Source organism: Ensifer adhaerens, from assembly GCF_028993555.1.
GTDB lineage: Bacteria > Pseudomonadota > Alphaproteobacteria > Rhizobiales > Rhizobiaceae > Ensifer > Ensifer adhaerens_I.
The window spans coordinates 1,353,115-1,468,457 of record NZ_CP118611.1 but is presented as its reverse complement, the minus strand read 5'-3'; the positions used below and the strand labels follow the sequence as shown (position 1 = coordinate 1,468,457).

General features: G+C 61.6%; 95 protein-coding genes and 2 pseudogenes (1 of these 97 running past the window's edge). 63 read left to right on the top strand and 34 right to left on the bottom strand.

All coding sequences use genetic code 11. The annotated features are described in order from the left end of the window. Positions 1-234: 234 nt before the first annotated feature. The 3 genes from PWG15_RS26835 to PWG15_RS26825 are packed head-to-tail and all read right to left on the bottom strand — an operon-like array spanning position 235 to position 3,065. Positions 235-1,209 (bottom strand): zinc-binding dehydrogenase, encoded by a 975-nt coding sequence (locus PWG15_RS26835; RefSeq protein WP_275024558.1) that lies wholly within the window; start codon positions 1,207-1,209, stop codon positions 235-237. 12 nt (positions 1,210-1,221) lie between these two features. Beyond that, positions 1,222-1,929 (bottom strand): SDR family NAD(P)-dependent oxidoreductase, encoded by a 708-nt coding sequence (locus PWG15_RS26830; RefSeq protein ID WP_275024557.1) that lies wholly within the window; start codon positions 1,927-1,929, stop codon positions 1,222-1,224. A gap of 32 nt (positions 1,930-1,961) precedes the next feature. After that, positions 1,962-3,065, bottom strand: coding sequence for a glycerol dehydrogenase (locus tag PWG15_RS26825; RefSeq protein ID WP_275024556.1), 1,104 nt, complete (start codon positions 3,063-3,065; stop codon positions 1,962-1,964). Positions 3,066-3,149: 84 nt separating this feature from the next. Here PWG15_RS26825 and PWG15_RS26820 point away from each other — a divergent pair, with 84 nt between their 5' ends. Further along, on the top strand, positions 3,150-3,932 hold the full coding sequence (locus PWG15_RS26820) for a shikimate dehydrogenase family protein (RefSeq protein ID WP_275024555.1): 783 nt from the start codon (positions 3,150-3,152) through the stop codon (positions 3,930-3,932). A gap of 53 nt (positions 3,933-3,985) precedes the next feature. Here the strand turns inward: PWG15_RS26820 and PWG15_RS26815 are convergent, their stop codons facing one another. The 5 genes from PWG15_RS26815 to PWG15_RS26795 form a co-directional block, all read right to left on the bottom strand. After that, positions 3,986-4,984, bottom strand: a complete 999-nt coding sequence (locus tag PWG15_RS26815) for an ABC transporter permease (protein ID WP_275024554.1) — start codon at positions 4,982-4,984, stop codon at positions 3,986-3,988. Continuing rightward, positions 4,974-6,467 carry a sugar ABC transporter ATP-binding protein gene (locus tag PWG15_RS26810; protein ID WP_275024553.1) on the bottom strand — a complete coding sequence of 498 codons (1,494 nt, stop codon included), beginning with the start codon at positions 6,465-6,467 and terminating at the stop codon, positions 4,974-4,976. The genes PWG15_RS26815 and PWG15_RS26810 overlap by 11 nt, the downstream gene beginning before the upstream one ends. A 55-nt stretch (positions 6,468-6,522) precedes the next feature. Beyond that, positions 6,523-7,764 carry a sugar ABC transporter substrate-binding protein gene (locus PWG15_RS26805; protein WP_275024552.1) on the bottom strand — a complete coding sequence of 414 codons (1,242 nt, stop codon included), beginning with the start codon at positions 7,762-7,764 and terminating at the stop codon, positions 6,523-6,525. 91 nt (positions 7,765-7,855) lie between these two features. After that, positions 7,856-8,845 carry a transketolase family protein gene (locus tag PWG15_RS26800; RefSeq protein ID WP_275024551.1) on the bottom strand — a complete coding sequence of 330 codons (990 nt, stop codon included), beginning with the start codon at positions 8,843-8,845 and terminating at the stop codon, positions 7,856-7,858. Position 8,846: 1 nt separating this feature from the next. Continuing rightward, positions 8,847-9,725 carry a transketolase gene (locus tag PWG15_RS26795; RefSeq protein WP_275024550.1) on the bottom strand — a complete coding sequence of 293 codons (879 nt, stop codon included), beginning with the start codon at positions 9,723-9,725 and terminating at the stop codon, positions 8,847-8,849. Between the two features lie 80 nt (positions 9,726-9,805). On the opposite strand from PWG15_RS26795, the gene PWG15_RS26790 reads away from it, so the two are divergent. Then, positions 9,806-11,314, top strand: a complete 1,509-nt coding sequence (locus PWG15_RS26790) for an aldehyde dehydrogenase (protein ID WP_425536769.1) — start codon at positions 9,806-9,808, stop codon at positions 11,312-11,314. 3 nt (positions 11,315-11,317) lie between these two features. Here the strand turns inward: PWG15_RS26790 and PWG15_RS26785 are convergent, their stop codons facing one another. The 3 genes from PWG15_RS26785 to PWG15_RS26775 all read right to left on the bottom strand — a co-directional run bounded on the left by PWG15_RS26785 (position 11,318) and on the right by PWG15_RS26775 (position 14,403). After that, positions 11,318-12,001: a GntR family transcriptional regulator gene (locus PWG15_RS26785; RefSeq protein ID WP_275024548.1), complete on the bottom strand. Its 684-nt coding sequence runs from the start codon at positions 11,999-12,001 to the stop codon at positions 11,318-11,320. A 59-nt stretch (positions 12,002-12,060) separates the two neighbouring features. Further along, positions 12,061-13,665 carry a GMC family oxidoreductase gene (locus PWG15_RS26780; RefSeq protein ID WP_275024547.1) on the bottom strand — a complete coding sequence of 535 codons (1,605 nt, stop codon included), beginning with the start codon at positions 13,663-13,665 and terminating at the stop codon, positions 12,061-12,063. 102 nt (positions 13,666-13,767) lie between these two features. Then, positions 13,768-14,403, bottom strand: coding sequence for an HAD family hydrolase (locus PWG15_RS26775; protein WP_275024546.1), 636 nt, complete (start codon positions 14,401-14,403; stop codon positions 13,768-13,770). 193 nt (positions 14,404-14,596) lie between these two features. On the opposite strand from PWG15_RS26775, the gene PWG15_RS26770 reads away from it, so the two are divergent. The 27 genes from PWG15_RS26770 to PWG15_RS26640 all read left to right on the top strand — a co-directional run bounded on the left by PWG15_RS26770 (position 14,597) and on the right by PWG15_RS26640 (position 42,572). Then, positions 14,597-15,241: a bifunctional 4-hydroxy-2-oxoglutarate aldolase/2-dehydro-3-deoxy-phosphogluconate aldolase gene (locus PWG15_RS26770; RefSeq protein WP_275024545.1), complete on the top strand. Its 645-nt coding sequence runs from the start codon at positions 14,597-14,599 to the stop codon at positions 15,239-15,241. 57 nt (positions 15,242-15,298) lie between these two features. After that, the gene (locus PWG15_RS26765; RefSeq protein WP_275024544.1) at positions 15,299-16,132 is read left to right on the top strand and encodes an SDR family NAD(P)-dependent oxidoreductase; all 834 of its coding nucleotides are present in this window, start codon (positions 15,299-15,301) and stop codon (positions 16,130-16,132) included. 4 nt (positions 16,133-16,136) lie between these two features. After that, positions 16,137-17,195: a zinc-dependent dehydrogenase gene (locus PWG15_RS26760; RefSeq protein WP_275024543.1), complete on the top strand. Its 1,059-nt coding sequence runs from the start codon at positions 16,137-16,139 to the stop codon at positions 17,193-17,195. Beyond that, complete coding sequence (locus PWG15_RS26755) at positions 17,192-18,241, top strand: galactitol-1-phosphate 5-dehydrogenase (protein ID WP_275024542.1); 1,050 nt, start codon at positions 17,192-17,194, stop codon at positions 18,239-18,241. The genes PWG15_RS26760 and PWG15_RS26755 overlap by 4 nt, the downstream gene beginning before the upstream one ends. 23 nt (positions 18,242-18,264) lie before the next feature. Continuing rightward, the gene (gene glpK, locus PWG15_RS26750) at positions 18,265-19,764 is read left to right on the top strand and encodes a glycerol kinase GlpK (RefSeq protein WP_275024541.1); all 1,500 of its coding nucleotides are present in this window, start codon (positions 18,265-18,267) and stop codon (positions 19,762-19,764) included. A 10-nt stretch (positions 19,765-19,774) separates the two neighbouring features. Continuing rightward, positions 19,775-20,722, top strand: a complete 948-nt coding sequence (locus tag PWG15_RS26745; protein ID WP_275024540.1) for a shikimate dehydrogenase family protein — start codon at positions 19,775-19,777, stop codon at positions 20,720-20,722. Positions 20,723-20,734: 12 nt separating this feature from the next. Further along, on the top strand, positions 20,735-21,310 hold the full coding sequence (locus tag PWG15_RS26740) for a glucose-6-phosphate isomerase (protein WP_275024539.1): 576 nt from the start codon (positions 20,735-20,737) through the stop codon (positions 21,308-21,310). 12 nt (positions 21,311-21,322) lie between these two features. Continuing rightward, on the top strand, positions 21,323-22,246 hold the full coding sequence (locus PWG15_RS26735) for a phosphoglycerate dehydrogenase (protein ID WP_275024538.1): 924 nt from the start codon (positions 21,323-21,325) through the stop codon (positions 22,244-22,246). Beyond that, positions 22,243-23,541 carry an arsenate reductase/protein-tyrosine-phosphatase family protein gene (locus tag PWG15_RS26730; protein WP_275024537.1) on the top strand — a complete coding sequence of 433 codons (1,299 nt, stop codon included), beginning with the start codon at positions 22,243-22,245 and terminating at the stop codon, positions 23,539-23,541. Before PWG15_RS26735 ends, PWG15_RS26730 begins: the two co-directional genes overlap by 4 nt. A 28-nt stretch (positions 23,542-23,569) precedes the next feature. Continuing rightward, positions 23,570-24,355 carry an SDR family NAD(P)-dependent oxidoreductase gene (locus PWG15_RS26725; RefSeq protein ID WP_275024536.1) on the top strand — a complete coding sequence of 262 codons (786 nt, stop codon included), beginning with the start codon at positions 23,570-23,572 and terminating at the stop codon, positions 24,353-24,355. Between the two features lie 14 nt (positions 24,356-24,369). Then, on the top strand, positions 24,370-25,269 hold the full coding sequence (locus tag PWG15_RS26720) for a sugar phosphate isomerase/epimerase family protein (RefSeq protein ID WP_275024535.1): 900 nt from the start codon (positions 24,370-24,372) through the stop codon (positions 25,267-25,269). Positions 25,270-25,360: 91 nt separating this feature from the next. Continuing rightward, positions 25,361-26,239: a sugar phosphate isomerase/epimerase family protein gene (locus PWG15_RS26715; RefSeq protein WP_275024534.1), complete on the top strand. Its 879-nt coding sequence runs from the start codon at positions 25,361-25,363 to the stop codon at positions 26,237-26,239. A 131-nt stretch (positions 26,240-26,370) separates the two neighbouring features. Beyond that, positions 26,371-27,207, top strand: coding sequence for a MurR/RpiR family transcriptional regulator (locus PWG15_RS26710; protein ID WP_275024533.1), 837 nt, complete (start codon positions 26,371-26,373; stop codon positions 27,205-27,207). A 57-nt stretch (positions 27,208-27,264) separates the two neighbouring features. Further along, complete coding sequence (locus PWG15_RS26705) at positions 27,265-28,026, top strand: inositol monophosphatase family protein (protein ID WP_275024532.1); 762 nt, start codon at positions 27,265-27,267, stop codon at positions 28,024-28,026. 539 nt (positions 28,027-28,565) lie between these two features. After that, a complete protein-coding gene (locus tag PWG15_RS26700; protein WP_275024531.1) occupies positions 28,566-29,642 on the top strand; it encodes an ABC transporter ATP-binding protein in 1,077 nt (358 codons plus the stop codon). Between the two features lie 50 nt (positions 29,643-29,692). Continuing rightward, positions 29,693-31,117 (top strand): ABC transporter substrate-binding protein, encoded by a 1,425-nt coding sequence (locus PWG15_RS26695; RefSeq protein ID WP_275024530.1) that lies wholly within the window; start codon positions 29,693-29,695, stop codon positions 31,115-31,117. A 105-nt stretch (positions 31,118-31,222) separates the two neighbouring features. Beyond that, a complete protein-coding gene (locus PWG15_RS26690; RefSeq protein WP_275024529.1) occupies positions 31,223-32,188 on the top strand; it encodes a carbohydrate ABC transporter permease in 966 nt (321 codons plus the stop codon). A gap of 9 nt (positions 32,189-32,197) precedes the next feature. Further along, on the top strand, positions 32,198-33,055 hold the full coding sequence (locus tag PWG15_RS26685) for a carbohydrate ABC transporter permease (RefSeq protein WP_275024528.1): 858 nt from the start codon (positions 32,198-32,200) through the stop codon (positions 33,053-33,055). A 42-nt stretch (positions 33,056-33,097) separates the two neighbouring features. After that, positions 33,098-34,243 carry an ABC transporter ATP-binding protein gene (locus PWG15_RS26680; RefSeq protein WP_275024527.1) on the top strand — a complete coding sequence of 382 codons (1,146 nt, stop codon included), beginning with the start codon at positions 33,098-33,100 and terminating at the stop codon, positions 34,241-34,243. 1 nt (position 34,244) lies between these two features. Then, a complete protein-coding gene (locus PWG15_RS26675) occupies positions 34,245-34,487 on the top strand; it encodes a hypothetical protein (protein ID WP_275024526.1) in 243 nt (80 codons plus the stop codon). 14 nt (positions 34,488-34,501) lie between these two features. Beyond that, on the top strand, positions 34,502-35,479 hold the full coding sequence (locus PWG15_RS26670) for an ABC transporter ATP-binding protein (protein ID WP_275024525.1): 978 nt from the start codon (positions 34,502-34,504) through the stop codon (positions 35,477-35,479). 16 nt (positions 35,480-35,495) lie between these two features. Beyond that, positions 35,496-36,284, top strand: coding sequence for an SDR family NAD(P)-dependent oxidoreductase (locus PWG15_RS26665; protein ID WP_275024524.1), 789 nt, complete (start codon positions 35,496-35,498; stop codon positions 36,282-36,284). An 11-nt stretch (positions 36,285-36,295) separates the two neighbouring features. Then, complete coding sequence (locus tag PWG15_RS26660; protein WP_275024523.1) at positions 36,296-37,156, top strand: ABC transporter permease; 861 nt, start codon at positions 36,296-36,298, stop codon at positions 37,154-37,156. Further along, on the top strand, positions 37,153-38,430 hold the full coding sequence (locus tag PWG15_RS26655; RefSeq protein ID WP_275024522.1) for a hypothetical protein: 1,278 nt from the start codon (positions 37,153-37,155) through the stop codon (positions 38,428-38,430). Before PWG15_RS26660 ends, PWG15_RS26655 begins: the two co-directional genes overlap by 4 nt. Before the next feature lie 68 nt (positions 38,431-38,498). After that, a complete protein-coding gene (locus PWG15_RS26650; protein WP_275024521.1) occupies positions 38,499-40,085 on the top strand; it encodes a Re/Si-specific NAD(P)(+) transhydrogenase subunit alpha in 1,587 nt (528 codons plus the stop codon). 19 nt (positions 40,086-40,104) lie between these two features. Beyond that, a complete protein-coding gene (locus tag PWG15_RS26645) occupies positions 40,105-41,538 on the top strand; it encodes an NAD(P)(+) transhydrogenase (Re/Si-specific) subunit beta (RefSeq protein WP_275024520.1) in 1,434 nt (477 codons plus the stop codon). Positions 41,539-41,813: 275 nt separating this feature from the next. Beyond that, entirely contained in the window at positions 41,814-42,572 is a 759-nt protein-coding gene (locus PWG15_RS26640) for a hypothetical protein (RefSeq protein ID WP_275024519.1), read from the top strand. Between the two features lie 462 nt (positions 42,573-43,034). Here PWG15_RS26640 and PWG15_RS26635 read toward each other — a convergent pair whose 3' ends face one another. Next, entirely contained in the window at positions 43,035-43,922 is an 888-nt protein-coding gene (locus PWG15_RS26635; RefSeq protein ID WP_275024518.1) for a LysR family transcriptional regulator, read from the bottom strand. Between the two features lie 86 nt (positions 43,923-44,008). On the opposite strand from PWG15_RS26635, the gene PWG15_RS26630 reads away from it, so the two are divergent. Beyond that, positions 44,009-44,584 (top strand): NAD(P)H-dependent oxidoreductase, encoded by a 576-nt coding sequence (locus tag PWG15_RS26630; protein WP_275024517.1) that lies wholly within the window; start codon positions 44,009-44,011, stop codon positions 44,582-44,584. Positions 44,585-44,587: 3 nt separating this feature from the next. Next, a complete protein-coding gene (locus tag PWG15_RS26625) occupies positions 44,588-45,034 on the top strand; it encodes a DUF6220 domain-containing protein (protein WP_275024516.1) in 447 nt (148 codons plus the stop codon). A 235-nt stretch (positions 45,035-45,269) separates the two neighbouring features. Here PWG15_RS26625 and PWG15_RS26620 read toward each other — a convergent pair whose 3' ends face one another. The 4 genes and pseudogenes from PWG15_RS26620 to istA all read right to left on the bottom strand — a co-directional run bounded on the left by PWG15_RS26620 (position 45,270) and on the right by istA (position 48,857). Then, on the bottom strand, positions 45,270-46,220 hold the full coding sequence (locus PWG15_RS26620; RefSeq protein WP_275024515.1) for a coiled-coil domain-containing protein: 951 nt from the start codon (positions 46,218-46,220) through the stop codon (positions 45,270-45,272). A gap of 28 nt (positions 46,221-46,248) precedes the next feature. After that, positions 46,249-46,434 carry a hypothetical protein gene (locus PWG15_RS26615; protein ID WP_275024514.1) on the bottom strand — a complete coding sequence of 62 codons (186 nt, stop codon included), beginning with the start codon at positions 46,432-46,434 and terminating at the stop codon, positions 46,249-46,251. A 189-nt stretch (positions 46,435-46,623) separates the two neighbouring features. Further along, positions 46,624-47,358, bottom strand: a complete 735-nt coding sequence (gene istB / locus PWG15_RS26610; RefSeq protein WP_275024513.1) for an IS21-like element helper ATPase IstB — start codon at positions 47,356-47,358, stop codon at positions 46,624-46,626. After that, positions 47,300-48,857: pseudogene (gene istA, locus PWG15_RS26605) on the bottom strand (IS21 family transposase). The gene istB and the pseudogene istA overlap by 59 nt, the downstream one beginning before the upstream one ends. A gap of 60 nt (positions 48,858-48,917) precedes the next feature. Here istA and PWG15_RS26600 point away from each other — a divergent pair. Continuing rightward, positions 48,918-49,304 (top strand): annotated as a pseudogene (locus tag PWG15_RS26600) (aminotransferase class I/II-fold pyridoxal phosphate-dependent enzyme); the annotation flags it as partial. A gap of 129 nt (positions 49,305-49,433) precedes the next feature. Here the strand turns inward: PWG15_RS26600 and PWG15_RS26595 are convergent. Both PWG15_RS26595 and PWG15_RS26590 read right to left on the bottom strand, forming a co-directional pair. Then, the gene (locus tag PWG15_RS26595; protein ID WP_275024512.1) at positions 49,434-53,990 is read right to left on the bottom strand and encodes a hypothetical protein; all 4,557 of its coding nucleotides are present in this window, start codon (positions 53,988-53,990) and stop codon (positions 49,434-49,436) included. 57 nt (positions 53,991-54,047) lie between these two features. Then, the gene (locus PWG15_RS26590; RefSeq protein ID WP_275024511.1) at positions 54,048-54,371 is read right to left on the bottom strand and encodes a helix-turn-helix domain-containing protein; all 324 of its coding nucleotides are present in this window, start codon (positions 54,369-54,371) and stop codon (positions 54,048-54,050) included. Between the two features lie 331 nt (positions 54,372-54,702). Between PWG15_RS26590 and PWG15_RS26585 the strand changes: the two genes are divergently transcribed. The 4 genes from PWG15_RS26585 (at position 54,703) to PWG15_RS26570 (ending at position 62,803) form a co-directional block, all read left to right on the top strand. After that, positions 54,703-57,324 carry a PD-(D/E)XK nuclease family protein gene (locus PWG15_RS26585; protein WP_275024510.1) on the top strand — a complete coding sequence of 874 codons (2,622 nt, stop codon included), beginning with the start codon at positions 54,703-54,705 and terminating at the stop codon, positions 57,322-57,324. After that, positions 57,321-60,635: a UvrD-helicase domain-containing protein gene (locus PWG15_RS26580; protein ID WP_275024509.1), complete on the top strand. Its 3,315-nt coding sequence runs from the start codon at positions 57,321-57,323 to the stop codon at positions 60,633-60,635. The genes PWG15_RS26585 and PWG15_RS26580 overlap by 4 nt, the downstream gene beginning before the upstream one ends. Next, entirely contained in the window at positions 60,632-61,585 is a 954-nt protein-coding gene (locus PWG15_RS26575; RefSeq protein ID WP_275024508.1) for a 5-methylcytosine restriction system specificity protein McrC, read from the top strand. Before PWG15_RS26580 ends, PWG15_RS26575 begins: the two co-directional genes overlap by 4 nt. A 270-nt stretch (positions 61,586-61,855) precedes the next feature. Further along, positions 61,856-62,803 carry a lysozyme inhibitor LprI family protein gene (locus PWG15_RS26570; protein WP_275024507.1) on the top strand — a complete coding sequence of 316 codons (948 nt, stop codon included), beginning with the start codon at positions 61,856-61,858 and terminating at the stop codon, positions 62,801-62,803. 73 nt (positions 62,804-62,876) lie between these two features. Here PWG15_RS26570 and PWG15_RS26565 read toward each other — a convergent pair whose 3' ends face one another. After that, entirely contained in the window at positions 62,877-63,080 is a 204-nt protein-coding gene (locus PWG15_RS26565) for a hypothetical protein (RefSeq protein ID WP_275024506.1), read from the bottom strand. Positions 63,081-63,264: 184 nt separating this feature from the next. On the opposite strand from PWG15_RS26565, the gene PWG15_RS26560 reads away from it, so the two are divergent. Continuing rightward, positions 63,265-63,951, top strand: a complete 687-nt coding sequence (locus PWG15_RS26560) for a type II toxin-antitoxin system VapC family toxin (RefSeq protein ID WP_275024505.1) — start codon at positions 63,265-63,267, stop codon at positions 63,949-63,951. A 372-nt stretch (positions 63,952-64,323) separates the two neighbouring features. On the opposite strand, the gene PWG15_RS26555 is transcribed toward PWG15_RS26560, so the two are convergent. Then, a complete protein-coding gene (locus PWG15_RS26555) occupies positions 64,324-64,719 on the bottom strand; it encodes a helix-turn-helix domain-containing protein (protein WP_275024504.1) in 396 nt (131 codons plus the stop codon). Positions 64,720-66,253: 1,534 nt separating this feature from the next. Between PWG15_RS26555 and PWG15_RS26550 the strand changes: the two genes are divergently transcribed. Beyond that, positions 66,254-67,180: a LysR family transcriptional regulator gene (locus tag PWG15_RS26550; protein WP_275024503.1), complete on the top strand. Its 927-nt coding sequence runs from the start codon at positions 66,254-66,256 to the stop codon at positions 67,178-67,180. Between the two features lie 3 nt (positions 67,181-67,183). Here the strand turns inward: PWG15_RS26550 and PWG15_RS26545 are convergent, their stop codons facing one another. After that, the gene (locus tag PWG15_RS26545; protein ID WP_275024502.1) at positions 67,184-68,098 is read right to left on the bottom strand and encodes a LysR family transcriptional regulator; all 915 of its coding nucleotides are present in this window, start codon (positions 68,096-68,098) and stop codon (positions 67,184-67,186) included. 147 nt (positions 68,099-68,245) lie between these two features. Between PWG15_RS26545 and PWG15_RS26540 the strand changes: the two genes are divergently transcribed. Both PWG15_RS26540 and guaD read left to right on the top strand, forming a co-directional pair. After that, positions 68,246-69,487, top strand: coding sequence for a urate hydroxylase PuuD (locus PWG15_RS26540; RefSeq protein ID WP_275024501.1), 1,242 nt, complete (start codon positions 68,246-68,248; stop codon positions 69,485-69,487). Next, a complete protein-coding gene (guaD, locus tag PWG15_RS26535; protein ID WP_275024500.1) occupies positions 69,484-70,836 on the top strand; it encodes a guanine deaminase in 1,353 nt (450 codons plus the stop codon). The genes PWG15_RS26540 and guaD overlap by 4 nt, the downstream gene beginning before the upstream one ends. Before the next feature lie 109 nt (positions 70,837-70,945). On the opposite strand, the gene PWG15_RS26530 is transcribed toward guaD, so the two are convergent. Next, on the bottom strand, positions 70,946-71,767 hold the full coding sequence (locus tag PWG15_RS26530) for an IclR family transcriptional regulator (RefSeq protein WP_275024499.1): 822 nt from the start codon (positions 71,765-71,767) through the stop codon (positions 70,946-70,948). 171 nt (positions 71,768-71,938) lie between these two features. Here PWG15_RS26530 and gcl point away from each other — a divergent pair, with 171 nt between their 5' ends. The 4 genes from gcl to PWG15_RS26510 all read left to right on the top strand — a co-directional run bounded on the left by gcl (position 71,939) and on the right by PWG15_RS26510 (position 76,969). Continuing rightward, positions 71,939-73,723 (top strand): glyoxylate carboligase, encoded by a 1,785-nt coding sequence (gcl, locus tag PWG15_RS26525; RefSeq protein ID WP_275024498.1) that lies wholly within the window; start codon positions 71,939-71,941, stop codon positions 73,721-73,723. An 80-nt stretch (positions 73,724-73,803) separates the two neighbouring features. Further along, on the top strand, positions 73,804-74,619 hold the full coding sequence (gene hyi, locus PWG15_RS26520; protein ID WP_275024497.1) for a hydroxypyruvate isomerase: 816 nt from the start codon (positions 73,804-73,806) through the stop codon (positions 74,617-74,619). Between the two features lie 5 nt (positions 74,620-74,624). After that, positions 74,625-75,509, top strand: a complete 885-nt coding sequence (glxR, locus tag PWG15_RS26515; protein ID WP_275024496.1) for a 2-hydroxy-3-oxopropionate reductase — start codon at positions 74,625-74,627, stop codon at positions 75,507-75,509. Between the two features lie 191 nt (positions 75,510-75,700). Beyond that, entirely contained in the window at positions 75,701-76,969 is a 1,269-nt protein-coding gene (locus PWG15_RS26510; RefSeq protein ID WP_275024495.1) for a glycerate kinase type-2 family protein, read from the top strand. A 31-nt stretch (positions 76,970-77,000) separates the two neighbouring features. Here PWG15_RS26510 and hpaH read toward each other — a convergent pair whose 3' ends face one another. From hpaH to PWG15_RS26495, 3 genes are all read right to left on the bottom strand, one after another. Continuing rightward, positions 77,001-77,804 (bottom strand): 2-oxo-hept-4-ene-1,7-dioate hydratase, encoded by an 804-nt coding sequence (hpaH, locus tag PWG15_RS26505; RefSeq protein ID WP_275024494.1) that lies wholly within the window; start codon positions 77,802-77,804, stop codon positions 77,001-77,003. A 74-nt stretch (positions 77,805-77,878) separates the two neighbouring features. Beyond that, a complete protein-coding gene (locus PWG15_RS26500) occupies positions 77,879-78,493 on the bottom strand; it encodes a LysE family translocator (RefSeq protein ID WP_275024493.1) in 615 nt (204 codons plus the stop codon). A 206-nt stretch (positions 78,494-78,699) separates the two neighbouring features. Further along, the gene (locus tag PWG15_RS26495; protein ID WP_275027123.1) at positions 78,700-79,359 is read right to left on the bottom strand and encodes a response regulator; all 660 of its coding nucleotides are present in this window, start codon (positions 79,357-79,359) and stop codon (positions 78,700-78,702) included. A 68-nt stretch (positions 79,360-79,427) separates the two neighbouring features. On the opposite strand from PWG15_RS26495, the gene PWG15_RS26490 reads away from it, so the two are divergent. Continuing rightward, on the top strand, positions 79,428-81,224 hold the full coding sequence (locus PWG15_RS26490) for a hybrid sensor histidine kinase/response regulator (RefSeq protein ID WP_275027122.1): 1,797 nt from the start codon (positions 79,428-79,430) through the stop codon (positions 81,222-81,224). Here PWG15_RS26490 and pbpC read toward each other — a convergent pair. The 3 genes from pbpC to PWG15_RS26475 all read right to left on the bottom strand — a co-directional run bounded on the left by pbpC (position 81,214) and on the right by PWG15_RS26475 (position 89,637). Continuing rightward, positions 81,214-83,295, bottom strand: a complete 2,082-nt coding sequence (pbpC, locus tag PWG15_RS26485; RefSeq protein ID WP_275027121.1) for a penicillin-binding protein 1C — start codon at positions 83,293-83,295, stop codon at positions 81,214-81,216. The two genes, PWG15_RS26490 and pbpC, sit on opposite strands and share 11 nt — an antisense overlap. Positions 83,296-83,303: 8 nt before the next feature. Beyond that, positions 83,304-88,760 (bottom strand): alpha-2-macroglobulin family protein, encoded by a 5,457-nt coding sequence (locus PWG15_RS26480; protein WP_275027120.1) that lies wholly within the window; start codon positions 88,758-88,760, stop codon positions 83,304-83,306. Positions 88,761-88,971: 211 nt separating this feature from the next. Next, entirely contained in the window at positions 88,972-89,637 is a 666-nt protein-coding gene (locus PWG15_RS26475; RefSeq protein ID WP_058325998.1) for a GntR family transcriptional regulator, read from the bottom strand. Positions 89,638-89,913: 276 nt separating this feature from the next. On the opposite strand from PWG15_RS26475, the gene PWG15_RS26470 reads away from it, so the two are divergent. Next, positions 89,914-90,945 carry a trans-3-hydroxy-L-proline dehydratase gene (locus PWG15_RS26470; protein WP_275027118.1) on the top strand — a complete coding sequence of 344 codons (1,032 nt, stop codon included), beginning with the start codon at positions 89,914-89,916 and terminating at the stop codon, positions 90,943-90,945. A 54-nt stretch (positions 90,946-90,999) separates the two neighbouring features. On the opposite strand, the gene PWG15_RS26465 is transcribed toward PWG15_RS26470, so the two are convergent. Further along, positions 91,000-91,620: a helix-turn-helix domain-containing protein gene (locus PWG15_RS26465; protein WP_275027117.1), complete on the bottom strand. Its 621-nt coding sequence runs from the start codon at positions 91,618-91,620 to the stop codon at positions 91,000-91,002. 228 nt (positions 91,621-91,848) lie between these two features. Between PWG15_RS26465 and PWG15_RS26460 the strand changes: the two genes are divergently transcribed. The 15 genes from PWG15_RS26460 to PWG15_RS26390 all read left to right on the top strand — a co-directional run bounded on the left by PWG15_RS26460 (position 91,849) and on the right by PWG15_RS26390 (position 109,873). After that, the gene (locus PWG15_RS26460; RefSeq protein WP_275027115.1) at positions 91,849-93,426 is read left to right on the top strand and encodes an ABC transporter substrate-binding protein; all 1,578 of its coding nucleotides are present in this window, start codon (positions 91,849-91,851) and stop codon (positions 93,424-93,426) included. A gap of 62 nt (positions 93,427-93,488) precedes the next feature. After that, complete coding sequence (locus tag PWG15_RS26455; protein WP_275027114.1) at positions 93,489-94,430, top strand: ABC transporter permease; 942 nt, start codon at positions 93,489-93,491, stop codon at positions 94,428-94,430. Beyond that, the gene (locus PWG15_RS26450) at positions 94,427-95,296 is read left to right on the top strand and encodes an ABC transporter permease (protein WP_275027113.1); all 870 of its coding nucleotides are present in this window, start codon (positions 94,427-94,429) and stop codon (positions 95,294-95,296) included. The genes PWG15_RS26455 and PWG15_RS26450 overlap by 4 nt, the downstream gene beginning before the upstream one ends. Before the next feature lies 1 nt (position 95,297). After that, positions 95,298-96,311, top strand: a complete 1,014-nt coding sequence (locus tag PWG15_RS26445; protein WP_275027112.1) for an ABC transporter ATP-binding protein — start codon at positions 95,298-95,300, stop codon at positions 96,309-96,311. Further along, complete coding sequence (locus tag PWG15_RS26440) at positions 96,308-97,321, top strand: ABC transporter ATP-binding protein (protein WP_275027111.1); 1,014 nt, start codon at positions 96,308-96,310, stop codon at positions 97,319-97,321. Before PWG15_RS26445 ends, PWG15_RS26440 begins: the two co-directional genes overlap by 4 nt. A gap of 25 nt (positions 97,322-97,346) precedes the next feature. Continuing rightward, complete coding sequence (locus PWG15_RS26435) at positions 97,347-99,149, top strand: aminopeptidase P family protein (RefSeq protein WP_275027110.1); 1,803 nt, start codon at positions 97,347-97,349, stop codon at positions 99,147-99,149. Positions 99,150-99,367: 218 nt separating this feature from the next. Continuing rightward, entirely contained in the window at positions 99,368-100,099 is a 732-nt protein-coding gene (locus PWG15_RS26430; RefSeq protein ID WP_275027109.1) for a DeoR family transcriptional regulator, read from the top strand. Between the two features lie 178 nt (positions 100,100-100,277). Then, entirely contained in the window at positions 100,278-101,291 is a 1,014-nt protein-coding gene (gene deoC / locus PWG15_RS26425) for a deoxyribose-phosphate aldolase (protein WP_275027108.1), read from the top strand. A 5-nt stretch (positions 101,292-101,296) separates the two neighbouring features. After that, positions 101,297-103,681, top strand: coding sequence for an aldehyde dehydrogenase family protein (locus PWG15_RS26420; RefSeq protein ID WP_275027107.1), 2,385 nt, complete (start codon positions 101,297-101,299; stop codon positions 103,679-103,681). A gap of 133 nt (positions 103,682-103,814) precedes the next feature. Then, positions 103,815-104,267 carry an RbsD/FucU family protein gene (locus tag PWG15_RS26415; RefSeq protein ID WP_275027106.1) on the top strand — a complete coding sequence of 151 codons (453 nt, stop codon included), beginning with the start codon at positions 103,815-103,817 and terminating at the stop codon, positions 104,265-104,267. 104 nt (positions 104,268-104,371) lie between these two features. After that, positions 104,372-105,304, top strand: coding sequence for a ribokinase (rbsK, locus tag PWG15_RS26410; RefSeq protein WP_275027105.1), 933 nt, complete (start codon positions 104,372-104,374; stop codon positions 105,302-105,304). Next, positions 105,301-106,176, top strand: a complete 876-nt coding sequence (locus PWG15_RS26405) for a carbohydrate ABC transporter permease (protein WP_275027104.1) — start codon at positions 105,301-105,303, stop codon at positions 106,174-106,176. Before rbsK ends, PWG15_RS26405 begins: the two co-directional genes overlap by 4 nt. Continuing rightward, on the top strand, positions 106,173-107,201 hold the full coding sequence (locus PWG15_RS26400) for a carbohydrate ABC transporter permease (protein ID WP_275027103.1): 1,029 nt from the start codon (positions 106,173-106,175) through the stop codon (positions 107,199-107,201). Before PWG15_RS26405 ends, PWG15_RS26400 begins: the two co-directional genes overlap by 4 nt. Before the next feature lie 40 nt (positions 107,202-107,241). After that, a complete protein-coding gene (locus PWG15_RS26395; protein WP_275027101.1) occupies positions 107,242-108,696 on the top strand; it encodes an extracellular solute-binding protein in 1,455 nt (484 codons plus the stop codon). An 85-nt stretch (positions 108,697-108,781) separates the two neighbouring features. After that, positions 108,782-109,873 carry an ABC transporter ATP-binding protein gene (locus tag PWG15_RS26390; RefSeq protein WP_275027100.1) on the top strand — a complete coding sequence of 364 codons (1,092 nt, stop codon included), beginning with the start codon at positions 108,782-108,784 and terminating at the stop codon, positions 109,871-109,873. A gap of 45 nt (positions 109,874-109,918) precedes the next feature. Here PWG15_RS26390 and PWG15_RS26385 read toward each other — a convergent pair whose 3' ends face one another. The 5 genes from PWG15_RS26385 to PWG15_RS26365 all read right to left on the bottom strand — a co-directional run bounded on the left by PWG15_RS26385 (position 109,919) and on the right by PWG15_RS26365 (position 113,983). Continuing rightward, the gene (locus tag PWG15_RS26385) at positions 109,919-110,425 is read right to left on the bottom strand and encodes a GAF domain-containing protein (protein WP_058325017.1); all 507 of its coding nucleotides are present in this window, start codon (positions 110,423-110,425) and stop codon (positions 109,919-109,921) included. A gap of 76 nt (positions 110,426-110,501) precedes the next feature. Then, the gene (locus tag PWG15_RS26380; protein ID WP_275027099.1) at positions 110,502-111,242 is read right to left on the bottom strand and encodes an ABC transporter ATP-binding protein; all 741 of its coding nucleotides are present in this window, start codon (positions 111,240-111,242) and stop codon (positions 110,502-110,504) included. Continuing rightward, positions 111,239-112,072: an ABC transporter ATP-binding protein gene (locus PWG15_RS26375; RefSeq protein ID WP_275027098.1), complete on the bottom strand. Its 834-nt coding sequence runs from the start codon at positions 112,070-112,072 to the stop codon at positions 111,239-111,241. The genes PWG15_RS26380 and PWG15_RS26375 overlap by 4 nt, the downstream gene beginning before the upstream one ends. Next, positions 112,072-112,977 carry an ABC transporter permease gene (locus PWG15_RS26370; RefSeq protein ID WP_104665224.1) on the bottom strand — a complete coding sequence of 302 codons (906 nt, stop codon included), beginning with the start codon at positions 112,975-112,977 and terminating at the stop codon, positions 112,072-112,074. The genes PWG15_RS26375 and PWG15_RS26370 overlap by 1 nt, the downstream gene beginning before the upstream one ends. A 13-nt stretch (positions 112,978-112,990) precedes the next feature. Beyond that, on the bottom strand, positions 112,991-113,983 hold the full coding sequence (locus PWG15_RS26365; RefSeq protein ID WP_275027221.1) for an ABC transporter permease: 993 nt from the start codon (positions 113,981-113,983) through the stop codon (positions 112,991-112,993). Between the two features lie 195 nt (positions 113,984-114,178). On the opposite strand from PWG15_RS26365, the gene PWG15_RS26360 reads away from it, so the two are divergent. Together PWG15_RS26360 and PWG15_RS26355 are read left to right on the top strand one after the other, a co-directional pair. Then, a complete protein-coding gene (locus PWG15_RS26360) occupies positions 114,179-114,862 on the top strand; it encodes a helix-turn-helix domain-containing protein (protein WP_275027097.1) in 684 nt (227 codons plus the stop codon). 10 nt (positions 114,863-114,872) lie between these two features. Continuing rightward, on the top strand, positions 114,873-115,343 hold the 5' portion of the coding sequence (locus PWG15_RS26355; RefSeq protein ID WP_275027096.1) for an ABC transporter substrate-binding protein. The gene runs 1,119 nt beyond the window's last position; 471 of the gene's 1,590 nt are visible here — the first part of the coding sequence; it begins with the start codon at positions 114,873-114,875; its stop codon lies beyond the right edge, outside the window.

The following is a 115,343-nucleotide window of genomic DNA, read 5'->3' as shown; positions in this document are numbered from 1 at the left end:
AGCAGGGCCTAGGGCCATCTGCTCATCCGTGGGTTCTACAAACAGTTTGTCTCACCGTGTTGCGGCTGCACCAAGTCCGTCATCAGAATTGCAGTTCAGCAAGAGATGAGGCAACTGTCCAACGACGGTCGAATGGGCTGGGGAGGCCAGCAGTCAGCTCGCGGATACGCCAGGAGCGAAGAGGCCTCGTGCAAAAGTGCGGCAGCGAAGCGCAATTCGGTTCCTGGCGGAAGGCTAGATCGCGACCACGCGATTACCGGGGTTCGGACCGGCCTTGAGGCGATTGAGCGCGTTCGGGAGGTCGCCGAATTCAGCAATCTCAATAATCTGTGGATCGAAAACGCCCTTGGAAATACCCTGCGCGATCTCGGCGCCGGCCGCGACCAGCCGACCCCACTGACGATCACAGGCGTGCAAGTGCATGGCATTCAGACCGACTTCGTGTAGCGAGATGGTCGTGGAAAAAGCGGGAAGAGGTGCGGCCTCCTGCCTATCTTGAATGCAGACCAAATGGCCGTTTGCTGTTAATAGCGGGGCAAGGCTCGCGGCGTGAGCGCCGCTGACCATGTCAAATACGGCATGGAGCGGCTGCTGTTTGGCTCGTCGCGCCCAACCGTCCTTCCAGCCCTCCTTGCGATAGTCCGTGACCGTTGCCGCGCCAAGACTCAGGAGGCGATCGAATTGTGGAGACGAACCGACCGCGTGGACGATCCAACCTCGGACGTGAGCCAGTTGGAGCAGAGCCCCGCCGACCGCACCTGAGGCGCCGGTAACGAGTACGTGGCAGCCGGACTGGAGGTTTACCTTCTCAATTGCCTGATGCGCGGTAAGCCACGGGCAGGGGATTGCCGCCGCGGTCGCAAAAGGAAGCGCATCGGGCAACGGAATCGCCGAACGGGCAGGGATCACCGTATACTCGGCGAACGAGCCGGGCTTGAGCAGGTCGTTGTGATAGGCAACCCGTGCGCCGGCCTCGATCTGGCATACGCCTTCGCCGACCGCTTCTACCACACCGGCGCCGTCGACACCGGGAACATGCGGCCATTCCCATGCATCATGGCCCCAGAGGATGAACTTCCAATCAACCGGATTAAGACCGACAGCACGGTTGCGTATGAGCAGCTCGTTCCGCCCCGGCCTGGGGACAGGTCTATCACGAAGTTGCAATACGTCCGGATCGCCCGTCTCGTCGTGAACCCAAGCTTTCATGTCAAATCCCCTCTAGCAAACAGAGTAACCGCCATCTACGGGAATCATTGCGCCCGTCACGTAGCCAGCATCTTCTGAGAGGAGAAATCGCACGACGGAGGCGACTTCAGCTGGCTTTGCCCAGCGACCCAACGGAATGCGGGCGCCGATACGTTGCGCCCGCTCGGCGTCCGTGCGGGCCTTCTCAGAAATTCGCGTTTCCACCCAACCTGGAGCGACCGAATTGACACGCACGCCTCGCCCAGCCCAAGCAACAGCTTGAGATCGCGTCACTGCAGCGACGGCGCCTTTGCTCGCAGTGTAAGCTGGCGCGCCAGGCGAACCGAAAATTGCCCACATGGAAGCGACGTTGACGACCGAACCGCCTGCCGCTTGCAGTCGATCAAGGAGGGCGTTGGCAAAGGCGAAGCCCGCGGTTACGTTGACACGCATCACCTGTTCAAAGGCTTCGGTCTCCCACTCCTGTTGGTGACGCAACATCCCAGCGCAATTGACAAGGCCCGCTACTGGCAGGCCTTCCGGCAACGCCGCGACACTTGCTGCAGTGTCCGTGATGTCGACCTGGCGGAATGTGACCGCCTCGTTCAGGTCGGGGTCCCGATCGAGGCCAAGCGCGACAACCCTGTAACCGCTTTCGATTAGTAGTTCTGCCACGGCGCGACCGATGCCAGTGCCTCCGCCAGTAACAACCGCAAGGCGTTCTTCCATTTGATTGAGCATCTTGTCTCCTTTTGTCTTAAAAATGGTCCAGATTATGCGGGCGCCGCTTCCACGGCCACCATCGCAGCGACGAGATCGTCGATCGTGACTGGATGAGGGAAGTTCAGCATGTGCGGCACAGCGATCGAGGCTTCGGCAACCGTACTCAGGTGCTGCCGTTCAATCGGATGACCGGCAAGGGAAGCAAGGTTTCGAGGCAGACCCACGTGTCGATAGAGATCGTCAAGGGCGGGCGACATGGGCTCGACCATGAGCTGGTGATGCACTGCTAGCCCGTAGGCCACCTGAAATCCGTGGGGTCGACGCGCAACGCCTGGGATGCGCGGCAGACCCCGGGTCAGGGCATGCGGGACCGAAAGACCACCGCTTTCAAAGCCCAGTCCCGCCATCAATATCATGGCTTCAACAGCCGCCTCGAACTCCTCTGTCGGGTTTCCAGAGCCGGCCGCATCGTAGGCGGCCATGCCGTATTCGATCAGCGTGTCGTAGCAAAGGGCGGCGATCGTGCCGGCAAGTTGGGTCGGGCGTGCGCGGAACATGGTCAGGCCGCGGCCATTGGCGCACGCGGCGGCCTCCGCCTTTTTTGAGAGAGCATCACCCAGTCCGGCCGCAAACATGAATTTCGGGGCTCCGGCGAGCAACTCGGTGTCTACGACCACGAAATCTGGATTGCGCGCGAGATGCCTGACTTCGACCAGCATTTCTTGTTCGTCATACAGAACGTAATTCTTGCTAGTCGGCGCATCGTTTGAAGCGACTGTGGGAAGTGTGATCAGCCGCAGGTCGCGAATGTCGGCTAGCGCCTTTCCCGCGTCTATTGCCCGCCCACCGCCAGCAGCGATGACGATGTCTGGCGCGCCGTAGCCCAAGGCGCTCGATAGTTGCTGCCCGGTTTCAGGGGTGAGCACCCCGGAGAACGGCAGAATCTGAAGCGAGACTCCAGACGTTCGGCAAGATTTCCGCAAAACATCGCGCACTAGCGGAAGTATCTGAGCGTCCGCAACCAGTACGGCACTCTTGCCGAGCTGCGCGGCAAAAGTGCCTGTTCGGTCAAGGATCCCGCGCCCCTGGACGTAACGTGACGGGGCGCCGAAAACTTTGAGTTGGGAGTCAAAAATATTTAATGGGGAGGTCATCTTTGCCCTCGTTGATATGTCATATATGATATATAATTGTGGTCGGCGCGCAAGCGTCTAATTTGCCCGTTTGAGGAAAAACAGATGATTTCTGGAAATACGCGTTTCGTTCCCCTTCTCGCCCATCCGTGTCGCCATGTGCGCACGCCGCCCCTCTTCAATGCCGAGTGCGAAAGGCAAGGCTTGGACATGATCATGGTGCCGCTAGACGTGCGCCCCGACATGCTGCAACAGACCGTCTTTAGCTTGCGGGCCGTGGAAAACGTCGCGGGCATGGTCATCACCATCCCACACAAGGGATCGGTGTCCGCCTTGTGTGATCGTAGGGTGGGGGCCGCGGAACTGGTCGGTGCCTGCAATGTGATCCGCAGAGAGGCTGACAGCACCTTGACGGGGGGGATGTTGGATGGAGAGGGCTTCGTTGCGGGGCTTCGGCACGAAGGCCATGAGCCTGCCGGGCGGCGGACGTTGCTTGTGGGCGCGGGCGGTGCCGCGAGCGGTGTGGCTCATGCTTTGCTTCAAGCGGGTGTCGTTGACCTGACGATCGCCAACCGGTCTTCCGAGAAGGCAGAGTACCTCGCAAGACAGCTTGCCGTTTCCTTCCCGCATGCCCGGGTCGTGGTGGGCTCGGCCCACCCAGGCGGATACGATTTGATTGTAAATGGAACGGCGCTCGGTATGCATGAAGGGGACCCTTTGCCGGTGGATCCCGTTGGGCTCGATAAGGGTTCTGTCGTCGCGGAGGTGGTCATGCAGCCGGACATGACGCCCTTGCTCATCGCGGCCGAAGCGAGCGGATGCCGGGTTCACAGAGGAATCCATATGATTGAGCAACAAGTGCAACTGCTGGTCGATTTTCTCAGATAAGAGAAAAAAAGGGTCCGCATCGACTCGCGATGCGGACCAGGCGGCCGGGAGGATCAGATGCGGCGCGTCGCGTGTGCACCGAAGCCTTGCATGAGCACCGCTAGGATGATGATGACGCCCTTGATGATTTGTTGCGGGTAGGCGGGGACGCTCATGAGATTCATGATGTTGCCGATCAGCCCGAGGATTAGGACGCCAATCATCGTGTTCGTCACCGTGCCCTTGCCGCCGGAGAGCAGGGCGCCGCCGATCACGCACGCCGCGATGGCGTCCAGCTCCAGACCGACGCCCGTTACGGGTGTGCCGACCGCCGTGCGCGCAGTGACGAATACGCCCGCAAGAGCCGATAGCGCGCCGCAGAGCGTAAAGGCGAGGAACTTGTAGCGCCATACCGGCAGGCCGGCGAGGCGGACAGCATTCTCATTGCTGCCGGTTGCGACGGTGAGCCGCCCCCAGCTTGTCTGGCGGAGCAGGAACACGAAGAGCGCGATTACGAGCAATACCGACAGCACGGGCCAGGGCACGTTGACCCCAGGGACGCCTTTACTGCCGAACTCCGTAAGGATCTGTGCGGTAGCCAAGTCGCGCGGAAAGCGGACAGGCTGGCCGTTCGACAGCATGTAGGCAAGCCCGCGGGCCATCGTCATCATCGCGAGTGTGGCGACGAATGACGCCATTCCGAAACCTGCCACGAGCAGGCCGTTTATGGCTCCCAGCAAGGTCCCGAAAAGCACCGCGCCAAGGATGCATACCAGCAGTGCCGCTCCTCCTTCGAAAGGCAACATCGGCATGGCCATGGCCACGCCCATGCCGCCGATCGCGGCCGCGGAGCCCACCGAGAGATCAATCCCGCCCGTCAGGACTACCAGCAGCATGCCGATGGAAACGAGCGCCAGCGGCGCAAGCTGCCGCAGCAGATTGGAGATGTTCTGCAGGGTCAGGAAGTGCTCCGACAACATCGCGGAGACAACCAGAAGTGTCGCCAGCATGATGTAGATGTTGTAGTTTATCAACGTAGAAACGAGGCCGGTGGCCCTTCGATTATTGGACATTTTCAGGCCCCATTGCCAATTCTATGATTCCCTCTTCCGTTATGAGATCACCGCAGAGCTCGCCGGCGATGCGCCCGGAGTGCATGACGACCACTCGATCGCACATGCCGATCAGTTCGAGCATTTCGGAGGACACCATGACGATGGCGGCTCCGTTGGCCGCCAGTTCGTTGATGACGCGATAGATCTCAACCTTGGCGCCTACGTCTACTCCGCGCGTCGGCTCGTCGAGTAGAAGTACGTCGCATCCGGAAACGAGCCATTTCATCAGGACAACCTTTTGCTGGTTGCCCCCCGAAAGAGTGCCGGCATCAGCATCGATGCTCGCCGTCTTCAAGTTGAGTCCTTTCCGCAGGGACTCGGTAGCGGCTCGCTCTTTGCGATTCCGAAGCAACCCCAAAAAGCCGAGATGGGGGTTGACCGGAGTTAGCATCGCGTTCGTGAGAATCGACATGTTCAGAAGACATCCCTCGCGTTTCCGGTCCTCCGGCACCAGGCCGATTCCAGCGCGCACCGCCCCGCCCGGACGACGGACTCCCAAGGCTTGACCCCGGAGGCGAACTTCGCCCTCAGAGAGCGGATCGGCTCCGAAAATGGCACGTAGAACCTCCGTGCGGCCGGCTCCGACCAGTCCGCCTATCCCGAGGACTTCGCCGCGTCTAACGTTGAATGTGACGCCTGAGACGAGCGCGCCCGTTGCCAGGTTCTCAACCTCCATGGCGACGGGGCCGAGGGTTACCTCACGCCGCGGAAAGAAGTCCGTCAGCTCGCGACCGATCATCAGGTTGACAAGGCTCTTATGATCAAGGGCAGCCGTCTCCCAGGTCCCGACGGTCGCGCCGTCTTTCAGTACGGTCACGCGATCACAGAGGCTAAAGATCTCGTCCAGACGGTGAGAGATGTAGATGATACAGACGCCCCGGTCACGCAGTTGCCGCACGAGTTTGAAGAGCTTCTCAGTCTCGTGGTTGGTAAGTACCGCGGTCGGTTCGTCCAGTATCAGGATCGAGCATTCTCGGGAGAGAGCCTTGCAGATCTCGACGACCTGCTGGTGGGCGACCGTGAGGTTGCCGACGATTTCATCAGGATCAACGTCATCAAAGCCCATTCCGGAAAGAAGCGCAGCCGCGCGCGCCCTCATAGCCTTCCTGTCGATTACGAAGTTGTGACCCAAAGCTTCGATGAGAATGTTCTCTGCCACTGTCAGGTGCTGAGCGAGGGAGAATTCCTGGTAGATGATCGATATTCCTCGGCGCATCGCGTCGTGGGGGCTGGCAATGCTGACCGGTTCACCGTCGATGCGGATTTCGCCCCTGTCGTGCTGATAGGCGCCCGCGAGAACCTTCATGAATGTCGATTTGCCGGCGCCATTTTCGCCCATGAGGGCGTGCACTTCGCCGGACCGGGCAGAGAACTGCGCATCGTCAAGTGCGGCGATGCCGCCGAACTCCTTGGAAACCCCCCGCATTTCTAGGCGGTCCATCATAACCTCCTGTCTGATGGGGCGGGCCGAGCTGGCCCGCCGTTCTTGGCCTTGTTCAGCCGTTGAGATCGTCGATCGACTTGAACTGCGGAACTGTGTAGCGGAAGAAGGGATTCGACGTGTCCGGATCAATAAACTCGTCGACGTTCTTCTCTGTCACGATTTGCGACGGGTAGTAGGAACCCAGTGGCAGATTGCTGGCGTCAAAGCCCTTATCGAAGATCTGGTTGATCAACGTCATGACGCCTTCGCCGGTATGCGAGCCAGAGCAAAGGCCCGTCACCAGCATGTCACCTGACTTCACCAGCTCGAGGGCAGTGCGAAAACCGTCCGCCGCGCTCGCTACCGCGATCTTGCCCTTTAGCCCCTGGTTGTCGATGGCGCGCAATGCGCCCATGCCCATGAAATCGTTCTCGGCGAGAATGATGTCGAGTTTCGACGAATGGGCTGTGAGAATATCCTCGGCCGCGTCGAGGCCGCCTTCCTCCGTCCAAAGTCCGACGCCCATCGAGACCACACTCAATTTCGCCTCTGGGTAGTCGAACGAACCGCCGGTCTTCAGTTGCAGGAATTTGTTGAACCCGGCTAGCATCGCGTCTTCCTTGGAAAGACCGAGGCCAAGCTGCTGAGAGCGCTCGTAGATGATACCCGTGATCATGCCGTTGACCCGGCTCTCCGAAGTCGAGTTGCCGACGGTGCCGAGGATCGCGGCAGCGGTGATTTGCTTGTCGGCACCATAATGTTGCGCGACATACCGGCCTGCCTCGAAGCCATTGCCATACGGGTTGAAGAGAACGGTCGTGAGGATCGGGCTTTCATCCGGCACCGTTCCGAGTGCGATCACAGGAATACCGGCGTCAACGGCACGCTGCGCGTCTGCGGCTGCTGCGGCTAGGTCAGTCGGATCCATGACGATCACGTCAACCTTCTTTGCGATGAAGGCGTCGATCTGGGCGGATGTTTTTGCTGGATCTCCGTCGGCGACCTGCACATCGAGCTCGTAACCGTATTCATTGGCCTTGGCCTTGGCAGTATCGACGACGCTCACAAACCAGGGGTTTCCAAGAGTTATCTCCGTCCAGCCAATCACAAGTTTCTTGCTTTTGTCGCGCGGCCCGGCCGGCAACCCTTTGGGCATTTCCGAGCGGTCGGCCAATTTGGGTTCTATGACACCGGACAGTGCCGAATTCGGTAGAAGCTTATAGATTTCGTGCTTGTCAGCGGCCGTCGCTGTCGTCGTGGCGAAGGCCAATGCGGCCGTGCACAGCATCAGCGATGCGGATTTCAGGAACTTCATAGTTTCTCTCCCTCGGTTGAAGTTCGATGTGATGACCGATCCGCAACGCGGATCGGAAACCGCGCACCCTCCCGGTGCGCGGCGACGGTTGTCAGCGGATGATCTCGCGGACAACCGATTCGATGCCGGCCTCGTCGAGCCGGTAGTGGGCGTAGAGATGCGTCGGCGGCGCGATCAACGCGTATTCGTCGCGGATGCCGTGCCGCACGAGTTTCGCCGGGCTACCCTCCTCAGCGAGTACTTCGGCAACGGCAGCGCCGAGACCGCCGAGGATGTTGTGCTCTTCGATTGTCAGGATCACCTTCGAACGGGCGGCTGCCGCAAGAATGGCATCCCGATCGATCGGCTTGACGGTCGCCATGTCGATGACACCGACGCTGCGGCCATCGGCGTTGAGCTTTTTGGCGACTTGAACCGAGGGGTGTACCGGGAGACCGCAGGCGATGATGGTCACCTCTTCACCCTGTGCATGTTCGATTGCCTTTCCGAATGTAAACTCGGACTTGGGATCGTAGAGGTCCGGTTCGCGACCTCGGCCAGTGCGGAAGTAGATGGGACGGTCGTGGTCTGCCGAGGCACGGATCGCAGCTTCGAGTTGCGGGCCGTCGGCGGTGGAGACGACCGTGAGATCCGCAATCGAACGCATCGTGCCAATGTCTTCGGTGGCGTGATGCGACGTGCCGTAGAAGCCCATCGAGATGCCCGTGTGATGGCCGATCAGACGGACGGGGAGGGCGCAGTAGGCGACGTCCATACGGATCTGCTCGCAGGTGAGCAGACCGAGGAAGGAGGCGAAGGTCGCCACATAGGGCATCGTGCCTGTTGTCGCGATGCCTGCGGCAGCCGACACCATGTTCTGCTCGGAGATGCCGAATCCGAAATATCGGTCGGGGAAGCGGGCGGCGAAGCGGTTGAGGCCGTTGGAGTATTGAAGGTCCGCGGAGCCGGCGACGACGTCACGTCCTTCCTCGACGAGCGAGATCAGCCCGTTGGACAGGTGGTCCAGGCCGGGGTTCTTCATGTTGAGTTCGCGGTAGTGCCAGGAGTTTGGCGAATTCGGCCGGAGGTTGGCAATGCTCATGTCAGATCACCTTGGAGAGAATTTCTTGGCGGGCTGCTTCCGCGTCGGAAGGGTCGAGGTAGCCGAGATGCCAGCCGGGCTCCGTCTCCATGTAGGAGACACCCTTGCCTTTCAGGGTGCGCGCAATGATGCAGCACGGTTTCTCGCGGGTGCTGTCGGCCTTCACGCGGCGCAGCAGCGAGGTCAGCTCGGCGATGTCATGGCCATCGACGACATGCACCTCCCAGCCGAAGGCACGCCATTTCTCATCCAGCGGTTCGATCCCCATGACGTCGTCGACGGCACCGTCGAGCTGATAGCCGTTGCGGTCCACGATCGCGACGAGGCGGGACAGCTTATAGTGTGCCGCGCCGATAGCCGCTTCCCAGACTTGACCCTCCTGCATTTCACCGTCGCCGAGCATGACGAAGGTTGTGAAGGCGCGACCCTGGCGGCGGCCGTTAAGCGCCATGCCGAGACCGTTCGACAGGGCATGCCCAATGGAGCCAGAGGAAAAGTCGACGCCCGGAACCTTACGCATGTCGGGATGGTCGCCAAGCGGGTTTCCGAGCCGGGTATATCCGTTCAGAATATCGGTGGGGATGTAGCCGAGTTCCGCGAGGATCGGAAAGAGACCCACGGCAGCGTGCCCCTTGCCCATCAAAAATCGATCGCGGTCGGGCCATTTGGGATCTGCTGAAAGAGCCATCACGTCGTAATAGAGCGCGGCGAAGATCTCGGCCGCGGAAAAGACTGACGTGTAGTGTCCGACCTTCGCTATCTCGATGAGTCTGATTGTTTCAAGACGCACAAACTGCGCGCGATCTCGTAGCCGCGCTATCTCGGCTTCGGTTGGTTTGAAATCGTTTCTGATTGGCTGCGTCACACGCCTCTCCTTCATTTTCCGATCGCGAACGTCGGTAACAACTGCCTTGCGATTTCGGGATCTAACATGATATATGATATATTGTCACGAACAAAATGGAGGAGATCGTGAATCTCACACTGACGAAAACGGAAATCGCTGCGATCCGCAGCCGGATCGCAATCAAGGGCCAGGCGTTCATCGATGGGCGCTTTGTCGACGCGGCTTCCGGGCAAACGTTTGAAGACATTTCGCCACGCGATGGTCAGGTCATCGCCCGAGTCGCAGCTTGCGATGTACAAGATGTCGATCGTGCCGTAGCTGCGGCGCGCCGGGCGTTCGAGACGGGCGTGTGGCGCGACAGGACACCCAAAGAGCGTAAGAAGGTGCTTCAACGCTTCGCAGCGTTGTTCGAGAAGCACATGGACGAGCTTGCCGTCCTCGAGACGCTCGATATGGGAAAGCCTGTTTCAGAGAGCCGCAATATCGATGTGAATGTCGTGCTAGACACGCTGCAATGGTATGCGGAATGCCCGGACAAGCTTTATGACGAAATCGCGCCGACAGGCCCCAACCAGTTGGCGACGATCACCCGCGAGCCCGTCGGCGTCGTTGGCGCCGTGGTCCCTTGGAACTTCCCGATGCTGATGGCGACCTGGAAATTCGCTCCGGCACTCGCCATGGGCAACTCGGTCGTTCTGAAGCCCGCCGAGCAATCCCCACTGACAGCGATCCGGCTGGCGGAACTCGCCGCTGAAGCCGGGATACCGGACGGAGTTTTCAACGTCGTACCCGGTTTCGGTCCCACTGCCGGCAAGGCGCTCGGAATGCATATGGATGTCGACTGCCTCGCATTTACCGGCTCCGGCGAAGTCGGCAAGCTGTTCTTGCAGTATGCCGGACAATCCAACATGAAACGCGTCTATCTTGAGTGCGGCGGAAAATCGCCGAACATCATTCTCGATGACGTGCCTGAACTCCGGGCTGCTGCTGAGCGTGCCGCCACGGCAATCTGCTTCAATCAAGGGGAGGTATGCGTCGCGCCGTCGCGGTTGATTCTCTCCGAGCGAATTCAGGACCAATTTCTTGAGATCGTCGTCGACACTGTGAAGTCGATCCAGCCGGGCGATCCACTTGATCCGGCGACGAAACTCGGTGCGCTCGTCGAAAGCAGCCACCGGGATCGCGTCGAAGGATACATCGCGAAAGGCAAGGCAGAAGGCGCGCGGCTCGTATTCGGCGGAGACAGGCCAAAGAACACGCCGGACGGCTACTATGTCAATCCGACCATCTTCGCAAATGTCACCAACGACATGACCATCGCCCGTGAAGAAATCTTCGGTCCGGTCCTTTCGACAATAACCGTCGCAGATGACGAGGAGGCCGTACGCGTCGCCAACGACAGCTCATATGGCCTCGCCGCGGCCGTTTGGACACGCGATCTGTCGCGTGCTCACCGGATGGCTCGCAAGCTCCGGGCCGGCACGGTTTGGGTGAACTGCTACGATCACGGGGATGCGACAGTACCGTTTGGCGGGTTCAAGCAGTCGGGCAACGGCCGCGACAAGTCGTTGCACGCACTCGATAAATACACCGAGCTCAAGACGACTTGGATTGAACTGTGATTGTCAGGAGGCGGCTTCGGCCGCCTCCTTTGCCTCTAGCCATTCAACCATCACTGTGCCGACGCCAATATCCGCCTGAATGGCGCGTCGCGCAGCTTCGGGATCACGCGCAGCGAGGGCGCGAAGCACATCATAATGACCATGCGTCCCGCTTACGAGAACGCGGGTGGGCGTGTTGAGGTGGTAGAGATGGATAAGCGGCCCCATTTGCGCCCACATGCTTTCGATGGTCGCGTAGAGCAGCGGCATCTCAGCGGCATCCGCGAGCTTGAAATGAAACTCGCGATTGATGCGTGACGCTTCGAGCGGGTCGCTTGCTGCCGCGCTTGTGAAATCGCTCTGCAGGGCTTCCAGCCTGCTGAGATCCTTCTGAGATATTTTCAAGGCAGCCTGGGCGGCTGCCTCCCCTTCGAGAAGGCGCCGGATTACCTGTATCTCCCGCAACTCGGAGGGAGTCAGACTCCGGACTTGTATCGAGGTGGCTGCCCGCATTTCCAGCGCGCGCTCCGTCACGAGGCGAAAAATCGCCTCTCGCACGGGGGTGATGGAGACGCCGAGTTGCTCCGCCAAACTCGCGATTGTCAAACGTTCGCCGGGTTCGTAACGGCCGTCCATCAGGGATGCGCGGATGGTGCCATAAACCTGTTCTGAGAGGTTACCCTTATTGATTTTTGGCAGTTGACTCATTTGACGATCCGCGGCGTGTCCCTGATTTGACTTTCAAGCCCTAGCACAGCATTGCAGCATCACGCGTTCGATGGCGCAAGCGGTTGCAGTCCTCGTATGAGATCGGAAGCCTTTTCTCCGATCATTATCGCGGTTGCGTTCGTATTGCCCGAGATAAGTGTTGGCATGATTGAGTTGTCCACAACTCGCAGGTTCCGCAGTCCGTGAACTCGGAGCTCTGGATCGACCACCGCCATGTCGTCGTGTCCGATCCGACAAGTTCCAGCTGGGTGATAGACCGTCTTGCCCTTGGAACGCACGTAGGCTGCGAGGGCGTCGTCGTCCTCGATCGCCTTTCCGGGGTACGCCTCCGTCGTTTCGACGTACGCCGCAAACGAAGACTGAGCCAAAATCTCCCGCGCGAGCTTCAATGCCTTCACAGACAGCCTCATGTCTTCTGGTGCAGTCAAATACCTTGGGTCCACGATCGGGTGATCGGCCGGATTGGCGGAGCGGAGCCGAATCTCACCGCGGCTTTCCGGACGCAGCACGCATGGGTTTACGGTGGCGCCTGCACGTTTGACCGACTCCTGATCGCTGTCCATGAATACGATCGGCACGAAGTGCATCTGGATATTCGGCTCGGCCTCCATGTCGTCCACGTTCACGAACGCACAAGCCTCCGTCACGTTGGACATCACGGGTCCCGACTTAAAGAAGAGATACTGAAGACCGTTGCGAATTGAACGGAAGAAGGTGTCTTCGCCGTAGTAGCCGTATCGTCCGGTGCAATAGCGAATGGCCGGAAACTCGAGATGATCCTGGAGGTTCTGGCCCACTCCGTCCAATCGATGTCTAACGGCGATGCCGTGGCGCCGCAACTCGGCTTCCGGGCCAACGCCTGAGAGCATAAGGAGCTTTGGCGTTTGGACCGCTCCGGCTGACAGGATCACTTCCTTGTCTGCTCGGACCGTCTCAATCTTCCCGTTGCGGACGTATTCGACGCCGGTCGCTCGATCTCCCTCGAAGAGGATTCGGGTGACATGGCAGCTGGTACGGATCTCGAGATTGCCGGTCTTCATCGCCGGTCGCAGATAGCCGACTGCCGCGCTGCAGCGACGGCCATTGCGGGTCGTCGTCTGATTGAAGCCGACGCCGCGTTGGCGCGCGCCGTTGAAATCGGACGTGAACGGGATACCAGCTTCTTGAGCGCTTCGCACGAATGCGCGGGTAAGGTCGGTAATTTGCCTAGGATCGGAAACGCCGAGTGGTCCGTTCGTCCCGTGGTAGGCATCGGAAAACCGATCGTTATCCTCGGCTCGCCGAAAATACGGCAGGACGTCGCTGTAGCCCCAGCCATCTGCGCCGAGGCGGGCCCAATCGTCGTAGTCGCGGCGCTGGCCCCGGACGTAGATGGCCGCGTTGACCGAGCCTCCTCCGCCAAGCACTGCACCTTGCGGCATTATGGGTGAACGGCCGTTCAGTGCCGCTTGTCGCTCGGTCTGGTAATGGTAGAGGAGGTCCGTATCCAGGAGCTTCACGAAACCCGCGGGAATGTGGATAAGTGGATTGGTATCTCGTGGACCGGCCTCTATCACCAACACTTTGCCAGCATCGGCGAGCGCCAGACGGCCCGCGAGGGCGCTTCCGGCGGAACCGCCCCCAACAACTACGTAATCCACCATTGATTCCTCCCAAGTAGAACGATAATATATCATATATTCTAATGGAAGCGAGAGTGGTTCGTCAACCGCCACGAGGCGGCTGTGAGAGGCGCGCGAGTGGCGTCATGCTGGTTCGAGTACTTCCTGCTCCAATTGGCTCATCGACGAAAGGGTCCTGACGCCCGCCGGTGCCGAGCTATGGCTGTGCGGCACAAAGACCGTCTCGATGCCGGCGGAAAGGGCCGCCGCCGCGCCGCTGGCGCTGTCTTCGACAATCAAGCACTCGTGGGGCTCGACGCCTAACAAGTATGTGGCTCTCAGATATCCCTCGGGGTCAGGTTTGCCCCGCAACACGTCGTTTCGAGCGACGGTGACGAGACCCGGTCGTGCAAGGCCGGCAACTCGCAGATTCACGTCGACGATCGCGCGGTCGCTGTTTGAGACCACCGCCTGGCGAATGTTCGCGGCGTCCAGTCGGTGCCATGTTAGCACGGCATCGTCGTAGCCTCTGAGCTGGTCGGCCGCGCGGAAGTAAAAGTGGTGCTTGCGGCGCTCCCATTCCAAAGGACCGGCGCGTAGTCCGAAGTCACTGACCATGTTTCGGTAAATCTCGTCTGCAGAGCGCCCGACCACCCGTTGCATGAGGTCCGTTGGAGGCGTCAATCCAGCCTCCTCCATGGCTAAGGCAAGGGCCGAAACGGCGATGCCTTCGCTGTCAACCAATGTGCCATCCATGTCCCACAAGACTGCCTTGATCATTGTCGTTCCGCGCTGTTCGAGATTGAGGTCATTGCCTTTTTACCAGTGGCCACACGGGTTTCGCGCGCCTCTGGATGAAGTGCTTTTGAATTTCGTTCTGTACAAAAAATAAAAATCAATTTTTTTATGGTTGCGCAATAACAAATTTCATTCTATCAATCACGCACGGTAACGAATTCGATTGGAGGAAGCGATGAAGTCAACCGCCGCCGACGTCTCCGCACGCGTCGCTGCTGCCGGCATTCTGCCCGTTGTGGTGCTGGACGCCCTTGCAGATGCTATTCCGCTTGCGACAGCGCTGCTGGAAGGCGGCTTGGCTGTAGCGGAGATAACCTTCCGCACGGCGGCGGCTGCAGGCGCGATTTCTCTTATCCGCAACAGCGTCCCGGAAATGTTGATCGGGGCTGGTACGGTGCTGACGAGGGAGCATTTGGCGGCAGCCGGTAGCGCCGGCGCACAGTTCATCGTTACGCCGGGTTTCAATCCCGCAATCGTGGAAGCTTCGCTTGCTGCTGCGCTGCCGATCGTGCCGGGCGTCAACAACCCGACGGGTGTCGAACAAGCGATGAGCTTCGGGCTGGAGGCGGTGAAGTTTTTCCCGGCGGAGCCGAGTGGCGGGGTGCCATTTCTCAAGGCGCTCGCTGGACCATATCCGGGCATGCGCTTCGTTCCGACCGGCGGGATTGGTCCGGCCAACCTGGCCTCTTACCTGGCGCTTCCCACGGTTCTTGCCTGCGGTGGCTCCTGGATGGTGGACGCAAAGCTCATCCGAGAAAGAAATTTCAAGGAAATCAGTCGGTTGACTGCAGAGGCCGTCGCCCTGGCCGCTAGGGGCTGAGGCGGCTTTCACAACGTTCGAAACAGGCTCCGGAAGGGGCGAAACACGGAGGTTCAAATGGCTAGCAACACCCTATCTGAGGGGCTGTCCCTCAAGGGGAAATCCTGCATCATCACGGGTGCGGCGTCCGGCATCGGCGAGGCGGTCGCACGGATCTACGCGCAAAACGGCGCCAAGGTCGCCATGATTGACTTTGACCGCGAGCGCCTTGAGCGCGTCGCTAGCGAGATCAAAGCTGATGGTGGTACGGTTCTGCCGATCTACGCCGACGTCTGCGAGGAAGAAACCGTCCGCTCCTTCTTCAGGCAGGTCAACGAAGCCTTCGGTTCGATCGACGTGGTCGTCAATTCCGCCGGGCGCGACAGTCTTGCGCCACCGGTCACCCGCGTTACCCTCGACGAATGGAACAAGACGATCGGTCCGAACCTGACGGCGGTCTTCCTGTGCTGCCGCGAAGCTTTCCTCTACATGGAAAAGCAAGCTGAGGGCGGTCGCATCATCAATATGGGCTCGTCCTCCACCCGCGTCGCCTCCGGGCCGGGCCATAGCCCCTACCGTGCTTCGAAACATGGCATGCTGGGCTTCTCCAAGAACATTCTTCTCGAAGGCAAAGACAAGAAGATCGGGGTGACGGTGCTCAATCCGAGTCACGTCAAGACGCCGATGACCGAGATCATCGACAAGGGCCTCTACGACGGCGATCTTGAAGCCTACGTGGACGGTTGGCTCGACGAGAAGGAGATCAAGGAAGGCATCCACGCCTCCTGCATCGACGTCGACAACGTCGCTTGGCTGGCGCTCTACGTTGCCACGCGCACTCCGGACGTCACGATCCCAACCATCTCGCTCTATCCGACCCACAAGGCCCACCGCTACGGCATGGAGGTGTGACGCAATGAAGGCCGCCGTATATCAGGGCAAGGGCCGCATCGTTCTCGAGGAGAGGCCGCGCCCGCAGCCTCGGGACGACGAGGTGTTGGTCCGCGTCTTCGCCGCCTCGATCTGCGGCACGGATCTCAAGGTCCTGCGCGGCGGCCATTTTCGCGTCGGGGTCAATGACACGCGCGTGCTCGGCCACGAGCTTTCAGGTGAGATAGTTGAGGTCGGTCGCCACGTGTCGCACTGGCGGCTGGGCCAGCGGGTTTCCGTCGTGCCAAACATCGGATGCGGCCATTGCGATATGTGCCGCAAAGGCCTCAACAACATGTGCCCGGACTACAAGGCCTTCGGCATTGATATCGATGGTGGCTTTCAGCAGTACATGATCGTCACCGCTGGGGCCATCTCTGGTGGTAACCTCTTCGAGATCCCCGAGGCGATGAGCTACGAGGAGGCCTCGCTGGTCGAGCCGCTTTCCTGCTGCTTCAATGCCTGGAAGGATCTTTCGGTAGCGCCGGAAGATCGCGTGCTGATCCTCGGAACCGGGCCGATCGCGGGCATGTTCCTGCAACTTGCCCGCGCCTACGGTGCGGGGCAAGTGATCGTCGTCGGCCGTCGCGCTGAACGGCTTGAGGAGATCGCCCCGCTGGGTGCTACGCACACGGTGGATTCCAGCAAAGTCGAGGTGGTCGACGAGGTAATGCGCCTGACAGGTGGTCGTGGTGTCGATGTCGCCCTGACCTGCGCGCCTGCTCCTGAGCTTCAGGTCCAGGCCTTGTCCTGCCTAGCGCGTCTGGGCCGCATGAATTTCTTTTCCGGTCTCAACAAGGGAACGCTCGTCGAACTCGATACGAACAAGGTTCACTACTGGGGCCTGAAGCTTCTCGGCTCGACCGGCTCCAGCATCGAAGACTACGCCCGCGCGCTCCGGCTCGTCGAGACCGGCAGGATCCGTGTGACCGACGTCGTTACCCATCGCTTTGGCATTGCGGATGCGGTCACCGCGTTCGAGCATGCTTTATCCGGCAAGGGCATGAAAACGATCATCTACCCGCAGGAGGAGAAGCTGCAATGAAGGCTGCTGTGTTGCATGCGCCCGGCGATCTCAGGATCGAGGACGTACCGGTCCCTGAAATCGGACCGGACGATGTCCTGGTCGAGGTCAAGGCCGCCGGCATCTGCGGTTCGGACATCGGCCGCGTCATGGTGACAGGTACCTACCACTTCCCCACCATTCCGGGACATGAATTCGCCGGACGTGTGGAGAGGGTGGGCGCTTCCGTCAGCCATCTGAATGTTGGCGATCGGGTGGCAGTTGCACCGCTGATGCCCTGCCGCAAGTGCCAGTGGTGCGAAGCCGGCAAGTTTCACCTGTGCGACGATTATGACTTCATGGGCTCGCGCAGCGACGGGGCGTTCGCGCAGTACCTCTGTGCGCCCGCCGCAAACGTGTTGAAGGTGCCGGACAACGTGCCCTACGAGGTAGCGGCGACCATCGAGCCTGCGGCGATCATTCTGCACGGCATCCACAAACTGGATATCAAGCTCGGCGATGCGATCGCCGTGGTTGGCTGCGGCGCGCTCGGCTATTTCGCGCTACAATTCGCTAAGCTCTCCGGCGCGCGGCCGCTGATAGCTATCGACGTCGATGACGACAAGCTGGCGCTTGCACGCGAGGTCGGCGCGGACCTCTGCCTGAACCCGGTAAGGGACGATGTGGTCGCCCGTGTGCGGGAGGCGACTGGCGGCCGCGGCGTTGCGGTTGCGCTGGAATGCGCCGGCTCCGAGCCGGGCCGCAACATGTCCATCTTGGTAACTGCCAAGCAGGGCACTGTCATGCTCTACGGCACGGCGTATGGAGACGTTTCCTTCGCGGAGAAGGCATTCGCACGCATCGTCCGCGAAGAGCTTCAGGTCGTCGGGTCCTGGAACTCCTATTCGCTGCCGTTCCCCGGAAAGGAATGGTTCGACATCATCGGTTTGCTCGCAGACGGCCGGCTGACGGTCGAGCCGCTGATCACGCACCGGGCGACGCTCGAGGAGGCGCCGTCCATTTTCAAGGCACTGAAAGAGCGAAGCTTCGGCAGGTATCACAAGATCCTGTTCAAGCCGAACGACTGACGCATGTATGGGAGGAGATTACCATGGTGGAGCGCTACGTCATGGCGCTGGACGAGGGAACGTCCAGCGCAAGAGCGATCCTGTTCGACAGGGCGGGCAATATCGTCTCGCTCGCGCAAAGGGAGTTCCGGCAGATCTACCCGCGGCCCGGCTGGGTCGAGCATGACGCCAACGAAATCTGGTCGACGCAGCTCTCGGTCGCGCGCGAAGTTATGCACAATGCAGGCATCGATGCCCAGCAGGTCGTGGCCATTGGTATCACTAATCAGCGCGAAACCTGCCTGATCTGGGATCGCAAGACGGGAGTTCCCCTGCACAATGCCCTCGTCTGGCAGGATCGGCGAACGGCCGGCGTCTGCGACCAGCTGAAGGCGAGGGGGCTCGAGCGCTATGTCAAAGACACAACCGGTCTGGTCATCGACGCTTACTTCTCAGGGACCAAGCTGGCCTGGATTCTCGAAAACACGCCGGGAGCGCTCGAACGGGCCAGGCGCGGAGAACTTGCGGCCGGCACGATCGACACTTGGTTGATTTGGAACCTCACGGGCGGTCGTGCCCATGTCACGGACGCCTCAAACGCCTCGCGTACGCTGCTCTTCAACATCCAGACCGGGGATTGGGACGAGCGCCTGCTGGCAGAACTCAACGTGCCGCGCTCCATCCTGCCGGAGGTGCGCGACAGTTCCGAGGTCTACGGCTTGACCGATCGCGATCTTTTCGGTGCCGAGATTCCGGTCGCCTCCTCGATCGGCGACCAGCAGGGCGCGCTCTTCGGTCAATCCTGTTTTGCCGAGGGCATGGTCAAGGCCACCTACGGCACCGGCGGCACGTTGCTGATGAACACGGGCTCGCAGATGCGGGCCTCGGACAATGGCCTGCTCACCACGGTCGCTTGGCGCCTTGGAGGAAAGCTGGAATATGCGCTGGAAGGCACGCTTTTCTCAGTCGGCTCCGTGGTGCAGTGGCTGCGCGACGAACTGAAGATCATTCACAGCGCCTCGGAGACGGAAGCGGCGGCGCTCGAAGTGCCGGACACCAACGGCGTCTACATCGTTCCCGCCTTCAATGGCCTGTCGGCGCCCTTCTGGGACCAGTACGCGCGCGGCACGATCGTCGGAATCACCCGCGGCGCGAACCGCAATCACTTGATCCGCGCCTCGCTGGAATCCATGGCCTACCAGATCCGCGACGTGATCGATCGCATGGAAGCCGACTCGGGTATCGCCCTGGCCGAACTCAAGGTCGACGGCGGTGCAGCGATGAACAATTTCGTCCTGCAGTTCCAGGCCGATCAGCTCGGCGTGCGGGTATTGCGCCCGAAGGTCATCGACACGACCGCGCGGGGCGCCGCGTTCCTGGCCGGCCTCGCCGTCGGCTACTGGAAGGACATGGCGGACTTGCACACCGCCTTCGCGCTCGACCGGGAATTCCTACCCTCGACGGACAGAGCGTCCGCCGATCACCTTTACCACGGCTGGTGCCGCACCATCGATAGGTCGCGGGATTGGGCCGAGCACGAATGAGGACGTCTTGATGGCATATGTTCCAGCTTCCCGGCGCACGATGTATTTTATCGGGGTTACGACCGGAAGATCTTCGATCATGAAGGTCTTTCCGGCGTGGTCGGCGCACCTCGGCCTTGATGCCGAGATGAAGGGCATCGATTTTGCTCCGAATTCCGATCCGGCCGACTATCGCCGCGCAGTCGAATTCATCAAAGCCGATCCACTGTCACTGGGGGCGCTCGTAACAACCCACAAGGTCAACTTGCTGAAGGCCTCGCGCGAGATTTTCGACGACCTTGACCCCTACGCGCGCACCCTGCACGAGATCAGTTCGATCTCAAAGCGAAACGGTCGCCTCGCCGGCCATGCGAAGGATCCGATCACCGCAGGCGCTAGCTTCGAGGCGATCGTTCCCGAAGGCTACTGGGCGCGTACCGGCGCAACGCTTTGCGTACTGGGTTCCGGCGGCTCGTCGTTGGCGCTTTCCCTCTACCTGCACAACAAGAAGCAAGCTGGCGGTGACGTGCCGGCGCGCCTCATCGTGACGGCCCGGCGCGAAGCCTCGCTTGCCGAGATGCGCCACGTGCACGGTGAGATCGGCTTCTCGATCCCTGTCGAGTATCGCCTCGCACCGACGCCTGAAGAGGCGGACCGGGTGGTGGGGGACCTGCCCGCCGGCTCCATGGTCGTCAACGCCACGGGCCTCGGCAAGGACGGGCCGGGGTCACCGGTCACAGATGCGGTGCGGTTTCCGGAAAACGGCCTCGTCTGGGAATTCAACTATCGTGGCGACCTCGTCTTTCTCGACCAGGCTCACGCTTCGGCAGGCGTGCGAAACCTCACGGTCCATGATGGATGGGTCTACTTCATCCACGGCTGGACGCGCGTGATCGCCGAAGTTTTCGACATCGACATCCCCATGTCCGGGCCAGCCTTCGAGGCCTTGAGCCGTATCGCCCGCGACGCAACCGCCTGAAAGGACGACGCAATGACCGACATGCTCCCGAGCCTCCATGAATTCAACCTGAACAACGGCCTCAGCTCGACACGCGAGCCCATCCGCCGCACGCTCTCGAAAATGAAAGGCATGTTCCATGACCATACGGCGTACGAGGCGCAGCTGGCGAAGGGCGACACGCTTCTCTACGAATTCTACGACATGGGCGTGCCGGACAGCGAGAAGGATGTCGCCTATGGCACGTCGATCACCTATCCCGGCAAGGTCGGCGACGAATATCACATGACCAAGGGCCATTTTCACACAGTCATCGATACAGCCGAGGTCTACTACTGCCTGCGCGGCCACGGCTACATGATGATGGAGACGCCCGAGGGGAAGACGGAGTGGCTCGAGTTCCTGCCCGGCAAGGCGGTCTATGTGCCCGGCCGCTGGGCGCACCGCTCGATCAACGTGCACCCGACGGAGCCGCTCGTCACCTTCTTCGCGTTCCCAGGCAACGCAGGACATGACTATGGCACCATCGAAAGCAAGGGGTTCCGCAAGCTGATGGTCGAGCGCGACGGTAAGCCGACCGTCATCGACAATCCCCGCTGGAACGGTTGAGCGAGTAGAACAATGCCCGGTAGGATCGCTATCACGCCCCGTTCACTCTCCGGTTCGGGCCATCCAATCCTCTCGCGCCTGATGGACGAGGGTTTCGAAATCGTCTTTCCTGCACCGGGCAAAACGCCTTCGGAGGAAGACCTTTTGCGGGCGATCCCAGGCTGCGTCGGCTGGCTGGCCGGCGTAGAACCGATCAGCGTTCGGGTGCTCGACGCTGCCAAGGACTTGCGCGTCATCAGCCGCAACGGCACGGGGGTCGACAACATCGACCTTCGTGAAGCCGAGGCTCGCGGCATAACGGTGGAGCGTGCCATGGGGGCAAATGCCCGTGGCGTTGCAGAGCTCGCGGTCGGGCTTCTGCTCTCGTCCTACCGGCATATCCCCTGGTCGCATCAGCAACTCGCCAAGGGAGAATGGCGCAGGCGGATAGGGCAGGAGGTGAAAGGACGAACACTTGCCGTCATCGGTTGCGGTGCGATCGGCCGCGAGGTTGTGGGCATGGCTCTTGGGTTGGGAATGGAGGTGATCGGTTATGATCCCTATCCGAACGACCGCTTCGCGCCCCCCGGATTTCGCTTCGCGGAACTGGAAGACGCGCTCGTTTCGGCGGACGCGGTCTCCTTCCATTGCCCGCCGGGGGAAAAGCCCATTCTCGACGGCACCATGATCTCGCGCATGAAGAAGGGCGTGATCATCGTCAACACGGCACGGGCCGAGCTGATCGATGACGCCGCGATGTTGGCGGCGCTTGATAGCGGACAGGTCTCGACGCTGGCGACCGACGTATTCCATAGTGAGCCGCCGGAAAGCTCCTCTTTGCTCAGCCACGAGCGTGTGATCCTGACCCCGCATGCCGGCGGTTTTACGGAGGAAAGCGTCGACCGGGCGACGAGTGTCGCTGTGGACAACCTCTTGAAAAACCTGGTGCGGACATGAGTGTCATAGAGGCTTATCCTCTTGCTACGGTGGACGCGCTTGATGCGGTGGTGGGCGCCAGCCTGGCCTGGCTCGGCCAGGCGGGTTTCCTAATCCGACAGGCGGGGCTCACCATCGTCATCGATGCCTACCTCTCCGATTCTCTTGCGGAAAAGTACCTGGGAACCCGGTTTCCGCATCAGCGGATGACGCCAACACCAGTCGAGCCGGGAGGCCTGCGCGGCGTCGACTGGCTGCTCTGTACCCATGGGCATACCGATCACATGGATCCGGGCACGATCCCCGCGCTTCTCGCAGCCAATCCGCAGGCGAAGGTGCTCGCGCCCCGCGCCGAAAAGGCGCGGGTGATCGAACGGGGCGCGCCGGAAGAGCGCCTGGTGCTGATCGACGCCGGGGAAAGCGTGGACCTCGGCGGCGTCATCGTCACCGCGACGGCCGCGGCGCACGAGGATCTGAAGCGCACAGCGGACGGTTATCTCTTCCTCGGTTATGTCCTTTCCGGCGGCGGCGTAACGCTCTGGCATTCCGGCGACACCATTCCTTTCCCCGGTCTTGCGGAATGGCTTATGCCATTCCGGGTCGACTTGGCACTTCTGCCGGTGAACGGCCGGGACGCACTGCGCGCCGCCAACGGCGTGCCTGGCAACCTGACGCTCGAAGAGGCTGTCGCGCTCGTCGATGAGATCGGCGCACGGGCCATGATCGGTCATCACTTCGGACTTTTCGACTTCAACACGCTTGATCCCGAGGACGGCGCGCGGCGGTTAGCCGCTCTGACACCTCGGGCCGAAGTGCGGCTGGCGGAGATATCTACCGCCTATCAAATCCGCCCTGTCGAACAGTCTGCGCTTTCAATCCTCATCGTCTGCCGCGGGAACATCTGCCGCTCACCGACTGCCGACGGCATTCTGCGCGCCGCTCTGCCGCATCATCGGATCGACAGCGCCGCGATCATGGACTGGAACGTCGGCAAGCCGCCGCACGCCGAAACAACAGCCGTGGCAGCGGCCCGAGGCGTCGCGCTGGACAGACTGGTTGCACGGCAGATCCGGAAGACCGATTTCGAGGAGTTCGACTTGATCCTTGGCATGGACGACGAAAACATGGAGGCCATCCGGACGCTCCGTCCGGAGGGCTCTCACGCGCGCATCGGTCGCCTCGGCGCGTATGGGGTTCCAGGCGAGGAATCCACAATCATCGACCCGTGGGGACAATCGCGGGCAGCCTTCGAGGCCGTCTTCGACCAGATCAACGCGGCCTGCGAGCGGCTGTCGCAATTCGCGCGGACCGCTTAACCGAACAAAAGACAAGGGAGTGAGGACCATGGATTTCGGACTCAAGGACAAGATCGTCGTCGTGACTGGCGGCGCGACGGGCATCGGCCACGCGATTGCGCGTACCTTCCATGAAGAGGGCGCGGTCGTCATCATCAACGGCCGCGACCAGGCCAAACTCGACAAGGCTGCAGCGTCGATCGGCCCGCAGGCCCACGGCGTGGTCGCCGATCTTCTGACAAAGGAGGGAGCTCAGACTTTGGCAGACTATGCCGCCCGTCTCGGTCCCGTATCGTTCCTCGTCAACAATATCGGAGTATTTGACGTCAATGACTTCTTCGAAGTCAGCGATGAGCGCTGGATGGAGTACTTCCAGCACAATCTCATGACGGCGATCCGCATTACCCGCTTGGTGATGAAGGACATGCTGGCGCGGAACGATGGCAGCATCGTCTTTATCTCCTCGGAAGCCGCGATCCGCTCCATTGGCAACATGACGCCGTACTCCACCACCAAGACCGCGATGCTTGGCCTCAGTCGCTCGCTGGCGGAACTGACGCGCGGCACGAATGTGCGCGTAAACAGCTACATGCCGGGCTCGACTGCCACCGAATCGGTGGAAACCTACTTCGCCGACCTCGCCGCGCAGCAGGGCAAGACCGTCGAGCAGACGCTGGCGGACTTCTACCGTGACGTCCAGCCCTCCAACCTTACGCAGAAGCTGATCGATCCAGCACTGCACGGGCGTGGCGTCGTTCAGCTGATGACAAACGCGGCCATGAACGGCGTCTGCCATCGCGCCGATGGCGGCACAATCCGCTCCATCTTCGGCTGAGGAGGGATCGGCGGATGCAGCTTGGTGTTCACGCACTCGTCTGGGTCACCGACTGGACCGAGGAGTCAATACGTTATGCCGTCGGTAATACGGCAGAGACTGGATACGACCTGATAGAGGCGGTGATCTTCGAGCCCAAAGATGCACGTCCTGACGTCACAGCAAAGGCGCTTGCCGCGGCTGGCATCGGCGCCGTCACCGGCATGGCGCTCAACCCAGCCGCCGATATCTCCAGCGCAGATCCGGCAGTGGCAAGGGCCGGCGAGCAGTTCATCTCGGACGCGATCCTGGCGACGCGAGACATGGGCTCGACGCTTCTCGGCGGCGTCACACACTCGGCGATGCACCGCTACGGGCAAGCGGCGGCGGCTGGTACGATCGACCGCGTCACCGAAACTTATGCTCGTCTCGCTGCGCGGGCCAACGCCGCCGGCGTCCGGCTCGGTATCGAGGCGGTCAACCGCTATGAGAGCAACGTGGTCAACACGGTGGATGACGCCGCGCGGATCGTTCGGACGGTGGGGTCGCCGGCACTATTCGCCCATATCGACAGCTACCACATGAACATCGAGGAGCACGACTTCGCCGACACCATCGCGCGCAACGTCGATGCCATCGGCCATGTCCACGTCGGCGAGAGCAATCGCGGCTATCTCGGCTCTGGATCGGTTGACTTCCACGAGTATTTCCGGGCTTTGGTCCGCACCTCCTATGATGGGCCAGTGGTGTTCGAGGCGTTCTCGCCGGCCGTCCTCAAGGGAGGCGTGGCCGATGTCCTGGCTGCGTGGACCACTCATTGGACCGATAGCTTGGATCTTGCGACCAAGGGGCTGCGCTTCATGCGTGGTCACATCGATGCTGCGGTCGCGAGCATGAACGCGCGGCAGCCCTTGCCCCGCCGGGAAGTCGCTTGAAAGGCATCCGGGCTACTGACCCCGTCGTTAGAAGAAAATCCGGCCTGGCGCGGCAAGTCCCGGCCCGGATGGAAATGGAGGAGTACAATTCATGTCAGGCAAGATCGGCGTCCACTCCCTCGTATTTTCGGACCAATGGGACGCGTCCAACGCGAGCGCGGCATGTCGCGCGGCATCCGAAATCGGTTACGACCTGATAGAGGTGCTGATGTTCGATCCCTCGGCGCTCGATATCCCACTTACCCGGCGGGTGACGCGCGAGACCGGCCTGGGGCTTCGCCTCGGTATGGCGCTCGGGCCCGACGCGGACATTTCTTCGGCAGACGGGATGCTCGCCCGGCGTGGCGAAGAGACGGTCGCCCGCGCTCTGGAAATCGCCTCGGAACTCGAGGCACCCGCGGTGTCAGGCATTACCTATGCCGCCTTTTCCAACTATGGCGCGCCGGCGACCAAGGATGCGCGGGCGCGAGTCGCCGAAAGCCTATCCCGACTCGACCGCCGCGCGGGCGAACTGGGCGTCCGCCTGGGGCTGGAGCCGGTCAATCGCTATGAAAGCTATCTTGCGAACACGCTCGACGAGGCGGCTTCCCTCATCCGTGCTTCGGGCGGGTCCAACCTCTTCATCCACATGGACACATTCCACATGAACATCGAAGAGGGGGACATCGCCGCAGCCATCCACCGCAACGCGTCCCTGCTCGGATACGCCCATGTCGCTGACAGCAATCGCGGAGTGCTGGGTGGTGGTCATTTCGACCTCTCGGCCTACTTTAGGACGTTGGAAAGCGCTGGCTACACAGGGGACTTCACGGTCGAGGCCTTTTCCTCCCGCGTGCTGAGCGATGCGCTCGTCGGTGGCGTGCGTCTATGGCGCGAGGCTTGGGAAGATTCGCTGGTGGCTGCGCGTTCGGCATACGACGTTCTCTGCGTGATGCGGAAAAATGCCAAAGCCGGATGCAAGGTCTGGTGAAAAAGAAATTTCATTCTTGTGAGTTTGACGGTTATAGAATTGCGAGGCAACAGTCGGAGTCGTGATCGATGGACAATGCAGCGGACAACAGGCAATCCATTTTGATGCGGATACGCTGGAAGGCCGGGTACATGAATCCAGCCTTGCGGCGTATCGCCGACCGGGTCCTCAAGGCGCCGGAGGAAATCAAGTCTATCTCGATTAAGGATCTCGCTGTCCAGTGCGAGGTATCGGAATCCACGGTGACACGCTTCGTTCGCGAGATCGATGTCCAGAGTTTCCAGCAGTTTAAGATCCTTATCGCGGAGGAACTGTCCCAAGGTGCGTCGACCGCCGAAACGCTGTCCGACCGCCACGTCTATGAAGACATCACCGATCAGGACAATACGTCATCGGTGCTCTCGAAGGTGGCCGCCCGGTATGCGATGACCGTCTCCGATACGCGGGCCGGGCTTGCGGAAAAGGAATTGGAGCGCGCCGTGGGGGCGATCGAAGAGGCTGACGTGCTCGGTTTCTTCGCCATGGGAGCCTCGCTGATATGTGTGGAAAATGCGCTGCTGCGTTTCATGCGGGTCGGCAAACGCTGCCTGTTTTTCCGTGACCTTGGTATCCGGCAGATCTCGACCTCGACGCTTGGGCCGAAATCGCTGGCGATCGGCGTCTCGAATTCCGGCCGCACGATTTCGACCGTCGACAGCCTGCAACAAGCGAAACTCCAAGGCGCGACGACATTGGCGATCACTTCCTTCCCGGATTCACCGATCGTGCGGCACGCGGATATCTGCCTTTTTACGCCCACCATTACCGGTGTTGTCGGGCCAGGCGAATACCACGAATCCATGGTTTCGAAGATCGCGCAGCTGCAGGTCATCGACGTGCTCTATTCGCTGTACGCAGTTCGCAACTTCGGGCGGGCAATCGAAGGGCTCGAGCGCACGTCTGATGTGACTGCGTTGACACGCTACTGAGGATTGAGGTTGGCCCATAAATTCGCCTCCTCCCAACGGCTGGAATCCCGATTGGCAATGGCCGAGCAGGCCGCCCGCAAGGCCGGGCGCTTGCTGCTCGACCACTATGGTCGCCGCGCCGGACTCGTCATCGAACAGAAGGGTCTGAACGACTTCGTATCCATCGCCGATCGTGAGGCGGAGGAGGCGATCGCATCCATTCTCCGGCCGGCCTTTCCTGAAGATGGTTTTCTCGGCGAGGAAACCGGCATCTCCGGGGCGGAAGCGGCGGAATGCACCTGGTGCGTCGATCCACTCGACGGCACAACGAATTATCTAAAGGGCGCGCCCAACTGGTGCGTTTCGATCGGCCTCTGGTCGAAGGGCGAGCCTGTACTCGGCGTGGTTTACGATCCCATACGCGACGAGCTTTTCGCCGGCGCTGATGAAATCACCCCAGTTCTCAATGGAATGCCGATTTCGACGAGCGCTACCGCCAGCATCGATCGTACAGCCCTTGGCCTGGGGCACAATCATCGCATCCCGCCGGCGGCATTTGCAGCCGACGCGGAACGTCTGTTCTCCGCCGGAGGCAGTTTTCGTCAGGTAGGCGCTGGTGCCCTGATGTTGGCCTATGTGGCGGCGGGCCGAGTGGACGGCTATTTCGAGCGCCATATGTGGCCCTGGGATGCCGTGGCAGGGCTCGCGCTCATCAAAGCGGCCGGCGGTCGTTTCTCGACCTATCCGCAGGCGCCTGGATCACTGGGAAACGGCGGACTAGTTCTGGCTAGTGGTTCGGGGCTCTATTGCGGCCTGACGGACCTCTTTCAGGTGCCGTGACCGCGACGGCCACTCGGGGCCTCTTGCCTAACCATTCTTTGACTAGTGCGACGAATGCGGTCTTCGCGTTCGGCGAACAATTGCCGTTTGCTCTCCAGGGTGGGCGACGCCGTAGGGCTGAATAGTCCGCCAGTCGCTGGATCACGCCGGGACCGGTGTTTTTAACCGTAGCGATGAAAGCGAATGTCGCAGATTTTCGATCGCATCAAATTTTTTTTCTTGCAAATGTTATCGAAAAAATTTAATTCTACATACCGCAGATGACGGGTATCGCACGAGGCCAAGGGGAATGGCGCGATCATCTGCTGGAAGGCTGCGCCTGCAGTGGAGTGCAGGAAAGGGAGGATCGAACAGTGCCTAAGGTTCTATGGAGCGCGTACGCGCAGGTTTTCGGTTGTCTTGGTGCGGGCCGCCCGCGCCACGCAGTCTGTGCCTTTCTCTGACTTCGAGGCGAGAAGAAAATGGCTGATCTTCAGATCGAAAATCTTGCAAAGGCCTTCAAGGGTGGCTTTTCAGCGCTGAATGGCGTTTCGCTCGACGTGGCCGACCGTGAGGCGGTTTTTCTGCTTGGTCCGTCAGGCGCAGGTAAGACCACGACATTGCGTCTCGTCGCAGGCTTGGAAGAGGCGAGTTCGGGTCGCATAATGATCGGCGGCCGCGACGTGACCCGCTGGACTCCGCGCGAGCGTAACCTCGCGATGGTCTATGACAAACACTCGCTGTTTCCGCACCTAACGGTCTTTGAGAATCTCGCGTACCCGCTGCGCATCCGGAAAATGCCGGACGCCGATATCCGTCGTCACATTGCCGGAGTGGCCGAGACCCTGCAGATCGAAAAGCTGCTGGAGCGTCGCCCAAGCCAACTCTCTGGCGGCCAGCAGCAGCGTGTGGCGATCGGTCGGGCGCTGGTGCGCGACGCCGACGTCTTCCTGCTGGATGAGCCGATTTCTCATCTCGACGCTCAGCTACGGGCGCGCATGCGCGTCGAATTCAAACGTTTGCAGCGCGATTTCCGAGCGACAATGCTCTATGTCTCCCACGATCAGCTGGAAGCCATGACCATGGCGGACCGGATCGTGTTGATCAACAAGGGGCGGATCGAGCAGATCGCCGCGCCGCAGGAACTCTTCGACCGGCCGGCAACACTTTTCGCAGCGACCTTTATCGGCGAGCCGCCGATGAACGTTATGCAGGCGGCTATTTCGCAATCGAACGGGCGCCACTTCCTGCGTATCGGCACGTCCGATATCGAGGTGGATCCGGATTGGATGCAGGAGGGGGAGCCGCTGAAGACCGGGGAGAAGTATCTCCTGGGCCTCCGTCCGCAGCACATTTCCCTGTGCCCGATCGATAGCGTGCATGCCTGCCGGGTCAACGGCACGGTGTTTGCTGTTGAAACGCTAGGCTCGCGTGTTGTCTTCGATATCGAGGTCAATGGCACGGTGATCCGCGCGATGTCTTCGATCGACGCCGCGCTCAAGTATCCCCGGACCATAGGCGCGCCGATCTCGTTCCGTATCGATCCGGACTTTGCGTATCTGTTTGATGCGGGCGCCGGCCGCACCGTGCGCCAGGCGCGCTTCACGACAAAGGGGAAAACAAGAATCCACGCCTGACTGGGCTTGGTGGTGGGTACGCATGCACTGACAAACCTGAGGAGGAGAAAATGAACATCATGAAAACTACGGGCGCTCTCGCGGCCGGTCTTTCGCTTTGGACGCTGGCGTTGCCCGTGCACGCTCAGACCGAGGCGCAAAAATCGCTGGCCGGCACCACCATCCATTTCCTTGCGCCATCCATGCCGCAGTTCGCCGCGCTCTCGAAGTTCTTTCCCGAATTTGAGAAGAAATACGGTATCAAGATCGTCGTCGACGAGGTGCCGTTCGAAAACTACCGGCAGAAGTCACTGGTCGAGATGCAGCAGGGCACCGGCACGTATGATTTCTTCGCCGTGGACGTGATGTGGCTCGCCGAATATGCGGCCGCAGGTTTCCTCGAACCGCTGATGCCCTACGTCAAGAATGCGGACCTGACCGACGCCGACTACGACATCGACGATTTCCTGCCGCGGGTCATCAGCGGCACGGGCGTCTTCAACGATACGCTCTTTACTATGCCGATCGGGGCGGGTCCTGTAGGCACCACCTTCCGCACGGACATTGCGGAAAAGGCCGGCTTCAAGCTGCCCGAACGCTTCTCGCCGGAGTTCACCACGCAGTACATGTTCGACGCTGCCAAGAAAGTGAACAACCCCGAAAGCAACATGATCGGCTTCGCGAACATCCCGGGCCGCTGGTTCTGGGGCGTCACTTATCTGCCCTATCTCTATGCCTTCCAGACGCCCGAGACCAAGGGTGATGAATACGTCGACAAGGACTGGAAGATTTCGATCAACAACGAGCGTACGATCGCATCAATCGACTACTTCACGGGCTTCAAGCAGTTCATGCCGGCCGATAGCGCCAATTGGGGCATCGGCGAAGCAACCGCAGTCTATCAGACCGGCAACGCTTTCGGGACCTGGAACTACCAGGACTTCGTCAAGGGGTTCTTCGAAGACCCCGATAGCCAGGCGAAGGTCGCCGGCAAGAACGTCCATCTTCACACGCCAGTCGGCCCGAACGGCGTGATCGACCCCTGGTTCGGTGCCTGGTCGCTCGGCCTTTCCAAGGATTCCAAAAATAAGGAAGCCACCTGGACCTTTATTCAATGGCTGACGTCGAAGGACATCCAGACGCGAGCCACCCAGTATGGCGCGGGTCCTTCGCGGCACTCCACCTACAAGAGCGAGACGCTCGCCAAGTATCAACCCTGGTGGCCGGTGGTCTATGACTTCATGCTGAAGGAAACCAATCCGGACGAGCGTATCCGGGTGCCGGAATGGGCGGAAATCTCCGACATCATGGGTGAGGAGGGCAACCGGGTCTGGATCGGCGAGATCGATAGCAAGACGGCCGCCGCCAACATGGAAAAGCGCATGACCGATGCGATGCGCAAGGGCGGCTATTACATTCCAGGCCGCAACGATCTGCCCAAACAGCTTTGGCGCGACCTGAGCTACTACGATCGCCTGCCGTCGAAGTGGAACTGAGCTCTAGGTCTATCCCGGGTGCGATCGGCACCCGGGCCGGCCGGCGCGCCTTTCCTCCAGAAGCGCGCGCCCCTTTTCTCAATCGTAATGCAAGGGGACTGAGACATGTCGATCTCGGAACATACCACTGCAACCCCGACGCTGGCCTTCGGGCAACGGGGTTTCCTGTCCCGTTTCGGTCCCTCGAACCGGACCATTTTTCCCTGGGTGCTGATGGCGCCGACGCTGATCATTCTGTTCGCGCTTGGCATCTATCCGTTCCTATACTCGCTCTACATCGCGAGCCACAACGTCATCCTGTCCAAGCCCTATATTCCGCAATTCTTCGTCGGACTGTACCAATATCAGGCCGTCGTGCAGGACCCGGAATTCTGGCACGCCATGCGCAAGACGTTGTTCTTCACGGTGCAGGCGGTTTTTATCGAGTTCTGGCTGGGGCTCGGGCTTGCGCTACTGTTCCAGCGACAGTTGCGCGGCATCGCCTACATGCGCATTTTCATCCTCATTCCAATGATTCTGCCGCCACTCGTCGCTGCGCTCATCTGGCGCTACATGTTCTATCCGGGCGCCGGTCTCATGACCTATTATGTCGGCGGCATCACGCGGGCGCTCGGACTTGGTGAAATCCCGTTCCTGTCCGATCCGAACATCGCTTTCCAGACCCTTGTCTTCGTCGATGTTTGGGAATGGACACCGTTCATGTTCCTGATGCTTTCGGCTGGACTTGCCTCTATTCCGCGACAACCTTACGAGGCGGCGGAAATCGACGGGGCCGGATCCTGGCGTGTTTTCTGGACGATCACCATGCCGCTGCTGCGGCCCGCGATCCTCATTGCAGTGATCATCCGCACCATGGACGCCTTCCGCACTTATGAACTCATCGTCATCATGACGCGCGGCGGCCCGGGCAACGCCACCACCACCCTCAATGTCTATCTCACGAAGACCGGTCTCGAGTTCTTCGACGCGTCCAAGGCCGCAGCGCTCTCGCTGATCATGATGATGATCATCATCGTCATGAGCTTCGTGTTCATTCGCGTCTTCCGCTCGAAAACCGAACTGGCCGAATAGGAGGTTTCCATGAAAAAGCTCAGCTACACGATGGAATCGCCCAATGCGCCGCCGGTGCAGCGCAACTGGTGGGTCTATGTCGTCATCGTCCTCGTCTGCGTCGTCAACTTCCTGCCTTATCTCTGGGTGGTGATGACAGGCTTCATGGACGGCGCAACGTCGGCATCCGCAACACCGACCTGGTTCTTCACGCCCTCCCTCGAAGCGTTCAACTACCTCATTTCCGAGAAGGGCATCCTCAAGAACTTCTTCAACAGCGTGGTCGTTTCGCTCGCCTCCACGTTCTTCTCGGTGACGATCGGAATGTTCTGCGCCTATGCGCTCGCGCGCTACGATTTTCCCGGTCGGGACGACGTGTCCTTCTGGGTGCTCACTAACCGCATGATGCCGCCGGTAGCGGTCTTGATCCCGATCTTCGTCACGTTCCAGACCGCAGGTCTGCTAGATACGCTGCTTGGGCTCATCATCCTCTACACCGCCATGCAGTTACCCTTCGTTGTCTGGATGCTGACCGGCTATTTCCGTGACATCCCGCGCCGATACGAAGAATCAGCGATGGTTGACGGCGACACTTGGTTCGCCGCCTTCCGCAAGGTGACGCTGCCGGTCATGGCGCCTTCGATCACAGCGACCGCTATCTTCGTTATGATCCTCTCCTGGAACGAATTCGCCTTTGCCACCTTCCTCACCAGCAATCAGGCGAAGACCATGCCGCCGGCCATCATGGCCTATTCGATCGGAGCGGACATTCGCTGGAACGTGCTAGGCGCCGCGGTCGTCCTTATCACAGCGCCTCTGATCCTTTTCGTGCTGCTGCTGCAGCGCCAGTTCATCAGCGGTCTCTCACAGGGGGTGGTACGCAAATGATCCCCTTCCGCAACAGCGCAAGCAAAACATTGGAGCACCGCCATGGCTGAAATCGAGATCAATGGTTTGGTGAAGCAGTTCGGCGCGTTCCAGGCCGTGCATGGCGTGAACATCACGGTCAACGACGGCGAGTTCGTCTTCCTTCTTGGCCCCTCGGGGTGCGGCAAGACGACGACGCTGCGCATGATCGCCGGCCTTGAAATGCCAAGCGACGGACGCATCGCCATCGGCGGCCGGAACGTCACCTACCTGCGTCCGCGTCATCGCAATGTGGGAATGGTGTTCCAGGACTATGGCCTCTACCGTCACCTGACGGTCTTCGGCAACATTGCCTATCCGCTGGAAGTGCGGCGGCTTCCGCGTGCCGAGATCGCTCGCAAGGTTGAAGCGGTCGCCCGCACCATGCAGATCACCGAAGTGCTGCAGCGCAAACCCGATCAACTCTCGGCGGGCCAGCTGCAGCGCGTAGCGATTGCCCGCATGCTGGTGCGCGACGCTGACGTCTTTCTCATGGACGAGCCGATGTCCCATCTCGACGCGCAATTGCGGGGCCAGATGCGCGCCGAGTTGCGCCACATCCAGAAGACCGTCGGCGTCACCACGATCTTCGTGACGCACGATCAGCTCGAAGCCATGACTATGGCGGACCGCATCATCGTTATGAAGGATGGCGAGATGTTGCAATTCGCCAACCCGCGCGAAATTTTCGAGCGTCCCGCGACGGAGTTTGTCGCCAGTTTCGTGGGCGAACCGCAGATGAACGTGTTCGATGTGCGCATAGCCCGCATCGACGGTCGGATCGTCGCCTTGACGGAGAATTTCGAAATCCCGCTCGCTGAGGGCTGGGTCCGGGACAATGGCGTCGAGAGGCTTGTTGGAGAAAGCGTGAGGCTTGGAATCCGGCCGGAGCACATTTCCATCAGCGACACCGCCGATAGCGCCCATGCTGTCGCCGTCGAACTCTATTCCTTCGAGCCCACTGGCGCCGAGAACCTCTATGTCCTGAAGTGCGGCCCCGTGACCGTCACCACGCGCAGTTCCACAACTGAAACCGCTCATCTGGCTAAGGAGGAGGGTAGCCGCCTCTACGCCGGTTTCGACCCGAACTGGATATATCTATTTGAGCGCGGTTCGGGCCGCACGATCGCGCAAGCGGCTGCGAGCCGGTCAGAAAACGAGGAGAACTGAGATGCAGGGAAAATTCGTGCTTTGCCTCATTCTGGCGCTGCTTCTCGGTTCCTGCACCGTCATGACCGGCAACGTGTCGCACTGGCCGGCTTCACTGACCGCCGTCGTAGTGATCGTGGCGTTGAAGGTCTGGAACGACCGGGTGAAGCTGCTCGCTTGGCCGATGGAGTTCCTGCTCGCAGCCGGCGTCACGATGATCGTGATCAACCTCTCGCGGCTCTACATGATGCCGGCGATTTACTGAGAAGGCTGACGTTAATGGCGACGCATGCTCTTGTCGTTGACGGTCTCACCAAGGCCTTCGGAGCGAAGCTGGCGGTCCGGCAGGCGAGCTTCTCCGTGGCCAGCGGCGAGGTCACCGGATTCCTCGGACCGAATGGCGCTGGAAAGACCACCGTCATGGGCATGATCATGGGGTTGGTGGAACCGGATGCCGGCGAGATCGAGTTTTTTGGTATCCGAGACCGTCGCAGACTTGCCGGCATGCGGACGCGCATCGGCTACCTGCAGGAGAGGCCGCGCATCTATCCGGACATGACGGCGAAGGCCTATCTTCGCTTCTTTGCCGATCTCTATGGCGTGCCCGAAGCCGCGGCGCGCGTCCGCGAAACACTCGACCGCGTCGGGCTAAGGCAGGCGGCCGAACGGCGGCTCGGCGCATTTTCCCGTGGGATGCAGCAACGGGCGTGCCTCGCGCGCGTCATGCTGCACAGGCCGGAGTTTCTGATGCTAGACGAGCCGACCCTTGGCCTCGATCCCAACGGAGTGGCCGACATGCGCGCCGTCTTTCGTGAGATGAAGGCCGACGGAGTCACGCTGCTGTTTTCATCCCACCAGCTGGCTGAGATGGAGCGGGTCTGCGATAGCGTCGTCTTTATGCGCGAAGGTGCGGTGATCGCCGACGGTCGGCCTTGCGACATCGCCGCCGCCGGGTGGGGGCAGGGCGGCCTGCAAGTCGAACTCTTCGAGCCCGCGGTTGAGGCGCTCCGAGTGATTGCATCCGTCAACGACATTGAAGGAGCCCGGCAGGTCGGTCCGCAGCACGTACGCATTGTCCTGAAGACTCCGCCAGACGACGTGCGGGCTGCCCGTGCTCGCGTGGCAGCCCTGTTGTCGGCGGCGGGTCTCACCGTCCTCTCCGTCGACGCGGATACGCCCACGCTGGAGGACGTATTCCTCGGTCTGACACGGCCGGAACCTTCGGCGGTTTACCGTCCAGACGACACTTTGAACTAAGAAAGGATATTGACCGATGGACTTGGGATACAAAAACCGACGCTGCCTGATTACCGCCTCGACCGGCGGCCTGGGCTTCGCCATCGCGCGTGCGATGGCCCGCGAAGGCGCGACGGTCGTACTCAACGGCCGTAGCGCCGATACGATCGATCGAGCCGCGGCGCGTCTTCGCGACGAGCTTCCCGAGGCGAAGCTGGAGACGGCCGTCGGCAATTCCGGCACGCGGGAAGGCTGCGAGGAACTGATCGCGAACTGCCCCGACGTAGATGTGCTGATCGTCAATCTCGGCATCTACGAGGCCGTCGATGTCTACAAAGCCGGCGATGACCGCTGGTACGAACTCATCGAAGTCAATGTTATGAGCGGCGTTCGGCTCGCCCGGCACTACCTGCCGAAGATGCTGGCACGCGACGCTGGCCGCGTCATCTTCATGGCAAGTGAATCGGGCATCAATCCGGCCCCGGAGATGCCGGCCTACAGCGCGACCAAGACCATGCAGCTCTCGCTTGCGCGCAACCTCGCCGAGACGACAAAGGGCACGAACGTTACGGTGAATTCCGTCCTTCCTGGTCCGTGCAGCACCGAAGGCGTAGCCGCCCTCATAGCAGGCCTTTATCCAGGCGTGCCGAAACCGGATGCAGAGCGCCGCTTCGTCGCCGAAAACCGGCCGACATCACTGATCCAGCGCCTCTCTAAGCCGGAGGAAGTGGCGGATTTCGTCACCTTCCTCGGATCCTCCCGCACCGGCATTGTCAACGGCGCGGCATTGCGGATCGACGGCGGTCTTATCCGCACCGTCATGTAGGAAAGCCAGTCATGGAACACGTTCGCCCCGTCTTCGTCGGATTGAAACTCAGCCCGCCCGGTCTCGTACGGCAGGTCACGCTTTTGGTGTTGCGGGAGACGGCGGCGAAGTTCCATGCGATCTGGTTCTGGCTGGTGGCCACGACGATCTCGCTGATGGCCTATCTCTACGGGGCGGGCTTTCAGAATACGTTCGAGACGGAAACCGTCGTCGTGGCCGCCGATCCCCTCGCGGGTTTGAATGCCGCAGTGATCACTTTCCTCGGCCTTGTCCTTGGCCTGCGCCTTGCCGCGGGGCTGAGTTGGGAGAGAGAGCACGGTACGCTGGAGGTGCTTCTGGTAGGGCCGGTCTCATGGACGGCGATAATCGTGTCAAAATATCTTGTCGAACTGGTCGCGTTCGTTGGGCTGATGGGGCTCTATTGCCTTTACCTTCTCCTTGCTCAGCCGCTCGGCGGCGGCGTCATCAGTCCTGGTGAGCTTCTCTCGTTTGCGGGATCCATCAGTCTTGTTTTGCCCATCATGGGCTTGGGATTGCTGGTCTCTGCTTCGGCCGGTTCCGTCCGTAGCGCGGTCGTAGTCTATCTGTCAGTGGTCTCGCTGCTGGCGGTGTATGAAGCTCTGCTCGGCCTGCTGCGCACCATGGGTTCCGACGAAATGAGCCTCTTCGCGCTCTATTTACGCGCTGCGCTTGAAGGCGTCGCACCAGTCATCCATGCTCTCTCTCCCGTCGCAGGCGTCGGGCTGCTCATCCAAGGTGTCTTCACGCAGGTCGCGCCGGGTTCGGTACACATGCTCGCCTCAGCGATACTGGCGGTGGCCCTGCTCGCAGCTGCACGCTTGATGGTCCGCATGAAAGGAGCCAGCGCATGAGACGCATCCTCCTCGCCCTTGTCTTTGTTTCCCTTGTGACTGGTTCTGCAACCGCAGTCGAGCCCGAGCGTCGAGACGCCATCGTGGTGACAGGTCGCGTCTGGGACGGCTTTTCTTTCCGGGAGATGTTCCTGCCGTCGCAATCTCCAGCCCTGCACCTGATATCGGGTGAGGACAGCGCGCTCTCCTTCGTCGGCACGGAGGAATATTATTGGCCGCTCTCGCGCCAAGTGTATGTGGATCTCGAGAAGAAGCGAGAGGACGTCGTCGGCTTCCTGAAGATCACGAAAGACGGCCAGGAAGTCGCCGCCGTACGCCCATCCTCCTATGTCGTCCTTTATCCGCGCGGAGCCGTGAATGGTGACGGACGTTTGCTTTGGGGCGACGCCGCGACCGCCGAGTACGAAACCTACTGGAACGAGGAAAGGTCATTCAACCGACGTTACGCTGAGGCTTTGGCGCGTCAAACGGCCTATGAAAAAAAGCTCGTTGAAGCCGGCGCCGCTCGCGCCAAGGGGGGCGGCGTCGAGATCATTCCGCCGCCCGCCGCCCTGCCTGAGCCGAGCCTCAAGCTCGTGACGAAGCCATCGCAGGCCTATCGCCTTGCTCTCGCCGCCGGCCGGTATGAGATGGCGTTATATGTGAATGATGTGGTTGTTGCAGGAACAGCTCGAGATCTGGACGTGGTCGAGGCCGCCGGCCGAGGCGTTCTCGTCGGCGACGTTGTGCCCGAGGAGCGCTGGACGCGCCCGATCCCGAGCAACCACGAGGACGCGCGGATCTTCGTGCGCCCTGGTTCGACATTTTATTTGACGCTTTCTGCCGCCGACCGTTTCCAGGAGGCAGAGTATCTGCCAGTCGTGTCGCCGCAAGTCGAGGTCGTGGCCGGACGGGACATCTGGGTGCGACGCAAACCCGCTGCCATCGAAAACGCCGATATCCGGTTCGGCGAGGTGAAGCAGGGGGCTTCGCTGGCGCGACTGAAGGTCGAGCAGGTAGCTGGGTCCGGCTTTGGCTACCGCGTCCGTCCCGCTAAGGAAGGTGAAAAGGAGGATTTGACTGCCTTCGCGATCACCGCACCATCATCCGGTGCAGCCGTTTCGGGAGAGGTTTCGGCGAAAGCAGACGTCGGTGTCGGCTTCACGCGCGACATCGTGATCGTGCGGCCTCGAAGTGGCGGCCTCGCGCTCGGGCTCGCCTTTCTGCCCCTGGTCGGCTGGTTCGGTCTTAGGCTCCGCATGCTTGGTGCCTCGAAGAACGGACTGCCCGACTGACCTAGACGATTCATACCCATTCGACAAAGAAATGACCCGGTGAAGCGCCGGTGAGAGAGAGGTTTAACATGAAGATCGGAGCGCCAAGGGAGCGTGCGGCGAACGAGCTGCGCGTGGCGATGACGCCGGATTCTGCCGTTCAGTTGCGCAAGCTCGGACATGATTGCTTTGTTCAGACGGGCGCCGGACTTGGGGCTGGCATATCCGACGATGCCTACCGCGCCGCAGGGGTGACGGTGGTTGACGATGCAGGCGCGCTCTTTTCGCTTGTAGACGTCGTCCTCAAGGTGCGACCGCCTGAGCCGAGCGAGGTCGCGCTTCTGTCTGCGGACAAGACGCTGATCTCGTTCTTCTATCCCGGCCAGAACGGTGAGTTGCTGGAGCTTGCGCGCTCGAAGGACGCCAACGTCATCGCCATGGACATGGTGCCGCGCATCTCGCGCGCCCAGAAGATGGACGCGCTGTCGTCGATGGCCAACATCGCCGGCTACCGCGCGGTGATCGAGGCCGGCAACAATTTCGGCCGTTTCTTCACCGGCCAGGTCACAGCCGCCGGCAAGGTGCCGCCAGCCAAGGTGCTGGTAATCGGCGCCGGCGTCGCCGGTCTTGCTGCGATCGGCGTTGCCACCTCGCTCGGCGCCCAGACCTATGCCTTCGACGTTCGCCCTGAGGTCGCCGAGCAGATCGAAAGCATGGGGGCCGAGTTCGTCTATCTCGATTTTGCCGATGGCGAGGGGGGCGCTCAGCAGGACGGTGCGGCAACCGGTGGCTATGCGGCCCCGTCCTCGCCAGAGTTCCGCGAGAAGCAGCTTGCCAAGTTCCGGGAGCTCGCACCTCAGATCGACATCGTTATCACCACGGCGCTGATCCCCGGCCGCGATGCGCCGAAACTTTGGCTTGCCGACATGGTGGCTGCGATGAAGCCGGGATCGGTGGTGGTCGACCTTGCCGCCGAACGCGGCGGCAACTGCGATCTCACCGTCGCCGATCAGCGCATCGTCTCCGACAATGGCGTGATCGTCATCGGTTACACGGACTTCCCGAGCCGCATGGCTGCGCAGGCCTCCACGCTCTATGCCACCAATATCCGGCATATGCTGACCGACCTGACGCCCGGAAAGGACGGCAAGCTCGTCCACAACATGGAGGACGACGTCATCCGTGGAGCGACCGTCACCTTCGACGGGGCGATCACCTATCCGCCGCCGCCGCCGAAGATCGCCGCGATCGCGGCGCAGAAACCAAAGGAGAAGGTGAAGGAGCCGACACCGGAGGAAAAGCGCGCTTCAGAGGCCGCAGCCTTCAAGGCCCAGACGAAGAACCAGCTTGCACTGCTTGCCGTCGGTACGGCGCTGCTGCTCATCGTCGGCGCCTTTGCGCCACCAGCCTTCATGGGCCACTTCGTCGTCTTCGTGCTCGCCTGCTTCGTCGGCTTCCAGGTCATCTGGAACGTCTCGCATTCGCTGCACACGCCGCTGATGGCCGTCACCAATGCGGTCTCCGGCATCGTCATTCTCGGCGCGCTGCTGCAGATCGGGTCAGCCAACTGGCTGGTGGTGCTGCTTGCGGCACTCTCGGTGCTGATCGCCACGGTCAACATCGTCGGCGGCTTCCTCGTCACACGGCGCATGCTCGCCATGTTCCAGAAATCCTGATCGGGCAGGGGTAAACATCATGATGATCGGTATCGTATCGGCCGCCTATATCGCGGCAGCCGTTCTCTTCATCCTCTCGCTCGGCGGGCTCTCGGGCCAGGAAAGCGCCAAGCGCGCCGTTTGGTACGGCATTGTCGGCATGGCGCTCGCCATCATCGCCACGGTCTTTGGACCAGAGGTCGGCAACTGGCTCGTCATCGTCCTGATGATTGCGGGTGGCGCCGTGCTCGGTCATTTCGTCGCCTCCCGCGTCCAGATGACCGAGATGCCGCAGTTGGTTGCGGCACTCCATTCCTTCGTCGGTCTTGCCGCCGTGTTCATCGGCTTCAACGCCCACATCGAAGCGGCTGACGTTGCCGGACTCGACGCGGCGGCCCGCTCCGCACTGACCGGCTTTGCCGCGATCCTTGCGCACAAGGAACCGGTCGAACTGTCGATCATGAAGGTCGAGGTGTTCCTCGGCGTCTTCATCGGCGCCGTCACCTTCACCGGCTCCGTCATCGCCTTCGGCAAGCTTGCCGGCAAGGTCGACGGCAAGGCGAAGAAGCTGCCGGGCGGTCATCTGCTCAACGCTGCTGCAGCACTGCTCTCGCTCGTGCTCCTGGTGCTCTACGTCAATGGTGCCGGCACCTGGACACTGCTCGTCATGACGCTCGCCGCCTTCTTCATCGGCTATCACCTGATCATGGGCATCGGCGGCGCCGACATGCCGGTGGTCGTGTCGATGCTGAACTCCTATTCCGGCTGGGCGGCTGCCGCCATCGGCTTCACGCTCGGCAACGACCTGTTGATCGTCACCGGCGCGCTCGTCGGCTCCTCGGGCGCGATCCTCTCCTATATCATGTGCAAGGCGATGAATCGCTCCTTCATCTCGGTCATCCTCGGCGGCTTTGGCGCGACGAGTGGGCCGCAGATGGAAATCACCGGCGAGCAGATCGCCATTGATGCCGATGGCGTGGCCGCAGCCCTCAATGACGCGGACTCGGTGATCATCGTGCCGGGCTACGGCATGGCGGTGGCGCAGGCGCAGCAGTCGGTCTCCGAACTCACCCGCAAACTGCGGGCGGCCGGCAAGAACGTGCGCTTCGCCATTCATCCGGTCGCCGGGCGTCTGCCGGGCCACATGAACGTGCTTCTGGCCGAGGCGAAGGTTCCCTACGACATCGTGCTCGAGATGGACGAGATCAACGAGGACTTCCACGAAACCGATGTCGTCATCGTCATCGGCTCCAACGACATCGTCAATCCGGCCGCCCAGGAAGACCCGAACTCGCCGATATCAGGCATGCCGGTGCTCGAAGTCTGGAAGGCCAAGCAGGTGTTCGTCTCCAAGCGCGGCCAGGGCACCGGGTACTCCGGCATTGAGAACCCGCTGTTCTACAAGGACAACACCCGCATGTTCTACGGTGACGCCAAGAAGAGCATCGACCAGTTGCTGCCGGCGTTGGCGTGACCTTACCCTGGAAGGAGAACTCACCGCTCAGCATATAGGGGCGGTGAGTTCAATTCCGTTCAAGAGCTTCAACACGGCCGTCAGGAGGAAAACGCTGTGGCTTACGCCCGCTCCTGAGGTGACGGCGGCGTTGATGAGCTGCGCTGATGCCAGTGGTCTTGGAGGTTAAGCCTCCGCATATTTCTTGCTTGATTGTCACCTCTATCAACGCTTAGTTGAGACAGGTCGCGGGGGGGGCGATTCGATACGAAGTCGAAGAAGGTGGGGACTGTCCTTTGTCAAAGAGTGAAAACTTTCCTAGCTTGGCAGTGCTGGAGGCACTCAACTCTATAACCCAGCAAATCGAACTGTCCGGTGATGCACTGACCGCCACAAAGCTCAAGCGGACTCTCGACCTCAATGAGGCAATCTTCGACGAGGCGGCCGATTATGGATGCACAAAGAAACATCTGAAATGGAACAGCCACAACAGGTATACGCTTCTAAAGCCCTTTGTAGTGCCCGAGGAAGCATATTATCCTGTCATCCTCGAAAGCCTGGTATCCCTGTGGGTTGAGGATGGCTACGACAAATCGAATTTCTACATAGAAAACACGTCTCGTCGCGACACGAAGATTGAGGGTCCGTGGACTCGGCCGGACCTTACGCTGGTTTCTCATAAGAAGTTCCCTTGGACGATCGGCTCGGAGTTCGATGTCGTTACTTTTGAAATAAAGCGACCGGACAGCGCGAACGTGCTGGCGGTATTTGAAGCTCTTTCACATGTTTCCGCAGCTACTCGTGGATATGTGGTCTTTCCTGTCGATCCGGACACTTGGCGTTCGTCTAATCCTGCCCAAGAAAGACGCGTAAAGGATGAATGTGTGCGCCACGGAGTGGGTCTGATCTTGGTGCAGGTCGGCGGCGCGGTTCCAGCGGCTCATCATGTACTGAAGGCGTCGAGGCGAGAGATTGATCATGAGAAGTGCAACGACTTCCTTGATGCCGTGTTGTCCCCGAGTGGCAAGAGGCGAATTTCCGAATGGAAGTCTTGACTGAGGCGGGCCGACTCTCGACGCGGACGCGTACCAACTAATCGTGGCGTCCTTGCCAAGGTACCCATGAATTCCTATGCTGCGCTGACGATCTCGATGATCGGTGAAAACACCTGCGACAAAGTCAGGATTGTCCCGGCGCCCGCGGTCTGCCGACGCACCGTCCTGAGTGCGGTGCCGCGCCTAGAGTGTTGTCGAGGTTCCGGTTCCGGCCCGGATGATCGAGAGGTGGGCCGAGGTGACCCTCGATCAGATGATCGTCTCCAAGTTGCCGATCACGTATAAGCGCGAGTTTGCAAATGGTTTCGGTCGTTCGACACCTATCTTCGGGGCGAACTCTCCCTCATCTGAGCGATGTCCTTTGTCGATCCGCTAGGTCGCCTTTGGTCTCGCAGGAGAGCGACTTCGCTTCGACCGCCGGAGTATGGTCGCGGGCAAATTTCGCTGGGTCCGGCCTCCTACTCAACGCAGCAATTCGCCGAGGATGGCCGCGACGTGCCGAAGTGCGGTGTCCTTGGCGCGCCGACGGTGCCAGGCGAGGTGTAAGGGAAAGCCACGTATGGGGAGGGGCGGCAGGAACGCGACGCACCCCGTAAATTCGGCAAGGACGCGTGAAGGCAAAAGCGCGATCATGTCCGAACCAATGAGCAGCTCGGGCACCATTTGGAAATTTGGCACCACCAGGCCGATGCGCCGAGAAAGGCCCTGACGCGCTAGTTCGTCGTCAGTCGGCGTCCGTGTGTCGCCACGGCCGGACACGAGGATGTGCGGATAAGAAAGCCAGGAATCCAAACTGAAGGTTTTTGCCGCCGGATGTCCGGCGCGCATGGCGACAAGATAGTGCTCGAAGAAGAGTTCCTCACGGTGCAGGTCGTCCTCGGCGGATGGCAGTACGGAGATTGCGATGTCCGTACTGCCATCGATCAGCGCAAGACGCGCCATCTCGGCGCCATGCCAAGGCTGGATGACCAGGTCGATCCCCGGCGCGGAGCGCTGCAATTCCTGCTGTAGTGGGCGCAGCATGAACAGGGCCGGATAGTCGGCGGTGGTGATGCGCAGCAGTTGACGAATCTCCGCCAGCGGCACCTCAGGTGGAGCAATCAGATCGGTCACGCCGGCCAGTAGCGACTTCAGCGGAGCGCGCAGGGCCGCGGCCTTCGCCGTCAGGCGCATGGTGCCCCGGCCGCGCTCGAGAAGGTCGTCGCGGAACAGGCTGCGGCAGCGTTGTAGGGCCGCCGAGGCGGCGGGCTGCGAGAGGCCCAGCCGGTCTGCCGCCCGGCTGACATGGGCCTCGTCTAGAAGGGCGTCAAGGATGACGAGCAAATTGAGATCTAGCGAGCGTAAATTCATGAAACAGATAATAGACTAAATAAATTATCGATTGGAGGTATTTTTAATGCGGCCGCATGATTGCCCTATTGAAACAGGAGTCAGTCGTGACCAAGACCCTCATCCTTCTCTTCCACCGCGATCTGTCGGCTTCAAAGGCCAACGTCGCGCTCGCAACAGCAGCCGCCGAATTGCCGGATGTCGAAGTCGTCGACATGCAGGCACTCTATCCGGACGGCGTGAATATGCTCCGGGATGGCGAACGCGAGGCCGCCCGGCTACTGTCCGCCAACCGCATCGTGTTCCAGTTTCCCATCCAGTGGTATTCCACCCCAGCGCTGATGAAAGGCTGGCAGGACGCGGTGCTGACTCGCATGTTCTACATCGCTTATGAGCAGGAAGGCCGCGCGCTCGAAGGCAAGCCGTTGATGATCGCGGCCACTGCCGGCAACGTGTCGGATGCCTATCGTACCGACGGGCGCAATATGTTTTCGATAATTGACCTGCTGGCGCCGCTGCGGGCCACCGCGCATCGCTGTGGTCTTGCCTGGACCAATCCGTTCGTCGTCTATGAGGCGGACAAACTCGCCCCGGGAGTACTCGAAGCCGCAGCCGCTGACTATGCCAATACCCTCAAACGCTGGATCGTGGAAACGACTGCGGCTTGCCAAGTGACGGCCTGAGCCATGGACAAGATCCACGACACATTGGCCGATCTCAGCGGTGGCACGCCTGTATGGTTCACAGTGGCGGCGTGCATTCTCCCGGTCGGAATCCTCGGACAATTCCTGAGCGCCGGCCTGGCGCTCTTCAGCGACAGTGGTCATTGGGGGCTGCACGCGTTCTTGGGCGGCGCCCTGTTCATTCCGGTGACCTCCCTTCTCACAGGTTCGTTAATCGTTGCACGACTGCGCGGTTTCGGATGGTGGGCGGGTTTGACGTTCGGTCTCTATGTGGGGCAGGTGATATTGGCGGCCGGCTCGACGCCACCTTTGCTCTGGCTTCATCCCTTCAATGGGACGCTCCTCTTTGGCGCAGCTTCGATCGTGCTGTTCAAGGTTGAACGCCGTGTTGCGGCTGGAAAGACCGCCCGAATCCACCAGGGAGTGGAACGTCCAATAGCCGATAGATAAATGCCAACTAGGGCAGGAAAGGGTCGCAAGTGCTTTGCGAAGTGTGCACTCTCTGCCATAGGCCTTAGATATGCGGAATTAGCCTTAGCCTAGCCGTCTGGGATCCAGAAAAGCAGGGAGCATTGCTGTCGTTCTAACACTGTCGTGAAGCAGGTCCACATACACATCTGCTTCACGAGGCGTTCGTCATCCGAGACGGGTGGGTTTGAAGGGGCGGTTGTCCGCCCCTTCAACTTCAGAAAAGAGCTTCGACCGGTTCGTCGCCAAGCAGGGCGTCAAACTTGATGAGTGCAGCCTTGAGCGAGATAAGTTCTGAACCGGAAGCATCAATGTCGACAATACGCGGCTGACTATCGTTTAGTTCCTCCACCACATCAGCAACTGAAGCGATATTGGTGCCAATACCGTCGCAGACAGCCTGCAGCTTCCCGTAAAAGAGGGAGATATCGGTAAAAAACGCGAGCTTGCGGCGCGCGGCCTTCTCGTTCTGGTGAAGCGTGTCTTCCGTTGCTTCCAGCTGTTTGATGGTCCGGGTGTACTCGTCGCGCTGGCTCTGCAGACTCGAGAGCAGATCGCGGGTCGCGCTAAGCCGTCCCTCGTCCCGCTCACGCTCTTGACGGTATCTTTCTCGCTCGTCCGTGAGCGACCGGATCTTGGCCTCGTCCTGGTCGACAAGGGTGATAATTCCCATGATCGCCCGATCGAGGCCAAGGCAGAAGATTGATCGGACGATGCTAGCGGCCGACTTGTCGTTGAGTTCGTCCAGCTTTCGGCGATGATGGGCAAGCTCGTTCTCAGCCGCCCTCATCTGATTGATGAGCTGCCCAATCCGTTGGTTGAGAAGCTCGACATCTTGCTCATCCTTGTGAATTTCGATGCTGACGGAAGCGATTTCCTGCTGGATCCCCGTAATCTTCTGGTTGAGCAGGCCTAGGTCGGCGATGATCGACTTGACGAGTTCTGAGGTAACCTGTTGCTCCTTGGCATACATGCGTTCGCCAAGTTTTGCTTGGGAGAAGAGGTAGTCCACGGCATCCGACATGGCGGAGATCGATGCTTGGGCCTCTTCATGTCTTTGCTCTTTCAAAAGCTCGGTGGCCTCGGTCAATCGTTCAAGAATTGTCTTGAACTCTATGACTTGCGTGCCGGCGGATTGATGACTGTCTGCGACCGCGACGTTGTTCATCGTAAAAATCTCCTTTGGGGCGAGAGGATCAGGCGGCGCGAACCTGCTCGATCAAGGCGCGTTGCTGTTCGAGTTCGATGGTGGCTTGGCGCGATTCAGACAGATCGTGTTCAACGATGACGCTGAGCTTCTTTGCGAGCTCCGGTGCCCGGCGGATCGCTTCTTCGATGGTCGGAGAATCCCGAAGGTACTCGACCGCCTTGGCCTGGGCCACGTTGGCAGACCGCAGATAATCGCCGGAAAGACCATTGAGAGCGACCCATTTGTCAATCAGCGTCCAAAATTCACCCCTTATCGGCATCCAATTTTGACCCCCTGGTGGTGTAGATCAGCGCTTGGCCTGCCCGGCGCTGGCCGGGGATGCAGAGGGTAGGCCAAGTGCGGGTGACGGGCATCTTCGGCTTTAGCTTTGAGAGCGGTTCTTGAAGCGCCAGGACTCGTTCCCGGTTTCGACGATCTCGCAGTGGTGGGTCAGGCGGTCGAGGAGCGCCGTAGTCATTTTGGCATCGCCGAACACGGTCGGCCATTCTCCAAAGGCCAGGTTCGTGGTGACGATGATCGAGGTGCGCTCGTAGAGCCTACTGATCAGATGGAACAGCAGTTGGCCACCGGCCTGAGCAAATGGCAGATAGCCGAGTTCATCGAGGATGATGAAGTCGAGACGGTTGAGATAGTCGGCCGTCCGCCCCTGCTTGCCGCTGCGCGTTTCCGTTTCCAGCCGATTGACCAGGTCGACGACATTGAAGAAGCGCCCGCGTGTTCCGTTGCGGATCAGTGCACGGGCAATTGCAATGGCGAGGTGGCTCTTTCCGGTTCCCGTGCCGCCGACGAGGACGACGTTGCGCTGATCAGCGACGAAGGTGCCGGTCGACAGCTCCCGCACCAGGGATTCATTGACCGGCGTATTGGTGAAGTCGAAGTCGTCGATGTCCTTGGCGAGCGGCAGCTTGGCGATGCTGAGCTGGTAGCGAATGGAGCGAGCCTGCTTCTCGGCGATCTCCGACTGCAGGAGATCGCCGACGATGCGGGGTGGTTCGTGCTGCCGCTTGATGCCGTTGCCCATGACCTCGTCGTAAGCGCTACGCATTCCAAAGAGCTTCAGCGTACTCATCAGTTCGAGAACCTGTGTGCGTTCCATCAGCTTGCCCTCCTGAGGCTGTCATAGCGGGCGCAGTCGGCGACCGGCTCATGGGTCAACCGCAGCGCATCCGGGGTTTGCAGGGTTGCGGTCGGAGCCGGATCACGGCTCCGGGCCAAAATGTTGAGGATCACCGGGGCCGAGCAGACGCCGTGCTCCAAAGCCTCCTGGCAGGCAGCATCGACGGCCGCCAGACCGTCGGTGGGAACGCAGCCGAGGATGGTGACCATTTGCCGATCACCGTCATGGACGCTCTTCAGCCGCCGGCGCACTTTCTCCATCGCTGCGGGCAAGACCCATTCCCGGAACGGCGCTCCGTTGCGCAAAGCTCCGGGTTTGCGAGCCAGAACAGGGACATAATGCCAGGGATCGTAGACCGTCTCGCCACGGCCAAAGCAACGAGGATGTTCACCGACGTTCACGCCATCCTGCCGGATCACAATCTTCTCGGCGTAGGCATGAATCTCGACAGGGCGGCCGACCGCCGTCGAGAGGACGGAGTATTTGTTGTTGTCGAAGCGGACGGTGCAGGTCTTCGACACCGAGGCCGGAACGCAGTGGAAACCGTCGAACGGCCCGACATAGTGCACCAGGCTGGCGCGCTCCGCCTCGAACATCTGCCAGATCATCCGCTCGGTCTGCTCGGGATGGCGGTGAGCCTTGGCGTAGGCGATGCACTTATCGAGCAGCCAGACGTTCAGCTCTTCCAGGCTTTTGACCCGCAGTCGCGGGGTGAAGAAGCGTTCACGCACGAGACCAACCTGGTTCTCGACCTGTCCCTTCTCCCACCCAGATGCGGGCGTGCAGGCGACCGGGTGAACCAGATAATGGCTGCACATCTGCAGAAAACGGCGATTGTATTGTCGTTCCTTTCCAACGAACACGGCTTCGACTGCCGTCTTCATGTTGTCGTAGATGCCGCGCGTGCAGGTGCCATGGAAGAAGGCGAATGCCTTGTCGTGCGCGTCGAACACCATCTCCTGGCTCTCGCGCATGTAGGCCCGGACGAACATCATCCGGCTGTGGCAGAGCCGGACATGCGCCACCTTCACGGTCGTCGTCACGCCGTTGATCAGAATGATCTCGTGGCTCCAGTCGAACTGGTAAGCCTCACCTGGCGCGTAGTAGAGCGGTACATAGGCTTCCGCCGTCACGGCTCCGCGGTTCTTCGCCCAGGTCTTGGCATATCGCCGGATCGCGTCATAACTGCCATCGTAGCCGAGTGCCCGAACCTCCTCGTAAATCCGGATCAGCGTCAGCCGTTCACGCGACGGCTTGCCCTCATTGGCTGTCAGAAACCGCTCGATCTCAGCCTTCCAGGCTCCGATCCGCGGTAACGGTTGCCGTTCTCGTGCATAGGTAAAATCGGTCTCATCGGAACGCAGTATCTTGCGTACCGTGTTGCGCGACACGTGGAGTTCCCGGACGATCTTCTTCATCGACCAGCCCTGCACATGGAAGGCCCGTCGAACACGCGCAATCGTATCCACTCGCTTCAACTCCCGCTCCATCCGCCGCAAAAAGCCGGATGGTCAGATGAAATCTGAGGGGGGTCAAAATTGGACGCCGATTACCCCGCCAAGGGGGTCAAATTTGCACGCCGGAACACACGTAAGGGCCGCTTGCGTCGGCTTGAGGCGCGGACGGGTATCGATTTTACTTCGAACGACTACCTCGGACTTGCAGCCTCGGAGCGGCTCAAGGATGCAATACAGAACGCCCTTGCAAATGATGTTCCGGTCGGCGCAGGTGGTTCCCGGTTGTTTCGGGGCAATCACTCCGAACATGAAGAACTGGAGGCTGAAGCGGCAAGGTTTTTCGGCGCGGAGAAGATGCTGTTCTTCGGTACCGGATATGCAGCCAATGTAGCGCTCTTTTCAACGCTTCCTCAGCGGGAAGACCTCATCGTTTACGACGCGCTGATCCATGCCAGCGCCCACGAGGGGAAGCGTGGCTGTGCGAACCGCGCAGAGCTTGCGGTGAGCGTAACTGCCAACTGGCAGGTTTAGCCAGGATGATCATCCGCTTAGAGAGCTACGATGACCGTCTGCGTCGCTCGCGCCGTGGAGTACAAGTCAATCCAGAGAACGCACGAATATGGGTGCTGGGGCCTTCCTTCCGAAGAGGTTTCGCTCTCGCTCGTTGCTGAGTTTTTCATATCTCCGTGGAAGGACATCCCTTAGGTTGCCGCCGAAGGCTGCAAATGGCCTGCCGACGAGCGAGTAGTCATTGCGCCAGGTCTGAAACCGTGCGTCGACGCATTGCTCAAAAAGAACCGCCGCCTGCCAGAACGACTCGGGGTCCTCCGTTTCGCACATCGCCTTGAACCAGTGACGAGCCCAGATGTTGCGCCGATACGCGGCTGTCGCTTCCGTCCATGCCCAGCCTGGCAGCCCGTCGGTTGCTTCGTATCTCTTAAGAAGTTGGTCATGGCGTTCGCTCTGGTCCGAAAGGCCGACCACCATTAGACCACGTGCGATTTCGGCGGGCTCGGATCGGGAGAGCTTTTCATCGACATACGCCTCGAGGAAGCTTTGGTGACCGTTCTGAAGCGCTGAAAGAACTTCGGTTGCCAATGCTTGATCGGTCTCGGCGTAGTCGAGCCGCTTTCTGCGCATCTCGTCGAAGGCGGATGTGCGCGGCCCTCGCCATGCGCTCAGCGATCCAAAGTCTACGCCGGTCTTTCCGAAGTTGAAGCGCACCAGCGGCCTGATGTGTGCGGATCGGTGGAAAAGCGCCAGGCTCTTGTCAGGGTCGATGTCGGAGAGAGCACTTGCCAGAAGCAGGACGAGATTGTGAACGGCGGGCAGTTTGGAGTCGTTCATATCCATGAAGAGATCGTACCATTGTTCCGCGACTGGCGGATTGGCAGCGACAATTGCGGCGAACTCTTCGTGTGTGAGATGATCGAGAATGATATTCGCGCTGGCCGCCGTGAGTCGGTCCCGGAATGTCAGAAAGGCTTCATAGCCGTTGTCCCCTCCGCGTGATCCGCCCTCGCTTTCCGAGAGCTTGCGAATAAAATCACTTGGCCCTCGGGTGGGACGGGCTGTTACATAAAAACACGGCGGCTCGTCGAGATCGGCGCCTTCGACTTCCATTTCTATTGCGGGCGCCACCAGCTCGTCCGGCAGAGCGATGACACGGCGTATCGAGGCATCAACTCGGCGGGCGATCTCTTGTGTCGCAGGGCCTTTCAGCATCAAGGCCGCCCGTCCGTAAAGGCGCGGTGAAATCCGATCGAGGACCGCGCCCCCGTCGATCAGGCCAATCTCCGCGCCTTTCAGCAAGGCGTACGAACCATACCAACTGTTGGAATCATCGCCATTATCAACGGGACTGGCTTCCCAGTCGCTTTCCACGACCGCCTTTAGCAGGTCTGGATGACCTGAACGGGCAGCGAGCCGCTGCGCGCTGCTGCGGAGCCGTTCCCGTGGCGAGGACATCAGTGTGCAAAAATAGGCGCGCGCATGACTTGATAGTTCGGCCCCGGCCGCAGCCGCGATCTCGAGCAGGACGCGCTGCCTGTGTTCCACGCCAGTGGAGCGCGCGTCGTCGAGGAACCGGTCGAAGGTTGCTGCATCTGGCGCCTTCGTTCCATCGACAAGGTCAAGCAGGAGAGGCTCGTTTTCGGTGGTCGCGAGGAGAATGTCGATCTGCTCGATGGGTTCTAGGAACGGAAAGGCGATGACCAGCCCGTCCTGCAGTACCAGTCGGTCGTCTTCGGGCAGCGTTCTAAAATCGTCTCTCGCCCGCGCTTGCGTCCAAATATCGACGAGTGCAAGCGCTTGTTCCCTCGAGATCAAAGCGGCGTGTTTCCGCAGTTCCAGCAGTCCCTGGCGAAGCGGCGTGCCGGCGCGGTTCGCAACATCGGTCGCAAGTTCCCGATGCTTGGCGACAGCCACATCCAGCGCGAAGCGGGCTGCAGCCGGTCTATCGCCGACGAAGACGTGGTCCGGAAACACACGGTCGATACCTTGCCGCAGGGTCGTCACATCAAGTTTTTCGTATTTCTGGAGATTCGACGTCAGGCCGAATGGTCGGGTTGCCGCCGGATCGCAGGGATCGGCTTTCGCGTCGAAGGTGCGCGGGCCACGCATCGGCGGCCGGTCGTCGTTCAGCTCAGCGCGAAGGACGCGCGCTTCCCAGTCATCCTCCGGCGCGCCCGTCGCGGACAGTACGTTGGATAGAACCCGCTTGCCCGTATTCGACACCGCGCCAGTGCAAAAGTCCCGGCATTGTTGGAGCAGCGCGTCGCGTGTTTCGGACCAATCCCGCCGGTTGAGGGAGATGAGGGCGTTGAAGTCCCTCATAGGCACGTGGGAGGTGCCGTTGAGCGTGTTGGCGAAACTCCAATCCACGAGGGCTTCTGCAAGTGGCGCCAGTTTCTTGCCCGCCAAAAGGCGCAGCGCTAGATGCGACAGCACATCCCTTTCGCCTTCGGTTTGGACAAGGCGCGCGTGACGACCCTTCTCCGCGGGAGATAGATCCTGAATCCGCTCGTTGATTTCCGCCTGTAGCCGGGTCATTTGCTGAACAATCGTTTCGGGAGTACCGACACGGACGATACCCATCCGGAGTTCCGGTGACGGAGAGTAGGCGCGGAGCCATCGCCGCACCTCCGGGGCAAGGACGGTCCAAACAGCGTCGGATTGCGCGACCTCGTTGAGCGCCGCCCGTATCCAGCGGTGGTTGGGTTGGGTTCTTCCCTCCAGACAAAGGTCCCTCGCCGTTTCGGCGAAAGCCATCGGCCGCGCCCTTGCGAAGCTGACCAAGGCGGCGAGGGACAGCGCAGGCGGATTTTGAAGCTCGGAGAATCCCTTGATAAGAGCGCGGGCGACTGCCGGGGAATACTCGTTGTCGTCGGCGGCCGTCACGGTTATGGCCGCCAGGACCGCCTCGGCAGTCCTGTCCAAGGCCTCGATCGGTTCAAGTATCTCTTTTAGGCCGTCGTCGAGGTTGCGATGGTTCCGCTCCGCTGAACGCAAATTCTCGATGATCGACAGGCCGAGCGCGAGCGAGAGACCGTCGTCGCGAAGTTGGTATTTTCTAGGCTCTCCCTCCACGGGATGAAAAAAGCGGCCGTCGGCGACAGCCGGCACACTGGATTCGAATATGTGCAAGTCGTCCTTGTTTTGAGCGGTCGCGCGGTTCAGCAACTCCCTTGCGTGGCTCCGCAGGTGCGCGACGAATTCGACGGGATCGTTGCCGTAGTCGTGCCTCACACCCGCCATGATGTGTTCGAACAAAAGACGATCGACGCTGAGCTCCTCGAAGGCCGCAATTTCGTGACCGAACACCTCGAGTGCGATTGACAGAATTCGCGGATTGCGAAGGAACGCCGCGACCGCGGGTTTTAGCGAATTCACCGGAATTTTTCGGTGCTTGAGGATCCGGTCTCGTTCAGATGCGCTCCATCGCGGAACCTCGACCTCCTTCGGAGATTGAAGCAGGGCCCTTTTGACGCGCGTGCTGAAGTAATGCGTGCGCGCGGTGAAGACGACGCGCCCCCCGCGCCGGCCGACATAGGTTTCGACGCTGCTGATGATTTTTCCCCAGGACTGGTGCGGACGCTGGTTGATGCCGTCGACCACGACAACCAGCCGCGGCCGACAGGGCCGTTCCGCGGCTTTCCACGCGAAAAGTCGTCTCCGCCATCGAATCGTGCTCGCTTCGCTTCGTGTGTCGCCGGTCTGCGCAACAAGCTTCGCGATCAAAAGGTCCTCGATGTCGGCCTGCGTCGCCTCTTGCGAGAAATAGTCCGGCGTCGCAAACACCAGAAGCGGCTTGTCGGGTTGCTCGAGCCAAGTCTGCAGGACGATCCACGACTTGCCACAACCTTCTTCACCATGAACGCAAACCACCCCATCGCCTGCGCCATCCGTGAAATAGGGGCCTAAGGTGTCGATCAGTTGATCGCGTTTCAGAATCGTGAGGGCCGGATCCGCCAGCGCTAGCGGTTGACCGAGTTCGGCGCGTGCGCCGGCCCTGTCGGAAACGGTCTCCGCGAACCAGTCTGCGTTGGCTCTCTCCGCCATGGCCGTGGCCATTCCAGGCGCATCGAGACATTTGCGAACGGCGGCGGCATGCCGGGCAAACTGATCGTCGCCACGAATGGCAGCCAAGGCTGCGATCGCGTCGTCGCGAGCCGCATCTGACGTTAGATGGGTCCTTAGGAAGTCCTCCACCTTGTTTGCGCCCATTGCGAGCATCACGCCCAAACGCGGAAAATCGGACGGAACCCAGTCGAGGACGAGTACGCTGACCCCATGCTTGACGCCATCGGCCCGCAGGTCGTCGGCAAGCTGGCTCGGCACCATGGAGGTCGCGCCGAGAACCCAGAGAAGGTCGGCATGCTGATTGTGACGGACGAGGTCGGGAATTTTTGAGAGAACGTCCTTTCGCGGCAGGGCGCCAGTGTAAAGTTTCCCTTCGAAAGCTACCGCGCCTTCGAAGGCAGACTTGCCATCGAGACCTCGCTGATAGGCGCTGTTTGCGAGACGGAATGGTATGCCAGTGAGCTCGCTTAGCGCCTCGCCTAACAGGCCTTCGAAGCCACTCTCGCCCGTCGCATTCAGCTCCTGGAGGGATTTGTTCAGCCTATCGAGATGGGTTCGCAGCGAAACGGTCATTTTTATACCGGCAATTGTTTTGGTCTTTCGGATATAGAGTTTAACCTCGGGTGCTTGCTAGAGCGGTCGCGAAGATTCGCGCGGCGCTGGCGCAACATCGGTCGATGGCGGTGCTGCACCGCGGCGGGACGGCCCACTTCCATCCACCTGGCGTCTCCGTCGTTCCCTACGTCGTTGGGCGCTCCGCAGCGTCCGCCTCCGCGCGATGCGCCGCATTTCTTGCGGCGTGTGGCCGAAGGTCCGCACGAAACTCTGGGCCATGCGATCCGGATCGTTAAAGCCGACGAGGCGGCCGATCTCGTCGAAGGACAGTAGCCCCGCCTCGATCAGCGGCCGCGCGGCCTCGACGCGGAGCCGCTCGACCGCCTTCGCAGGTGTCATGCCTGTCGAAATCCTGCCCGACGTCGAGACCGACCTGAGGCCAGTGTCCGTCATGTACCCGGCCCGCCAGCATTGGCTCCTCAGGTTCGCGCGTTCATCGAATGGGCAAGGGCGATCTTCGCCTCGTCCGACCCACGATGGACGAAGGCGTCCTGACCTTGCGGGCGGGAGCCAGAAACTGTTGACGAAAGAGGCAAATCACCCGACGGTTGCAACCCGGGCGGCGACGGATTCTGTAGGATTGGTGTGGCCCGGCTGACTTAAGCGCCGATCGACGTTTCGTTGTTGGGAGGTCACGCTGCAGCGCCAGACCGTGGTTGTCGAGGGACCCTTGTCGTTTCGTATGAGGCGCGTTGATGCGGCGCTGCGAGGAGAGGCGGGCGTTCAGATTCTCACCGCGCCGTTGTTGGCGGCGCGCCTTTCCGGTGGGTTCGTTCGCCCGGCCGGGCCTCGGGATCTTTATCCCGCGATCCGCGACGCACTGGACGAGGGGGGATTCGCCGAACTCGAAGGCGTACGCCAGCTTCCGGGGACGCCTCGGGCGGTGGCGCGGACACTCGCGAAGGCGTGGGAAAGCGATCTTTCGCTCTCTGTCATCGCCGAAAGTAACGAACGTGTTGCAGACTTGGCGGAGATCGAACGAAGGGTACGTCTCGCACTCCCCGCCGGCGTGATGACGCCGCGAGACCTTCGCGACGCCGCGCTGAAACGGGTCGCGCATGCCCGGGTGGTCTTGGGGCCGATCGAACTTCATCGCGCATTCTGGGTCGCTCCGGTGTGGCGGCCGCTGCTCGTGAACCTTTCAGAAGAGGTTCCGATCTCGTGGTTCGAACCCGGCATGCAAGACACCGGCTGGTTCCCAGGACGGATCGCTCCCTGGGAGCCCGGACGGGTCCCCGATATGTCGGTCGTTTCCTGCGCCAATCCACGGAGCGAAGCGATCGAGGCACTGCGGTGGATGCGCGAACTCATCTCGTCGGGCCAGGCAAGACCGGAACAGATCGCAATCTGCGCCACCGACACGCAGGCCTGGGACGAGCACTTTGTCGCGCTTTCGCAAAACGCGGATCTACCTCTGCATTTCACCCGCGGCATTCCCGCACTCGCTTCGCGGGACGGACAGGCGTGCGCCGCCTTGGCGGACGTCCTCCTCCACGGTTTAAGTCAGGACCGGATCCGCAGACTGTTTGCATATTCCGTCGGTAGAAGTCGCGCACTGGGCGATGTCCCGGCGAACTGGTCCGCCGGTCTTCAGCAGAGCGCAACACTTTTCGAGCTCGAGCATTGGCGCAGGGCACTCGAACTGGCGGCTAACCGGAGGACGGACGGCTTCGATCCGGGACCGGCCGTGCTACCCGCGCTGCGACTTCTGTCAAACGGAATAGAGACGGCCGAACAGGTCGGCGCGATGCTCCTGCCTCCCGTGGCTCTGGCGCTTTGGACCGAGGCACTCCGGCGCGCCCCTGCGAGAGCGCTTGAATATTCTCTTCAGGAGTTGCGCGTGCCCGATCGGCGCGATCCGAGCGCATCGGCGGTGTGGTGTCCCGCTAGCCACCTCGCGACGGGTCCGCGACCATGGGTCCGTCTCCTCGGCATGACGTCCAGGTCCTGGCCGCGGCGAGAGGAATCGGATCCGATAGTGCCGGATCACGTCATGCCCCGGCGCAACCTTGATCCGTATCCCATTCCCGAACGGGACCGGCACGCGTTCATCAAGATCGCCGCCCACGCCCAGGGCGGTTGTGTCTTGTCACGAAGCAGGCGCAACGCTCAGGGCGCGCTCCTATCAGCAAGTCCATTGATACCAAGGGGCGTTCAAACGGCGGATCTGAAGCGAGAGCGTCTCCCGCAGCATGCGTTCAATGAGGCCGACCGGCTTTTCAGTCGCCCGTACGAGGCGTCTACGTCGCCATTGATCGTCGCCGCGAAGCGATGCTGGCAAGATTGGAGCAGCCCGCAGGTCAACGCCCATGACGGGATCGTGCGGACAGATCATCCAGTCATCGTCCGGGCGATCGGCCAGGTTCAATCGGCCTCCTCGCTGAAGCTTATGCTTCGCAACCCCCTGGCATACGTATGGCGTTACGCGCTGGGCTGGCACGGGGCTCAAGCCGAAGAGCAGCCACTGGCCCTCGATGCGCGCGGATATGGGGAGCTCGTTCATGATCTGCTGAAGCGGACGGTCGACAGCCTCGAGCCAACCCCCGGTTTCACGCGGGCCTCCCGCCATCAGGTCGAAGCTGCGATCGCGGCTTCCGTGTCGGCCGTCCGCTCATCTTGGCCGATCGAACGGTCGGTGCCGCCAGCGCTGCTGTGGCAGCACACCCTTGACGACGCAGCACGCCAGGCTCTGAAAGCGCTGACTTTTGAAACATTCCAGGAGCCTGACACGCGCAGTTGGACCGAGGTCGCGTTCGGCTATTCCGACGCCAACATTGCGAAGGTGGACGAACCTTGGTGCTCAAGCTCGGCAATCGATATTCCCGGGACTGATCTGCGTATCAGGGGCAGGATAGACCGGCTCGATCTGAGGGCTGACGGACGTGCGGTTCGCGTTTCCGATTACAAGACCGGAACCGCGCCGCGACGGGCGCAGGAGTTGATGCTCAGCGGTGGCGCGGAAATTCAACGGGTCGTCTATGCGCTAGCCGCGCAGCGTCTGCTTCCAGACATTCCCCGGGTGGTGGCACGGCTAGTGTTCTTGGGCGATCAGGAAGTGCAGGCGTACGGCCTTCCTGACGTCGATCAAGCGATTGCAGAGCTGGGGACACACCTCACCGCGGCGGTGGGGGTGCTCCGAAGCGGAGTGGTTCTGCCGGGGCCGGATGCGCGGGAGGAACAGAACGACTTCCGTCTTGCAATGCCTGCGTCGCCCAGCGCCTACTTCCGGATCAAGAATTCCAGCATAAGCAGAGCGTTCGGTGACTTTGGGCGGGTATGGAGCAGCCGATGAAGAAAGTCGCCGATAGCGCCGCGCGGTTTCGCGTGCTTACGGACCTTGGGGCCACCCTCCTGGTCGAGGCCGCGGCTGGGACCGGCAAGACTGCATTGATGGCAGGACGGCTGACGATGCTGCTCGCCCGGGGGGTCGAGCCCCGAACGGTGGCCGCCATCACCTTCACCGAACTCGCGGCGAGTTCACTCGCCGCGCGCGTCCGCGGCTACATCGACGAGCTATTGACGGGCGGCGTGCCTGCTCCGCTGCGCTTGGCCCTGCCAAACGGGTTGGAACAGAGCCAGCGCGCCGTCCTGTCTTCGGCCGTGCAAAACCTCGACGGCCTTACCGTCGCCACCATCCATTCCTTCTGTCAGTCAATCATCTCGAGCTACGCCGTCGAAGCCTGCGTCGATCCCGGAGTGCGAATCCTCGATGCGACGCAGGCGGCCACCGCATTCGATTCCGTATTCGAGCAATGGTTGACGCGGCGCCTTGGTGTCGTCGGGCGTTCTTCCGATCCTGTCGCTGTGATAAGTCGCGACGATCCTCGCCGCGTGGTGGGCACCCTGCAGGATCTCGCGCGCTTCCGGCTGAAGTACCGGGGCGCGCGCACGATTGCGGCCGACCTGGGAGGTCGACCCGACATCGAACTGCTGAATGCCGTAGAGGACTTCGGCCGCTGGCTTTCCGCCCACCCAGGCGAACCGAAGACTGCCGCCCTGGTCGCAGAGCTCGAGACGTTGGCGAATTTCTACCGCGGCGGCTTCGAGGAGCCGCCCGATTTCGAGCGATGTTGGAACTTGGCTCATCCGCCGCGCCTCACCTGCATGCGAAACCGAAGTTTCGACCTGCTAAAGCCGAGGCTGAAGACGGCTTGGCAGCGAATTGCCGGAAGAGATGATGGCGAGCGCCTCAACGACGAAGCGAGCGACTGCTTCGACCACGTCAACAGGTGCTATCGAACGTTGCTCGGGCGAATTTCGACCGCGCTTGTCGCCAGTCTATCGGCCGAACTCGACGAAGTGCTCCAGGAGTATGACGCATTCAAGCGGTCTGCCGCGGTCGTTGATTTTGATGATTTGGTCGAGAAGGCGCGTGATCTTGTTGCGAGCCATGAGGGCGTGCGGCGTGAACTTGGGCGGTGCTATCAACATCTCCTCGTCGACGAATTTCAAGATACAGATCCCATTCAAACGGAGGTTCTGTTCCGGATCGGCGCCAGCGAAGCCGCTGAATGCTGGCAAGACTGCTCTCTGCGCGCCGGCTCGTTGTTCATGGTCGGAGATCCGAAGCAGGCGATTTACAGGTTCAGAGGCGCCGACATTGGCACTTATTCCGAGGCCCGAAACGCGGTCGAGCGGCAATGGCCCGACAACATAGTGCAGGTCACGGCGAACTTCCGATCTCGCCCAGGGATCATCAAGCATGTGAACAGGGTGTTCGCCGGTCCGCTCGGGCGCGCGGGACAGCCCGGCTACGTGGCCTTTACCGAGACTATGGGCGAAGCGCCACACCGCCTGCCTTGCGTTGCGCGGGTGACCATCGATCTGCCTCGCGACCCACGATCGGATGAAGTCCGCGAAGCAGAGGCCGAGGTGGTGGCGGAGATCTGTAGTCGGCTTGTCGGCAATCTCCAGATTAGCGACGAAGAGGGATTCACGGTTCCGCTGGGCCCAGGCGGAATCGCCCTGCTTGCGCCGACGGGTACGGAGCTCTGGCGGTACGAGCGCGCTCTGGTGCAGCGCGGGCTGCCAATCGCCTCTCAGGCCGGCAAGAGTTTCCTGCGGCGGCAGGAGGTGCAGGATATGCTGGCGTTGGCGGGAGCTCTCGCCGATGCACGAGACACGCTGGCCTTCGGAGCGCTTATGCGGGGGCCTTTGGTGGGCCTGACCGAGGAGGAGCTTCTTGATATCACCGGCGCGCTGCCGGCCGCGCCCGAACACCCGGACGGATTTCCGCGGTTTTCGATGTTGACCGCCTGCGAGCACGTCGAGCACCCCATAGCATCCCGAACGCTGTCGATCCTGCAGGAGCTCAGGCGGCGCGCGCGGACGACCACGCCGGCGCTGCTTCTGACGGAGGCGGTGGAGCGTCTGGCAGTTCGCCCCGTCTTGGCCGCTCGGGAGGGCGACCGGGGCGCTCGCGCGATAGCCAACGTCGAAGCCTTCATTGAGCGCGCGCGATCGTACGGGATGAGGGGCCTGAAGCGGTTCATTCGCGATATCGCCAGCGAGTGGCAGGAAGGCAAACCACAGAGCGAGGGGCGACTGGACTCCGAGGGCGCCGCCATCGACATAATCACCATTCACAGCGCAAAAGGACTTGAATGGCCCGTCGTGATACCGATCAACACGGCCACGCAGCTCCGCTCGCGCGAGCCCTTCGTCTACAGAGCCAGCGACGACACCCTCCACTGGGTGATCGGCGACGTCGTGCCACCAGAGTTGCTTCGGGCTCTTGAAGCAGAGGACGCAAGCAGGACGCACGAGTACGAGCGGCTCTGGTACGTCGCCTGCACGCGGGCCCGTGAACTTTTGGTTCTCCCCGATCTACCCCAGGCGCAACAAAAGTCTTGGGCGCGCGTGGTCGACGTGGCGCCACCGGGGCTGCCGGAGCTGGACTTGGCGGGAATGGCTCCGTTGCGACGGGAGGCGGAACCGGCCCTTTCAAATCTCCAGACAGCCGAGATGTTCGCGATGGAGCAAGACGCGATCGACGCCGTTTCCGTGCCGCTCCAATGGCTGAGGCCCAGCAACGACGACTCCGATCGCGCGCCGAGCGTCGAGGCGGTCGCGGTCGAGGATGACACCTTACCGGAAGCCGAAGTTCCCGTGGGTGCGGGACGGATCCGAGGCCTCGTGCTTCACAAACTGATGGAGGAGGTGCTGACCGGAGAGATCGGGGACGACGTCCCTGCGCTCGTTTCCAGGGCGCTGACGCTGCTTGACGAGATCGGCGTAGAGATCGGTGACGATCGTGCTTTGCCGGATGCCGACGAGATCGCAAGGACCGCGTCGCGCACCCTGCATTTGCCGGACATAGTCGCGCTTCGGGCCACGCTGGTGCCCGAGTGGCCGATCTATCAGATGATCGCCGACGACCCGCAACCCGTGGCGCTGGCCGGCCGCATCGACGCCATTGCAGTTGAACAGGGTGTCCCTTCGGTTCTCCTGGATTGGAAAAGCGACGTCGCTCCGACGGAACAGGATTTTCGCGATCATGCGCGCCAGATCGGCGACTACCTTGAAGCGACCGGCGTGGAGCGTGGCGCCGTGGTCTACATGACGTCGGGCAGCATCCGCTGGATATCGCGGCCGACGGCATGAAAAGAGCCTCGCTCGCTGGCTGCGCCCGACAGGACTTGGCGGCGAGAGCCACTGTCGCAAGCAGCTGCTCGCAGGCTGCAGCGGCTCGGGCCTTCTCGAACAAAATCAGCCCAGGCGGCTACATATCGGCGATCCTTCTCAGCCGGGGAAAGGTGGCATGCCGATTCGAGGAGCTGACGCACGATACGCCACGCAACAGGCTGATTTTAGCAGCTCTTGTCAAAGCTAGGGCCAATGTGAACGACCGCGATCTTGCTTACAGGTGCGGAACCCTTATGGGGACGCTTGTCGATGCCGGCGTCTCCCCCGTTCGGCCTTCCCGCGCTGAAATTTCACGCGATAGGATTGCCCGAAACGAATCGGACGACGAACTTGTTGTGCGTGTCGCAGAGCTCGTTCTCGATCTAAAACTGCCGTCGGAGCGAGGGGGCGATGTCAAGGCGACGAGGCTCGATCACGATGAGATCCTTCTTCGGCAGATCTTTGAAAAAGTAATCGCTGGGTTCTTTCGCCATGAACTGGATGGCCGCGAAGGGTGGATAGTTAGCAGCCAGACCCAATTCGGGTGGGACGCTAGCGATGCGACGGAGGGCCTTCATTCCATCTTGCCCAAGATGCACGCGGACGTCGTTTTGGAGCGGGGCTCAACCAGACGCATCGTCTTAGACACAAAGTTTACCGGAATCCTGACACGACGAGCACATGGTTCGGAGGGCCTCAAGAGCGCCCATCTCTACCAGATGTATTCCTACATCCGCTCCCAGGCCGGGCGGGGAAACGCTGCTGCCGATCGTGCGGAATGGATTCTGCTGCATCCGTCGTTGGAAACTCAGGTGGACGAAGCTGTCACGATACAGGGACATCGCCTTCGGTTCGTCACTATCGATTTCGCCTGCGATCCCGAAAGCTTCAGGCACGATCTTATGGAGATCGTCAAAGCTCCAAGGTAAGGCCCGTTCAGCAGTTTCGTGCCCGCGGGGTCGCCCAATGGGACACAGGCGATTTTCCAGGCTTCAGGCTAGACTATGCGCCGCTGACAAAGTCGATGGTTAGGCAATGGCAGAGGGAAGCGGAGATGACTAATCGCGACCATGGCGCATCACTCGATGATCTGCACGAACTTTCCGGCTCCACCAACTCCCGACTATGGCTGCGGAAAGAAGCATGTCCTACCGCGAATGGTGGATTGCCCGGCCCGACAGATTTGCTACTTATTCGCGATGAAGTACCTTGACCCGCAACAAATCATCGAGTGGAAAGAGCGTCACGGCAAGCCGCGTCGCGGACCCGATCTTGTCGTCCAGGTCGCCGAATTGGCAAAAACTTGGGAGGCCAGGTCAAAGAACCAGCCCTTCATAGGCGACCACGTGGTCGTCAGGCTTGCGACGATCCTTGAGGTCTTCGTAAGATCCATGGTCAGGGAGATGGTCGACTCCAGCGAGGAGGTCTTCGCGGAGAGGGCGCGGTTCTTGGTCAAGGATCTTAAGCTTGACTTCATATTCGCCGACGGTGTGGAAAAGCAAAAGTTTAGTCCTGGCGATATCGTCGCGCACGCGATCAGCCTAAGCAGCGTCGACGCGATCATGAAGGCTCTGACGACGTTGCTCCCCGAGGCGAGGGAGGAACTCCGAACAGCCCATCGACGGTGGACGGAGGATCAGGCCAATTTTCCGTTAGAACCAATCATCAAGGACATCGACACGACGATGCGCCTGCTAAGCAGGATCTTCGCCGCGCGGCATATTCTGGTGCATGAGTTGTCCAGCCACAGTCCCTACAGTGAGGACGAGGTCGGTGAATTTTGCGGGGCAGCCGCGGCATTCATCGAGGCTTGCGACTGGATCACTGTCAAGCATATCGAGGGCACGCTCCCCTTCACGCAGGCGCAGATGACGATCGACGCCGTCGAGAATCTTCAAGCCGCGGAGCAGGAGGTCGCAGACCTGCTAGCCACTATCCGGCAAATCCCAGACGTCGACCTTCGATTGTTGGAAGAAAGCCAGGCCGCTTGGGAAGAGTTCTGCAAGCGAGATTCGTTGTTCTGTTCGTCATTCGCCGAGGGTGGAAGCCTTCATCCCATGCTGATGGCGGAGTGGCGGCAGGCGCTAGCGGAACAGAGGGCGGAGAACCTTGGTGATTTCATTGAAAGTCGCGTCGGTCTTTGCTGAACGCCGTCGATGTGCGAATCTCGACTATGCTGTTGTTTCGCCGCGGCCCACGCTGTGTCGCGGTTGGCGATTCTCACCTGTCGTCCAGCTCCCCGTCTTCAAGCGGGCCGTCTTGAAGCAGAAGTTGGCTGAGCTTTTTCGTTCGCGCGCGAACAAACGTGAGCTCGAAGGTGCCTCCGACCTCGGAAATGCGCTGCGGCCCACGGGTCTTTGCGGCATTGAACACTTCCGAGATCCGCGCTTCTGCTTCGGCCCGAGTCCACTGGTCAGCAGCCATTTTCGTTCCTTCGGCTGGGTTCGCGCTAAACTTCAGAGTTAGGGTTTCGTTAGTCAATATAAACAAGACTTCTGAGTCGGTGCATCGAATCTTTATGAAAGATTAATCGGTGATTTCATTGCCGTTGATGTTGGATACAAATGTCCTTTGTGAGACGCAGCGCAGGAATGGGGCGGATCCGAAGGTGCGTGCCATTAAGGATTGGATAACGAAGTTGGGAGAGGCCAATTTCGTGATACCTTTCGCGGTGGTGGTCGAAATCAGTCGCGGAATTGAACTGCAGGCAGCGGTGAATCCAAAGCGCGCGGCAGAGATCGGCAAATGGTTCGAGCTCATCCTCGACGCCTCGTATCAATTTCAAGAAATGACTCGGGAGGTCGCCCAAATCTATGGTGCGATGACCGCGCGCGCCGCACTGCTTCCCCTGATGCTGCCGGATTTGCGTTCAAAGCGTAAGCGCCTTGGACACGATCTTCTCATCGCGGCTGCATCAATCGCGCACCAGACTCCGATCATCACTTTAAACAAAAGCGACTTTCTGTTGATCAACGAGCACTTCTCACTGCCTGGCTGCTACGATCCCGTGGATGACCTTTGGTTCGTGCCGCCAAAACAGAGAATCGAATTTCCTCGGTGTATTTGCAGCAAGGGCCAGCCCAGCGATCTTTACGATACCACCACCGGAACTGCGGTGTCGCTGGTCAAAAAGACGAAGCGAAGACGGGAGAGGGGCCGAAGCCGATCGTCGCCGTCCGTAGCTGAACAGAGCCATCTCGCCCGGAAGCAGGTGCTCAGGGCGTTGAAGCTGCTGCCTCCTTATCTGCAATGGCTTCGCGGCTTTGGGGAAAATGCATGCAACGCAAATGCTTGAAGGCGCGCCGCATGAGAAACGGCCGATTCTAGACATCCTATCGTCGCTCGGCAGCGAGGACACACGGTGTCCGTTCTTAGCGTCGACCGTCCTCACATAGCGTCAATTAGATGGAGCGCGACGCAAGCTAGGCCCCGGCGTTAGTTGCTGATGAGCGCCTCAGCCCGAGGACCCTGACTGGGGCCTGAACTCTCTCCAGGCTACTGTAGCGCCCAACTTGCGAGAAGTGTCGAGGAACCGCAACCGGTCCTTCATTGCGAAACGCAACTCGGTGTCGATCGATCTGGTCGCGAATTTTCAATTGCGGTCCCCCATTTCAGATAGACGCCCATATTATTGTCGCAGTGCGCTTCGTCGATAACGAAGACGCTGTCATTCCTCAGCGAGTGCCGGGCGCGTTGTGTCGTGATGTGCCAACGACTGAATCAGCTTTGCGACGGCAGTGCGTTGAACATCAGACGCGATCTTGTCGAACTCGCCGGCCAACTTTAGAGCGGCGACGCTGAAGTTCGGAACGGGTACGGTGTTAGTACTCGCCTCAACGTCGGCGAAGAGCTGAGCGATACTGCAGTCGAGCGCCTGGGACATGGCAACTAACTTGCTAGCCGAGATTCGGTTGGTGCCCTTCTCATACTTCTGAACCTGCTGGAACGTCAGCCCAAGTTTAGCGGCTAGCGCCTCTTGAGATATACCGATCATATTTCTAATGCGTCTGACATTGCGGCCGACTGTTACGTCGATTTCGTTCGGGGACTTAGGATTGGGCATGATGGTCTCCTCGGAGGTTGAGTCACGATCGATGGTGGACGTTGATGCTAGCGGAGCCCGGTGTCTACTCCGAGAAGTGCTGAATCAGCGGTTCGGGTAATGTCAGGACACAGTTTTCGTCAGGGTCGTCAGCTCTTTAAGTCTCGGGTTCTGAAGGTGTGCGCGCAGCACAAATGATGAGGTGCTCGTCGCCTCGCGTCATTCCCTTGGCCACATACAACAAGTGTAAAGCGCTGCGTCGAAAGCCGCGATTGTAGGATTCACCAGGCTAGACTTCGGGGCCGGGTACGCATCGCGTCACGAAAGAAGACCTCGACCCGCGTAAGGGGTGGGATGCAGCTCTACCGATGGTCTTCAGGTCGGGGTCTCCGACGGGCACGGCTACTCCATTCCGTGTCCCCGGATCGAGGAATTCGATGATGAAAAGAGCCGCCGCACGAGGACGGTGTGACATCTTATTGTTAGCGTCGGGGTTTTGCTCGGGGGGTTCTCCAGCACTGGAGAAGGAGGTCATTGATCTCCTTTTCCGTGCTGGTTTTCGTACTCCAGTTTTCGGGGACCAGACCGCTCACCAGTATTTCGTGGCTGCGTCCGTTGTACGCGGTATTACGTGCAGCGAGGTACGCCCAATGCGCAGTATCTGGGATATGCAAGAGGGTAGCGTTGTCGTCCTCTGGCGTTCTCTCGGGCTCGCTCAGGGGCTCGATTCGATAGTTCGGCGAATGGCCAGTTCCGGATACCCCGATACGAAGGCAATATGGTCCACGGTCCTTTGGCAGGTTCCGAAGATTTTTGCCGACCGCCGATATCCAGTCGAACGGTTTATAAAGGAGGCCGTTGTTGACGATGTATTGAAGGGTCGCGTCAGTTGGTAGTTTGCCCACGAATCTCTCCCCGCGTCGGATGAATGACTCTAGCAAAGTTGCCAGCCGAAGCGAGACGGACCATTCCGTCTTTAGCCCAGGGTGGCCACTTTAGGACGACGCTCTGAGGAGTTGGTACGCGTCTTATATCTAGGGTAACTCCGGGCTGCCGACCATTTCGGGCCTTGACGTTGACTGCGGTGGCCGGCAGCCCTGTCCTGATCTCGCCCGACGACCATCGTACCGCTTGCGTTATCCCGCTTTACGTTTGGTCGAAATAATGTCTGGTCCGCCGCCAACCTTGGCTGAGGTAATGGGAGAAGGTCTACCTAAGCGAGCTTAGCGTCTCTAACTAAGAATACCCTCGGAGTGACTAGGTAATGCGGCTTTGACTTTTGCACGCGCCTCGCGACTGCAACTAGCCGGGCAGGAAAGCAAAAACGATGGTTTCTTCTTCTGCACGGCCGTAAAGCCTTAGACTCCTGTTGAATTCAGATCTGGGCCATTTTTGACTTCATTCAACGGCCAATTTCGCTGCCGTTGGCCAAACATCGTTGCTTCGAACAGAACTTTCATGATCGGTGTTCCCTGGTGTCATCAACTGAGACTCTAGGTAGACGGCCGCAATCCTATGCGGTAGTTATCCTGAATGAATAGGATTGTGCCGAAAAATGGATAAATTGGATGTCACGTTGGAACGCATGCGTACTTTCGTGCGCGTCGCCGAGCGCGGCAGTCTTTCGGCCGTCGCTCGCGAACTCGGCATCGGTCAATCAACTGTTACGCGTCAGTTGCGGGAGCTTGAGGACGCGGTCGGCGTGCCGCTGCTGAGCCGCACCACCCGACGCGTCACACTGACCGACGAAGGCAGCCGGTATTATGCCGATAGCATCCAGATTCTGCGTTTGGTGGAGCAGGCCGGCGACGAGGCCCGCGGCACACGAAATGCGGCGGCTGGCACGATCCGCGTGTCCTGTACCGCGGCCTTTGGGGTCTTGCACATGAGCCGGCTGATCTTCGCCTTCCAGGACAAATATCCGGAGATCGGTGTCGATCTCAGCCTGACCGACGAGCGCATCGATCTGGTACGGGAAGGCGTCGATATTGCTCTGCGCCTCGGGCCGCTCAGCGACAGCTCGATGAAGCTGCGCCCCCTTGGCGAAAGCCGACGCCTGCTCGTTGCTGCGCCCGCCTATCTGGCAGCACGTGGTATCCCCGCTTTGGTGCGAGACCTTTCCTCTCATGAGGGGATCCGCATGTCGAATGTCGCCGGCAGCGATACGCTCACCTTCGAGGGGCCGGACGGCCGCAGCCATTCGGTGCCCTTTTCCGGGAGCTTTCGTATCGATCACGGACTTGGTGCGCGCGAGGCGCTCGCCGCTGGCCGTGGCATCGCGCCCGCACATCGTTGGCTTGTGGACGATCTGTTGGCGAACGGCCAGCTCGTGCAGTTGCTGCCGGATTACAGATTGCCGTCAGTGCCGCTCAGCCTGTTGATCGTGCCGGAGCGCGCGGGCATCGCCCGCGTGCGGTTGCTGGTTGATTTTCTCGCCGAGCAGGTTGGCGGGATTCCTGGCATCGAGCGGGCAAGGAGCTAGAGATTACTCCAGCGCCTTGCCGATCAAGCGCTGACAGCGCTCGGCCATGTAGTCGATCATCAGGCGGACCTTCGGGTCCTGAAACCGCTTGTGCGGGTAGATCGCTGCCAGTTGCACGCTGAGCGGAGGCGTATCGACCAGAATCGGCACCAGCGCGCCGGAATTGATATGGCTTTTCACCTCGAACAGAGGCTTGTTGATGATGCCGCGGCCGTCGAGCGCCCATTGGGTGAGCACGTCTCCATCGTCGGAATCATAGGGGCCGGTCACCTCCAGCTTGCGCACGCCCTCCATGGTCTGGAGCGTCCAGAAATATTCCTTCGATCCCGGATAGCGCAGCAGCAGACAGTCGTGCTTGTCGGCGATCAGCGCATCGGGCGTTTGGGGGATGCCCCGCTTCTCGAAATAGACGGGTGCCCCGCAGATCACGCGCTCGCAATTCATGATGCCACGCATGCGCAGGTTCGAATCTTCGAGGATGCCGAGCTTGAAGGCGACGTCGACGCCTTCCGAGAGAATGTCGACATTATGGTCCGACAGGCGAAGGCGCACTTCGATGTCGGGATACTTGTCGTGAAACTCCGGAATGCCCGACGCGATCAGCCGTCGACCTATCCCCAATGGAGCGGTAATCTTCAGTGCACCCTTGGGATTTCGCGAGAGATCGGCGATCGCATTTTCGGCTTCGTTGACCGCTTCGAGGATCTTCACGGCGCCATCGTAAAAGACGCGACCGTGCTCCGTCGGGGTCAGCTTTCGCGTCGTCCGATTGAACAGGCGAACGCCCATATGGCGTTCCAACTCTTTGATTCTATTGCTTGCAACCGCCGGCGTCACGCGCTGGTCGCGACCCGCTGCCGACAGGGTTCCAAGCTCTACGACGCGTACGAAGACGCGCACATTGTCCAGATATGACATGCCTCCGTCCCACTCCTTCAGGCTCTCTCTAGCCTATCCATTGCGTCGCTATTTTATAGATTTTTTTGAAAGTGTTGGTGAAGCAGCGACGTTCCCGCGACCTCCAGCAATGACACATAATGGCCAGAGGAGAAACGGGAGAATTTCATGTACGACTATGCCATCGCCTGGGATTGGCTGACCTTTGCCGTGAGATGGCTGCACGTCATCACCGCCATTGCATGGATCGGTTCGTCCTTTTACTTCGTCGCCCTTGACCTCGGTCTGAAGAAACATCCCGGCCTGCCCGTCGGCGCCTATGGCGAGGAATGGCAGGTGCATGGTGGTGGCTTCTACCACATCCAGAAGTACCTGGTTGCGCCAGCCAACATGCCGGAACACCTGGTCTGGTTCAAATGGGAGTCCTACGTCACCTGGCTCTCCGGCTTCGGCATGCTCTGCCTGGTCTACTATGCCGGTGCCGACCTCTATCTGATCGATCCGAACGTGCTCGACGTCTCCAAGCCGGTGGCGATCGCCATCTCGCTCGGCTCGATTGCCTTCGGCTGGCTCGCCTATGACACGATCTGCAAGTCGCCGTTCGGCCGCGACAACACCCGGCTGATGGTGCTTCTGTACTTCATCCTGGTCGGCATGGCCTGGGGCTACACGCAGCTCTTCACCGGCCGCGCCGCCTTTCTGCATCTCGGCGCCTTCACCGCGACGATCATGTCGGCCAACGTGTTCTTCATCATCATTCCGAACCAGAAGGTGGTTGTCGGCGACCTGATCGCCGGCCGCACACCGGACGCCAAGTATGGCGTGATCGCCAAGCAGCGCTCGACCCACAACAACTATCTGACGCTGCCGGTTCTGTTCCTGATGCTGTCGAACCACTATCCGCTGGCCTTCGGCACCCAGTACAACTGGATCATCGCCTCACTGGTTTTCCTGATGGGCGTCACCATCCGCCACTATTTCAACACCCGCCACGCCAACAAGGGCAATCCTACCTGGACCTGGCTCGTCACCGCGCTGCTTTTCGTTGCGATCATGTGGCTCTCCACAGTGCCGAAAATTTTGGCCGGCGGTAACGCTGAAGAAAAGATCTCCGCAGCGCAGCAGCCTTTCGTGTCAGCTGAAGCCTTTCCGAAGGTACGCGACACGGTGCTCGGCCGCTGTTCCATGTGCCATGCCAAGGAGCCGGGCTGGGAGGGCATGATCGTTCCGCCGAAGGGCGTGACGCTCGAGACCGATGCCGAGATCGCCAACCACGCGCGTGAAATCTACCTGCAGGCCGGCCGCACCCATGCGATGCCGCCGGCAAACGTGACCGCTGTGTCGGATGAAGAGCGGCAGTTGCTCGTCGCCTGGTACGAATCCGTCGTCAATGGAGGAAAGACCCAATGACCGATCTGCTGATCCGCGGCCGTGTGCTGACCTTCGTCGAGGAACCCAAGGGCATCGACGACACTGCATCCTATCGCTACTTCGAGGATGGCGCCGTTCTGGTGCGGAACGGTAAGGTCGCCGATATCGGCGAGCATGCCGATGTCGCCCGCCGCGCCGGACCGGGCGTGAAGGTTGCCGACCATCGCCCCAACCTGGTGCTACCGGGCCTGATCGATACGCATCTGCATTTCCCCCAGACGCAGGCGATCGCCTCCTATGGCGCACAGCTGCTCGAATGGCTGAACACCTACATCTTCGTCGAGGAGCAGAAGTTCCGGAAGCCCGAGCATGCCGACTACATTGCCGGCCGCTTCATGGACGAACTGCTGTCCAACGGCACGACGACGGCCGTCGCCTATTGCTCGGTGCATCCCGAAAGCGTCGATGCCTATTTCGGCGCGGCGGAAGCGCGCGGCATGCTGATGATCGGCGGCAAGGTGATGATGGACCGCAACGCGCCCGACGCACTGCGCGACACGCCGCAGCTGGGTTATGACGAGACGAAAGCGCTGATATCAAAGTGGCACGGCCGCGGCCGGGCGCACTATGCCATCAGCCCGCGCTTTGCCATCACCTCGACGCCGGAGCAGATGGAGGCGAGCCGCGTGCTCGTCGCTGAACATCCGGAATGCTACGTGCAGACGCATCTCTCGGAAAACAAGGACGAGATCGCCTTTGCGACCTCGCTCTATCCGGAGGCAAAGGATTACACCGACATTTACGCGCGCTACGATCTGCTGACGCGCAAGACGCTGCTTGGGCACTGCATTTACCTGAGCGACCGTGAAATCTCGGTTCTTGCCGAAACGGGCGCCGTCGGCACCTTCTGCCCGACTTCGAATCTCTTCCTCGGCTCCGGTCTCTTCGATTGCGACCGTTTCGACAAGTTCGGCGCCCGCTGGTCGGTGGCGACCGATGTTGGCGCCGGAACCAGCTTCTCGATGCTCGAGACGATGGACGAGGCCTACAAGGTGCTGCACCTGCAAGGCCAGCGGCTGACGCCGTTCAACTCCTTCTACCGCATGACGCTCGGCAATGCCCGGGCGCTTGATCTGGATGATCGTATCGGCTCGCTGCATGTGGGTGCCGATGCCGACATCGTCGTGCTTGACAGCCGCGCCAAGCCGTCGATGGAACTGCGTATGCGGGTCGCCGGTTCCCTGGCGGAAGAGCTGTTCATCCTGCAGACGATGGGCGACGACCGGTCGGTCGCCGAAACCTACGTCGCCGGCAAGCCGATGAAGCACGCTGCGAATGGCCGGAAGGATGGAGCGACCGCGGCGGCCCGAAGCCTCGAAACGGTCTGACCGACGGAAAGGCCGCTCACCCAGGCTCGCAGGAACGGAAACGGGATGCGAGCCCAAATCTCAAGACGCCGCGTGTCCCTCCGACGCGCGGCGTTTGCTTTCGGTCGGGCTAGAGTTCTTCCGGCCGCTTGCCACCCATCGCCTTGGTGAGCGCGTCGGCACGCTCGCGCACGATCGGGCCGAAGGTCGACAGCTTCGCGTCATTGACGCGGACCGACGGACCGGAGATCGAGATGCCGGCGATCGTTTCGCCATACTCATTGAAGATCGGAGCGGCGACGCAGCGCATGCCGAGCGTGTGTTCTTCGTCGTCGACCGACCAGCCGCGGTGGCGGATTTCCTGGATGTCCTTCAGAAGCGCAGGCAGCGTGTCGCGGGTCTTGTCGGTGAAATGGGCAAGCTCGCGCCCGCCGAGAAGCTGGGCGATCTCCTTGTCGGACCAGGTCGACAGGATCGCCTTGCCGATGCCGGAGGCGTGCACCGGACCGCGGCGGCCGGGGCGGAAGAAGGCGCGCATCGGCGCGTGGCTTTCGACCTGCGAGATGAAGACGACGTCGCCACCCTCCTCGATGCCGATGTTCGCCGTCTCGCCGCTTTCCTCCATCAGGCTCTTGAGGAAGGGGCGGCTGATCGTTCCAAGCTTGCGGAAGCGCAGATAGGCGTTGCCGATTTCGAACGCCTTCAAGCCCACCGTCCAGGCGCCGGTATCGGGATCGTTCATCACCATGCCGTGGCCGGCGAGCGTCGTCAGCAGCCGGTGTACGGTCGATGGCGCCATGCCTGTTTCGTCGGCGAGCTGGGTCAAGGTCGAACCGTCGCCCTCAGCAACGACCGTCAGCAGGGCAAGGCTGCGATCAAGCACCTGCACGGAAGAAGGGGCGGCGTTCTCGCCCGCCTTGCGTCCACGTTTTCCCCTGCCGTTGCCGTCCATAGAACCCTCGCTGCAAATCACGCCTCTCGCCCATCATCCTCTATCAGGCCACGCAGCGATTTTCTCCAAATTGTTGAAGATCTTTATTTCCACATCATGGAAATGAATTCCATTTTGATGTTGCGTATCGACGCCAATGGATTATGGTTTCAGGAAATTGGAGGAGTTCTCATGGCTAAGATGCGTGCCGTTGACGCGGCTGTTTATGTTCTGGAGAAGGAAGGCATCGACTGCGCCTTCGGCGTACCGGGTGCTGCCATCAACCCGTTCTATTCGGCGCTGAAGGCCCGCGGCTCCGTCCGCCACATTCTCGCCCGTCACGTCGAGGGCGCCTCGCACATGGCGGAAGGCTATACCCGCGCCAAGCATGGCAATATCGGCGTTTGCATCGGCACGTCCGGCCCGGCCGGCACCGACATGATCACCGGCCTCTATTCGGCCTCGGCGGACTCGATCCCGATTCTCTGCATCACCGGCCAGGCGCCGCGCGCCCGGCTCGACAAGGAAGACTTCCAGGCGGTCGACATCGCCAAGATCGCTGCACCGGTCACCAAGTGGGCGGTTACCGTCATGGAGCCGGCGCTGGTCCCCTTCGTCTTCCAGAAGGCGTTCCACATCATGCGCTCCGGTCGTCCCGGCCCGGTGCTGATCGACCTGCCGGTCGACGTCCAGCTGGCAGAGATCGAGTTCGATCCGGACACCTACCAGCCGCTTGAAGCCTACAAGCCGAAGGCGACGCGCGCCCAGGCCGAAAAGGCGATCGCGATGCTGAACGAAGCCGAGCGTCCACTGATCGTCGCCGGCGGCGGCATCATCAACGCCGACGCGTCGGATCTTCTGACCGAATTTGCCGAGATTACCGGCATCCCGGTTATCCCGACGCTGATGGGCTGGGGCACGATCCCGGACGATCATCCGTTGATGGCCGGCATGTGTGGCCTGCAGACCTCGCACCGCTACGGCAATGCCAACATGCTCGCTTCCGATTTCGTTCTCGGTGTCGGCAACCGCTGGGCCAACCGCCACACCGGCAACGTCCCGACCTATACGGAAGGCCGCAAGTTCGTTCACGTCGACATCGAGCCGACCCAGATCGGTCGCGTCTTTGCGCCTGACTTCGGTATCGTGTCGGATGCCGGCGCCGCGCTGAAGTTGTTCCTCGACGTTGCGACCGAGTGGAAGACGGCCGGCAAGCTGCGCGACTGGTCTGCCTGGGCCGAAGAGTGCCGCGAGCGCAAGCGCACCATGTTGCGCAAGACGCACTTCGACCAGACGCCGCTCAAGCCCCAGCGCGTCTACGAAGAGATGAACAAGGCCTTCGGCCGCGACACCTGCTACGTCTCGACAATCGGGCTTAGCCAGATCGCCGGCGCTCAGTTCCTGCACGTCTACAAGCCGCGCAACTGGATCAACTGCGGCCAGGCCGGCCCGCTCGGCTGGACCTTGCCTGCTGCTCTCGGTGTTCGCGCCGCCGATCCGGACCGGACGATCGTGGCACTCTCGGGCGACTACGACTTCCAGTTCCTGATCGAGGAACTGGCGGTTGGCGCCCAGCACAAGCTGCCTTACCTGCATGTGGTCGTGAACAATTCCTATCTCGGCCTCATCCGCCAGGCGCAGCGCGGCCTCAACATGGACTTCGAGGTCAGTCTCGCCTTCGACAACATCAATGCGTCCGGCGATGCGGAAAAGGGCTACGGCGTCGACCACGTCGCGGTCGCCGAAGGTCTCGGCTGCAAGGCGATACGGGTGCGCAGCCCGAACGAGTTCCAGGAAGCCTTCGACCGGGCGCGTGCCCTGATGGCCGAGCACCAGGTTCCCGTCGTCATCGAGTTTATCCTCGAGCGCGTCACCAATATCTCCATGGGTGCCGACATCAATGCCGTCGTCGAGTTCGAGGAACTGGCGCTGCGCGGCGAAGATGTGCCCACCGCGATCACGGCCCTGCTCGACTGAGTCCGCAGGACTGAAGGAAAGTGCGGGCGGCCCGCCGCCCGCATCTCGCTCCAAACAAAAATACACGGAGGAAACATCGCATGGCGAAGTTCGCTGCGAACCTGACAATGCTGTTCAACGAGGTGCCGTTCCTCGACCGTTTCGCCCTTGCCGCCAAGGCCGGCTTCGAAGGCGTGGAATACCTGTTTCCCTACGAGTTCGAGAAGGTGAGCCTGCGCGCCGAGCTTCAGCGCCATGGCCTGACCCAGGTTCTGCACAATCTGCCGGCCGGCAACTGGGCCAGCGGCGAGCGCGGCATCGCCATCCTGCCGGATCGCGTCGACGAGTTCCGCAAGGGTGTTGCAAGCGCCATCGACTACGCGACGGCTCTCGACTGCAAACAGGTGAACTGCCTCGTCGGCATCGCGCCAACAGGTGTTTCGGAGCAGGTGCTGCGCAACACGCTGATCGACAACCTTAAACTGGCTGCGAGCGAGTTGGGCAAGCAGGGCATTCGTCTGCTGATCGAGCCGATCAACGACTTCGATATTCCCGGTTTCTATCTCAACACGGTGGAGCAGGCGGCTTCGATCATCGAGGAAGTCGGCAGCGACAACCTCTTCATTCAGTACGATCTCTATCACCAGCAGCGCACCCAGGGTGAGCTGATCGGCACCTACAAGCGTTTTGCCGATCGCATCGTTCACGTTCAGCTCGCCGACAATCCGGGCCGTAATGAGCCGGGCACCGGCGAGATCAACTATCCCTTCGTATTCGACGCGCTGGAAGCGGCCGGCTACGACGGCTGGATCGGCTGCGAGTACAAGCCGCGCACCACGACGGCCGATGGTCTCGGCTGGCTCGGGGCCGAGCGCCAGCGCACCCAATCCGCAGACATCATCAAGATCAGGAGCTAAGCACCATGGCAACAATCGGTTTCATTGGACTGGGTATCATGGGCACGCCGATGGCGCGCCACCTGCAGGACGCCGGCCACACCATCGTCACCTCGAAGTTCGTCATCCCGCCGCGCCAGGAACTGCTCGAAAACGGGCTGAAGTTCGTCGATACGCCGAAGGCGCTCGCCGAGACCGTCGACACCATCATCCTGATGCTTCCGGACACCCCTGAGGTCAAGGACGTCCTCTTCGGCGAAAACGGCGTTGCCTACGGTCTTTCCAAGGGCAAGCTCGTTATCGACATGAGCTCGATCTCGCCGATCGAGACGAAGGAGTTCGCCAAGAAGGTCCGCGAGACCGGCGCTGAATACATCGACGCCCCGGTCTCCGGCGGCGAAGTCGGCGCCAAGAACGCCTCGCTGTCGATCATGGCGGGTGGCAGCCAGGAAAGCTTCGACCGCGCCCTGCCGCTTCTGAAGCTGATGGGCAAGAACATCACGCTCGTCGGCGATTGCGGTGACGGCCAGGTTACGAAGGTCGCCAACCAGATCATCGTTGCGCTGACGATCGAGGCAGTTTCGGAAGCCCTCGTCTTCGCGTCCAAGGCCGGCGCCGATCCGGCACGCGTCCGCGAAGCGCTGATGGGCGGCTTTGCCTCCTCGCGTATTCTCGAGGTCCACGGCGAGCGCATGATCAAGCGCACCTTCGATCCGGGCTTCCGCATCTCGCTGCACCAGAAAGACCTGAACCTGGCGCTGCAGGGTGCAAAGTCGCTCGGCATCTCGCTGCCGAACACGGCAGCGACGCAGGAACTCTTCAACAATTGCGCTGCCAACGGCGACAGCGGTCTCGATCATTCCGGTCTCGTCCGGGCACTGGAGCGTATGGCGAACCACCAGGTAGCCTGAGGCTTCGGCCCGACTTGAAATGCGTATGACTCGTCCGGCGTCCCATTGTGCCGGACCGGTCATGCGTCCGGGCGGCGGTTGGAGGAACCGCCGCCCGAGACTTTCATGCAGTTCCATCCGCGTATTTGCGTTGGGATGACATACATGGGCGGAGCATCGCGGGCGATGTGCCGTGCCCCGGGGGGAGACCAATGCCAGCCATCACCGATCCACGCCGTTTCCTCGAAGCGCTGTTTTCGTCTGCCGTCGCGGCGGCCGACCCTGAAAAGGTGATTGCTGCCAACCTGCCGGAGCGGCCGAAGGGGCGCACGGTGGTCGTTGGCGCGGGCAAGGGTGCCGCGCAGATGGCGGCCGCCTTCGAGCGTCATTGGGACGGTCCGCTTTCTGGTGTGGTCGTCACGCGCTACGGCTACGCTGCCCCTTGTCAGAAAATCGAAGTTCTGGAGGCGTCACATCCGCTGCCGGATGAAAACGGCTTGAAGGCCTCGAAGCGGTTGCTCGACGAGGTCAGCGGCCTGACGGAGGACGATCTTGTCGTCGCGCTCGTCTGCGGCGGTGGCTCGGCGCTTCTGCCCGCACCTCCAGCTGGGCTGACGCTTGAAGACGAAATTGCCGTCAATCGCGCACTCCTGGCATCAGGCGCGCCAATCAGCGCCATGAACGCCGTGCGCAAGCACGTATCGATGATCAAGGGCGGCAGGTTGGCCGCCGCTGCCTACCCGGCAAAGGTCGTCTCGCTGATTGTCTCCGACATTCCGGGCGATGATCCCGCCTTGGTTGCCTCTGGCCCAACGCTTGCCGACGCGAGCACGCGCGAAGATGCGTTGACGCTCATCGAGCGCTACAGCCTCGACTTGCCTGCAAGTGTCATGGCCTGGATCAAAAGCCCAGACAGTGCCGCACCGTCGCCAGACGACCAGCGGTTTTCTCGAAACGAAGTCCGGCTCATCGCGTCCGCTTCCGTGTCGCTTGAAGCTGCGGCGGCGCAAGCGCGCTCAGCCGGAATCGAGGCGATCATCCTCTCGGATGCGATCGAAGGCGAGGCACGTGACGTCGGCGGTGTTCATGCAGCGATCGCGCGCGAAGTCGCCGGCCGGGGCCGACCCTTCAGCAAGCCGGTCGTCGTGCTCTCGGGCGGCGAGACGACGGTCACGATCCGCGGCAAGGGCAAGGGTGGCCGCAACAGCGAATTCCTCTTGGCCCTGGCGCTTGGCATCGATGGCACCAGGGGCGTGTCGGCGCTGGCTGCCGATACGGACGGCATAGATGGCTCGGAAGACAATGCCGGCGCCTTTGCCGACGACACCACGATTGCGCGGCTTGCCGCACAGCGGCTGGATGCCGCGGGGTTGCTGCAGAAGAACGACAGCTGGACGGCGTTCGACGCGCTCGGCGATCTGTTCAAACCTGGTCCGACTGGCACCAACGTCAACGATTTTCGCGCCATCCTGGTGCAGTGAACGAGCGGCGAGCCGCGCGTCACTTCCGCCTTCACGCGAAATGGCAGCTGACCGAGCCATAGGCGCCGAAGTCAGCGACGATCGTGTCGCCGCTCCTGGCCTCGATGGTGCGGATGAACGAGCCTGACAGAACAATCTGACCGGGTTCGATCGCGTCGCCGCATTGCGCAAGCCGGTTGGCAAGCCAGGCGATGCCGCGGGCCGGATGGTTGAGCACCCCGGCTGCAAGTCCCGTTTCCTCGATTACAGCGTTGCGCGAGACGATCGCGCCCATCCAGCGCATGTCGACGGTATCGGGACGCACGGCGCGGCCGCCGAGGATGAGGCCGCCATTGGCGGCATTGTCCGAAATCGCATCGACGATGGTGCGTGATTTCTTGGTTTTCGGATCGGTTCGCAGAATTCGGGTGTCGAGGATTTCCAATGCCGGCATGACGTAGTCGGTGGCGTTCAGCACCTGAACGAGGCTGACGCGCGGCCCCTTGAGCCCTGCCTTCATGATGAAGGCGATTTCCGCCTCTACCCGTGGCTGGATGAAACGGTTGGCAGGGACCGTAGCGCCGTCGTCAAACAGCATATCGTCGAAAAGCACGCCGGAATCGGGCGTATCGATACCGAGCGCCTGCTGCATGGCATTGGAGGTCAGGCCGATTTTCCAGCCGATGATCCGATGGCCTTCGTCACGCTTGCGCCTGATCCAGGCGGCCTGCACGGCATAGGCGTCATCGACCGTCATGTCAGGATGCTTGAGCGAAAGTAGCCCGATCTGTTTGCGCTCACGCTCCGCCTGATGCAGGCTTTCGGCGGCTTTGGTGATCTCAGATGCATTGAGCATGTCCGGCCCCTCCACTCCAGCGTGTCTTACGATACACCAAGGCAGCCGCGCGAGCACCGGCCGTCTTCTCAAGTTCAGATCGGCTGGCTTGCCAGCATCAGGCCAAGGCCGATGAGGATCGAACCGCAGGCGCGTGCCACCAGAGTGCCCCCACCACCGGTGAAGCGTCCGAGTGTGAACGAGGCGAGAAATACCGCCGCAACATCCGCGAAAGACAAAGCGAGGTTCACCAACAAGCCGAACATCAGGAATTGCGATGATAGCGCCATCGATGCCGACGGATCGACGAATTGCGGCAGGAAGGTCACGAAGAACAAGGCGGTCTTCGGGTTGAGGACCTCGACGACGATGCTGTCGCGCAGCACGCCGGGTTTGACCGCCCCCGCATGAACGGCGTGTTTTCCGACGCCGAGCACCATCGTCGCGCCGAGCCAGACGAGATAGATGGCGCCGGCAAGCTTGATCGACGTGTAAAGGACTGGCGCGTGATGAAGCAGTGCGGCGAGACCCAGGGTTGCCGCGGCGATATGAACATAGCAACCGATATGGATGCCGAGCGCCGCCAGCAGGCCAGCTTTGCGGCCGTGGGCCAGTGTCTGCGCCGTCATGTAGAGAATGGCCGGCCCAGGCATGAAGGCGAAGATCGCTGTCGCGAACGCAAACGAAATCCAATGCTCCGGTGAGGGCATGGCGGTTCCTCCTGTTGCCGGCCCTCCTCGGGCCGGTGTCAATCTTCGCGCTGCGAGATTTACGGCGCGATTGGGCGGAAGAACTACGCCTGGTTGTGTCCGGGCAATATACGGCAGCTGCCGTATTTCGGCGCCACGTCCGGGTCGCCTATGCTGCGGTGGTTAAGGGAACGTGATCGTAAACAACAGAAGCGGAAATGGAGCCGTCAGCTGATCGGCAAGCCGATCCGCACCGCATAGGCCGCGATCTCGGCTGCATTGTGGAGGCTGAGCTTGCGCATCAGGTTTTCGCGGTGCTTGCGCGCCGTCAGCGGGCTGATGCCAAGGCGATCGGCAGTTTCACGTGCCGTCAGCCCTTGGGCGGCGAGAGACAGGATCTGCATTTCGCGTCGGGTGAGGGGAATAGGCGAGAGTGCCACGTCGGTCATCGGCGGAGGTTGGTGGCTGCGCGGGTCGTCGACGGCAAAGCGAAGCGACTGGCTGAGATAGATTTCGTTGCGCAACATGGCATCAAGCGCAGCAGTCAATTCCGCCGGATCCCCGCTCTTTGTGAGGTAGCCGCTGGCGCCGGCTGCGATCATGGCACGCACGGTTCGCGGCTCGACGTTGGCGGTCAGCACCAGGATTTTCATGCGCGGCGCGATGTTGCGGATTTCGCTGATGAACTGTACGCCCGAGACACCCGGCATGCCGAGATCAAGGATCACGAGGTCAGCGCTACCGGAGCGGACGATGCTTGCCAACGTCTCGCCGTCGGCAGCTTCCGCAACCACCGATACATGGTCCATGGTGGAGAGCAGCAGCTTCAGGCCTTCGCGCACGATCGCGTGATCGTCGGCCACCACGACCGTCAGCAGTTTGCGCATGTAAGCAATCCTTCATCGAATTCGGCAATTCTCCGCGAATATCGCGCAAGATTGAGAGAGGGGCGGCAATGGAGACTCGCGAACATCTGCAACCTCTCCTGATAGACTTATTATTTCGTCAATCTTACGCGGTGCTTTTTGCCAATTTCGCAATTCCACTGCCGGTTGCCTATGTGCTGCGCGATCTGATGCCCGGGCATCTGCTGCTTTCCTGGGTTGCCGCGCTTTATCTGTTGACCTTCGCGCGCATACTTCTCGACTGGCGATACCGGCGGCAGAAGCCTGAGGCACGGAGCGGTGACTGGCGCCGATGGGCCTGGCGTTTCACGCTGCTCTCCTGGGTATCGAGCGGTCTGTGGGGCGCGCTGGGCTGGTTTGCGTTCCTGCCGGATGAACCGCAGACGCTGGCCTTCGTCTGCATCGTGATAACAGGCATAGCCAGCGGAGCGGTGCCATCACTCTCGGCCTTTCCTCTCGCCTATGCCGGCTCGCTGCTCGCCATCCTGCTGCCGTTTGCGATCCGATGTTTCATGGGGGACGGGTCGATCTACGACACCTATTTGGTCTTCACCCTCTGCCTCTTCGGCGTCGACCTCTATTACAGTCGCGTGACCCACCGCACGCTTGCAGAAACGGTTCGGTTGCGGTTCGAAAACCTGTCGCTGATCGGCAGCCTGCAGACGCAGCGCGACAGGGCGCAGAGCGCCGACCGCGCCAAGTCCCGCTTTCTCGCAGCAGCCAGCCACGACCTGCGCCAACCGATCCATGCGCTCGGTCTCTTCATCTCCACGCTTGGCGTGCTTGGGCGCAACGGCGACGTGCCGGCGAAAAGCGCACGCGATCTCGCCGACCGGGCGCGTTCGGTCATCGGCAACCTCAGCGGTCTGCTGGATGCGCTGCTCGATATCTCCAAGCTCGATGCCGGTGTCGTTACGGTGGCGCGCGAACCGGTCGCGTTGCGCCGCCTGTTTTCCGATCTCAAGGCGGAATACGCAGGCATTGCCGGCGAGAGGGGGCTCACCTGGCGTGTGGCAATGACGGATGCCTGGGTGGATACCGATCCGATGATGCTGAAGCGGATTCTCGACAATCTGATTTCCAATGCGTTTCGTTATACCCAAACCGGCACGGTGCTGATCGGCTGTCGACGCCGCAGCCTTGCGGTGGAAGTGCAGGTCTGGGACACGGGCGTCGGTATTCCCACGGCGGAGCAGGAAGCAATCTTTGAGGAGTTCGTTCAGCTCAAGAACCCGGCGCGCGACCGGACGCAGGGACTGGGGCTCGGCCTTGCTATAGTCCAGCGTACGGCCGCTCTACTTGGGCATCCGATCAAGATGCTCTCAACGGAGGGGCGCGGTTCGATGTTTTCGATAACCCTGCCTGCGGCCGCGCCGGCGCCGGCATCGCAGACGGGGCAAACGCATCCGGCCGCATCCACGCAACAGGGCGGCATCATCGTCATCGATGACGAGCGCGACGCGCTGGATGGGACGGCTTTGCTCCTCAAGACACTCGGCTATCGGGTCTATGCCGGTCGCTCGGCCGCAGCCGCTTGCGACGTGCACAGGAAGGCCAAAAGCCAGGGGGGCGCACTGGTCGACCTCGTCCTCACGGACTATCGTCTCGAAGACGGGCGGACTGGAATCGACGCGGTTCGTGACGTCAGCCATTATCTCGGGCGGAATGTGCCGGCCCTGATCCTTTCCGGCGATACCTCTCCGGCACGGCTGAGGGAGGTGAATGCAAGCGGCTACCGCCTCTTGCACAAGCCGCTCGATGCGGCGCGATTGGAAGACGAAATCGAGGCGGTTCTGGTCGGTACGCCCGAAGAAGCCGCGCGCGCCGCAGGCATCGCTACTCGATGAAGACCCGCACGCTTGCGGCGCGGCCGACAGAATCGATAACGGTCAGCGTCGAATAGCCGACCCCGTCGGGCTGCCATTGTGTCACCCGTCGGCGGGTCAGTTCCGGCAAGGGTCGGCCGTTAGCAAGCCAGCGAAATGGCGCCCTTCCGCCTTGCAGCTTGAGCGTCAACGGCGAGATCGCCTCGTGGCCCATCCCGAGTTCGACGCGCGCACCCTCCGGCGGAAAGACGATCTGCGGCGCCGGCTCACGGGCCGAAGCATTGACGAGGCCGCTTGCAGTCAGAGAGAAACGACGCTGGCTGATCGGCAGGTCGGCTTGCGAAATGCGGATCGCGCCGGCCGGCGCATCCGGCAGCGGCGTGATGCCAAAGCCGGATTTGGCAAAGCCTTCGAAGAGAATGGGCGCGGCGCTGCCATAGCCGGTGAGGCCTGGCACGGCGCCATTGTCGGGACGGCCGACCCAGACGCCGAGCACGTGGCGCCCGTCGTAACCGACCGACCAGGCATCGCGATAGCCGTAACTGGTGCCGGTCTTGTAGGCGATGCCGCGCTGGCGGCTGCCCGCTGGCGGCAGCACGCCTGAAAGCGCATCGGAAACATTCCAGACGGCGACCGGTGAGAGCAGCGGTTCCGCCTCGATCAAGCCGGCCTTGCCATCGATGCCGTCGCCGAGCCGGATGGGAAAACCGCGATTGGCAAGTGCCGCATAGAGTTGCACCAGATTACGCAGAGAGAGCCCGACGCCGCCAAGACCGATGGCAAGGCCCGGTGCTTCACCGGGCGGAAGCGCCGGCTTCACCTCACCGCGGCGAAAGCGCATCATCAGCTCGGCCGGACCGACCGCGTCGAGAAGTCGGATCGCTGGCACATTCAGCGACAACTGGAGTGCCTCGCGCACGCTGACATCGCCCTGATAGCTCATGTCGAAGTTGCGCGGGCGATAGCCGAAGAAATCCGCCGGACGGTCCTCGATGATCGTCTCCTGGCTGACGAGCCCTTCTTCGAAGGCGAGGCCGTAGATGAAGGGCTTGAGCGTGGAGCCGGGCGAACGCGTGATGCGCGTCATGTCGATCCAGCCGGAGCGGCTCGCATCGAAATAGTCGGCCGACCCCACCGAGGCGACGATCTTGCCGGTTTTGGCATCGGCCATCACCATGGCGACCGAAACCTTCGGTCCCAGCTTGGCAGCACCTTCTCGCGCCACAGCTTCGAGGTTGCGCTGCACGGCCAGGCGCAGGGTCGTCGGGTGACGCACTGCCTGCGGGTCCTTGCGCAGCGCCCGCTCGGCGAGGTGGGCGGCATAGGAGGGGAGTTGTTGCCGGCGCGAGGGGACGGATGTCGCCACCGCGCGCTCGGCTTCGCCGTCTCCGATGACGTCAGCGACGGCTAGACGCGTCAGCACGCGTTCGCGGGCAGCGACAGCCGCGGCATGGTTGCGATCCGGCCGGCGCTTTTCCGGCAATTGCGGCAGCGCGACGAGCAGCGCTGCTTCGCCGGCCGTCAGCCGCTTCGGCTCCTTGCCGAGCCAGGCGAGGCTTGCGGCACGCACACCCTCGATATTGCCGCCATAGGGCGCGTGGGTGAGATAGAGGTTGAGGATCTGATCCTTTGACAGGCGTCTTTCGATCTGGATGGCGCGGGCGATCTGCAGCAGCTTGGCGGTAACCGACCGTTGTTGCCGGGGTTCGATCAGGCGGGCGACCTGCATGGAAAGCGTCGAGGCCCCTGAGACGATTCGGCCGTTGCTGACGAATTGTAGCGCGGCGCGGCCGAGCGCCAGGAAGTCGACGCCCGAGTGCTCCTCGAAGCGCTGGTCTTCATAGGCGATCAGCATCTTGAGGAACTGCGGATCGACATCGTCGACCGTCGTCTTCAGCCGCCAGAGACCGCTTGGCGTCGCGAAGGCGCGCAACAAATGCCCGTCGGCATCATCCACCTCGCGGGAGACAATGCCGGCCTCTTCGAGCGGCGGCGGAAAGGCTTCGTCGGCCGTCTCGATCGCAAAGCCCGTCAGCCCCGTCAGCAGCAGGCAGACGGGCAAGGCGATCAGCAGTTTGCGCCCTAACGACATGGTCGTGCCTATTGTGCCGCCAGAACCTCCATGCGCCCGGTGGCAGTGCGGGCCGAAAGCTGCGGCCGGTACATGTCCTCGACCGTGGCGGCCGGATGGTCGTAGACGCCCGGGGTCACGGCACGCACCACATAGGCGAGCGTGACTTCGCGTCCGGCACCGGTGCTGCGGTCCAGCGCCGCAACGAAGCGGTCGTTGCGGAACTCCGTATGCGTCGCGGTGATTTCGCCGAGCCACTCGAAGTTGCTGAGCTGGGCGCTGTCGACGAGGCTCGGATTGTCGATCTGGAAGCCGGCCGGCAAGAGGTCGGTGACCAGCACGCGCGACGGCCAGTCGTTGGCTTCCGTCACCTTCAGCACGACGACATAGCGCTCGTTCTGTCGCGCTTCCATGACGTTCGCCTCGGCGCCGTCGAGTGTGTAGTAGGTGCGCTCAATGGTGAAACCGTCGCCGCCGGCCGAAAGCGGCTGGGCGGGTGCCGCGACCGTGGTGACGACGGCCGAGACCGGATCGGCGCCCTGGTTGCGGATCACGACCGGATGGGTCATGAGCGCGTCGCCGGTCATCTGGGCGGCGTAGCTGCCAGTCTTCGATGCGCCATTGACCTCGAGAGCCATGTCTTCGTCGCCGTTCTGGATGGCGCGGGCGGCCAGCAGCATCCAGGCCTGTTCCTGGGTGCTGGTGTAGGTCTTCTGCTCCCATTCGCGCGCGACGATCTTTGACAGCTCCGGAACGATCGGCGGGACCGGACGGCTTTCGGCCGCGAGCGCCAGCACCGCCGCGTTGTCGCGCAGCGACGAGCCGTAGTCAGAGCGTGACAGGCTGACATTGACGAGGCCGGTCGACATGTTCGCCGCCTTGGCAAAGGTGTCCTGTGACCCTTGCGCGTCGCCATAGAGTGCCAGCGCTGCGGCGATGTGCGCCTTGGCGAGCGGCGTCGGGAAGTCGTCGATGACGGTGTTTGCGTAGTAGCGCAAATCGTTGATCGCGGCCTTGCGGTTGCGGGCAAGCACGTAAAGCCCGTAGGCGATCTCGTTGCCGCGATCCTTCACGTTGGTATCGTAGCCGACGCCATTTTGCAGGTTTTCGAGTGCCTGGACCATCGCGGCCTCCGGCACGTCGTACTTCTGTTCGCGGGCGCGGGTCAGGAAGTCGGTGACATAGGCATCAAGCCAGAGGTCGCCATAACCCGGCCCCCAGAGGCCGAAGCTGCCGGATGACGACTGGTAGGAGAGTACGCGATAGATCGCCTCCTGCACACGTGCCTTCACGCCCTCGTCGTCTGCAAGGCCCGACTGTTTGGCAAGTTCGCTCAGGTAGAGCAGCGGCATCGCCCGACTCGTCGTTTGTTCGGCGCAGCCATAGGGATAACGATCGAGCGTCATCAGCAGCGCCGGCATATCGAAGGCGGCCGAGCGGGTGACGCTGAGGTTGAGCGATGCGCCCTGCAGGATGCTGTCGGCGAGCAATTGTCCGTCGACCGTGAGGCTGCTTCCCGGCGCGATCGAGACCACCTGCCGCTGCGTCACCGGCAGGGTTGACGGACGCACGAGCATGTCGAGCGATTGTTCCAGCGAGAGGCCGTTGGCGCCGGTGAGCGCCACCGTGACGGTGCCGTTGCCGGGATACTGCCCGACCACCGGCAAGGTGATGGAGGAGCGGCCGCCTTGTTCCAGCGTTATCGTATTGCCTGTGCCCGGCTGTTCGACGGTTGCCGGTCCGCTGGTCGACACATGTATCTGGTAGTCGCCGGCTGGCGCGTCGGTATTGGCGATGTCGAGCCTCAATTCCGACCGGTCTCCGGGCGCCAGGAACCGAGGCAGGCTGGCGGTGACGACAACCGGATCACGGATCACCACGTCGCGGGTCGCATGGCCGACGCCGGATTTCGTCCAGGCAACAGCCATCAGCCGCGCCGTTCCGTTGAATTGAGGGATATCGAAGCTGACGGCAGCCTTGCCGTCACCGTCAAGCTGCACCGGTCCTTCAAAGAAGGCGACCAGCTTTTCCGTGGGAGGGCTACCCTGCAGCGCCACCTGTCCGCCGTCGCCACCGGTGCGCAAGCGACCGGTCGCGCCCAGCGAACCATCGATCAGGCGACCATAGAGGTCCCGGATCTCAAGGCCGAGCTGCCTTTGACCGAAATACCAGGCTTCCGGATCCGGCGCCTCGTAGCGGGTGAGATTGAGAATGCCGACGTCGACGGCAGCAAGCGTCACATAGGCTTCCTCGTTGGCGCCGGCACCGGCGACCTGAAGGCTGATATCGAGCGGTCGGCGTGGCTCCATTTTTTCCGGTGCGTCGAGCGTGACGGCAAGCTTGCGCTCGGCCGGGTCGACGGAGAGCCACTTGATGCCGATCGAGCGCATTGGCATGCGGCTTTCCTGGGCATCGCCCGGTCGGTACAGCGTCGCGGTGACATAGGCGCCGGCACCCCAGGCTTCGGTGACCGGAAGTTCGACTTCGCCGCCCTCCGCGGCAATCGATGCCGTCTGCGTCGCGATCAGGTTCTCGGTGCCAACGGTGACCAGCAGTTCGCCGGCAAAGCGCGGCGAGACCTTGAGCTTGGCCGTGTCGCCGACCGCGTATTTCTCCTTGTCGAGCGCGATCTCCAGGCCATCGGGCGTTTCGGTGGAGGTCGCAGCGACATACCAGCCGGCGTCGAATTCTACGCTGGAGGTCGGACCGTCGATCGAGGCGGTCTCGACCTCCAGGCGATAGCGCCCCCAACCAACGGGCACGGAGATCTCGCCGCCGTCTTCCGTCAGGTCGACGCTGCCATTGGCCACCTGCTTGGTGGTAACGACAGGTTCGTACTTCCAGGCGCTGCCGTCACGGTACCAGTGATAGTTCCGCTCGACGCTGATGAGTTTCCACAATGCCCCGGGCATCGCGATCTTCGCACCGGCCGGATCGACGGCGATGACGCGGAACTTGCCGACGGAATTTTCTGCGAGTTCACCTTCGAATTCCGGCTTGATGCCGAGCATCGGGCCCTCGGCGCGCACCGGCAGTTTCAGCGAGCGCTCGACGGCGCGACCGCCGGCCTCCCGCATGCGGACGGTGACCGTGGCGTCGAGCAACTGCGTGGTCGAGGGGACTTCATCGAGCAGGACGTCGAAGCTGGATTTGCCCTCCTCGTCGAGCGGGGAAAGTTCCTCGAGCGGCAGGCGGGTGTCTTCGCTGGTCTCCTCATCGGCAAGGCCGAAGGAGTAGCCCTTGAAGGCCGCGCTTTCGCGCGTCGGCTTGATCGTCACTTCGCCTTCGAGCTCGAGGCCGGCAGCCGGTGCGCCATAGAGATAGCGCCCGTCGACCGCCACGCTCGCCGTCTCGCCGACGGCGATTTCCTTGGCGTCGCTGGTCAGGTCGAACTCGGTGCGATCAGGCACGAAGTCATCGACGAGGAACTGCTTCTCGCCGATCGCCGGGGATTTCGGATCGGTGAAGATCTGCATCGTCCAGGTGCCGCGCATGGCGTTCGCCTGAACGTCGAGGTCCAGCGTATGGCCGCCAAGCTTGCCGCCGGCGCTGGTCATGCGGCGGTACTCGACACCATCGGGGCGCAGGAAGACGAAAGTCAGCGGCAGGTTCTCGATCGCCATGCCGTCGACGTCGCGGGCAAGGGCTGCGGCATGCACCGTTTCGCCGGCACGGTAGATGCCGCGCTCGGTCCAGGCGAGCACATCGATGGCGCCGGGGGCCGCGCGGCCGGTAACGCCACGGTCTGAAAGGTCGAAGCCGGCACGGCTCATGTCGAGGAAGACGTAGTCGTCGTCGCCTTTCTTCGCGGTGATGACCGCGGGCGTAAGTCCCGCCGTGCCGCGGATAAGACCCGCCGTGAAAGTGATGCGGCCATCGCCGTCGCTGGTCGCCGTGCCGAGGATCTCGTTGTTCTTGGCGACGAGTTGCAGTTCGACACCTTCGATCGGCTCAGCGGAGGCGAGCGAGCGTACGAAGACGTTCAGCCCGTCGGTGCCGGCATAGGTCGAAATGCCGATATCGGAGACGACGAACCATTGCGTCGCGCGGGCGTCCCACTCCTGGCTGATGCCGGTGGTCGGAGCGGCAGTCAGCACATAGACGCCGGGCTTGCGCTGCGGCAGCGCCTCGTCAACCGGGAAGCTGGTGACGACCTCCTTGTTGACGTCACGCTCGATGTCGATCGTGCCCTGCCAGACGAGTTCGCCGCTCTCGTCCTCGATGCGCTGGGCGCTGTAGCCGTCGAGCTGTGTCAGGAACTGCGAGCTCTGCAGTACCTGGGCGATGCTGCGGTCGCCGACGCGGTAGAGTTTGAGCTTGGCGCTGTCGATGTTGACCGACACGATCGGGATGCCGCGGCGCGCGGTCGAGGGCAGCACAAAGCTGTCGCCGGTGAAGCGCACCATCTGGGCGCGGTCCGCGACATAGATGTCGAGCGTAACGGGCGCTTCGAGCACTTCGTCGACGGTGGAGGGCAGGCCGGTGCGAAGCGTCAGCTTGTAACGCTCGCCATGCGAAAGACCCTCAACGCAGATCTGGTCGCCCTTGGCTTCGAGCGCCTTGGGCGCGGCGCCATTGACGGTGACGAAGGAGGCGTAATCGGCGCCGCTCTTCAAAAGCTGTTCGGAGAACTGCACGCAGGCGCGCGGCGTCGCGGCGTCGGAATCGATCGTATGTTCGACGACGCGGAAGCCCTTCCGCTGCTTGAGATCGAGATAGGCGGCCTCGACCGATTTCGCCTTCACCAGTTCCAGGCTCGCCTTGTAGGCGTCCAGCGCGGCGCGGTAGTTTTCAGCGCCTTCAAGCGATTTTGCCATGACGGCAAGCGCATGGGCGCGGCTCTCGGTCGTGCGGGTCAGCTCGTAGCCATTGATCGCGGCGATCGCGGCTTGCATCGACACGGCCGAATTGTTGGTGATGCGGTTTGCCGTGCGGGCCGCTTCGAGCCAAAGCTCGGCGTCGTCGGGCGTGATCGCCAGGGCGCCCTGGAAGGCCTTCAGCGCATTTTCGATATTGCCCATACCGGCCTGGCCGCGCGCCATGTCGAGGAGCGTATTGATGCCCATTCCCTGCTGGTCGTCGGCAAGGGCGAGATTGGCCTTGGTGTTGCGGGCGTCCTGCAGGATCTGGTCCGACAGGAATCTCAGGCGCGGCGGCGCGCCGATGTCGGCTTCGGCGGCCTGCGGCTGCACGATCTTGCCGGCGATCGCGCCGGGGAAGGAATTCAGCTGGTTATAGTCGGACTTGAGGAAGCACCACTTCACCTTGGGATTGTAGGTGAAGGCGCGGCAGGACTGGTCCGCGATACAGGTCTGCTGGCATTCGTCGAGCGAGACGTTCTGCTCGGTCCGGAGATCGAAACCGAAATAGTCGCCATCCTTCGTAATCTCGACCTGCCGGCCGCTTTCCTGCGCAACGGCGGGACTTCCGGCGGTCAAAAGAGACAAAAGAACGGTGAAAAGGCCGAAAAACGCGCGCACAGACATCAAGTCCTCCCAACGCTGCCGGTCTCGATAGGGGCTTCACTTTTCAGGCTTCCAAGTCGCTTGTCAACCGAGGAGAGGTCAACGTGTGGCGCAATTTCAGCGGGAGTCCTGATGCAAAGAGTGAAACAACGATCCGGAATGAAACAAGATAAAACGATATGTAAATCAAACTATTGTGACGGTTGATCAAAGCGAGGGGAAAGCCGCGCCGCTAGCCTCTTTGTTCTCTGAGGAAGATGGTCAAGGAGCGACCAGCATCAAGGATGTGGTCGCGCGTCAATGCACAGGCCCGTTCGGCGTCGCGTGCCATACAGGCATCCAGGATAGCCTTGTGCTCGCGACGCGCCCGGGCAACGCCTGACGTGAGCGTCAACTGCGCCCGAAGGTAGCGATCGATACGGTCGAGCGAGGCGCGGACGATCTGAAGATAATAGGGACGCCGCGCGGCTTCGTAGAGGCTGTAGTGGAAGTTGCGGTTGATCTCGCCCCAGCGATCCGCATTCTCCTCGCGCTCGAACTCCTCGCAATGCTGGCGTGCAAGCTCGAGCGTGCGACGGTCGAGATTGGGCACGGCGAGGCGAATGACTTCCGCCTCGATGAGCGCGCGGAACTCGAAAATCTCCTCGATTTCCTCGATCGAAAGTCCGGCGACGACCGCGCCCTTGTAGCGCTCGGTGGTGATCAGGCCGTGTTGCTCCAGTCGCGAAAGCGCCTCGCGCACCGGAATGCGGCTGGTATTGAACATCTGGGCGATATGGTCCTGCCGTAGGTTCTCGCCCTCGGCGAGATCACCTTCGATGATCGCCTTGCGCAGGGCTTCATAGACGATATCGGCGGCTGAGGCCGCTTGCCTGACATCGACGGCATCGAGTTTCATCGTGTTCAATCCTGCTGGCCAAACGGGCGCCCTCGGCGATTCCGAGTGTGCTGGCGCTGTTGATCAACGGTCATAGGTGCAATCCGGATGCCGGGCAACAAGATCCCCCATTTGTCTCGGTTGGGATTTTGAATATTTCAGATTGTATATTGGATCCAATTTTTCTATGAGTCCTTTCCAACAGCCGCAGGCGTGTTCACACTCTTGCTGCCGGAAGATCGGAATGCATGACAGGAACGCGGCTGGCATTGTCCGCCGCCCGGAAGGAGAAGAGGCATGCGCAGCAGCAAGATCGTCCACATCGTTTCGTGCCACGCGGAGGGTGAAGTCGGCGACGTCATCGTCGGCGGCGTCGCGCCGCCGCCGGGCAATACGCTCTGGGAGCAGCGTCGCTTCATCGCCGAAGACCAGACGCTGCGCAATTTCGTGCTCAACGAGCCGCGCGGTGGCGTCTTCCGCCACATCAACCTGCTGGTGCCGCCGAAGGATCCACGCGCGACCATGGGCTTCATCATCATGGAGCCCGAGGATACGCCGCCGATGTCCGGGTCCAACTCGATCTGCGTTTCGACCGTGCTGCTCGACAGCGGCATCGTGCCGATGCAGGAGCCGGAAACGCGCATGGTGCTGGAAGCGCCGGGCGGGCTGGTGAACGTCGTCGCTCAGTGCCGCAACGGCAAGGCCGAGCGCATTGCCGTTACCAACGTTCCGTCCTTCGCCGACAAGCTGGACGCCAAACTCGAAGTTGAAGGCCTCGGCACGCTGACCGTGGACACTGCCTATGGCGGCGACAGCTTCGTCATCACCGATGCGCGTGCACTCGGCTTTTCCGTGACGCCGGACGAAGCGCGAGAACTGGCCGAAACCGGCATCAAGATCACCCGTGCGGCGAATGAACAGCTTGGTTTCACCCATCCGGAAAACCCGGAATGGAACCACATCTCCTTCTGCCAGCTCACACTGCCGGTTGAGGAGAAGGACGGCGTCCTGCATGGCCGCAACACTGTCGTCATCCAGCCTGCCAAGCTCGATCGGTCGCCGACCGGCACCGGTTGCTCGGCGCGTATGGCTGTGCTGCATGCGCGCGGCGTGATGAAGGTCGGGCAACGCTTCAGCGGCCATTCCATCATCGATTCGACGTTTGATTGCCGCATCGTCGCCGAAGCGACGGTTGGTGGCCGCCCGGCGATCGTTCCCGAGATTTCGGGCCGCGCCTGGATCACCGGAACCCATCAAGTGATGCTCGATCCGGCGGATCCATGGCCGGCCGGCTACCGTCTTGCCGATACCTGGCCGCGCAAGCAGTAAGGCAAAACGAAGCGGGCTGCCTCTTGCAGCCCGCCTTTCGGCCACTCTGACCGGTCAGTCTTCTTTTATGATCCTGGTCGTGCCGACCCAGAGCTCGCGGGCCGGCCCCGCGCCGACATTGCGGGCGCGGTGGGGCAATGACGCTGGAAAGTGCAGCGTGTCGCCGGCCTTCAAGAGATATTCCTTGCCGTCGATCTCGTAGAGCATCTCGCCTTCTATCAGGTAGAGGAAATCCTCGCCTTCGTGACTGGTGAGCTCAGACGCATAGCCCTGCGGCATATGCGTGATGCAGCCGTTGAGGGCAGCGCCCGGAAAGCCGCGCTCGATCAGTTCGTAGACGCGTTCCTTGGTCTCGACATTGTAGCCGGGCCGTTCGCCGGCATGCGACACCATGGAATGGCCGTGCTGCGGCGGCTGCGACAGGAAGGTGTCGACGCTGGTGCCGAGCGCATTGGCCACATTGTAAAGCGAGATCAGCGACGGAGTGGAGATGCCGCGCTCGATCTGGCTGATGAAGCCCTCCGTAAGGCCGGCTTCGCGTGCCACGTCCTTCATGGTCTTGCCGATTTCCTTGCGGCGCGCCCTGAGCATCTGCCCAAGCGAGGCGGGCGTCGAGGCTTCGGGGAGGGTGGCGCTGCCGGCTGCTTCTGGCGCCTCTTCGATCTTCAGGGGCATGATTTTCTTTCCGCTTGACTCACGTCTATCGATGTACTTTAGTCCAGCTAAAGTTGGTTGGGCAAGCGATCAGATCGGATGCCGGCCTTCTTGAAAAGGGGAACTACAAGAACGTCTTCGCGGCAATCCGTCGGCGTCCAAAAACACTAAGAAAAATTGGATCCAATATCCAAACTGACGTGTTGAGCGCGCGATCGATGCTGGCTTCGGTCAAAAAGGAGGAGTGAGATGAAACGTATATTGCCAATTATGCTCGGAGCGACGCTCGGGTTGCTTGCAGCCACCTCGGCATTTGCGATCGAGCGCGGCGGCGCAATGACATTTGCGCGTTATGACGACTCGACCGTCATCGACCCCGTCTATGCCGACCGCAATCCGGACCTCTGGATGGTGAATGGCCTCTACGAAACGCTGCTGCGAAACGGGCCTGACGGCTCGATCGTACCGGGTCTTGCCGAAGCCCATGAGGTCTCCGCAGACGGCAAGACCATCACCCTGACGCTCAGAAGCGGCCTGAAGTTCTCCGACGGCTCGGATCTGACCGGCGCTGACGTCGTCTTCTCGCTCGATCGCGCCCGCGACGCCAATCTCGGCCCCTGGGCCGGCTTGCTCGGCGCGGTCGACAAGGTGACCGCCGACGGCAACAAGATCACCGTGTCGCTCAAGAATCCCGACCCGACGATCATCTCGATCCTTGCGACCTTCAACACCGGCATCATGCCGAAGGCGGCTTTTGAAAAGGCGGCCGGTGCGACGGACCAGGAGAAGGCGCGCGCCTTCTTCGCCGCCGGTCCGGTGACATCAGGTCCTTTTGTCATGAAGAGCCACGTTCAGGGTTCGAGCATGAGCTTCGAGCGCAACCCGAACTATTGGCGCCAGGGCGCGGACGGCAAAGCGTTGCCCTATCTCGACCGGGTAGAGTTCCTCGTCATTCCCGATGACGCCACTCGTATCCTCAAGCTTCAGGCGGGCGAGGTCGACGCGGCCGAGTTCATTCCCTTTGCGCGCGTCGGCGAACTCGGCGCTGACCCGAATCTGAAGATGGAGCTCTTCCCGTCGACCCGCATCGTCTACGCGCCGATCAACACCCGCGAGGCGAAGAAGGACGGTTCGAAGAACCCGCTCGCCGACGTCAGGGTACGCCAGGCGCTGAACTATGCGACCGACAAGACCGTGCTGATCAAGCTCGTCACCTTCGACACCGGCAAGCCGATGACCTCGCTGATGTCGGCAGCGACGCAGCTTCATTACGGCCCGGAGCCGCTTTACCCCTATGATCCGGAAAAGGCGAAGCAACTGCTTGCCGATGCCGGTCTCAGTGGCGGCTTCGAGGTGAAACTCACGACGCTTGCCGGCAGCGCCGACGACGCGACGCTGTTCACGGCACTTCAGCAGATGTGGGCGCCGCTCGGTGTCAACCTGAAGGTCGAACAGGTCGATAACCCGACCCGCGGCGAGAAGAACCGCTCCGGCGACTTCGACATCCACACCTACGGCTGGGCAAACGACGTCAACGACCCGGCGCAGGTAACCGGTTGGCTCGGCTACTACAAGCAGCGCCAGGCCGTCGGCACCGGCTGGAACAATCAGGAGTTCAACACGCTGTTCGAAGCTTCGAACATCGAAACCGATCCGGCCAAGCGCAAGGGCGAATACAAGCGGATGCAGGAGATCTACGCGACGGAAGCACCGTTGCTCTTCCTGTTCGAGACGCCGTTCGCCGTCGCCGTCTCGAAGTCGATCGAAGGCTATGTGCAGACGCCGCTCGGTGCCAACGACTTCTCTGAAGCCTGGCGCGCCGACTGATAACGCAACGCTCCCGGATGCTCCGCGGTTCGCCGCGCGTCATCCGGCTGAAGGTTGGATCCATGCCCTCACTTTCCTATCTCGTGGCACGGCTGCTGCAGATCATCCCGACGTTTCTGTTGGTGATGATCTTCATCTTTCTGCTCGTACGCCTTTTGCCGGGCGATCCGGCTATCGCCATGGCCGAGGCCAAGGCGACCGATGCCCAGCTTGAGCAGATCCGGCACAATCTCGGTCTGGATCAGCCCCTGCCGGTGCAGTTCCTCGTCTTCGTCAAGAACACGCTGACGGGTGATCTCGGCCGATCGATCATGCTGAAGGCGCCGGTGACGGAGATTATCCTTAGTCGCCTGCCGACAACGATTTACCTCGCGCTCTACTCGGTGGTGCTCGCCATTCTTCTCGCCGGACCGCTTGCGTTCGTTGCGGCGTCGCGAGTCAACAGCCCCGTCGATGTCGCCATCCGCAGCATCTTCCAGGTCGGACTTTCGATGCCGGTCTTCTACATCGGGCTCCTGCTCTTGACGGTGCTTGCGGCGCAGCTGCGCTGGTTCCCGGTCGGCGGTTACGGCAAGACCTTTCTTGCCAATCTCTACCACCTGATCCTGCCGGCACTGAGCGTCGCGCTCTACACGTCGGCGATCATCCTGCGCAATCTGCGCGCCTCGCTGATCGAGGTGCTCGACGCCGACTATGTGCAATTCGCGCGGGCCAAAGGCCTTTCGCCACGCATCATCATGACCCGCCACGTGCTGCGCAACGCGCTCGTCTCTACGGTGACGCTGCTGGGGCTTTCGATCGGCAACCTGATGAGCGGCACGCTGGTGACCGAGACTGTCTTTGCCATTCCAGGCGTCGGCCGGTTGATGCTCGAGGCGATTTTTGCCCGTGACTATCCGCTGATCCAGGGGCTGACGCTCACCTTCGCCGTGCTCGTCTCCGTCGTCTTCCTGTTGACGGATGTCGTGCAGTCCTGGCTCGATCCGAGGCTTCGCCAATCATGAGCGCCATCACGCAATCCCATTCAAGGACGCGGGGACGGGCCGCCGCCTTTCTGGCGCGTGCCTTTGCCCGCCCATCCTTCGTCGTCGGCATCGCCATCCTTGGGCTGTCTCTGGCACTCGCACTGTTTCCTGAGGTCTTCGCCCCCTATGACCCGCTCGCCTTCGACCTGCAGGCGATGCAGCAGGGGCCGAGCCTCGCCCATCCGTTCGGCACCGACAATTTCGGTCGCGATGTGCTTTCTCGGGTAATCTGGGCCTATCGTGTCGACATGCAGATGGCCTTCTTCGCGACGATTTTCGCGCTTTTGATCGGCCTCACCGTCGGCGCCTTTGTCGGCTATTACGGCGGCATCGCCGACGTGATCTTCGGCCGCTGCGTCGATGCCATCATCACCTTTCCCTTCCTGGTGCTGGTGATCGCCATCGTGGCGGTGCTCGGGCCTGGCCTCGTCAACATGTATGTGGCGATCACCGCAGTGAACTGGGTCTACTACGCCCGGCTGACCCGTGCCGAAATCATGGCGCAGAGGGCCAATGATTACGCCGCCGCCGGCCGGGTGCTCGGTTATTCCGATCGCCGCATCATCTTCCGCCATCTGCTTCCGAACGCGATCTCGCCGATCATCGTCTACTGGATGACCGACATGGCGCTCGCCATCCTGCTCGGCTCGTCGCTCGGCTATCTCGGCCTCGGCGCCCAGCCGCCGGCAGCCGAATGGGGCGTGCTGATCGCCGAGGGCCGCAATTTCCTGATGACGGCCTGGTGGATGAGCCTGATGCCGGGCATCGCCATCGTCCTGACCGGGCTCGGTTTCAGCCTCGTCGGCGATGCCCTTGCCGATCTGCTGCGGCCGAAGGGACGCTGATATGGCAACACAGACAAAATCCGTCGTACTCGACGTTAGGCATCTGCGCACCGAGTTCGGCTCGCGCGAGCGGCCGCTCGTTGCAGTCGACGACGTTTCGTTCCAGGTGGGACAAGGCGAGATTCTCGGCCTCGTTGGCGAGTCCGGCTCCGGCAAGAGCATCACGCTGCGCTCGATCCTTGGCATAGTCAGGCCGCGCGGACGCGTCGCAGGTGAAATCCTCTGGAATGGCCAGGACCTCGTCGCGCTCTCCGAGGCGCAGCTCCGGCGGATTCGCGGCCGGGAAATTGCGATGATCTTCCAGGAGCCGATGTCGTCGCTCAATCCACTGCTGACGGTCGGCCTGCAGATCTCCGAGAACCTGGTCGCGCACACGGACCTCGACGCCAAGCAGAGGAAGGCGCGGGCGATCGAGCTTCTTGAACTGGTTGGCATTCCTGCGGCCCGCAATCGTCTCGACAATTTCCCGCACGAGTTCTCCGGCGGCATGCGGCAGCGGGTAATGATTGCAATTGCGCTTGCTTCCAATCCGAAACTGCTTTTGGCCGACGAGCCGACCACGGCGCTCGACGTCACCATCCAGGACCAGATCCTGCGGCTGATCCAGCAGCTCAGCCGCGATCTCGGCATGGCCATGATCCTCGTCACCCACGACATGGGTGTGGTGGCTGAAACCTGTGACCGCGTCGCCGTCATGTATGGCGGACGGCTCTGCGAAATCGGGCAGACGGCCGATGTGATCGCCGATGCGCGCCATCCCTATTCGCTGGGGTTGCTGCGCTCGATCCCTCGTGACGTTGCGCCGAGAACGCCGCTCTATTCGATCCCCGGCGCACCGCCGGCCCTGAATGCGCTTCCGCCCGGCTGCGCCTTCAGTGCGCGCTGTCCCGTGGCTGGAAGCGAATGTCCTGATGTTCGGCCAGGGCTTCAGAGCGTCGGCGCGCTGCGACAGGTCGCCTGTCACCATCTACGGGATGCCCAAGTGCATTTCGGCCCGCGGGAGGCGGCGCAATGACTATGCTCACGCAAGCAGACCCCACGCCGTTGCTCTCGCTTCGCGCGCTTTCCATGCGCTTCGAAAAGCGGCGCTCGCTCTCAGATACGCTGGCCCGACGTCCGCATCAGATCGTTTCCGCGGTCAATGACGTCGACCTCGATGTGATGCCGAGCGAGACGCTGGGCATCGTCGGCGAATCCGGCTGCGGCAAGTCCACGCTGGCGCGACTGATCGCCGGGCTGCACCGGCCGACCGCAGGCGACATCCTGTTCGAAGGCGAAAGTGTCGTCGGCCTTAAGGGCGCGCGGCGGCGCGCCTACAATCGCCGCGTCCAGATGATGTTCCAGGACCCCTATACCTCCCTCAATCCGCGCATGACCGTGCGCGACACGCTGCGCGAGGCGATATCGGTGCATCGCATGCGCGAGGGAGCCGCGATCGACCGGCGTGTCGACGAGTTGCTCGATCTCGTCAGGCTTCCCGAGGGGGCGGCCGACAAGTATCCGCACGAGTTCTCAGGCGGGCAGCGCCAACGGATCGGCATCGCTCGGGCGCTGTCGCTGGAGCCGACCTGCCTCGTCGCCGACGAACTGGTCTCGGCGCTGGATGTGTCGGTCCAGGCGCAGGTCGTCAATCTGCTGATCGAGCTTCAGGACGAGCTGGGGCTGACGGTGCTGTTCGTCGCCCATGACCTGCGCCTCGTGCGCCACGTCTCGCACCGCGTCGCCGTCATATATCTCGGCGCGATCGTCGAGATCGGTCCGTCGGAGGCGCTTTTTTCGAAACCGATGCATCCCTATTCCAAGGGTTTGCTGGCGGCTGCACCGTCGCTCGATCCGGGTGCACGAAACCGCGCTCCGGCACTTTCCGGCGAATTGCCGAGCCCGCTCGCCATTCCGCCCGGCTGTCCGTTCCACGTGCGTTGCCCACACGCAAGCGAACTTTGCCGCCGCGAAAAGCCCGTGCTCCGTCCAGTCGGTGCCGGCATGACTGCCTGCCATTTCGCCGAGACCATCGCCAGCGACTGATCATTCTCAAAACAGGAAAGATGTTATGACACAGACAGCGAAGCCGGATATCTCCGGCCGGATCGGCGCCTTGCGCCGCAAGCTCGCCGAGACCGGCCTCGATGGCTACGTGGTGCCGCGGTTTGACGAGCATCAGGGCGAGTACTGCGCCCCGCACGACAATCGGCTGGCCTTCGTCACTGGCTTCACCGGCTCGGCCGGGGTCGCAATCGTCATGCGCGACCGTGCCGCGATTTTCGTCGATGGCCGCTACCAGGTGCAGGTGCGAGACGAGGTGGCTCTGGAGACCTTCACGATCGAGCACTTTTATGATGCGCCGCTGAAAGAGTGGCTGCGCAACAATCTGCGCAAGGGCGAGCGCATCGGCTTCAACGCCATGCTTTTGCCCTCCACCTGGGACGCGGACTGCGGCCAGTCGGTCGAGGCTGCGGGCGGCGTCTGGACGCCTGTTGACGAAGACTTTGTCGATGCGATCTGGACGGACCAGCCGGAAAAACCGCTTGGCAAGATCATGCCCTTTCCCGTCGCCTATTCCGGCGAAAGCGTCGCCGACAAGAAGCGCCGGATCGCAGCCATGCTGGCGGAGCAGGGGGCCGACGTGCTCGTCGAAGCGCAGCCTGATAACATCGCCTGGTTCCTCAATGTTCGCGGTCGCGACGTTGCCTTCAATCCGATGCCGCAATCCTTCCTGATCTTCGACCGCAACGGCCAGACCGAATGGCTGGTGGATCATCGCAAGCTGCCGAACGACCTGTCGGAGTTCGAACTCGACGATGTCGCGATCGCCGAACCCGGCCAGCTGCTCTCCCGCGTCAAGGCAATGACGGCGGGGCGCACGGCACTGATCGATCCGGGCTTCGCTCCTTCTGCCACCGCCCATGCGACACGGGCCTCAGGAGGGACCGTGCAGCTGGCGCGCAGCCCCATCACGCTTGCCAAGATGCACAAGAACGCCACCGAGCTCACCGGCTTCCGTGATTGCCACCGTCTCGACGGTGCCGCCTGGATTCGTTTTTTCGCCTGGCTTGAACAGAATGCCGCCGAACGGGATGCGGGCGGCTGGCCGGTGAGCGAACTGGAGGCAGAAGAGCGTATTCTTGGCTATCGGCAGATGGACGAGAGTTTTGTCGAGCCGAGCTTCCGGTCGATCTCGGCTGCCGACGGTCACGCGGCGATGTGCCATTACGCGGCGACCGAGAAGAGCAATGGCCTGATCCGCAAGGGTGGCGTCTATCTGCTCGACAGTGGTGGACAATATCTGACCGGCACCACCGATGCGACCCGCACGACGGCGATCGGTCCGATCAGCGATGAGATCAGGCGGGCCTATACGGCGGTGCTGAAGGGGCTGATCTCGATGGTGACGCTGAAGTTCCCTAAGGGAAGCTACGGCCACCAGCTCGACGCTTTCGCTCGCCGCCCGCTCTGGGATCTCGGGCTCGACTATGATCACGGCACCGGTCACGGCGTCGGCCATTTCCTCTCTGTCCATGAACAGCCACAGCGCTTTGATCGCCGTGTCAACGAGATCGAGCTGAAGCCGGGCATGGTGACGACGATTGAGCCCGGCTACTACAAGGCCGGGGCCTATGGCATCCGCATCGAGAACCAGGTGGAGGTGGTGGACGACGGCGACGGCTTCTTGAGTTTCCGCAGCCTGACGCTGGTTCCGATCGACATGCGGCTGGCCGAGGTCGGTCTGCTGACGCAAGCCGAGCGGCAGTGGATCGACGACTATCACCGGCGTGTTGTGCGGGAGGTAGACGATCTGCTCGACAGCGAAACCCTGGCCTGGCTGGCGGAGCGAACCGCGCCAATTGCCGGTTGATACGTGTCGCTTTCCGGCCGCGGAGCGGTCAGTGCAATTGTTTTCGACGGCGGGCCACGAGCCCGCCGTCTTGCTTCGTGGCAATGGCTTCTCTCCCATTCAGTCATTTCTCAGCCGATGTGAGCCCCCTTGCTCGCCGGCGCATTTTTGTGATAAATTTCACAAAAGCTGTTCGGGGTTGCAAGGACAGCGAAACCGATCCGGACACGGAAAAAACCATGGTCAGTCGCAAAACCGCCCGTATCATTCAGCTCGCAGACGCACTTTCCGGGCGCAGGGTGCTGCATCTGCGCGACGCCGCAGCCCTGCTTGGCGTCTCGGAAATGACGGTCCGCCGTGACGTTGCGGACAATCCGGGCCAGTTTGCCTTTCTTGGAGGGCACATCGTACCGGCAGGCGAAATTGAATCCGATGCACCCTATGAGCTCGCGCGCGAAGCCGACAGCCATGCAGCCGCCAAGCGCGAGGCTTGTATCCACGCCGCCCGCCACATTCGTCCGGATGAGACAATCTTCATTGATTGCGGTACCACGCTCGAATACCTCGTCGACCTTATTCCGGAAAATTATTCAATCACGGCAGTGTGTTATTCGCTCAATGTAGCGGAGAAGCTGACGCACAAGCCCAATGTCCGGATCGTCATGCTCGGTGGCGTCTATCACCCCTCGTCAGCATCCTTTTCCGGCAATTCCGGGCTGGAGACGCTCGATTCGCTCGGCATCAACGTTGCGTTCCTTTCGGCAGCCGGTGTCGATCCGGGCCGTGGAGCCACCTGCGTGCATTTCCATGAGGTGTCGGTGAAGCAGAAGGTGATCTCGCTGGCGCGTGAGAGCCATCTTGTCATTGACCTGAGCAAGATCGGCAAGCTGAAACCGGCCTTTTTCGCGCCTCTTCATGTCTTTCGCTCTGTCATTACCGAAGAAGGCGAAACCCTGGTGCCGGCGCAGTAATCGCGGGCCGATCAAAAATATTACGAATTCGTCAAAATCCGCACGCTTCGCTTGACACCCTCAATATTTGATGGAATAGTCACAAAAAATCGGTAGAAAAATAACAAAATTGACGATCTCCACGGCTGCGCCCTGGGTGTAGAGTTGTGCCGTGACAGGGAGTTCAAGGAGCCATCGCTTGGAAGACCTAGCTGTGAAAACTGGCGCGACGAAAGCCGCGCATTCGCCGGCGGCAGGCCACAACTGGCCACGCAACAACGGCATCGATCTCGACCTCGGCTGGGTGCTGGACCAGCGCGTGAACCTGTCGGCTGCCGAGCGTCGCGTGGCGACGCTTCCCGGTCGCCGGACGGTGAAGAAGGATGCGCAGGCGGCCTGGCTGCTGAAAGCCGTAACCTGCATCGATCTGACGACGCTCAACGGCGACGATACGACCGAGCGCGTCAAGCGCCTCTGCGCCAAGGCGCGCCAGCCCGTGCGCCAGGATATTCTCGATGCGCTCGGCATGGGCGCCCGCGGCATCACGACGGGTGCCATCTGCGTCTATCACCGTTTCGTTTCGACCGCTGTCGAGGCGCTTGACGGCTCCGGCATTCCGGTTGCCGCCGTCTCCACGGGATTTCCGGCCGGCCTCATCCCGCATGACGTGAAATTGCGCGAGATCGAAGCCTCGGTCGCCGATGGCGCCAAGGAAATCGATATCGTCATCACCCGCGAGCATGTGCTCACCGGCAACTGGCAGGCGCTTTACGACGAGATGCGCGATTTCCGCGCCGCCTGCGGCGATGCCCATGTGAAGGCGATCCTTGCCACCGGCGACCTGAAGACGCTGCGCAATGTCGCGCGCGCGTCGCTCGTCTGCATGATGGCCGGTGCCGATTTCATCAAGACGTCGACCGGCAAGGAAGGCGTCAATGCCACGCTTCTGGTGACGCTCGTCATGCTGCGCATGATCCGCGCCTATCAGGAGCAGACTGGCCTCAAGGTCGGCTACAAGCCTGCCGGTGGCATTTCGGCCGCCAAGGACATCCTGAACTACCAGTTCCTGATGAAGGACGAACTCGGCCGCGAATGGCTCGAGCCTGATCTCTTCCGCATCGGCGCATCGAGCCTGCTCGCCGATATCGAGCGCCAGCTAGAGCATCACGTGACCGGCGCCTACTCGGCCCTCAACCGACACCCGATTGGATGATCCCGATGACCGTCGCAAGGTATTTTGACGAAATGTCCTATGGTCCAGCACCGGAAGCCGACACGGAAGCCCGCCAGTGGCTGGCGCGTCACAAGGGTGAATTCGGCCACTTCATCAACGGCGCCTTCGTGGCGTCCGCGTCGGGCAAAACCTTCGAGACGAACGAACCGGCAACCGGCAAGCTGCTGGCAAAGATCGCGCTTGGCGGCGCCAAGGATGTCGACGATGCCGTCGCTGCGGCTCGCAAGGCGCAAGCGTCCTGGGCGAAGCTGCCCGGACATGCCCGCGCTCGTCACCTTTATGCGCTCGCCCGCATGATCCAGCGCCATGCGCGCCTGATTGCTGTCGTCGAGGCGCTCGACAACGGCAAGCCGATCCGCGAGACGCGCGACATCGACGTGCCGCTTGCTGCCCGCCACTTCTATCATCATGCCGGCTGGGCGCAGTTGCAGGAAACCGAGTTTGCCGATCAGGTGCCGGTCGGTGTCGTCGGCCAGGTCATCCCGTGGAACTTCCCGTTCCTGATGCTCGCCTGGAAGGTAGCTCCGGCTCTGGCGCTCGGCAACACCGTCATCCTGAAGCCGGCCGAATTCACGCCGCTGACAGCTCTGCTTTTCGCTGAACTTGCGTCCGCTGCCGGTCTGCCGGCCGGTGTTCTCAATGTCGTGACCGGCGAGGGCGAAACTGGCGCGTTGATCGTTGAGCATTCCGACATCGACAAGATCGCCTTTACCGGTTCGACCGAGGTTGGCCGCATCATCCGCGAGCGCACGGCCGGTACCGGCAAGTCGCTGACGCTGGAACTTGGCGGCAAGTCGCCCTTCATCGTCTTTGACGACGCCGATATCGATGGCGCCGTCGAAGGGGTCGTCGATGCGATCTGGTTCAACCAGGGCCAGGTCTGCTGCGCCGGGTCGCGCATCCTCGTTCAGGAAGGTGCAGCACCTCTGTTTTACGAGCGCCTGAAGCGCCGCATGCAGACGCTACGCGTCGGCCATCCGCTCGACAAGGCGATCGACATGGCGGCAATCGTCGCGCCGGTGCAGTTGCAGCGGATCGAGAGCCTGGTCGCCAAGGGCGTTGCCGAAGGTGCGGCCCTGCATCAGCCGAAGATCGAACTGCCGAAGGGCGGCAGCTTCTATCCGCCGACGCTTCTGACCGGCGTACAGCCGACGTCGATTGTCGCGACCGAAGAAATCTTCGGACCGGTCGCAGTCTCCATGACTTTCCGCACGCCGGAAGAGGCGATCCAGCTTGCTAACCACACCCGCTACGGCCTTGCCGCCAGCGTCTGGAGCGAAACGATCGGTCTGGCGCTGCATGTCGCGGCCAAGCTTGCCGCCGGCGTCGTATGGGTCAACGCCACCAATCTCTTCGACGCGTCGGCCGGTTTTGGCGGCAAGCGCGAGTCCGGCTTCGGCCGTGAGGGCGGTCGCGAGGGCTGCTACGAATATCTGAAGCCGAAGGCTTGGCTCGGCCGCAAGCCGCGCGCTGCTATAGCCGAACCGGTGCTGAAGCCAATCTCGGGCGACTTCGCCATGCCGGCTGTCGACCGTACCGCCAAGCTCTTCATCGGCGGCAAGCAGGCGCGGCCGGACGGCAACTATAACCGCAATGTGCTCTCGCCCAAGGGCAAGGTGCTCGGCGAAGTCGGCGAAGGCAACCGCAAGGACATCCGCAATGCGGTGGTCGCGGCGCAGGCCGCCTCGGGCTGGTCATCGGCAACGACCCACAACCGCGCGCAGATTCTCTACTACATCGCCGAGAACCTGAGCGGCCGCGCCGATGAGTTTGCCGATCGCATCGCGGCGATGACTGGCGCGAGCGCTGCGAACGCCAAGGTCGAGGTCGAAGCCTCGATCGCGCGCCTCTTCACCTATGGCGCCTGGGCGGACAAGCACGAAGGTGCGGTGCACCAGCCACCGCTTCGCGGTGTCGCGATCGCCATGCCCGAGGCCATCGGCGTCGTCGGCGTGATCTGCCCGCCGGAAGCACCGCTTCTCGGCATGATCAGCCTCGTCGCGCCGCTGATTGCCACCGGCAACCGCGTCGTCGTCGTCCCAAGCGAGCCGCATCCGCTGGCAGCAACCGATTTCTACACGGTGCTGGAAACGTCTGACGTTCCGGCCGGCGTCGTCAACATCGTCACCGGTTCGGCGATCGAACTGGCAAAGACGCTTGCAAGCCACAACGATGTGGACGCTGTCTGGGCTTTCGGCACGCCGGAACTCTCGACGCTGGTCGAGAAGCTTTCGTCCGGCAACCTGAAGCGCACCTTCGTCGACTACGGCAAGGCGACGAACTGGCTCGATCGCGATGCGGCGGAAGGCCCGGCCTATCTGCGTCGCGCGACCGACGTCAAGAACATCTGGATCCCCTACGGCGAGTAGGGGACCCGCCATGCGCGGGGCGGGGGGAGCCGGCTCGCGCGATGGAAATGTGAACAGTTGGGGAGACGCGTTTCCTGAGAGGGGAAACGCAAATGGCGCGGCCACGACGGCATGGCGCCTGGAGGAGGACTGTATGCTGAAGAATATCGACCCGGCCCTGAATGCCGATGTGCTGCATGCACTCAGATCCATGGGGCATGGTGACACGCTGGTCATTTCCGATACCAATTTTCCGTCCGATGCCATCGCCCGCAAGACGACGCTCGGCACGCTGCTGCGCATCGACAATGTTTCGGCCGCGCGCGCCGTTGAAGCGGTGCTTTCCGTGCTGCCGCTCGATACGCCCCTGCAGCCCTCCGCCGGGCGCATGGAGGTGATGGGCGCTCCCGATGAAGTCCTGCCGGTGCAGCAGGAGGTCCAAGCGGTGATCGACCGCGCCGAAGGCAAGTCGGAGCCGATGTACGGCATCGAACGCTTCAAGTTCTACGAGGAAGCCAAGAAGGCCTATTGCGTCATCACCACCGGGGAGACGCGGTTCTACGGCTGCTTCCTGTTCACCAAGGGCGTCATCCCGCCCAAAACCTGAGCGGCACGCCTGCGCGGCGCCGCGCAGCGCCAGACCACACATGAAATCGCGAGAGATTGCCTGGGCACGCCGTTCCTGCGGTGCAGTCACAGGGGGAGGCTTGAATGAAGACTGGTGTTTCCATCCTTGGCATTTTCGTCGCCGACACTGCCTATCTGGCGCGGCGCATGCCGATTGTCGGTGAAACGATTACCGGCAGCGGATTCTCCGTCGGCCCCGGCGGCAAGGGCTCAAACCAGGCGGTGGCTGCGGCACGCGCAGGCAGCCCTGTTTCCTTCATCTCAAAGCTCGGCCGTGACACATTTGGCGAGATGGCGCTGCGCACCTACGCGGAAGCCGGCGTGACGCCGAAGATCGTTGAGATGGATGACCTGCCGACGGGCGCTGCCTTCATCTATGTCAACGATCAGAACGGCGAAAACGCGATCATCGTCTATCCGGGCGCCGCCGGTTCGATCGGCGTCGATGATGTCGAGGCCGCCCGCGAGACGATCGAAGCTTCGCGCATCTTCGTCACCCAGCTGGAGCAGCCAGTAGCCGCGGCCCAACGGGCTCTGGAGATCGCGCATGCGGCCGGCGTCGTGACCGTCTTCAATCCGGCTCCGGCTGAAGTCTTCCCGGACACGATCTATCCGCTTTGCGATTACCTCGTGCCGAACGAGACGGAGGCTGCGGCGATCGTCGGCTTTGCGCTTTCGACAGAGGAAGATATCCGGCGTGCCGGTGACGTCATCCTAAAGAAGGGAGCCAAGACGGCACTGATCACGCTCGGCGAACGCGGCGTGCTTTACCACAACCACGAGCAGTCGGTGCTGGTGCCGGCAATCGCCAGCGGTCCGGTGATCGATACGACCGGGGCAGGGGACGCCTTCGTGGGCGGCTTCTCCGCAGCACTGGCGCGGGATCTTTCGCCGGTCGATGCGGTGCGCTTTGGTTGCGCCGCCGCCGGTATCGCTGTCACCCGCCGCGGCACGGCTCCCGCAATGCCCACGCTTGGCGAGATCGAGGCGCTCTTGGCACGAGGTTCGGCGGCATGACGCGCAACGATCCGATCAAGCACTTCTTCATCTGGCCGGCCCTTCTCATCGTCCTTTTGATCTCGATATTCCCGCTCGTCTATTCGCTGACGACCAGCTTCATGAGCATGCGGCTCGTGCCGCCGACGCCGGCGCGCTTTGTCGGGTTCGGCAACTACATAGACCTCTTGCAGAACCCGCGTTTCTGGCATGTGGCAGGCACGACGACGCTGATCGCCTTCATCTCCGTCGGGCTGCAATATGTGATCGGTCTTTCGGTGGCGCTGGCGCTGAATTCTAAGGTGCCGGGCGAGGGCATCTTCCGCGTGAGCTTCCTGTTGCCGATGCTGGTCGCGCCGGTCGCCGTCGCGCTGATCGCCCGCCAGGTGCTCAATCCGACGATGGGGCCGCTCAATGAGCTGATGTCCGCGCTCGGATTTCCCAATCTGCCGTTCCTCACCCAGACAAGCTGGGCGCTCGGCTCCATCATTGCCGTCGAAGTCTGGCAGTGGACACCCTTTGTCATCCTGATGCTGCTTGCCGGCCTGCAGACCCTGCCTGACGATGTCTATGAGGCCGCGGCACTCGAAAACGCCACGCCCTGGCAGCAATTCCGCGACATCACCTTTCCGATGCTTCTGCCGATCTCGGTCGCCGTCGTCTTCATCCGGCTGATCGAGAGCTACAAGATCATCGACACCGTCTTCGTCATGACCGGCGGCGGGCCGGGGATATCGACCGAGACACTGACGCTGTTTGCCTATCAGGAAGGCTTCAAGAAGTTCAATCTCGGCTACACCTCGGCGCTCTCCTTCCTGTTCCTGATCGTCATCACCGTCATCGGCCTCGTCTATCTCGCGGTCCTCAAGCCCTATCTGGAGAAGCACAAATGAGCGTGCGCACTCTCAAGGGAAAACGGCGCTGGCTGGCGCTCGGCGGTTGCCTCATCTGGCTCGCCATCACCTTCTTTCCGCTCTACTGGGTGCTGATCACCTCGTTCAAGACGCCGATCGCCGTCGTCGGCGGGCCGACCTACCTGCCGTTCGTGGATTTCGAGCCGAGCCTGACGGCCTGGAGCGAGCTTCTGTCCGGCCAGCGTGGCCAGTTCTTCAACACATTCTGGGCATCGACGATCATCGGCCTTTCGGCATCGGTCGCGGCGACCTTCATCGGCGCGATGGCGGCCTATGCGCTGGTGCGCTTCACCTTCCGCTTCCGGCTACTGTCCGCGCTGATCTTCGTGGTCATCGCCTTTGGCGGCTTTCTGTTAGGCCGTCATGTGCTTGGCTACGGCCAGGGCATATCGCTGATCTATTCTTTCGTCGCAGCACTTGCACTTGCGGTCATTTCCAGCCGTTTCCGTCTGCCCGGACCGGAACTCGGCAACAACGACATCGTCTTCTGGTTCGTCAGCCAGCGCATGTTCCCGCCGATCGTCGCCGCCTTCGCGCTCTACCTGATGTACACGGAGATGGGCAAACTCGGTTTCAAGTTGGTCGACAGCTACATCGGCCTCACCTTCGCCTACATCGCCTTTTCGCTGCCGATCGTCATCTGGCTGATGCGCGACTTCTTCGAGGCATTGCCGGTCGAGGTCGAGGAGGCGGCGATGGTCGACAATGTGCCGTCCTGGCGGATCTTCTTCGGCATCGTACTGCCAATGTCGAAGCCGGGGCTGATCGCCACCTTCATGATCACGCTGGCCTTCGTCTGGAACGAGTTCCTGTTCGCGTTGTTCCTGACCAATTCCAAATGGCAGACGCTGCCGATCCTCGTCGCCGGCCAGAACAGCCAGCGCGGCGATGAATGGTGGGCGATTTCCGCTGCCGCCCTCGTTGCCATCATTCCGATGATGGTCATGGCCGGACTTCTAAGTCGGCTCATGCGCTCTGGCCTGCTTCTCGGGGCGATCAAGTAACCAACCGCATTGGCATGTATTCATTCAAGAGGAGGATAGAATGAGGAAATTGCTACTGGCATCTGCATCGCTTGCCGCACTCGCGTCGGGGAGTGCTGGAACGGCGCTCGCCTGCGATCCGGATTACACCGGCGTCGAACTGACGGCGACGACACAGACCGGCCCCTACATCGCCTCGGCGCTGCAGCTGGCGGCCAAGGGCTGGGAGGAAAAGACCTGCGGCAAGGTCAAGGTCGTCGAGTTCCCGTGGTCGGAACTTTACCCCAAGATCGTAACGTCGCTGACCTCGGGCGAAGACGCGTTCGACGTCATTGCCTTTGCTCCTGCCTGGGCACCGGACTTTACCGACTTCCTGTCGGAAATGCCGGCCGCCATGCAGAAGGGCGCCGACTGGGACGACATCGCGCCGGTCTATCGCGAACAGCTGATGGTCTGGAATGGCAAGGTCCTGTCGCAGACGATGGACGGCGACGCCCATACCTACAGCTACCGCATGGATCTCTTCGAGAACGCCGACAACCAGAAGGCCTTCAAGGCGAAATACGGCTACGATCTGGCACCGCCGAAGACCTGGAAACAGTATCTCGACATCGCCGAATACTTCAACCAGCCGACCAACAACCTCTGGGGTACGGCGGAAGCCTTCCGTCGCGGCGGTCAGCAGTTCTGGTTCCTGTTCAGCCATGTAGCCGGTTACACCAGCCATCCGGACAATCCCGGCGCGATGTTCTTCAATCCCGAGACGATGGACGCCCAGGTCAACAATCCCGGCTGGGTCCGTGGCCTCGAGGAATATATCCGCGCGTCGAAACTCGCGCCGCCGAACGCGCTGAACTTCTCCTTCGGTGAAGTGAACGCAGCCTTCGCCGGTGGCCAGGTGGCGGAATCGATCGGCTGGGGTGATACCGGCGTCATCGGCGCCGATCCGAAGCAGTCGAAGGTGGCGGGCAATGTCGGCTCGGCGCCGCTGCCGGGATCGGACGAGATCTGGAACTACAAGACCAAGAAGTGGGACAAGTTCGACCATGTCGTACCGACCTCCTTCATGGCCTTCGGCGGCTGGCAGGCGGCGGTTCCCGCCACGTCGACCAAGCAAGAGGCGGCCTGGAACTACATCCAATACCTGACGAGCCCGGCCGTCTCCGGCCAGGCGGCCATCACGGGTGGCACGGGGGTCAATCCCTATCGCATCTCGCACACGACGAACCTCGATCTCTGGTCGAAGATCTTCTCCGAGCGTGAAGCGAAGGAATATCTCGGTGCGCAGAAGGACGCTGTGACGGCCAAGAACATCGCGCTCGACATGCGCCTTCCCGGTTACTTCTCCTACACGGAAGTGCTGGAGATCGAGCTTTCCAAGGCGCTTGCCGGCGAAGTGACGCCGCAACAGGCGCTCGATAGCGTCGCCGAACAGTGGAACAAGCTGACTGACGAGTTCGGTCGCGACAAACAGCTTGCCGCCTACCGCGCTTCGATGGGCCTGCCGCAGCAATAACGAGACCACGCCCGCCCCGAGACGATCGGGGCGGGCGCCACCGTCCCCGGCGAGACCGGGCACAGACAGCAGCAAGGGTTTTCGCATGTCACAGGTCCGACTGGAGCAGATCACCAAATCCTTCGGGAACGTCACGGTCATTCCGCCGCTCGATCTTCATATCGCCGATCGCGAATTCGTCGTGCTCGTCGGGCCGTCCGGCTGCGGCAAGACGACGACGCTTCGGATGATCGCGGGTCTCGAGACCGCGACCTCGGGCTCGATCAGGATCGGCGATCGCGATGTCACGGATCTCAGGCCGGGTCTGCGAAATTGCTCAATGGTGTTTCAGAACTATGCGCTCTATCCGCATATGACGGTCGCCGAAAACATTGGCTACGGCATGAAGGTGCGCGGCACGCCGAAGGCGGAGATTGACAAGGCCGTGGCGGACGCCGCCCGCATCCTCAACCTCGGCGCCTATCTCAGCCGCAAGCCGAGCGCGCTTTCCGGCGGCCAGCGCCAGCGCGTGGCAATCGGCCGGGCGATCGTGCGCCAGCCGGATGTCTTCCTGTTCGACGAGCCGCTGTCGAACCTGGATGCCAAGCTGCGCATCGAAATGCGCACGGAAATCAAACTCTTGCACCGCCGTCTTCAGACGACGGCCGTGTACGTCACGCACGACCAGGTGGAAGCCATGACCATGGCTGACCGTGTCGTTGTCATGAACCAGGGCCGCATCGAACAGGCGGCCGATCCGATCACGCTCTATGAAGCGCCGGCCAATCTCTTCGTCGCCGCCTTCATCGGCGCGCCCAGTATGAATTTCATTGAGGGCCGGCTCGAGCGTGGCGACGGCTGGTTGACGTTCAGGGCGGAGGGCGATGTGGCAATTGCGGTTCCGCAGAGCCGCGCGGAACAGCTCGGCACGTTTGCCGGCAAGGACGTCGTGCTCGGTATTCGTCCGGAGCATACGATGGCGACGGACGCTGGAGCGCCGACCGTGAAGCTCACCGTTCGCGACGTCGAGCCGCTTGGTCCGCACACGCTGGCGCTCGGCAGGGTGGGACAAGGCGCCTTCACCGCACAGGTTCACGCTGCGTCACGCATCGGCCCTGACGATCAGATCGAGGTGCCGATCGAGGCGGAAAAGATGCATTTCTTCCTGAAGGAAACCGGCATGGCGATCGGCCGTTGACCGGAAGGAGTGAGCCGAAGGCGGTGACCCCTTCGGCTCGGACCATTACTTCTGTTCGGCGCGCGCGGCGGCGAGGAAGGCAAGCTTCGCCGGCATTTCCAGGTGCTTGGAAAGCGCCACGCGTTCCGGTGTGTAGTGATGCTCGACGTCGAGGCAGTTGACCGTGCCGAGCAGTTCGCCACCGACGACAACAGGAATGTTGGCGACCGAGCCGCAGCCGAGCGACCAGATGGTTTCGTGGTCGCCGAAGACCTTCGAGATATCGACGATGGTGTTGGCGACGAAGGTCTGGTGCGCCTTGTGCACGATGTCGAACCAGCTGTCGTAGCGGATCGGCTTGGTGCCGGAGGTCGGGTATTCCTCGGGATGCGAGGTGTAGGCGCGGCGGGCGACTTCATTGACCATGTCGACCGTCATGATGGTGAAGAGCTTGGCGCCGATCACCTGGCGGCAAAGGGTCTGCAGCGCGGTCCATACCGCGTCGGCATCGGTGGTCTTGGCAATGGCCGCGTCGAATTCCGCCAGCGCGGCAGCGATCTGTTCACTGTTCATGCTATGTCCTTGGATTTACTCGATATTGTAGAGCGGGACGCGAGCGGAGAACCGCCCGCGCTTTGCTTGTCCCGCTCTAGTTGGCATGCGCGGCACTGATCTGCATCAGCTCGCGCGAATAGGCATCCTTGAGGTCGCCGCGCTTGAGATCGGCGACATCGGCCACTTCGACGATGCGGCCCTGACGCATGACGGCGAGGCGATCGCAGAGGAAGGAAACGACCGCCAGATTGTGCGTGACCATCAGGAAGGTGAGGTTCTGTTCCCGCCGGAGGCGCTTCAACAGGTTGAGGATTTCAGCTTGCACCGACACGTCGAGCGCCGAGGTCGGCTCGTCGAGCAAAAGCACCTTCGGCTTGAGCATCAGCGCGCGAGCGATCGCCACGCGCTGGCGCTGGCCGCCCGACAGCTGGTGCGGAAAGCGGAAGCGGAACTTGCGGTCGAGCCCGACGGAGGTCATGACCTCCTCGATCCGCGCATTGCGGTCGCCGATGCCATGGATCGTCAGTGCTTCGCCGAGTGTGGCGTCGACGGTCTTGCGCGGGTGCAGCGAACCGTAGGGATCTTGGAACACCATCTGGCACTGGCGAGAAAAGGCGCGGTCAATCCCGTGGCCGCGAGGTGACCCAAGCACGGTGATCTCGCCGGTCCATTCCGGCGCGAGGCCGGCGATCGCCTTCAGGACGGTCGATTTTCCCGAGCCGCTTTCACCGACAAGCGCGAAGCTCTCGCCGTCGGCGATGTCGAGATTGACGTCGTGAGTGATCTGTACGTCGCCGTAGGAGATGTCGAGATTCTTCAGTGAAAGCGCGGTCATGCCTTGGCCCATGCGCTGCGGTCGAGCACTGGCAGCTCGTCCCGTGTTTCATCGAGGCGCGGAATGGAGGCGATGAGCCCGCGCGTATAGGGGTGCTTGGCCGCCATCAGTTCGCCCGCCTTGCACTCCTCGACCACCTCGCCGGTGTTCATCACGAGGATACGGTCGCAATAGCTGGAGACGAGGTTCAGGTCGTGGCTGATGAAGATCAGCCCCATGCCCTTGCGCTTCACCAACTCGTCAATGATGTCGAGCACCTGCGCCTGGACGGAGACGTCGAGCGCCGAGGTCGGCTCGTCGGCGATCAGGAGGTCCGGCTCCGGGATCAGCATCATCGCGATCATCACGCGCTGGCCCATGCCGCCGGAAACTTCATGCGGATAGAGCTTGGCGACGCGCTCCGGATCGGCGATGCGCACCGATTCCAGCATGGCGAGCACTCTGGCGTTGACCTCGCGGCGTGGCAGTTTCTGGTGTGTCAGCAGTGCTTCGGCGATCTGCTCGCCGATGGTCATGACCGGGTTCAGCGAGAACTTCGGATCCTGCATCACCATGGAGATGCGGGCGCCGCGAATGGCGCGCATCTGCTTTTCCGACTGCTTTAGGAGGTCAACGCCATCGAAGACGAGTTTGTCGGCAGTGACGCGACCTGGCGCCCGGATGAGCTGCAGGATCGAGCGACCGGTCATCGACTTGCCAGAGCCGCTTTCGCCGACGATGCCGAGGCGCTCGCGGCCGAGCGTGAAGGAGATGCCGCGCACGACCTCGAGATCGCCACGGGGTGTCGGGAAGGTGACGCGCAGGTTTTCGACTTCGAGAAGGTTTGTCATCAGCGCTGCTCCCCGCTCTTCGGATCGAGCACGTCACGCAGACCGTCACCCAGGAAGCAGAAGCCGAGGCTGACGAGGATGATGGCAAAGCCCGGCATGGTCGCAACCCACCACTGGTCGAGAATGAACGAGCGGCCGCGTGAGATCATCGCGCCCCATTCGGGTAGCGGCGGCTGGGCGCCAAGGCCGATGAAGCCGAGACCGGCGGCCGTCAGGATGATGCCGGCCATGTCGAGCGTGACGCGGACGATCATCGACGAGGTGCAGAGCGGCAGCACGTGGCCGAGATTGACGCGCAGGCTGGAAGCACCCAGCAGGCGCACGGCCGAGATGAACTCGGAATTCTTGAACGTGAGTGTTTCCGCACGTGCGACACGGGCGTAGCCTGGCCAGGAGGTGATGGCGATCGCGATGATTGCGTTCTCGATGCCCGGGCCAAGAGCGGCGACGAAGGCGAGCGCCAGGATCAGCTTCGGCAGCGACAGGAAGATGTCGGTGATGCCCATGAGGATGCGGTCGACCCAGCCGCCGAAATAACCGGCGGCGACGCCGATCACGAGGCCCGCAGGTGCGGCGAGCACGGCGACCAGCGTGACGATCGCCAGCGTGATGCGTGAACCGTAGACGACGCGGGACCAGATGTCGCGGCCGAGTTCATCGGTTCCCATCCAGTGGGCTGCACTCGGCGGCAACAGCCGTTCGCTCAATGACTGGCGCAGCGGGTCATGGGTGGCGAGCCAGGGCGCGAAGAGGGCGGTCAGCACGAGAACGAGGATGATGACGGCGCCGACGACGGCCAGCGGATTGCGCATCAGTGCGCCGAAGATGCGGTAGAAGCGCCCGAGGCGCGCCTGCATCGGCGAGGCGGGGCTGTCGTCGATCAGCCAGTCGCGAAATGTGGTCATGTGCGCCTCCTCCTTAGCGTGCACGCGGATCGAGCACGCGATAGAGCACGTCCGAAATCTTGTTGATGCCGATGAAGACCGCGCCGATGACGAGGGTCGAGCCGAGCACGGCCGCCATGTCGGCGTTGAGCAGGGCAACGGTCAGGTAGTTGCCGATGCCGGGCCAGGAAAAGATCGTCTCGATCATGACTGAGCCTTCGAGCAGGCCGGCATAGGAGAGGCCGATGACGGTGATCAGCGGTACCCGGATCGGCCGGAAGGCGTGGCGCCAGATGACGAGGCGCTCCGGCACGCCCTTGACCCGCGCGGTGGTGACATATTCCTGGCTCAGCTGGTCGAGCATGAAGGACCGCGTCATGCGGGCGATGTAGGCGAGCGAGAAGAAGCCCAAGCAGGACGCGGGCAGGATCAGGTGCCACACGGCGTTGCGGAAGATCTCCCATTCGCCGGCAATGATGCTGTCGACGAGGATCAGCCCGGTGACCGGCGAGACCATGCCGTCATAGAAGATATCGACGCGTCCGGGGCCGCCAACCCATTTCAGCCGCGCGTAGAAGACGGCGAGACCGACGAGGCCGAGCCAGAAGGCTGGCACCGAATAGCCGAGGAGGCCGATCACGCGGATGCCCTGATCGAGCCACGAGCCGCGGCGGGCGGCGGCAAAAACCCCGAGCGGCACCCCGATCAACACGCCGAGGATGATGCCAAGCGTCGCCATTTCGAGCGTCGCCGGGAAGACGCGGGCGAGGTCCTCGATGACAGGCTTGCCGGTCGAAACCGAGGTGCCGAAATTGCCGGTGACGACGTCGCCGACGTAGCTGACGAACTGGGTGATCAGCGGTTGGTCGAGGCCCATTTCCTGGCGGACGCGTTCATAGACGGCAACGGGCGCGCGGTCACCGACGACAGCCAGAACCGGATCGATCGGCACGATGCGGCCGATGAAGAAGGTGATGGCGAGCAGGCCGAGGAAGGTCACCGCAAGCGTTACCAGGAAGCCTGCCAATGAGGTGAGGCGCTGCCGGCTCCGGCTGGGCCTGGCGGCGCGGCGGGCCGGCGCTGTTGCTGTCGTGCTGTCGTTTGCCACGTGGCGATTCCATCCCTTCTCGCTTGCGGTCTGAATTGTCGATACCGCAAAAATTCGCTTGGAGTATATAAATAAGTTTGCTTAAATCAAAAAAATTTTACTGGGGAGGAAATGGTGAGCGACTCGTCGGAGGATGCGGGCTCAGCGCCAGGCAAAGCCATAGGAGCAGGGCAGCCGAAGGTAGGTGCGCTGGTGCGCGCGCGGCGGCGGCAGATGCATATGACGCTGCAGGCGCTCAGCGATGCGGCGGGCGTTTCGGTAGGCTATCTCAGCCAGATCGAACGCGATCTCGCCATGCCTTCGCTAGGCACGCTGGCGCAGATCGCCCAAGGGCTGGGCGCAGAACTCAACCATTTCATCCTCGCGCCGGCGATCGATACCGGGCTTTCACGCGCCGAAGGGCGCATGGTGTTCTCCGTCGGCGGCTCGCCGGTTTCCTATGAGCGGATCGGCGCGGATTTCGCCGGTAACCAGCTCTCGAGCTTCGTCATCACCATTCCGCCCGGACATCGTTCCGAAGTCTTCAGCCACGAGGGCGAAGAGCTCGTCTACATGCTCGAGGGAGAAATCCTGTTCGGGCTCGACGGTGACGACACCATGCTTTCCCCAGGCGACGGCCTGCACTTTCGCGGCATCCAGCCACACTACTGGTGGAACAAGACCGACAAGCCCGTGCGGCTGATCTGGACCGGCACCTTGCCGCTCTTCCGGTCGCGTGCATCCCAATCCAACGAGACCGGCACGCCGCAATCGGCGCTGAAGCCGGCACCGACAAAAACCAAGCCTCATCGAAAATAGGAGAATGATGATGAGAATGTTCAAGGCCGCGGTCTTCGCGGCGTCCCTTATGCTGAGCGTGGCGCCGGCGGCTTTGGCGGAGACCCCGGCCGAAGTGCTGGTCGTTGCCCAGAACATCGACGACATCGTCAGCATCGATCCGGCGGAAGCCTACGAGTTCTCTTCCGGTGAATACGTCACCCAGACCTATGACCGCCTGGTGCAGTACGATGCGCCCGACGTGAAGAAGCTGGCGCCGGGCCTCGCCTCCGAATGGACGGTAGACGATGCCGCCAAGACGATCACCTTCACGCTGCGTGACGGCGTCACCTTCACGTCAGGCAACCCGCTGCGCGGCGAAGACGTCGTCTACTCCTTCAAGCGCGTCGTCGTTCTCAACAAGGCGCCTGCCTTCATCCTGACGCAGCTCGGCTGGACGCCTGAAAACATCGACAAGATGGTGACCGCCGACGGCAACAAGGTCACGATCAAGTATGAAGGT

Coding starts and splice junctions, on each gene's coding strand:
- PWG15_RS26775 (WP_275024546.1), bottom strand. CDS start 14,403: ATGATCAAGGCAGTCTTGTGGGACATGGATGGCACATTGGTTGACAGC.
- PWG15_RS26705 (WP_275024532.1), top strand. CDS start 27,265: ATGGCCGAGCAGGCCGCCCGCAAGGCCGGGCGCTTGCTGCTCGACCAC.
- hyi (WP_275024497.1), top strand. CDS start 73,804: ATGGCGAAGTTCGCTGCGAACCTGACAATGCTGTTCAACGAGGTGCCG.
- PWG15_RS26835 (WP_275024558.1), bottom strand. CDS start 1,209: ATGAAAGCTTGGGTTCACGACGAGACGGGCGATCCGGACGTATTGCAA.
- PWG15_RS26440 (WP_275027111.1), top strand. CDS start 96,308: ATGACTATGCTCACGCAAGCAGACCCCACGCCGTTGCTCTCGCTTCGC.
- PWG15_RS26420 (WP_275027107.1), top strand. CDS start 101,297: ATGACCGTCGCAAGGTATTTTGACGAAATGTCCTATGGTCCAGCACCG.
- glpK (WP_275024541.1), top strand. CDS start 18,265: ATGGTGGAGCGCTACGTCATGGCGCTGGACGAGGGAACGTCCAGCGCA.
- PWG15_RS26590 (WP_275024511.1), bottom strand. CDS start 54,371: ATGACACCTGCGAAGGCGGTCGAGCGGCTCCGCGTCGAGGCCGCGCGG.
- PWG15_RS26730 (WP_275024537.1), top strand. CDS start 22,243: ATGAGTGTCATAGAGGCTTATCCTCTTGCTACGGTGGACGCGCTTGAT.
- PWG15_RS26530 (WP_275024499.1), bottom strand. CDS start 71,767: ATGGACGGCAACGGCAGGGGAAAACGTGGACGCAAGGCGGGCGAGAAC.
- PWG15_RS26745 (WP_275024540.1), top strand. CDS start 19,775: ATGGCATATGTTCCAGCTTCCCGGCGCACGATGTATTTTATCGGGGTT.
- PWG15_RS26385 (WP_058325017.1), bottom strand. CDS start 110,425: ATGAACAGTGAACAGATCGCTGCCGCGCTGGCGGAATTCGACGCGGCC.
- PWG15_RS26670 (WP_275024525.1), top strand. CDS start 34,502: ATGGCGACGCATGCTCTTGTCGTTGACGGTCTCACCAAGGCCTTCGGA.
- PWG15_RS26465 (WP_275027117.1), bottom strand. CDS start 91,620: ATGCCCCTGAAGATCGAAGAGGCGCCAGAAGCAGCCGGCAGCGCCACC.
- PWG15_RS26555 (WP_275024504.1), bottom strand. CDS start 64,719: ATGCCCAATCCTAAGTCCCCGAACGAAATCGACGTAACAGTCGGCCGC.
- PWG15_RS26375 (WP_275027098.1), bottom strand. CDS start 112,072: ATGACAAACCTTCTCGAAGTCGAAAACCTGCGCGTCACCTTCCCGACA.
- PWG15_RS26435 (WP_275027110.1), top strand. CDS start 97,347: ATGACACAGACAGCGAAGCCGGATATCTCCGGCCGGATCGGCGCCTTG.
- PWG15_RS26495 (WP_275027123.1), bottom strand. CDS start 79,359: ATGCGCAAACTGCTGACGGTCGTGGTGGCCGACGATCACGCGATCGTG.
- PWG15_RS26460 (WP_275027115.1), top strand. CDS start 91,849: ATGAAACGTATATTGCCAATTATGCTCGGAGCGACGCTCGGGTTGCTT.
- PWG15_RS26740 (WP_275024539.1), top strand. CDS start 20,735: ATGACCGACATGCTCCCGAGCCTCCATGAATTCAACCTGAACAACGGC.
- PWG15_RS26685 (WP_275024528.1), top strand. CDS start 32,198: ATGAAAAAGCTCAGCTACACGATGGAATCGCCCAATGCGCCGCCGGTG.
- PWG15_RS26625 (WP_275024516.1), top strand. CDS start 44,588: ATGGACAAGATCCACGACACATTGGCCGATCTCAGCGGTGGCACGCCT.
- PWG15_RS26445 (WP_275027112.1), top strand. CDS start 95,298: ATGGCAACACAGACAAAATCCGTCGTACTCGACGTTAGGCATCTGCGC.
- PWG15_RS26780 (WP_275024547.1), bottom strand. CDS start 13,665: ATGGTGGATTACGTAGTTGTTGGGGGCGGTTCCGCCGGAAGCGCCCTC.
- PWG15_RS26620 (WP_275024515.1), bottom strand. CDS start 46,220: ATGAACAACGTCGCGGTCGCAGACAGTCATCAATCCGCCGGCACGCAA.
- PWG15_RS26805 (WP_275024552.1), bottom strand. CDS start 7,764: ATGAAGTTCCTGAAATCCGCATCGCTGATGCTGTGCACGGCCGCATTG.
- rbsK (WP_275027105.1), top strand. CDS start 104,372: ATGAAGACTGGTGTTTCCATCCTTGGCATTTTCGTCGCCGACACTGCC.
- PWG15_RS26680 (WP_275024527.1), top strand. CDS start 33,098: ATGGCTGAAATCGAGATCAATGGTTTGGTGAAGCAGTTCGGCGCGTTC.
- PWG15_RS26825 (WP_275024556.1), bottom strand. CDS start 3,065: ATGACCTCCCCATTAAATATTTTTGACTCCCAACTCAAAGTTTTCGGC.
- PWG15_RS26635 (WP_275024518.1), bottom strand. CDS start 43,922: ATGAATTTACGCTCGCTAGATCTCAATTTGCTCGTCATCCTTGACGCC.
- pbpC (WP_275027121.1), bottom strand. CDS start 83,295: ATGTCGTTAGGGCGCAAACTGCTGATCGCCTTGCCCGTCTGCCTGCTG.
- PWG15_RS26430 (WP_275027109.1), top strand. CDS start 99,368: ATGGTCAGTCGCAAAACCGCCCGTATCATTCAGCTCGCAGACGCACTT.
- PWG15_RS26650 (WP_275024521.1), top strand. CDS start 38,499: ATGAAGATCGGAGCGCCAAGGGAGCGTGCGGCGAACGAGCTGCGCGTG.
- PWG15_RS26695 (WP_275024530.1), top strand. CDS start 29,693: ATGAACATCATGAAAACTACGGGCGCTCTCGCGGCCGGTCTTTCGCTT.
- PWG15_RS26475 (WP_058325998.1), bottom strand. CDS start 89,637: ATGAAACTCGATGCCGTCGATGTCAGGCAAGCGGCCTCAGCCGCCGAT.
- hpaH (WP_275024494.1), bottom strand. CDS start 77,804: ATGCTCAATGCATCTGAGATCACCAAAGCCGCCGAAAGCCTGCATCAG.
- PWG15_RS26815 (WP_275024554.1), bottom strand. CDS start 4,984: ATGTCCAATAATCGAAGGGCCACCGGCCTCGTTTCTACGTTGATAAAC.
- PWG15_RS26580 (WP_275024509.1), top strand. CDS start 57,321: ATGAAGAAAGTCGCCGATAGCGCCGCGCGGTTTCGCGTGCTTACGGAC.
- PWG15_RS26455 (WP_275027114.1), top strand. CDS start 93,489: ATGCCCTCACTTTCCTATCTCGTGGCACGGCTGCTGCAGATCATCCCG.
- istB (WP_275024513.1), bottom strand. CDS start 47,358: ATGGAACGCACACAGGTTCTCGAACTGATGAGTACGCTGAAGCTCTTT.
- guaD (WP_275024500.1), top strand. CDS start 69,484: ATGACCGATCTGCTGATCCGCGGCCGTGTGCTGACCTTCGTCGAGGAA.
- PWG15_RS26710 (WP_275024533.1), top strand. CDS start 26,371: ATGAATCCAGCCTTGCGGCGTATCGCCGACCGGGTCCTCAAGGCGCCG.
- PWG15_RS26660 (WP_275024523.1), top strand. CDS start 36,296: ATGGAACACGTTCGCCCCGTCTTCGTCGGATTGAAACTCAGCCCGCCC.
- glxR (WP_275024496.1), top strand. CDS start 74,625: ATGGCAACAATCGGTTTCATTGGACTGGGTATCATGGGCACGCCGATG.
- PWG15_RS26770 (WP_275024545.1), top strand. CDS start 14,597: ATGAAGTCAACCGCCGCCGACGTCTCCGCACGCGTCGCTGCTGCCGGC.
- PWG15_RS26545 (WP_275024502.1), bottom strand. CDS start 68,098: ATGTCATATCTGGACAATGTGCGCGTCTTCGTACGCGTCGTAGAGCTT.
- PWG15_RS26390 (WP_275027100.1), top strand. CDS start 108,782: ATGTCACAGGTCCGACTGGAGCAGATCACCAAATCCTTCGGGAACGTC.
- PWG15_RS26380 (WP_275027099.1), bottom strand. CDS start 111,242: ATGACCGCGCTTTCACTGAAGAATCTCGACATCTCCTACGGCGACGTA.
- PWG15_RS26785 (WP_275024548.1), bottom strand. CDS start 12,001: ATGAGTCAACTGCCAAAAATCAATAAGGGTAACCTCTCAGAACAGGTT.
- PWG15_RS26830 (WP_275024557.1), bottom strand. CDS start 1,929: ATGCTCAATCAAATGGAAGAACGCCTTGCGGTTGTTACTGGCGGAGGC.
- PWG15_RS26760 (WP_275024543.1), top strand. CDS start 16,137: ATGAAGGCCGCCGTATATCAGGGCAAGGGCCGCATCGTTCTCGAGGAG.
- PWG15_RS26735 (WP_275024538.1), top strand. CDS start 21,323: ATGCCCGGTAGGATCGCTATCACGCCCCGTTCACTCTCCGGTTCGGGC.
- PWG15_RS26415 (WP_275027106.1), top strand. CDS start 103,815: ATGCTGAAGAATATCGACCCGGCCCTGAATGCCGATGTGCTGCATGCA.
- gcl (WP_275024498.1), top strand. CDS start 71,939: ATGGCTAAGATGCGTGCCGTTGACGCGGCTGTTTATGTTCTGGAGAAG.
- PWG15_RS26575 (WP_275024508.1), top strand. CDS start 60,632: ATGAAAAGAGCCTCGCTCGCTGGCTGCGCCCGACAGGACTTGGCGGCG.
- PWG15_RS26570 (WP_275024507.1), top strand. CDS start 61,856: ATGAAGTACCTTGACCCGCAACAAATCATCGAGTGGAAAGAGCGTCAC.
- PWG15_RS26400 (WP_275027103.1), top strand. CDS start 106,173: ATGAGCGTGCGCACTCTCAAGGGAAAACGGCGCTGGCTGGCGCTCGGC.
- PWG15_RS26370 (WP_104665224.1), bottom strand. CDS start 112,977: ATGACCACATTTCGCGACTGGCTGATCGACGACAGCCCCGCCTCGCCG.
- PWG15_RS26765 (WP_275024544.1), top strand. CDS start 15,299: ATGGCTAGCAACACCCTATCTGAGGGGCTGTCCCTCAAGGGGAAATCC.
- PWG15_RS26470 (WP_275027118.1), top strand. CDS start 89,914: ATGCGCAGCAGCAAGATCGTCCACATCGTTTCGTGCCACGCGGAGGGT.
- PWG15_RS26665 (WP_275024524.1), top strand. CDS start 35,496: ATGGACTTGGGATACAAAAACCGACGCTGCCTGATTACCGCCTCGACC.
- PWG15_RS26540 (WP_275024501.1), top strand. CDS start 68,246: ATGTACGACTATGCCATCGCCTGGGATTGGCTGACCTTTGCCGTGAGA.
- PWG15_RS26490 (WP_275027122.1), top strand. CDS start 79,428: ATGGAGACTCGCGAACATCTGCAACCTCTCCTGATAGACTTATTATTT.
- PWG15_RS26790 (WP_425536769.1), top strand. CDS start 9,806: ATGGAGGAGATCGTGAATCTCACACTGACGAAAACGGAAATCGCTGCG.
- PWG15_RS26645 (WP_275024520.1), top strand. CDS start 40,105: ATGATGATCGGTATCGTATCGGCCGCCTATATCGCGGCAGCCGTTCTC.
- PWG15_RS26795 (WP_275024550.1), bottom strand. CDS start 9,725: ATGAAGGAGAGGCGTGTGACGCAGCCAATCAGAAACGATTTCAAACCA.
- PWG15_RS26675 (WP_275024526.1), top strand. CDS start 34,245: ATGCAGGGAAAATTCGTGCTTTGCCTCATTCTGGCGCTGCTTCTCGGT.
- PWG15_RS26690 (WP_275024529.1), top strand. CDS start 31,223: ATGTCGATCTCGGAACATACCACTGCAACCCCGACGCTGGCCTTCGGG.
- PWG15_RS26450 (WP_275027113.1), top strand. CDS start 94,427: ATGAGCGCCATCACGCAATCCCATTCAAGGACGCGGGGACGGGCCGCC.
- PWG15_RS26595 (WP_275024512.1), bottom strand. CDS start 53,990: ATGACCGTTTCGCTGCGAACCCATCTCGATAGGCTGAACAAATCCCTC.
- PWG15_RS26810 (WP_275024553.1), bottom strand. CDS start 6,467: ATGGACCGCCTAGAAATGCGGGGGGTTTCCAAGGAGTTCGGCGGCATC.
- PWG15_RS26565 (WP_275024506.1), bottom strand. CDS start 63,080: ATGGCTGCTGACCAGTGGACTCGGGCCGAAGCAGAAGCGCGGATCTCG.
- PWG15_RS26720 (WP_275024535.1), top strand. CDS start 24,370: ATGCAGCTTGGTGTTCACGCACTCGTCTGGGTCACCGACTGGACCGAG.
- PWG15_RS26655 (WP_275024522.1), top strand. CDS start 37,153: ATGAGACGCATCCTCCTCGCCCTTGTCTTTGTTTCCCTTGTGACTGGT.
- PWG15_RS26480 (WP_275027120.1), bottom strand. CDS start 88,760: ATGTCTGTGCGCGCGTTTTTCGGCCTTTTCACCGTTCTTTTGTCTCTT.
- PWG15_RS26725 (WP_275024536.1), top strand. CDS start 23,570: ATGGATTTCGGACTCAAGGACAAGATCGTCGTCGTGACTGGCGGCGCG.
- PWG15_RS26510 (WP_275024495.1), top strand. CDS start 75,701: ATGCCAGCCATCACCGATCCACGCCGTTTCCTCGAAGCGCTGTTTTCG.
- PWG15_RS26755 (WP_275024542.1), top strand. CDS start 17,192: ATGAAGGCTGCTGTGTTGCATGCGCCCGGCGATCTCAGGATCGAGGAC.
- PWG15_RS26820 (WP_275024555.1), top strand. CDS start 3,150: ATGATTTCTGGAAATACGCGTTTCGTTCCCCTTCTCGCCCATCCGTGT.
- PWG15_RS26405 (WP_275027104.1), top strand. CDS start 105,301: ATGACGCGCAACGATCCGATCAAGCACTTCTTCATCTGGCCGGCCCTT.
- PWG15_RS26500 (WP_275024493.1), bottom strand. CDS start 78,493: ATGCCCTCACCGGAGCATTGGATTTCGTTTGCGTTCGCGACAGCGATC.
- PWG15_RS26395 (WP_275027101.1), top strand. CDS start 107,242: ATGAGGAAATTGCTACTGGCATCTGCATCGCTTGCCGCACTCGCGTCG.
- PWG15_RS26715 (WP_275024534.1), top strand. CDS start 25,361: ATGTCAGGCAAGATCGGCGTCCACTCCCTCGTATTTTCGGACCAATGG.
- PWG15_RS26800 (WP_275024551.1), bottom strand. CDS start 8,845: ATGAGCATTGCCAACCTCCGGCCGAATTCGCCAAACTCCTGGCACTAC.
- PWG15_RS26550 (WP_275024503.1), top strand. CDS start 66,254: ATGGATAAATTGGATGTCACGTTGGAACGCATGCGTACTTTCGTGCGC.